Here is a 112,552-nt window from a genome sequence, read left to right as displayed (position 1 = left end):
TCACGGGAAGTGTCCCGTCGAGCGGGGTCACGGTGGCGTTGCCGGTGACGCCGACCCGGCGGCGTACCGCACCGGCGTACCGGGGCAGCGCGAGCCCGAGGACGGACACGCGCCCGGCGGTCGGGGTGAGCCGTCCGGCGACGGCGAGCGCCAGGGCGCTCTTGCCCGTGCCTGACGGACCGGTGAGGACGGCGAGGGACCCGGCCGGTACGTCGAAGGTGACGTCCTCGAAGATCGTGTGCTTCCCCGCCCGCAGGGCGAGTCCGTCGACCGAGATGGCGGGCACGCCGTCGGCGGGGCGCTCGGCGGGCGGAGCGGACTGGGAGGTGGTCATTGCGTCCTTCATTTCAATACCTTGGGTATTCAATACCGATGGTATCTTACTTCCAGGAGGACGGATGACGACCACGAACACCGATACCAGCAGTACGACGGCGGGCAGACCGCGACGGCGTCCCCGCCGCGAGGACGTCCGCGCCGGACTGCTCGCCGCGGCCCTCGAGGTCTTCGAGGAGATCGGGTACGTCGCCGCACGGCTCGATGCCATCGCCGAGCGGGCGGGCTACACGAAGGGCGCCGTCTACTCCAACTTCGGCTCGAAGCAGGAGCTCTTCGCCACCCTCCTGAGCGAACGGCTCGCCGACACCGCCGCCGACGTCCTCAGCCAGGTGGACAGGATCACCTCCCTCGACGAGACCGTCCTGCATACCGCGCGCTATCTGGCCCGCGGCGTCCTGCGGGAGCACCGCTGGCACGCCCTCGTGGTCGAGTTCGCCCTGCAGGCCGGCCGCGATCCCGAGGTGGGCGCGGTGTTCCGCGAGCATCGGCGCACGCGGCGCACCCTGCTCGCGACCACCCTGGCGGAACGGGCTGCGACGTTCGGCGCGCCGTCGGACCCGGAGCACTACACCGTCTTCGCGACCATCCTGCTGGCCACCGTCAACGGCATGGCCGTGGAGTGCGCGGCCGATCCCGAGGCGGTCACGGAGGAACAGGTCACCGAGAGCATCGCGGCGGTCCTCCGCGCGGCGCTCGCACCCTAGTAACGCGAGGCGCGGCGCTCACACCGTAGTAACGCGAAGTAAGGACAGGGAGGCACCGCATGGACCCAGGTCTCCTGCTGCGGTCGGCGCTCGCCCTCCTCGGGGCCTATGCGCTGTTCCTGCTGGCCCTGGCCGTCCATGCGCGGCGGCATCCGGAGGTCCTCTCGCTCACCGACGTGCTGCGCCTCGGACCCGATGTCCTGCGGCTTCTCCGCCGCCTCGCCGCCGACCGGGCCGTTCCATGGTGGGTGCGGTTGCTGCTCTGGGGGCTGGTGGTGTACCTCATCCTGCCCCTCGACCTCGTCCCGGACTTCCTGCCCGTCATCGGGTACACGGACGACGTCGTGCTGGTGGCCGCCGTCCTGCGCACCGTGGTCCGCAGCACGGGCGCCGGAGTCCTGGAGCGGCACTGGCCGGGGACCGACGGCGGGCTCCGCCTGCTGCGCAGACTGGCGGGCGTCGGGCATCCCGGTACGGGCGGGTCAAGCCGCAATACGGCGTAACGTAAAGGCGGGCAGGCCTTTTCAACGGGCGTAACGTCCTGCGCATGCAGCACTCTCCGGGATCGATCCCCACTCTTGACCTCAGCACCGCACGCTCCGCCGATGGATCCTTCAACCCCGCATTCATCGACGAACTGCGCGACGCCGCCCACACCGTCGGCTTCTTCCACATCATCAACTACGGGGCAGCGCCCACCCAGGTGGACAACATGTTCTCCATCACGCGCCGCTTCTTCGATCTCCCGCTCGAGGAGCGACTGAAGATCCACAACCGCACGAGCCCCCACTTCCGCGGGTACGCCGGCCTCGGCACCGAGATCACCCGCGGGCGCCCCGACGCCCGCGAGCAGATCGATTTCTCCCCCGAACGCGAGCCCCTCGCCGACTACCCGGCCGACGAACCGTACTGGCTGCTCCAGGGCCCCAATCTGTGGCCCCGCGAGGCCCTGCCCGCGCTCGAGGAGCAGGCCATGGCCTGGGCAGGCCTGATGTCCACGGTGGGCGCCGAACTGCTCTCCGCCATCGCCGTCGCCCTCCACCTGCCCGAGGACTACTTCGCCGAACCCTTCGAGGGGAGCCCGGCCTGGATGGCCAAGCTCGTCCACTACGTGGGCGGCGTCGTCCAGGGTGCCGGCTCCCAGGGCGTCGGCGCGCACGCCGACTACGGCTTCGTGACCCTCCTGCTGCAGGACGAGGTGGGAGGCCTCGAGGTACTCCCCCACAGCGCGACCGAGTGGGTGCCTGTCACGCCGATCCCCGGAGCGCTCGTGGTCAACCTGGGCGAGATGCTCGAGGTGGCCACCGAGGGCTACCTCGCCGCGACCATCCATCGGGTCACCGCGCCGGCACCCGGTGTGGACCGCTACGCCATCCCGTTCTTCTGGTCACCGCGCCTCGACGCCGTGATCGAGCCGGTGCCGCTCGCGGAGGACCTGAAGGCCGCGGCGCGCGGGCTCTCGGACGACCCCGAGAACCCCATGCTGTCCTCCTACGGTTCGAACATGCTCAAGGGACGCCTCCGCGCCCACCCGGACGTCACCGAGCTCCACTACCCGGAGCTCGCCCGGAAGTAGGCACGGCCCCGGGAGCAGTCCCCCGCCGGCGTGGTCCCGCTTCGCATCACGTCACGACCGGGGACATCCGCGACCCGCACTCCTCGATGGACGACGGCGCCTCCCTCGCGGGGCGCCGTCGGCTGCTTGGGGTCCATCGGCGCGATCGGTGGCCGCTCGGGCGGCACGACCCCTCCGCTGGGCGGCAGCCGTCACGCCGGCATCACACCCCCGGGTTCTCCCTGCGCGCGAGTTCCTCGCGAAGGAGCCGGAGCGCCGTCGGGCCGACGCCGTGCAGAGCGGCGAGGTCACCCTCCGGGACGCCCTCGAGATCCGCCATCGTCCGGTAGTCGGCCTGGTGCAGGGCACGCAGCGCCGGGGCGCCCACGGCCGGCAGCGCTGCGGCGTCCGTTGCGGACCCGGTCTCGTCCTCGGGCCGGCTGATCCAGCGGATCCGGATGGGTCCGCGGACGTCGGGATCCACGCGCTCGCCGTGCTGTGTCACGTCGACCAGACCCTCCCCCGCCAGCGCGAACGCGATGCGCCGTGCGGACGGCATGAGGTCCCGCCACGTGTCGCCGCCGATGCTGCGGGCGGCCTCCGACGGGCAGAGCGTCTTCACACTCCCGCGCTGCTCCGCGATCCGCAGGATCTCGGCCCGCAGCCCGTCCTCCGAGGACTGCTCAGGCATCGCCGGGGTTCTTCCTGGCGGCGTCGCCCGCCGGCGGGGCGGACCGCTTCGCGTGGAGCGTGTCGAGCTCCTCGAGCGCGGCCGTCCACCGAGCCTTCCGCTCGGCCGCCGATTGCTCCCACCAGGGCGTCCCGCGCTCCCCGAGGCCCTCCTTGGCCAGCTGCACCGTGCGCCGCGCCCGCGGCAGCGCCGTGCCGTCGTCGCCCTTGGCGCTGTTGCGCACGCCCGAGCGGCCGCGCCCGAGATGGGACATGAGGCGCGCCTTGACGTCCTCCGGTAACGACGGGTCGGTCTTCCGCCAGCGGCGCCCGCTGTGCAGGAAGAACCGCTCGTCGTCGGTGGTGTTCCCCAGGTCACTCATGCGGACCCGGGAGGGCCGACCAGCAGCAGCACCGTGAAGACCACGGAGATGCCGCTCACCGCGACGAGCAGGGCGGCGACCGGGCTGCGCAGCACCCACGCCTGCACCTGCTCGGCCCGGTTCCCGGGCACCTCCGCCCCGGGCGCGAGGCGCCATGCACCGGCCAGCTGCCCGCGGCGCTCGATCCACCGCTCGTACGGGACCGTGGCGAACGGGACGACGGCGGAGGCGAGCCCGAGCAGACCGGTCAGGAATGACCAGCGCTGGTTGATCCACACGAACACGACGGTGACCACGAAGCAGAGGAACACGAAGCCGTGCACGGCACCGGCCGGCGGCACGAGGGCTTCGGTGGAACGGGTCACGTACTTGTAGAACATCCCCAGCAGCAAGAAGGCCCAGGTCACCGCCTCCGCGACGGCGACGGTCCGGAACAGCGTGCGGGGGTTCATGGGTCCTCCTGGTCGATGGTCGATTGCGCCCATTCTCCCATCCCCACCGGAGGGTCCGAGCGCCGCTGCCCGGGCACGGGTGCGGGAGCAGGGCGGTCACCGGGCGGGGTGCCTCCGCCGGGCATCGGACGGACACGAAAAAAGGAAGCAGGCCGGACCGGGGTCCGACCTGCTTCCTTCGAAGATCTAGTAGAAGATCCGAGCCTTAGAGGGGCTGGATGTTCGACGCCTGGGGACCCTTGGGGCCCTGCTCGGTGTCGAAGCTCACCTTCTGGTTCTCATCGAGCGAGCGGTAGCCGCTTGCGTTGATGGCGGAGAAGTGTGCGAACACGTCTGCGCTTCCGTCGTCGGGAGCAATGAATCCAAAGCCCTTTTCAGCGTTGAACCACTTCACGGTACCTGTTGCCATTTTTATCTTCCTTCTGAAAATCAGACGCACTCCGACTTTCGGAATGCCCCAGTCGCGGCGTGCTTGTCCGCTCTTTCAGAGACGCGACCTACCCCGCAGGGGAAGACCGTGCGAAATACAAATGCGCAACACTACAACTGCGTCCCACTAAACCAAACCCGGGAGGGTAATGGCAAGCAGGAGTTCGAAGGTTCTTGTTTCGAGACCCTTCAGGCGGCCACCGGCAGCATCGCCCCGGCCAGCAGTTCGAAGGATCGCAGCCATGTCTCGGTGGTGCCGGCCTGGGTCGCGACGATGAGTTCGTCCGCCCCGACCTGCACCGCGAAGCGCTCCAGGTAGTCCCGGACGACGTCGGGCGTCCCTACGGCGCTGTAGCGCGCCATGTCCGCCATCTGCCGGCCGCCGGGAGACGCGAGGATCGCCTCGGACTCCTCCCGCGTGAAGGTCTGGCCGCGTCCGAGGAGCAGGGTGACGCGGCGCAGCATCGCCTCGTGGAACTCGTGGTGGGCGTCGTTCGCGGTGTCGGCCGCGATGACGTTCACGCCGGCGATGAAGTGCGGCGTCTGTGCCTGCGCGGAGGGCCTGAACTCCCGGCGGTAGATCGAGGCGGCGTCCTGCAGGGACTGCGGGGCGAAGTGGGAGGCGAAGGCGAAGGGCAGGCCGAGGGCGGCGGCCAACCGGGCGCCGAAAAGGGAGGACCCGAGGATGTACAGCGGCACGTTGGTGCCCCTGCCGGGCGTGGCCTGGACACCCGGGACGCGCGTCTCACCGGTGAGGTAGCCCTGCAGCTCCAGGACGTCCTCCGGGAAGCTGTCGGCGGCCATGGGGTCGCGGCGCAGGGCGCGGGCCGTGGTCTGGTCGCTGCCCGGGGCGCGCCCGAGACCGAGGTCGATCCGGCCGGGGTGGAGGCTCTCGAGGGTGCCGAACTGCTCGGCGATGGTCAGCGGCGAGTGGTTGGGCAGCATGACGCCGCCCGAGCCGAGCCGGATGGTCGAGGTCTGCGCGGCGACGTGAGCGACCAGCACGCTCGTGGCCGAGGAGGCGATGCTACCCATGTTGTGGTGCTCCGCGTACCAGATGCGGCGGTACCCCCACCGCTCCGCGTGCTGCGCCAGCTCTACGCTGGACGCGAACGTCTCGGCCGGCGTGGAGCCCTCGGCGACCTGCGCGAGATCCAGGATGGACAGGGGGACAGACATGGGTGCACCTTCCGGTTCTTGGGATCCGCGACGGGGGTGTTGCGCGGTCCTTCTCAGGGAACGGTTGCCCGGACGCATCTATTTCCGCACGTGCCGGGAGCACGGCGGTCGTGGCAGCGTCACCTCGCGGCGCCGCTCTGACAGACTGGGCCCATGCCGAACAGCGAACCCCCCACCGAAGCCGAGCTCCGCGAACACCAGGACGCCCTGGTGCGGCAACTCGCCGTCGAGCAGAACACGGCCCGGTTGCAGTCCCTCAGCGACGAGCTCGAGGCCGTGCAGCGACGACTCGAACAGGGCCGCGGCGCCTGAACCCCGGGACGTCGAGGGTGCGTACCCGCTCTGCCACACGAGCCGGCCTGCACGAGCCCGTCCTCGCGGGCGTCGTCACGGCGCTCGTCGGCTTCACGTCGTCGTTCGCCGTGGTGCTCGCGGGCCTGCGGGCCACCGGGGCGACACCCGAGCAGGCCGCCTCGGGGCTCCTGGCACTGACCCTGGTCGTGGGGCTGGGGATCGTGGTGCTGGCGCTGCGCTACCGCATCCCCGTCACCCTCTCCTGGTCCACGCCGGGCGCAGCCCTGCTCGCCGGTGCGGCCGTCCCGGCCGGCGGGTGGCCCGCCGCGGTGGGTGCATTCCTCGTGACGGGTGCCCTGATCGTGCTGACCGGCGCCGTGCCGTGGCTGGGCCGCCTCGTGGCGCGTATCCCGCAGCACCTCGCACAGGCCATGCTCGCCGGCGTGCTGCTGCCCCTGTGCCTGGCACCGTTCCGGTCGCTCGGGACCATCCCGCTCCTGGTCCTCCCGGTCATCCTCGTCTGGCTGGCCGCATCGGCGCTCGTGCCGAAGTGGGCCGTCCCGCTCGCCCTCGTCACGGCACTCGCCGTGATCGGGCTGCAGTTCGCCCTCGAGGGCACGGTGATCGAGCCCTCCACCCTGGCGCCGTCCCTCGCCGTCACGGTCCCCGTGATCGACCCGGCCGCCGTCGTCGGCATCGCCCTGCCGCTCTACGTGGTGACCATGGCGTCACAGAACCTCCCCGGCGTCGCGGTCCTGGCATCGTTCGGGTACCGGGCGCCCTGGCGTCCGGCGCTGGCCGTGACGGGGCTCGGCACGGCCGTGGTCGCACCGTTCGGCGGGCATGCCGTGAACCTCGCCGCCCTCTCGGCCGCCCTCTCGGCGGGCGAAGGCGCCGGCGAGGACAGGCAGCGCCGCTGGATCGCGGCCCTCTCGGCCGGGATCTCCTACGTGGTGCTGGCCGGGGCGTCGGGGGCGCTGGTCGTCGTCGTGGGCGCCGCGCCGGCCGGACTCGTGGAGGCGGTCGCGGGGCTCGCGCTGATCAGCACCATGGCGACGGCGGTCACGGCGTCGTTCGCCGACGCCACGGGCCGCATGAGCGGCGCGGTCACGTTCCTCCTGGCGGCGTCGGGCCTGTCCGTCCTGGGGATCGGCGGGGCGTTCTGGGCGCTCGTGGGCGGGCTCGTGGTCCGGGCCACCCTGGAGCGCACGCGCGTCACCACACGCCGCGATTAGACACACCGCGGTTAGACACACCACTGCTGGAGGGGTTCCCTGACCCGTCGGGCCCGGGCTAGACGGGGGTCGTGGGCGCCTGAGCCTCGTCACCCAGCGCACGTGCCCTCCGTTGGCGGGCGCGGTCCAGGGCGTTGATCACCGGGGCCGCCGTCACACCGTGGACCACGATCGACAGGACGATGACGAGGCCGCCGATGCGCCACAGCGTCGACTCGTCGGCGGAGAACTCGCCCTTGGACAGGGCGTAGCTGAGGTAGTAGATCGAGCCGATACCGCGGACACCGAAGAACGCGAGGACGCCGCGCTCCCTCGGACCGGTCTTGCCGCGGGCGAGGCTCACCCAGGCCGAGACCGGGCGGACCAGCAGGATGAACGCCACCGCGACCACCACCTCGAGCGGACGCAGGCCCTCGAAGAGGCCGCGGGCCACGGCGCCGCCCAGCAGGACGAGCACGACGACGGTCAGGAGCCGCTCGAGCTGCTCGATGTAGCTGTGGAGCACGCCGTGGTAGCCGTGCGTCTGCTCCCCGGCCCGGATGGTGACGGCGCACACGAACACGGCGATGAACCCGTAGCCCTCCACCGCCTCGGTCACGCCGTACGTCAGGAAGGTCGCAGCGAGTGCCACGAAGCCCTCGGAGTGGTTCGCGAGGCGCGCGCTCTTGATGGGGGACCTGAAGAAGACCCGGCCGAGCAGCAGTCCCATGCCGACACCGAACGCGCAGCCGATGATCATGCGCCACAGCACGTCGAGCAGGATCCACTCGGGGAACCACGCGGAAGGAGCCGTCCCTACGGTGCTGATGAGGATGGCGAGGTACACGAAGGGGAACGCCAGCCCGTCGTTCAGGCCCGCCTCGGAAGTGAGCCCGAAGCGCACCTCGTCCTCCGCCTCGAGGTCCTCCTCCGACTCGGACGGCTCGCCCACCTGCACCTCGGACGCAAGGACGGGGTCGGTCGGCGCGAGCGCGGCGGCGACCAGCAGGGCGGATGCCAGCCCGAGCCCGAGCATCCACATGCCCATCAGGGTCAGGATCAGGATGCACAGCGGCATCGCGATGCCGAGGAGCCGCCACGTGGTGGACCACCGGCGCCAGCCGATCCGGCGGTCCAGCGCGAGGCCTGCCCCCATGAGCGAGACGATGACGCAGACCTCGCTGAGGTGGATCGTGACGTCGCTGTACTTCACCGGGTCCGGGTCCGGCAGACCGGACGAGAAGCTGAAGACCAGGATGCCGGCGCCCAGGAACACCATGGGCATGGAGATTGGGGCGCGCATCAACAACCGGGGCAGGAGCGCCGCGGCGAACACGGCCAGTCCTGCCGCCGCATAGGTGATGCTTGCTGCTTCGAACACGCGCGCCCTCTTCTGTCTCCGTCGGCCCGTGCCGATCATCAGTGCCCTTTCCAACAGTAGGGCAGGCACCGGCGGTGCATCGTCCGCGGACGGGAGCGGTACCTGCCCAGCAGAAAGCGCCCGGCTGTGCAGGAGAGCGTCACCGTCGCGTGAGAGCATGGAATTATGCCCAATTCCACCCACCCCATGGTCGATGTCACCGACATCATCCGGATCGTGGGCGGGGCCGCGTTCCAACGCGGGCAGACCTACGCCAAGGACGGCGCCGTGAGTTCCCTCGCCTGGGACGCCGACGCGAAGCTCCTCACGGGCAAGGTCCGCGGCAGCGCCCCCACGGACTACAGGACGAAGCTGCGGCTCGGGATCAAGGGGGACGGCCGCTTCCGCCCGCTGGAGAACTTCTGCAGCTGCCCCATCGGCGCCGACTGCAAGCACGTGGCGGCGACGGCCCTGCAGAGCAACACCGAGAGCCTCCTGGCGCAGCACGAACGCGAGCTCGGCGCGCGCCCGGCACCGCGGCCCTCCGCGCCCGAGGGCTGGCAGGCGTCCCTCATGGATCTCCTCGAGGCCGAGGACGCCCCGCAGTCGGCCACCCTGACACCCCTCGGTCTGCAGTTCGAGCTGCGGACCCCCGAGGTCGCCGTCCAGCGGTGGGGGTCCGCGGCCCAGCGCCAGGGGCAGCGCACGCTCAACACGCGCCTCGGAGTGCGCCCGGTGAGCCAGAACGGCAAGGGCAAGTGGATCAAGAACAACCTGTCCTGGGGCAGCATCAGCTACCAGACGTACGGGCTGAAGCTCGACCCTGAGCAGCACCGCTGGTTCTCGCAGTTCCCCGCGCTGCACCGCGGCACCGGGGTCAACTACTTCGGCAACAACGACTCCTGGCTGTACCTCGACGACTTCAGCAACCCGCTCCTGTGGCAGCTGCTCGACGAGGCGCAGCGCCTCGGCATAGCGTTCGTCGGATCGAAGAAGTCCGTGACCATCGAGCTCGCCGACCGCGCCACCCTGAAGCTCGACGCGACGGTGACCGATGACGGCTCCGTGCAGCTGTGCCCGTCCCTCGACATCGACGGCCTGGCGCACCCGGCGGACACCGCCCACGTCATCAGCACCCACGGCCTGTACACCGTGGCACCCGATGACACGATCACGCTCGCCCCGACCTCCCGCCGGCTGACCGCCAAGGATGTCGAACTCCTGCAGCGCGGCCGCGCGGTCGTGGTCCCGGAGGACGAGACCGCCCTGTTCCTGCAGGAGTACTACCCGAAGCTGCGGCAGTCCATCGAGGTGCACAGCAGCGACGGCAGCGTGGCGCTGCCGGAGATCCAGCCGCCCGTCCTCGTCCTGACCACCGCCTACGGGACCGACGGCTCCGTGTCCCTCGACTGGCACTTCGACTATCCCCTCGGCGACGCCGTGCAGCGCCGGCCGTTCCGCAGGGGCGGGGCGGGCAGCGACGACGGCTACCGCGACGCCGACGCCGAGGACGCGCTGACGGCCGCCGCCCGCCGGGTCCTCGGAACCCTCCCCATCAAGGCCCTGAAGCTCGAGGACATGCAGGCGGTGGAGTTCGCGGAGGACGTCCTGCCGAAGCTCATGGAACTCGACGGCGTGAGCGTCGACATCGTGGGCGAGAAGCCCGACTACCGTGAGCTGACGGAGACCCCGACGCTGCGTATCAGCACCGTGGAGACGGACAACCGCGACTGGTTCGACCTCGGCGTGATGGTCACCGTGAGCGGCCGCACCATCCCCTTCGACTCGGTCTTCCGTGCCCTCGCCCAGGGCCGGAAGAAGCTCAAGCTCGTGGACAACAGCTACCTCTCGCTCGAGCAGCCGGTGTTCGACCAGCTGCGCGAGCTCATCGAGGAGGCACGTTCGCTCAGCGAGTGGGACCCTGAATCGAACCTGCAGATCAGCCGCTACCAGGCGGGTCTCTGGGCGGACTTCGAGGACCTCGCCGAGGAGACCGAGCAGGCGCAGTCCTGGCGCGACGCCGTGAGCGGGCTGCTCGAGCTCCAGGACGTCGAGGCGACCCCCGCCCCTGCCGGACTCGTCGCGGACATGCGCCCCTACCAGGCGGAGGGCTTCAGCTGGCTCGCGTTCCTGTGGCGGCACCAGCTCGGCGGCGTCCTCGCCGACGACATGGGCCTCGGCAAGACCCTGCAGGCCCTGGCCCTGATGACCTACGCGAAGGAGACCACGGGCCTGGCTGCCCCGTTCCTCGTCGTCGCCCCCACCTCCGTGGTGCCCAACTGGTCCAACGAGGCGCACCGCTTCGCCCCGGGCCTGAAGGTCGTGTCCGTCGCCGACACGCAGGGAGCCTCCGGTGTTCCCATCCGCGAGCAGGTGGGGGACGCCGACATCGTCATCACGTCCTACACGCTCTTCCGGCTCGATTTCTCCGCCTACCAGGAACTCCGATGGTCGGGGCTCGTGCTCGACGAGGCCCAGTTCGTGAAGAACCGCGCATCCAAGGTGCACCAGGCCGCCAAGGACTTCGAGGCGCCGTTCAAGCTCGCGATCACCGGCACGCCCATGGAGAACAACCTCATGGAGCTGTGGAGCATGTTCAACATCGTGGCTCCGGGGCTGTTCCCCTCGGCGCGGAAGTTCACGGAGGACTACCGGACGCCGATCGAGAAGATCGGCGACAACCGGCCGCTCGTGCGGCTGCGCAAGCGCATCCGGCCGCTGATGATGCGCCGCACCAAGGAGGCCGTGGCCTCGGACCTCCCGCCGAAGCAGGAGCAGGTCCTGGAGGTGGAACTGCACCCGGAGCACCGGCACATCTACGAGACGTACCTGCAGCGCGAGCGGCAGAAGCTCCTGGGCCTGATCGAGGACATGAACCGCAACCGGATGATCGTGTTCCGGTCCCTGACCCTGCTGCGCATGCTGAGCCTCGACGCCTCGCTCGTGGACCCGGAGCACGAGGGCGTTCCCTCCGCCAAGCTCGAGGTGCTCTTCGAGAACCTCGACGGCATCCTCGCCGAGGGCCACCGCGCGCTGGTCTTCAGCCAGTTCACGTCCTACCTGAAGAAGGCCGCCGATCAGCTGGACGCCCGCGGCATCGAGTACGCGTACCTCGACGGCTCCACGCGCAGCCGCGGCGACGTGATCGACTCGTTCAAGGACGGCAAGGCCCCGGTCTTCCTCATCAGCCTCAAGGCCGGCGGCTTCGGCCTGAACCTCACCGAGGCCGACTACTGCTTCCTCCTGGACCCGTGGTGGAACCCTGCCTCCGAGGCGCAGGCCGTGGACCGCACCCACCGCATCGGGCAGACGAAGAACGTCATGGTCTACCGCATGGTGTCCAAGGGCACCATCGAGGAGAAGGTCATGAAGCTCAAGGAGCAGAAGGCGAAGCTGTTCACCTCGGTCATGGACGACGACGCCGTCTTCAGTTCGGCACTCACGGCCGAGGACATCCGGGGGCTGCTCGAGGCGTAGCACCGGCACCGGCGGTACGCCTCCGCTCAGGCGTCGCCGGTCCGCAGCGCGGGATCGAGCAGTCCGGCGAACATCCGGGGCTCCCGGGCGATCCACCAGTGGCCGCCGGGCACGGTCGTCACCGTCAGGTCCTCCACCCAGTCCTCCAGTCCGTCCGTGAGGTGCGGCGAGAGGAACGGGTCCTTCAGCGGCACGATGACGTGCACGGGCACGGCGACCGGCCGGCGCCTGGGGGGCCGCACGTCGGAGAACATGTTGGCGCGGTAGAGGGCCAGGCCGCGGACCGGATCCGCGCCGACATTGCGCCGTGCAGTCAGCTCGTAGCGGCGTGCCAGCCCGTACCGCCAGGCCAGTTCGGGAAGGACCGGCAGCTGGAATGCTCCGACGTACGAGCTGCGCAGCACCTGTCCCACCCCCTGGAGGACGAGGCCCGGCTGCCGGAACCGGCTCCGCAGCCAGCGGGAGAAATGGCGCAGGTCCGGCCCCGAGATGCTGGTGTAGTCGGTGACCAGCCCGTCGGAGCGCTCGTCCTGGACCACGGCCCAGCCCTGGATCGATCCCCAGTCGTGGCCCACGAGCCGCACCCCACCGGGGGCATCGATGCCGGCGAGCACGGCGAGGACGTCGTCGACGAGTTCCGCCAGGGTGAACCCGGCGCCGTCGAGGGGACGCGAGCGGCCTGCGTTGCGGGTATCGAACGTCACGAGATGATGCGTCGGGGCGAGGACCCGGAGGACGGGGAGGAAGACCCGGTGGTCGTCGGGGTATCCGTGCACGAGGACCATGGTCGGCGTGTCGGGGCCGGGGTCCCGCCCGAATTCGAACACGGCGAGCTCGGCGCCCTCCGAGCGGATCATCCTGTACCTCTCCCGCAACACGTCCATGCGTTACACCCTAGGTGCTGGCGCGCATCGGCGGCAGGCCGGATCAGCCGCCCGTCGCGGCTCCGCGCGGGCTGATCCGGCCCGCCTCGAGCCAGACGGTCCGGTGTGCCAGCGCGTCGGCAAACGCGGCGTCGTGCGTCGCCAGGACCACGGCGCCCCCCTCCCGGGCATGCCGGGCCAGCAGACCGGCGAGCATCGAGCGGGTGGGCTCGTCCAGCCCGGCGGTGGGCTCGTCGAGCGCCCAGACGGCGGGGCCCGTGGCGATGATGGACGCCACGGCCACCAGCCGGCGCTGGACGAAACCGAGTTCGTACGGGTGCGCCTCCTGCAGCGCCCCGAGCCCCACGCGGTCGAGGGCGTCCGCGGCCCTCCTGACGGCGTCGTCCCGGCCCAGCCCGGCCGCGCGGGGACCGTAGGACACCTCCCGCAGCACCGTGCGTTCGAAGAGCTGCTGGTCCGTGTCCTGGAACAGGTAGCCCGCGGCCGTGGCCAGCATGCCCGTCGGCTGGCCGAGGACCGGGACGCCGTCCACGGTGACACGACCCGTGTCCGCCCGGTACAGCCCGTTCAGGTGCTGCAGCAGGGTGGACTTGCCGGACCCGTTGGCGCCCCGCACCGCGACGATCTCCCCCGCCCGGACGGACAGGTCGACGCCGGACAGCCCGGCGGCGTCCCCCGATGCGCCGGCGTCCTGCGTGTGGCGGAAGCCGAGCCCCTCCACCGCGACCAGTTCCGGAGCCGAGGGGTCCACCGGGGCAGGCCCCGCCCCGCGCCCCAGGCGGGGCGGATCACCCGCGATCCCGATGCCGTAGCGACCGAGACCTGCCCGGCGCGCCTCCGCGAGCGGCCCCTCGAAGACGGCGTACCCGTCCGCGAGCGCGAGGACGCGGGCGCCCGGCGGGTCCGTGGGCGGCAGCAGGGGTTCGCACACGACGACACCCGTACCGTGGGCGCGCAGTTCCTCCAGGGCCGCTACGACGTCGCGCGCCGCCTCCTCGTCCAGTCCCTGGAACGGCTCGTCGAGGATCAGCAGGCGCGGCCGCTGCACCACGGCGGCGGCGATGACGGTGCGCTGGAGCTGGCCCCCGGAGAGCCGCCGCGGATCGCGGTGCAGCAGGTCCTCCAGCCCCAGGGCGGTGGCCACGTCGTCGACCAGCCGGCGCAGTTCCGCAGCGGGGACGCCGCGGTTGGCGGGGCCGAAGGCGATCTCTTCCGCGACGGTCGCCGACATCATGGACAGCTGCCCCCAGGCACCCTGCGCCACGTAGGCCACCCGCTCGCTCCAGGCGGCGGGGTCGATCCGGGGATCGGAGGGCACGCCGTCGAACGTCACGGTGTCGCCGTCGAGCGTGATCGCGCCGCGGAAGACGGACCCGGCGTCCCCGCCGGTCTGGCCGGCGAGGAGGCGGGCGAGTGTCGTCTTCCCGGAGCCGGAGGCACCGGCAACGACCACGTACTCCCCCGGCCCCACGGCCAGGGAGACGCCCGTCAGAAACGGCTCGCCGTCGTCGTACGCGAAGTGCGCGCTCTCGAGCCGGATCATGCGGCCATCGCCGCCGCGAGCCGGATGACCGAGACCAGTCCCACCGCGGCGACCATGGCGCGGCGTGCCAGGCGCTGGCCGCGCGAATCGGTGTCCGGGAGGTAGCTCGTACGGGGCGCGGAGGACGAGAAGCCGCGTGCCTCGAGCATGCGAGTGCGTTCGGAGGCGTCCACGAGCAGCCCGATGACCAGCGGCGTGGTGACCGTCAGCAGGGCACGGAAGCGCGAGACCGGCCCGCGACCGACCACGAGGCCGCGGGCCTGCTGGGCGCGGCTGATCCGGCGTGCCCGCAGCGAGACGTGGGGGATGAGGCCGACGGCGGATCCCACGATGAAGACCAGCTTCCGGTTCCAGCCGCGGTGCGTCATGGTGGCCAGGAGGTCGGGGATGTCCAGCGTCATCGCGGTCGAGAGCAGCACGCCCGTGAAGACCCCCATGCGCAGGCCCATGCCGGCGGCGAAGGCGAGGCCCTCCGCCGTCACGCGGGCGACCCCGAGATCCAGCAGGACCTCACGGCCCTCGGGGTAGAACAGGCCGTGGAGCAGCAGCGACGAGACCAGCAGCGGACCCGCGACCAGCACGATGGCGAGGCCGATCTGCCGGGGCCTGCCGGAGAGGAGCACGGCGGGGACCACCACGAGCACGAGGACGGCGAGGGAGAACTCCCACCTGTTCACCACGAGCACGAGCACCACCAGCAGCGCTGCGGCGAGCAGCTCCGTCAGCGGGTTGTAGATCCTGCGGCGCGGCATGGCTCAGGCGCCGGTGCGGTTCCCGCGTGCGGCGCCTGCTGTGGTCGTGCCAGTGGTCGTGCCGCCCTTCGTCCCCGTGCCCGCCACGTCGGTCCGCTGCCCGAGCACGCGGTGCGTCCGCGCGAAGGGGAACTGGAGGACCGCGCGGCGCGGCAGGGCGTACACGATCAGCGCCACGAGGACGAAGACCACGATCTTGTCGAGCGAATCGGACAGCAGCCCCTGCTTCGTGGCGGCCACCAGGAGCTTGTCCCCCATCGACCGGAAGACGGCGATGATGGCATTCGTGCCGAACGTCCCGGCCGCACCGAACATGAACACGGCGACCGGCGCCGCGACGAGACCGCCGATCGCACCGACCACGAGCCCCGCCACGGGTGCGAGGTACACGTGGCGGAAGGCACCGTACTTCGCAGCGAGGCCTGCCAGCAGCCCGATCAGCGCGGCGCCGGCCGCGAAGGGCAGCGCGAACGGATTGAACAGACCCCAGATGGCGTTGCTGAGCGCGCCGGTCGCCGCTCCCGCGGCGGGACCGGCGAGGACGGCGACGAGGACGGTCCCGATGGCGTCGAGGTAGATCTGCATGCCCAGGGATCCGGCGACCTGGCCGATCGCGATGTTCAGGGCGATGCCGAGCGGCATCACCACCAGGGAGCTCGTGCTGAGCATCGGCAGGATCCCCGCCACCAGCAGGGCGCCTCCGCCGAGGAACCCGACGAGCGAGACGAGCGACGCGACGCTGCCCATGCCGCCGGCGATCTCCGCGGGCTGCACGACGACCAGGAACAGGTAGGTGGCGGCGATCAGCGCTCCGCCGAGGAGGATGAGCAGGCGGCGTGGCCGCTCCGGAGTCGCGGAGGGTCGGGTCAGGGGTGAACTCACGATAGTCCTAGGGCAGGATCGAGGAAGGAGGACGCACCTCATGTCACCTCGGCGCCGGCCACGCAGCAGTGCGGGCGATCCCAGTGTACCGGGGCGGCGCTCCCCTCAGCCGTGCATCCTCGCGAGGTCCGACAGGCGGCGGACCATCAGCTCGAACACCGCTGCGGGGTCGTTGCCCGTGACGATCCGGGCGTTCGGCGCCCGCTTCCACATCCCGGCGACGTCCGCGACGGTCTGCCCGAAGGTCAGTGGCGACGACGTCTCCACGTCGACCGTGGCGAGGCGCTCCCCGAAACCCGCCTCCCCGGTCGCGACCATCACCGCGAAGAGGTCGTGCAGGTGGGCGATGTAGCCCTGGTCGTACAGGCGGTGGAACTCCATGTAGAAGCGCAGGGCGTCCGACACGCAGGCGACGACGGCGTTGTCGCTCGTGCTGCGCGTCCCCGCCGGGTCGTGGGGCGAGAGCAGTTCGGGCCCGGAACCCGCGGCGCGCGCGACGGCGTCGACATGGGCGGGCGTGCACTCGATCCGCTCGGTGGTCTCCAGCGCGCACACCACGGGCAGCTTCTGGACCGGCAGCCCCTCGTAGGCGGCGAACACCTCCTTCGCGGCATGCGGGTCCACATGGATGTTCCACTCGGCCACCGGCGTCGTGTTGCCCGGGTGGTGGAACGCCCCGCCCATGATGACGAGCCCCTTCAGGAGCATCGGCAGCTCCGGTTCGGCGCGCAGGGCCAGGGCCAGGTTGGTGAGCGGACCGGTCACCACACCGGTGATCTGCCCCGGGTGGCAGCGGACGGCCTCGAGCCAGACGTCGACGGCGTGCCGCCCGGACACGCGCCCGCGCGGCGGCGGCAGGACGGCGTAGCCGATGCCCTGGTCGCCGTGCGTCTCCTCCGTGGTGACGAGGGGCACCTCCAGCGGCACCTCGCTGCCGATCGCGACCTCGACGCCGGCGTGCCCGCACAGCTCGAGCAGGGCCAGGTTGTTCGCGGCGACCTGCCGCGCGCCGACGTTGCCGGCCGTGCAGGTGATCCCCTCCAGCGCGACACCGGGTGTCGCGAGCAGGTACAGGAGGGCCACGGCGTCGTCGATCCCGGTGTCGACGTCGAGCAGGAGACGGTGCCGGCCGCCCTCGGGAGCCACGGTCAGTCCGCCGCGGTGGTGCGCAGCAGCTGCAGGCGGATGGTGCGCGCCGTCTCCATGTGCCGGCGGGCGATGGCGCGGGCGTCTTCGCTGCGCCGTTCGGTGATGGCGCTGATGAGCGCCTCGTGCTCGAGGAGCACCTCCTGCCACCGGTCCCCCACGGACAGCGTGGAGCGCGGCGTGTGGATGAGGTGCGTCGAGAGCCGCTGCAGGAGGTCCATGAGGATGGGGTTCCGCGCGGAGGCCCACAGTGAGGTGTGGAACTCGAGGTTGTTCGTGACCTTCGTGGTGTCGTCCGGGTCGACGACGGCGCGGTCGCGTTCCAGCAGCGCCTCGAGGCGCATGATGTCCGCGGTTCCGCGGTTCAGGGCCGCCTGGCCGGCTGCCTCCTCCTCGAGCATGACGCGCAGGTCGTAGATCTGGATGACCTCCTGCGGGTCGATCTGCGGGACCTGGAGCCCGCGCGCCGCCCGTTCGAGCAGGCGTTCGTGCTGCAGCCGGCTCAGGGCCTCCCGCACGGGAGTCCGGGAGACGCCGAATCGCTCGGAGATGACCACTTCCCGCAGGGCGGTGCCGGGCGGGTGGACACCGGCGAGGATCTCGCCGCGGAGGACGCGGAAGATGGCGTCCCCGTCGACGCGCGCCGACAGTTCTGCGGACTCGGTCATGGCGCCCCCTCGGTCGTGGTTCGGGTGGCAGGGCGGATGCCCTGCAGACGGCCCGGGCCGGGAGATGGGACTCCCGGCCCGGAACCTCGTACTGATCAGCTGGCGAGCTGGCGCAGCACGTACTGCAGGATGCCGCCGTTGCGGTAGTAATCCGCCTCGCCCGGTGTGTCGATACGCAGGACGGCGTCGAACTCGACCGGCGAGCCGCCGTCGGCCGGGGTGGCCGTGACCTTCACCGTGCGCGGCGTGCGGCCCTCGTTGAGCTCGGTGACACCGCTGACCGCGAACGTCTCCGTACCCGTGAGTCCGAGGGACTCCGCGTTCTGGCCCGCGGGGTACTGCAGCGGCAGGACGCCCATGCCGATGAGGTTCGAGCGGTGGATGCGCTCGTAGCTCTCGGCGATGACGGCCTTCACGCCCAGCAGCGCGGTGCCCTTGGCCGCCCAGTCACGCGACGAGCCGGAGCCGTACTCCTTGCCCGCGAGGACCACGAGCGGGGTGCCGGCCGCGCGGTAGTTCTCGGCGGCGTCGTACACGGCGGCCTGCGGTGCGTCGGGCTGCGAGAAGTCCTTCGTGAACCCGCCCTCGACGCCGTCGAGCAGCTGGTTCTTGATGCGGATGTTCGCGAAGGTGCCGCGGATCATGACCTCGTGGTTGCCACGGCGCGAGCCGTAGGAGTTGAAGTCCTTGCGCTGCACGCCCTTCTCGGTGAGGTAGCGCCCGGCCGGGGTGTCCGACTTGAACGATCCCGCGGGCGAGATGTGGTCGGTGGTGACGGAGTCGCCGAGCTTCAGCAGCACGCGTGCGCCGTCGATGTCCTGCACCGGGCTCGCCTCGCGCTGCATGCCCTCGAAGTACGGGGGCTTCCGCACGTACGTGGATTCCGGGTCCCAGGCGAACGTGTCGCCCGCGGGCGTCGGCAGGGACTGCCAGCGCTCGTCGCCCTCGAAGATCGTCGCGTAGCTCGAGGTGAACATGCCCTCGTCGATCGAGGAGTCGATGACCTTCTGGACCTCGACCGGGTTGGGCCAGATGTCCTTCAGGAAGACGTCCTCGCCCGCCTCGTCCTGGCCGAGGGGCTCGTTGTCGAAGTCGAAGTCCATCGTCCCGGCCAGGGCGTAGGCGACCACCAGCGGCGGCGAGGCCAGGTAGTTCATCTTCACGTCCGGGTTGATGCGGCCCTCGAAGTTGCGGTTGCCGGACAGGACGGCGGTGACCGCGAGGTCGTTGTCCTGGATGGCCTGGGAGATCTCGTCCTCCAGCGGGCCGGAGTTGCCGATGCACGTGGCGCAGCCGTAGCCGACGGTGAAGAAGCCGAGCTTCTCCAGGTACGGGATCAGGCCTGACTTCTCGTAGTAGTCGGTGACGACCTTGGAGCCCGGGGCCACGGAGGTCTTGACCCACGGCTTGGACACCAGGCCCTTCTCGACGGCGTTGCGCGCCAGCACGGCGGCGGCGAGCATCACGGACGGGTTGGACGTGTTGGTGCAGGACGTGATCGACGCGATGCTGACGGCGCCGTGGTCGAGCTCGAACTCGCGGCCGTCCTTCATGCTCACGCTGACCTTCTTCGACGGACGCGAGCCCGCAGCACCGGCGCCGACGGTCTCGCGCGGCTTCGTGTTCTCCTCGGTGACCGAGGCCGTCGTGCCGGGGGTGAAGCTCGGTGAGTCGGAGGCCGGGAAGCTCTCCTGCGACGACTCGTCGACGGTGCCGCCGGGTGCGAAGTCCAGGTCTGGGTCGTCCGAGTAGTTGCGCAGGTCCTCGCGGAACTGGCTCTTGGACTTGCTGAGCTCCACGCGGTCCTGCGGGCGCTTCGGTCCGGCGATCGAGGGGACCACGGTGGACAGGTCCAGCTCGAGGTACTCGGAGAAGCGGATCTCGCGGGAGGGGTCGTGCCAGAGGCCCTGCTCCTTGGCGTACGCCTCCACGAGCGCCACGTTCTCGGCCGGGCGGCCCGTGAGGCGCAGGTAGTCAAGTGTGACGTCGTCGATCGGGAACATGGCGGCGGTGGAGCCGAACTCGGGGCTCATGTTGCCGATGGTCGCGCGGTTGGCGAGCGGCACCGAGGCGACGCCCTCACCGTAGAACTCGACGAACTTGCCGACGACGCCGTGCTGGCGCAGCAGCTGCGTGATGGTCAGGACGACGTCGGTGGCGGTGGCCCCGGCGGGGATCTCGCCGGTCAGCTTGAAGCCCACGACGCGCGGGATGAGCATCGAGACGGGCTGGCCGAGCATGGCCGCCTCGGCCTCGATGCCGCCGACGCCCCAGCCCAGGACGCCGAGACCGTTGACCATGGTGGTGTGCGAGTCGGTGCCCACGCAGGTGTCGGGGTAGGCGCGGAGGACGCCGTCCACCTCGCGCGTCATGACGGTGCGCGCCAGGTATTCGAGGTTGACCTGGTGCACGATCCCCATGCCCGGCGGGACGACCTTGAAGTCGTCGAACGCGGTCTGGCCCCAGCGCAGGAACTGGTACCGCTCGCCGTTGCGCTGGTACTCGATCTCCATGTTGCGCTCGAGCGCTCCGGCGTTGCCGAAGGCGTCGATCTGCACGGAGTGGTCGATCACCATCTCGGCCGGTGCCAGCGGGTTCACACGCTTGGGATCACCACCGAGGTCCGCGACGGCCTCACGCATCGTTGCGAGGTCGACGACGCAGGGGACGCCGGTGAAGTCCTGCATGATGACGCGCGCAGGGGTGAACTGGATCTCGGTGTCGGGCTCCGCGGCCGCGTCCCACTGCGCGAGCGCGCGGACGTGGTCGGCCGTGATGTTCGCACCGTCTTCGGTGCGGAGAAGGTTCTCCAGGAGGACCTTGAGACTGAACGGAAGGTTCTCGGAGCCTTCGACCGCACTGAGCCTGAAAATTTCGTAGTCTGCGCCGGCGACATCGAGTACGCCCTTCGCGCCGAATGAGTCCGCGGTCGACATGACGTTGGCTCCCTTCAGAGAGGTTTGTGGAATAGCCCCATCCTATTCCACATCCAACGGCAATGTATACAGTGGTACACCGTGTCGCGGATTCCTCTCGTCCCGCGTCGCCGATCAGGCGTCGCGCCGCACCCGACCGTCCCGATCCGGGGCGCTCTGCAGCCCGAAGAGGAGCTCGTCCTGCTCGGAGGACTCGACCCGGCTGTGGTCCACCACGGGACCCGTCCCGGCGATCTCCCGGATCAGCTCGATGCCCGCGATCGCCTCCTCCTTCGTGGCGTAGAAGGTGGAGACCGCGACGAGCGTTCCGTCCGGAGCGGTCAGTTTCACCCGGAAACCATCGTCATGAGCGTCCACGAGTTTGAAGTAACCTGCCATCGTCCTACCTCCTTGTAAGGCGCATCTCCCACAACCCTGTGGCCTCCTATGATAAGCATACTTACTGACCGGTTTGACCCCTCCAGTCCTCCCATGCCGGTGCGCAGGGGACGATCAGGACGCAGTGGTGGAAGCGGGCGCAGTCGCAGGGTGCGCAGGGGCCCCGCTCGCACCTGACGGCACCACCAGCACCCAGTGGTAATCAGTAGTCGCAGATCAGAAGTCGTGAATCAGAAGGAGCATGATGACCGAGCCGAGCAGCGCAGGCAATCCCGGCAGCGCATCCCTCCCCGAGGACCACCCCCTCGGCCCGGCGGAGCCCGTCCCGCCCCTGGAGAAGGAGGCCACCCGCGCCGGCGGAGCGGCCCCGCACGACGGCGGCTCACCCGGGTCCACGGGCCGCGGGATGACGGCGGACAGGGACGGCAGCGAACGCGCGGGCGACGGGGTTCCGGACGGCAGCGCCACCGGACAGTCCGACGGCCACCCGGCGGCGGACCGGCGCGAGAACGTCCTCGACCCCTCGGCGGGATCGGCCGACCGCACCGCCGACGGCATCCGCCAGGAGCAGGGCATCCACAGCGCGGGCGCCGTGCCGGCCGCCTTCGACGGCGACAGCTCGTCGGAGGAGCCCGGGCATCGCCGCCCCGAGGACGCCGCAGCCGAACCCGATGCGTGGGACAGCGGGGGCAGCACCTCCTGACCGGCGTCCGTCGCCGGTCCGCTGCCGTCGAGCCCGCATCCGACGTGGAAGCGGGCAGCGGTCCGGTCGGCGTGCCGGTTCGGATGTGTCGCGTGCAGCGCTCCTCGCGTCAGCGACCCCGCGCCGCTCCTCGTATCAGCGGCCCCGCGCCGCGAAACCGGCCACCATCGACGACGGCGCCACCCGCGCCAGTGCCGTGAGGATCTTGTAGCGCAGGCTCGGGATGGAGACCGCCCTGCCCGCGGCGGTGTCCCTCAGCGCCTGGCGGACCACGAGCCCGGCGTCGAGCCACAGGACGGCGGGGACACCGCTCTTGTCCGCGCCCATCCGCTGATGGAAATCGGTGTGGACGAATCCGGGGCACACGGCGGTCACCCGTATCCCCTCCCGCCCGTAGGTGAGGTTCGCCCAGCGGCTGAAGCTGATCATCGCCGCCTTGCCCGCCCCGTAGGTCTCTCGCGGAGTGAAGCCGGCGACACTCGCCACGTTGATGATCGTGCCGGACCGTCGCGGCCGCATCGACTGGAGGGCCGCGTGCGCCAGGGACAGCGGCACCTCGACGTGGATGCGGAGGTGCCGAATCTCCTCGTCCAGTGCGTTGTCGGCGAAGGGCCGCACGAGCCCGTAGCCGGCATTGTTCACCAGCACGGTCACCGCGGCCGGTCCGCTCCGGCGTGGCTCCGGGCGGGACCCCGCGCCGGACACGGGCTCGGACACGGGATCGGGTGAGGCGTCGGAGCCGGCCTCGCCGCCCGCGACACGCAGGCGGGCGAGCACGCGGGCCAGTCCGTCGTCGTCGAGCAGGTCGGCGGCGAGGGTCTCGACGTCGACGCCCCACCGCGCACGGAGTGCGGCCGCCGTCTCCTCGAGCGGGGCCACAGCCCGCGCCACGAGCACGAGGCTGCAGCCACGGGCCGCGAACTGTCGGGCGAACTCCGCGCCGATGCCGGAGGTCGCGCCGGTGATGAGGACGGTTTCAGTCATGGGGCTACCCTCTCCCCGATCCGGGCCGCTCCACAAGACGGCCGGTGCACGATGCAACGTCCATGCGACCCCCTGGGCGGTAGGTTCGGCGCTATCAGCGGCCGGCGGAATTCCTTCGGGTCCCACAGCCGCTGGTTCGCGTGGCCGGGTGACCGGTCGCACCACGAACGGAATGAACGAAAGGGAAATTCCATGAGCGGTAACAGAGCTGTTGCTTACAAGGGACCGGGCAAGGTCGAGGTCATCGACATCGACTACCCCACCTTCGAGCTGAAGGACGGGCCGGGGGTGAACCCGGCCAACGTGGGCCGGGCGGTCCACCACGGCGTGATCCTGAAGACCGTCGCCACGAACATCTGCGGGTCGGACCAGCACATGGTCCGCGGCCGCACCACGGCGCCGTCGGACCTCGTGCTGGGCCACGAGATCACCGGCGAGGTGGTCGAGGTGGGACGGGACGTCGAATTCATCAAGGAGGGCGACATCTGTTCGGTGCCCTTCAACATCGCGTGCGGGCGGTGCCGCAACTGCAAGGAGCGCAAGACCGGCATCTGCCTCAATGTGAACCCGGATCGTCCGGGCAGCGCCTACGGCTACGTGGACATGGGCGGCTGGGTGGGCGGCCAGGCCGAGTACGTCCTCGTCCCGTACGCGGACTGGAACCTGCTGAAGTTCCCCGACCGGGACCAGGCCCTGGAGAAGATCCTCGACCTGACGATGCTGTCCGACATCTTCCCCACCGGCTATCACGGCGCGGTGACGGCCGGGGTCGGCGTGGGCTCCACCGTCTACATCGCGGGCGCCGGTCCCGTGGGCCTTGCCGCTGCGGCGTCGGCGCAGCTGCTGGGTGCGGCTGTCGTCGTCGTCGGGGACCTCAACGAGGACCGGCTGGCGCAGGCACGGAGCTTCGGCTGCGAGACCGTCGACGTGTCCAAGGGTGATCCGCGCGACCAGCTGGAGCAGCTGCTGGGCGTGCCGGAGGTCGACTGCGGCGTCGACGCCGTCGGGTTCGAGGCCCGCGGCCATGGGAGCGGCGCGGCGACGGAGGCACCGGCCACGGTGCTCAACTCGCTGATGCAGTTGACTGCCGCCGGCGGCGCCCTGGGCATCCCGGGCCTCTACGTCACGGGCGATCCGGGCGGCATCGACGAGGCCGCGAAGGTCGGCTCCCTGTCGCTCAGCCTCGGTACCGGCTGGGCGAAGTCACTGTCCTTCACCACCGGCCAGTGTCCGGTGATGAAATACAACCGGGGCCTCATGATGGCGATCCTGCACGACCGTGTGCACATCGCCAAGGCCGTCAACGCGAAGCCGATCGCGCTCGACGACGCGCCGCGCGGTTACGAGGAGTTCGACGCCGGGGCAGCGACGAAGTACGTGCTGGATCCCAACGGGTACCTCGCCAAGGCCGCCTGACCGATCGCGGGAATCCCGCCCGCAGAAGGGGCCCGGACGGCATCGTCCGGGCCCCTTCGCGTGCCCTCCACGGGGCCCGGGGCGCTAGTGTGGCAGAGGATCCTCAAATCAGCCACTTCCAATTCCCTGTTTTTACTCAATGTCAAGCATAGAGCCGTACCGGTTTGGCAACGAATGAAATATGCCCTACGGTGGAGGAAGTTCCCCGTCCGGGGAAGCGAAAAGCTGCCGTCAACCGAGCAGCGATGAATGCCCGGCGCCGCCCTCCACCGCTCGTTGCTCAACAGGCGGCTGCCGAACCATGACCTCTAAACCGTCAAGGTGAGCAGCGGCACGAAGAAGTCCGGGGACGGACCTAGTGCGGGTGGCCTCTCGGAGCATCGTAACCCCATGAATACACACTCCTTCAGCACCAGCGCCCGTCGTGGACTCGCCGCAGTAGCACTCACCGGCCTCGGCCTCGGCGCAGCGGCCGGTGCAGCCAACGCCGACACGTGGGATCAGCTCGCGCAGTGCGAGAGCGGCGGAAACTGGAGCATCAACACCGGCAACGGCTACCTCGGCGGCCTGCAGTTCACGCAGTCGAGCTGGAACGCTGCCGGCGGCACCGGATCGCCGAACACGGCAAGCGTCGACGAGCAGAAGCGCGTCGCGACGAACCTCCAGCAGATCCAGGGCTGGGGCGCATGGCCCGCCTGCTCCGCCAAGCTCGGTCTGAGTGGCGGCTCCTCCACGGCCTACTCCACCCAGCAGGCTCCGGCTCCGGTCCAGGCACCCGTGCAGTACGCCGCTCCGGTCCAGGCACCCGTGCAGTACGCGGCTCCGGTTCAGGCACCCGTGCAGTACGCGGCTCCGGTCCAGGCACCCGTGCAGTACGCCGCACCGGTCCAGGCACCCGTGCAGTACTCCGCACCGGTCCAGGCTCCCGCCGCCGTGGCTCCTGTCGCCCTGAGCGGCCAGACCTACACCATCCAGTCGGGTGACACCCTCAGCACCATCGCCGCCAAGCTCGGCGTCGCAGGTGGCTGGCAGGCCCTGTACGCGGCCAACACCGACACCGTGATCCACGCGGACCTGATCTTCACCGGTCACGTACTGCAGCTCCCGGCCTAGTCCGGCTCCGGTCGGCCTTCCGACCCGGATCACAGAGCCCCCGTCTCCTCGAGACGGGGGCTCTGTCGTCGGTACCGTTCAGCCGCAGGAGGTGGCGTCGACGTCGATCTTCAGGTCGTGCGCCACCGAGTAGTCGCGCTCCGGCGTCGAGAACGCCACGAGGATGTTCTCCGCGCTCCCGTGGGTCACACCCTGGGCGAGTTCGACGGTGACGATGATGTTGACGTGGGCGTCCGGCACGAACCGGTACCCGTCGGCAGGGACGGGCGGGCCGATCGGCTCCTGCGGTATGGTCGGCGCCGGCGTCGGCGTGTGCCCGCCGTGGGCGCCCGTCTCAGCGCCCGGGTGGTTGTGCCCCTCCCGGTTGGCCGTCTGCACCATCGCGGACAGGACGTTCAAGCCCTGCGGGTCCCCCAGCGTCATCTCGCCGAAGGTGAACGTCTCCAGCGTGGGATTGTGGAGCATGACCGTGTAGCGCAGGCGGCTGTCGTCCGGCTGCACGCCGCAGAGTTCCGCCCCGTCGATGCCGACGTTCAGCGGATCGTCGCCGAGGTCGTCGCCCGCGAGCAGGGCCTGACCGCCGGCGGAAGGAGCGGACTCGGCGGGCTGGGCCTGGCCCGCGGTGTTCACCCCGAGCGGGTTCTCCTCGACGGAGCCGCATCCCGAGAGCACCAGCGGGACCGCGAGCACGGCGGCGATCACGGCGTTGCGGCGCCTGGGTGGCAGTGCAGTCAGAAGTTTCACGATCAGCCCGTCCGTGTCAGCCGGCCGCCGGTCGGCGTGCCTCCGGCGCTGGTATCTGCACTTCGTCGCGCGGCGCCGTCCGGCTTGGTCCGGGCCGCTGCACGGGACGCCGGGTCAGGCCAGGTACTTGCCGCCGGTGACGCCCAGGACCTCCCCGGAGACATACCGGGCGTCGTTCGAGGCGAGGAAGACGTATGCCCCGGCCAGTTCGGCCGGCTGACCCATGCGGCCGAGGGGCGTGCCCTCGCCGAAGGACTCCAGCTTTTCGCTGGTGGTCGTGGCGGGCTGCAGGGGCGTCCACACGGGACCGGGAGCGACGGCGTTGACCCTGATCCCGCGCTCCCCCAGCAGCTCGGCGAGACTGAACGTCAGGTTGTTCAGGGCCGCTTTCGTGGCGGCGTAGTCCATGAGGCTGGTGGACGGATGGTAGCCCTGGATGGAGGTGGTGTTGATGATCGAGGACCCTGCCGCCAGGTGCGGCAGCGCCGCCTGCGTGAGCCAGACCGTGCCGTACACGTTCGTCTCGAACGTGCGCCGCAGCTGGTCGGCGTCGATGTCCGGCAGTCCTTCCGGCTGGGCGATGTGGAACCCCGCGTTGTTCACGAGGATGTCCAGCCCGCCGAGACCCTCCAGCACCGCTGCGATGGCAGCCGGCGCGTAGGACTCCTCCCTCAGGTCGCCGGGCACCGCGAGCGCGGTGCGCCCCTCGGCACGGATGAGCTCGAGGCAGCTGGCACCGTCCTCCTCCTCCTCCGGGAGGTATCCGATGGCGACGTCGGCCCCTTCCCGGGCGAAGGCGAGCGCCACGGCCCGGCCGATGCCGGAATCACCGCCCGTGATGAACGCGCGCAGCCCGGCCAGCCTGCCGTGGCCGGTGTAGCTGTCCTCGCCGTGGTCCGGGCGGGGATCCATGCGTTCAGTGAAGCCGGGGTACTCCTGCAATTCGGTGGATGCATCGACGGCGGGACCGCGCGGATCCTCCTGGTCGAGCGTGCCTGACGGATCGGTGCCCATGGTGTTCCTCACGGTGGTGGTCGGATGGCGAGGTGAACACTAAGCCTACTGTCATTGTGTTTGGCGCGTCAGTCCTCTAGTAATGGACCTATGACAGTGATCCTGAGATCCCTCGAAACGGCTGTGCCCCCCACCATCATGGTGCAGCCCCAGGTCCGCGACGTCTTCGCCGCGCAGCCGGGCCTCACGCGGCTCGGCCAGCGCCTGGTCGGCGCGGCCTTCGACTCCTCCGGGATCGATACCCGGCACACGGTCCTCGAGGAACTGACCCTCGACGGGCCCGTCGAGGACCCCCTCTTCTTCGACCAGAAGGAGCTGCGGATCCTCTCGCCGAGCACCAAGACCCGCAACGAGATCTACGCCGAACAGGGGACGACGCTCTTCGTCGAGGCGGCGCGGAAGGCCCTGGATGCGGCGTCCGGCATCGAGGCCGCGGACATCACGCACGTCGTCACGGTGTCCTGCACCGGGTTCTTCGCGCCGGGCCCCGACTACAAGGTGGTGCGGGCACTCGACCTCCCGCCGTCGGTGCAGCGTTACCACCTGGGGTTCATGGGCTGCTACGCCGCCTTCCCGGCGCTGCGCTCGGCGAAGGCGTTCTGCGATGCGGACCCCGACGCCGTCGTCCTGGTGATCTCCGCCGAACTGTGCTCGCTGCACGTCCGCACCTCGAACAACCCCGACACCATCGTGGGATCCTCGCTGTTCGCCGACGGCGCCGCGGCCGCGGTCATCTCCGCCCGGGACATCCCCCTGGACGGACCCGCGCTCAGCCTGGACCACTTCGAGACCGTGCTGACCCCGGTCGGCGAGGAGTCCATGGCGTGGAACATCGGTGACGAGGGCTTCGAGATGGTCCTCGGCACGTACGTCCCGCACATCATCGACAGCCACATCGTGGGTGCACTCGAGCCCCTGCTCGCCCGCGATCCCTCGCTCCAGGGGCTGGACTACTCGGACATCGAGCACTGGGCGATCCACCCGGGCGGACGGAGCATCCTCGACAAGGTCGAGGCCAAGCTCGGCCTCACGGAGCAGCAGCTCGTCCCCGCTCGCGAGATCCTGCGCAGGTACGGCAACATGAGCAGTGCCACGGTCATGTTCGTGCTCAAGCACATCCTCGACCAGCCGGCATCATCGGGCAACGACCGCATCTGCTCGATGGCCTTCGGTCCCGGGCTGACCGTCGAGACCGCCCTGCTCACCAGGATCGGCGCGATCCCGGCCGACGGCACAGCCGTTGCCGTGCCGGTCGCGGAGACAGCCACCGATACCGCCGCTGTCGACGCCGTACCGTCGGACCTCGAGCCCATCCTCAGCGAAGCGGGAGCATGAGCCGACGCGGGACCATGGACGGACGCGGAGCATGAGCCGGGAGAGGTTCCTCGCCACACGCGACCTCGACGCCGTCGAGGAGATGGACCGGCCCGACTGCGATCCCGTGGTACTGGAGCGCACCTACGCCCAGTTCGGCATCGTCAACGCCGTGGTGTCGGGCTGGCGCAGCACGTACACCTCGCTGCTGCGCCCCACGTTCTCACCGGACCGGACCAACACCCTCCTGGACATCGGGTCGGGTGGCGGCGACCTGCCCCGGGCCCTGGTCCGCTGGGCGCAGCTCGACGGGCTGCCGCTGGAGGTGACGGCGATCGACCCCGACGAGCGCGCGCACGCCTACGCGACGTCCCGCCCCGCCCTCCCGGGACTGTCCTTCCACCGCGCCCTGAGCTCGGAACTGGTGGCGCAGGGTGCGGTGTTCGACGCCGTCATCTCGAACCACGTGCTGCACCACCTCGACCCCACCGAGTTCACCGGCCTGCTGGACGACTCGGAACAGCTGACGCGACGCATGGCCGTGCACAGCGACATCGCCCGGCACCGCGTCGGCTACGCCCTGTTCTCGGCGGGAACGCTGCCGCTGCCCGGGTCCTACATCCGCAGGGACGGCCTGACGTCCATCCGCCGCAGCTACACGCCGGATGAACTGCGTGCGGCGGTCGCCGACCGACCGGACTGGCGGGTGCGGACGGCGGCACCGTTCATCGCCCAGCTGGTGCTCGACCGCCGGGACGCACACGGGGATGCCGGGCATGCATGACGTGATCGTCGTCGGCGGCGGACCCGTCGGGCTCTACACGGCGCTCCTGCTGCGCCAGGCGGGCCTCGACGCCGTCGTTCTCGAGCGCCGCACCGAACGCAGCACCCATTCGCGGGCCATCGGCATCCACCCCCCGGCGCTGCGTGCGCTCGAGACCGGCGGCATCGCGGACGAGCTGCGCACGCGCGGGGTCCTCATCCGGGACGGAGTGGCACGCAGCGCCGGCCGGTACGTGGGCTCCGTGTCCTTCTCCACCCTCCCCGGCCGCGAGAAGTACGTCCTCGCCGTCCCCCAGGCCGTCACCGAGGGGATCCTCGAGCGCCGCCTGGAGGAGGAGTTCCCGGGGACGGTGCGCCGCGGTGTCTCCGTCCTCACCACGCGCGACGACGGCGACCGTGCGCTGGTGGTCACGCGCACCCCGGACGGGGACGAGGTACTGGAGACGCGCCTGCTCGTCGCCGCGGACGGCGCGCGGAGCTCCATCCGGGACGTCGCCGGCATCCGCGCGCCGCTGCGCCGCTACCCGGACTGCTACGTCATGGGCGACTTCAAGGACACCACCGACGACGGCGACGACGCCGTGCTCTACCTCGAGACGGGGGGCATTGTGGAGTCGTTCCCCCTGCCCGGCGGTATCCGCCGGTGGGTGGTCCGGGTGGGCTGCCCGATGAACCGCCCGACGGCCGAGGACCTCACGCGGCTCATCAGGGACCGGACGGGCGTCGACGTCGACCCCGACACCAACTCCATGCTGAGTGCCTTCGAGGTGCAGTCGCGTCTCGCGGAGCGGTTCGTCGCGGGACGCACGGTGCTGGTGGGTGACGCGGCCCACGAGGTCTCCCCCATCGGCGGGCAGGGCATGAACCTCGGCTGGCTCGACGCCGTCCGGCTCGTGCCGATCATCGCCGCATCGCTGCGCGACGGGCACGACGTCGCCGCCCGGCTCGCCGTGTACGAGAAGGACCGCCGGGCGGAGGCGGCGCTGGCCCGGCGCAAGGCCCACCTCAACATGGCACTCGGACGCCCCTTGCCGGCGCCTCTCCTGCGCCCGCGCAACGCCGTCCTGGCCGCGATCATCAGGAACGACGCCCTGCACGGCCGGGTGGCGCGCGCCTTCACCATGCAGTGATCCCGGGTGGTTCCGGGACTTAACGGCGAAACCCCCGCGGCCCGCCGCCGTCGACACCTGCTGGTGTCGCTCGGCGCGGACGCTGCGGGGGAAGCCTGGAACAAGGCCTACTTCTTGAAGAGGCCCTTCTTGACGTTCTCGGGACGCTGCATCTCGCCCTGCTTCGATCCCATCACCACGACGATGCCGCTGATGAGGGGCAGGAGCCACTGGGTGGCCTTGAGCTGCGACTGGGCCTTGGCCAGCGCGTCGTCGGCACCGGGACGCGGTTCGGTCGCCCCTTCCGCACCCTGGTCGGCGAGTTCCCCGACCTTCTTGCCGAGGATGCCCGAGTACAGCGAGAGCGCCATGCCCACGACGGTGACGATGGTCTTCCAGACGGTGTTCGATCCGACGGAGTCCTGGGCCGCGACACGACCCTTGTTGCCGAGGATCAGGCCGATGCCGCCGATGCCGTGGATCGCGAAGGCCGCGATCTGGACAGGGGTCCACTTCGCCCAGCCGAGCGCGGAGAGGCGCGTGCGCTCCTTGGGGTCCTTCGCCTTGCCCGTTGCACCGTTGAGTCCGACAGCGCCCATCAAGGTGCCACCGAACCAGGCTGCAGCGCCGAGATCGTGGGCTGATCGTGCCAAAAGGTTTCCTGCCATGACGTAGAGCTCCTTAGACGTTGGTTCGACGTACCCTCTACATTTATCAGCCTGCTTAGGATTAAGCTATTGCCAGCTTCATGGACGGATCGGATGTGATCCTGCAGGCGGAACTGCTACGAAAGGCCGGGCGGCGCATGGCGAACGATACGAGCGATCTCGACGAGGTATGGCCCCAGTGGAAGGAAGCGGTCAACATGAGCGCGTCCCAGCTCGAGAAATGGCTTGACACCGAGGAGTCGCAGGCGGTGGGCCAGAAGGAGTCGGGCTCCGGCGAGTCCGTGGGTCACGAATCGGGGAGGCGTATCGTCGAGATCCTCGGTACCCGGCGCGACGACCTGAAGGACGACGACGTCGAGCACATGCACAAGGTGGTGGGCTATGTCCACCGCCATCTGGCACAGCGGCCCACCAAGGAGGACATCGAGTCCTCGAAGTGGCGCTACTCCCTCATGAACTGGGGACACGACCCGCTCAGGTAGCGGATCCTCCACGGAGCCGGCAAGGGCGCCCGCTGTCGCGGGCGCCCTCGCTGCGGGTACTACCTGTTCACCAGCGCTACTTCTTCGACAGCGCGCTCTCCTTGTGTGCCGCCTGCTTGCCGGACTTCGCGCTCTCCACCGTGTAGTACGGTTCGTCCTTCGAGGCCTTGAACTTCTGGTCGTCGAAGGTGAACTCCTTGTCGTGCTTCTCCACGACCTTGCCCTCGGTCTCACCCTGCGACGTGTTCCAGGTGACCTTGTCGCCCTTGCTGAATGACATTGCGTTCCCATCCTCGGTATACGTGGTCGAGCAGTTCCCTCGACACTCTCATCCGCCGGGCGGAAAGGGAACCCCGGGCATCGGCCGGTCCCCGTGGGGTTCGTCCGGCCCATCGGTACCCGGGGTAGGGAAGGGTCCCGAGGGTGCGTACGGAGGGTACGGCCGGATTCCGGCCCGGCCTCTGTGCGGAATGCGTCGCCCTGGAGCACGGGCCTCCCGTCAGAGGAGGCGCTTCTCGCCCGCCCGGACGATCCTGAGCCAGCGGTACCCGTAACCCGGCAGATCGATCTCGAGGGGGCCGTCAGTCCAGGTGACCGTCTCGTTGCCCAGAAGGTCGACCACGTGGGTGACGTCGGCGCCGCCCCGCACGTCGATGCTCACTCTGTGGGCGTCATCCGCGAAGTTGTGGAGGGCGACGAGCTGCCCGTTGGCGCTGGTGAGGCGGTGCGCGAGGACGCAGGAGTTCTCCTGCTCGAGGATGTCGAACGCTCCCCAGCCGATCTCGGGGGACTTCTTGTAGGCGGCGATGAGGTGGCGGACGAACTGCAGGAGGGAGTCCGGGTCGTGCTGCTGCGCCGAGACACTCACATGGGTCGGGGACCCGCCGCCCTCCACGACAGGCAACGGCAGCTTGTCCGCGTCCGCGTGGGAGAACCCGCCGTTGACCTCGCCCGACCATTGCATCGGGGTGCGGACAGCGGAACGTCCCGCCAGGGTCGGGTGTTCCGCCATCCCGATCTCCTCCCCGTAGTACAGCACCGGCGCGCCGGGCAGGGAGAACAGCAGGCTGTAGACCATCCTGATGCTCCGCGGGTCGTTGCCGAGCATCGGAGGAAGCCGGCGGATGATGCCTCGGCCGTGGATCCGCATCGACGACTCCGGCGCGAACGCGTCGAAGACCTCGCCGCGTTCGTCGTCCGTGAGCTGGTCGAGCGTGAGCTCGTCGTGGTTGCGCACGAAGTTCGCCCACTGGGTCACGTTCGCGAGGTCGGGCCGAGCCGCCAGCGCCCGGGCCAGCGGGGTCGCGTCCTGTCGTGCGAGGGCGAGGTAGAGCTGCTGGTTGGCGACGAAGTCGAACTGCATGGTCAGTTCGTTCCCGTGGTCTCCGAAGTACGCTTCCTGCTCGTCATAGGGCAGGTTCACCTCACCGAGCAGCATGCCCGTCCCGCTGCGCCGCCCGACGTAGCTCCTCAGGGCCCGCAGGTAGTCGTGCTCGTTGTGGCCGTCGGCCTGAATGAGGAACGGGACGGCGTCGACCCTGAACCCGTCGATGCCGAGCTGCAACCAGAAGCCGATGACTTTGGCGATCTCCTCGCGCACCTCGGGGTTGGTGGTGTCGAGGTCGGGCTGGTGGTGGTAGAAGGAGTGCTCGTAGTACTGGCCTGCCTCCTCGTCATAGGACCAGACGCCGTCCTCCCTGTCAGGGAACATGTTCGCCCGCCCGTCCTCGGGCTTGTCGTCGCGCCACGTGTAGTAGGCGCGGTAGCGGTTGTCGCGGCTCGAGCGGGCCTTCTGGAACCAGGGATGCTCGATCGATGTGTGATTCACGACGAGGTCGACGATGACACGCATCCCGCGGTCGTGGGCGGTGCGGACCATCTCCACGAGGTCACCGAGGTGACCGTTGCGTTCGTCGACCCCGAAGTAGTCGGAGATGTCGTAGCCGTTGTCCTGGCGGGGCGAGGGGTAGAACGGGGCCAGCCAGATGCAGGTCACCCCGAGTTCCTCGAGGTAGTCCAGCCGCTGGCCCAGCCCCTCGAGGTCACCCACCCCGTCGTCGTCCCAGTCCATGAACGTCTCGACGTTGAGGTTGTAGAAGACGGCGGTCTTCCACCACAGGTCACTGGTGTCGGTGATCCTCATCGGGTCGCAGTCAGTTGGGGGAGGACATGCTCGGCCATCACGGACAGGAAGTGGCGCTGGTCCTTCCCGACGTTGTGCAGGTAGATGCGGTCCGCACCCCGTTCGCCGATGTCGTGGAGCAGTCCGGTGAGTGCGGCGTGGTCGTCGGTGATGAACACGGACTCGGCGACGGCGTCCGGGGAGACGTGCTCGGCGGCCTGGTCGTAATGCTGCACCGTCGGGAGGTCCCAGGACAGTGGGGGCGGGAAGACGTTCGTCCGCCACTGATCGTGTGCCACCCGCAATGCCTCGTCGCGGGTGGGAGCGACGCTGACCTGCGCCTGGATGATGACATCACCGATACCGCCGGCATCCCGGTACGCGCCGATGACCGCGCTCACCTCGTCGAGGGGCTGCAGGATGGTGATGAGCCCGTCGGCCCAGGACGCCACCCATGCTGCGGTCTCCCGCGTGACCGCAGCCCCGATCAACGGCGGAGGGGTGTCCGGAACGGACCAGACCTTCGCCCGGTCCACTGTGATCAGACCCTGGTGGGTGACTTCCTCCCCCGCCAGCAGTGCCCGGATCACGCTGACGGATTCCCTGAGCCGTGCCTTCCGTTCGGGTTTCGCGGGCCATCGGTCTCCGGTGATGTGTTCGTTCATCGCCTGTCCGCTGCCGAGGGCGGCCCAGAACCTGCCCGGGTACAGGAGTTCGAGGGTCGCGATGGCCTGGGCCGTGATGACCGGGTGGTAGCGCTGCCCGGGGGCCGTCACCACGCCGAACGACAGGTCGGTCGCCTCGAGCGCCGAGCCCAGCCAGGACCACGCGAACCCGGATTCGCCCTGCCGTTCGCTCCACGGCGTGAGGTGGTCCGAACACATGGCAGCTCCGAATCCCGCCACCTCGGCCTCCTTCACCACATTCAAAAGGGCGCGGGGGCCGAGTTGTTCGTGCGAGCAATGGAAGCCGACTACCGTCACGGGGCATACCTCATCTGTGGGATCGGGGCTGTGCTGGTCGTGCCCCTCAAGCTTCGACCGGCAGGTTCGCCCGACGCAAGTCCGCGACAGGTGCTGCGACGGATCCTGGTCGACGAGTCCGACGCCGGCCGGGACCCGATGCGGTCCGTCGATGTGGCCGATCCGCTCCGGCGCTAGGCCTCGAGGTGCGTGGGCGCGAAGAGCCGGATGAGCGTCTCCACCACGACGACGTTCGGGCCCTCCGCCGCGAGGCTCTCCCGCAGGGCCTGGCCGACGTCCTCCGGGGCCACCCGGCGTGCCGGGACGCCGAAGGACTCGGCGAGCGCCACGAAGTCCGGCCGTGCCAGCTCGGTGGCCGTCGCCTTACCGAAGGCGCCCTCCATGTACTCGCGGAGAATGCCGTAGCCGCCGTCGTCGACGATCAGCCAGGTGACCGGGATGTCGTGCTGGCGCGCGGTGGCGAGTTCGGCGATCGAGTACATCGCGGACCCGTCCCCGGAGACCGCGAGCACCCGTGCGGGCAGGCCGCGCGACGCCAGGCCCACGGACCCGCCGATGGCGCCGGGGAAGCCGAAACCGAGGCCGCCGGCACCTTGGGCTGAGTGGAACTGGCCCTCGCGGGCGTCCCAGCAGCTCCACGCCCAGTAGGCGGAGATGGTCATGTCCCAGAACGTCTGCATCCCGGCCGGGACGGCCTCGCGGATGTCCTGCAGGAAGGCGCGCTCCTTGCCGAGGTCCTGCGCGTCGAGGCGCGCACCGACGCGTCGGAGGGTCTCGGCGACCAGGGCGGCGGCGTCGTACCCGGGCTGGCGGTCGCGGGGCAGCGGCTCGAGCGCCCCGTCGAGCGCCGCGAGGGCCTGGCCGGCGTCGGCGCGGATGCCGAGGGCGGGCCGGTTGGACTCCAGGACGCGCGGTTCGGCGTCGATCTGGATGATGCGGCCGCGGGGTTCCAGCGTGAAGTAGTTGGAGGTGACCTCGCCCAGCGACGACCCGACGACGAGGAGGACGTCCGCGTCCTCGAGGACCTCCGTCACGTGGCGGTCCTCGACCCACGACTGCAGGGACAGCTCGTGCGTCCAGGGGAAGGCCCCGTTGCCACCCGGCGAGCAGACCACCGGGGCGCCGAGCTTCTCGGCGAGCGAGAGCAGCCACTTCTCGGCCCTGCCGCGCCGCGTGCCGCCACCGGCGACGATCGCCGGCCGCTTCGAGTCCTTGAGCCAGGCCACGGCCTCGCGGACCAGTTCGATGCGCGGCGGGTTGTCGAACGGCTCGGCGAGCGCGTCCTCGACCTCCGGCACCATCACGGGATCCAGCAGGACGTTCTGCGGCACCTCGACCCAGACGGGGCCCTGCGGCGAGGACACCGCCTCGGTCCAGGCGTCCTGGATGGCCGACGGGATGCCGGAGGCGTGCTGGATCAGGCGCTGGCTCTTGGTGACGTTCGCCGCCGAGGCCTTCTGGTCGTCGAGCTGGTGCAGCATGCCCTTGCGCCGCGCGCCCAGGCCCTCGAGCGGGATCTGGCTCGCGACGACCACCATCGGGACACCCGTCGCGTACGCCTCCTGCAGGCCGGCGAGCGAGGTCAGCGCACCCGGACCGGTGGAGAGGAACAGCACGCCGACGTCGCCCGTGGCGCGGGAGAAGCCGTCAGCGGCGAAGGCCGAGTTGTTCTCCACGCGCGAGGAGACGAAGCGCAGCTCGGAGCGCGACAGCGCGTCGAAGAGCCCGAGCGCGTGCTGCCCGGGGATGCCGAAGACCGTCGTCGCACCCAGGGCGGACAGGGTCTCGACCACGAGGTCCCCGCCGTTGCGCTGGCCGGTGACGGGGGCGGGGGGCGCGGAGGCGGCGCCGTCGGTGATGTCCATTACCGGTCCTTCGTTGTCGGAGCCGCGGCGGGCGCTTCGGGGGTGAGCGTGTCGGCCATCAGCGTCACGAGGTCGTAGGCCACGTGGGAGGCGGCGACGCCGGTGAGTTCGGCGTGGTCGTAGGCGGGGGCCACCTCGACGACGTCGGCGCCGACGAGGTTCAGGCCGCGCAGTCCGCGCAGGATCTCGAGCAGTTCACGGCTCGTGATGCCACCTGCCTCGGGGGTGCCGGTGCCGGGGGCGTGCGCGGGATCGAGGACGTCGATGTCCACCGAGACGTAGAGCGGGCGGTTCCCGATGCGCGAGCGCAGCCTGTCGACCACCTCGTCCACGCCCTGGCGGTACACATCGGAGGAGGTCACGATGCCGAACCCGAAGCGGCGGTCGTCCTCGAGGTCACGCACGCCGTACAGCGGGCCGCGCGTGCCCACGTGGGAGATGGCCTCGGTATCGAGGATCCCCTCCTCCACGGCCCGTCGGAAGGGGGTGCCGTGCGTGTACTCAGCGCCGAAGTAGGTGTCCCAGGTGTCCAGGTGGGCGTCGAAGTGCAGCATGGCCACAGGCTGTCCCGCGCGCTCCGCCGCCGCACGCAGCAGCGGCAGGGCGATGGTGTGGTCACCGCCGAGCGTGACCAGGCGGGCGCCGTCGGCCGTGAGGTCCAGGGCGTCCTGCTGGATGGTCTCGATGGCCTCGTTGATGTTGAACGGGTTCACCGCCATGTCCCCGGCGTCGGCCACCTGCACGCGCTCGAACGGCGAGACGTCGAGGGCGGGGTTGTAGGGGCGCAGCAGGCGCGACGCCTCGCGGACGTGGTTGCCACCGAACCGCGCGCCGGGGCGGTAGGAGACGCCGGAGTCGAAGGGGATGCCGACGACAACGATGTCCGCGCGCTCCACCTGGTCGAGGCGGGGCAGGCGCGCGAAGGTGGCGGCCCCTGCGTAGCGGGGGATCCGGGAGGAATCGATGGGGCCGAGGTGCCCGCCTCCGGTGACGCGCAGTTCTTCCACAGCTTCCGTCCTGTCCGGGCTGTCCTCGCCCGTGCGAAGTTGCCCAATATGCATCAAAGGTTTTGCACAAGGCTATTCCGGGCCGCAGGTGCGGTCAAGGATCGGCGTCCTGCGGAACGGGTGGGCCGGGCGCGCGAAGCCATCCCGGCGGAACCACACACCTGTGTCGCGGTTCCTGGAGGGCGCGGAAGGAGCCCCATCAAGGAAGCGTTAAGACGCCCGGATGGCGGGCGGGGCGGTCCTACTGTGATCGGGTGAGTTCTTCCGTACGTACCCAGTCACCCGCGCACACGCGGGCCCAGGGCAGGAGGCGCCTCGGGCGCTGGCTGCTCAACGAGTCCAGCCAGCCCACCGCGCACCAGCCCGAGCCCGAGCGCACGCAGTCGTGGTGGAGGGTCATGTGCCTGACCGGCGTCGACTACTTCTCCACCCTCGGCTACCAGCCCGCCATCGCGGCTGCGGCAGCGGGCGTGCTCTCCCCGATCGCCACCCTCATCCTGGTGTCCGTCACCCTGTTCGGCGCACTGCCGGTGTACAAGCGCGTGGCGTCGGAGAGCCCGCGCGGCGAAGGCTCCATCGCCATGCTGGAGAAGCTCCTGCCCAAGTGGCGCGGCAAGATCTTCGTCCTCGTGCTCCTGGGCTTCGCGGCCACGAGCTTCCTCATCACGATGACGCTGTCCGCGGCCGACGCCAGCGCGCACCTCATCGAGAACCCCTTCGCCCCCACCTGGCTGCACGGCCAGGAGGTCCTCATCACGGTGCTGTTCATCGCGCTGCTGTCGGCCGTCTTCCTCCGCGGCTTCCGGGAGGCCATCGGCATCGCCGTGGCCATCGTCGCCGTGTTCCTGCTGCTCAACCTCGTGGTGGTCGTCGTCTCCGTGGCCCAGATCATCGCGCAGGACGGCGTCGTCTCCGACTGGTGGACGGCCCTGAACACCCAGCACGGCAATCCCCTGCTCATGGTCGGCCTCGCCGTCCTGATCTTCCCGCGGCTCGCGCTGGGGCTGTCCGGCTTCGAGACCGGCGTCGTCGTGATGCCGCAGATCGACGGCAAGCCCGGCGACACCGAGGAGGACCCGGCCGGCCGGATCGAGGGCGCCCACAAGCTGCTCACCTCGGCCGCGCTCATCATGAGCGGGCTCCTCATCGCCTCGAGCTTCGTCACCACGCTGCTCATCCCGGCCGAGGCCTTCGGGGAGGGCGGCCCGGCGAACGGCCGTGCCCTGGCCTATCTTGCGCACCTCTACCTCGGTGACGCGTTCGGCACCGTCTACGACATCTCGACCATCAGCATCCTCTGGTTCGCGGGCGCCTCGGCCATGACCGGACTCCTGAACCTCGTGCCGCGCTACCTCCCCCGCTACGGCATGGCCCCGGCCTGGGCCAAGGCCGTCCGCCCGCTCGTGCTCGTCATCACCCTCATCGCCGTCCTGGTCACGTTCCTCTTCAAGGCCGACGTCGAGGCCCAGGGCGGTGCGTACGCCACCGGCGTCCTCGCCCTCATCACCTCCGCGTCGGTCGCGGTCACGCTGTCGGCGCGCCGCAAGCACCAGCGGGGACTGACCATCGGCTTCGGCATCGCGACGGTCGTCTTCGTCCTGACGACGGCGGTCAACATGATCGAGCGCCCCGACGGGCTGAGGATCGCTGCCTTCTTCATCCTCGGCATCATCGTCATCTCGATCATCTCCCGCTCGCGCCGCGCCTTCGAGCTGAGGGCCACGAGCATCAGGATGGACGAGACGGCCCTGTCCTTCGTCAGCTCCCAGGACGACGGCGACATCCTGCTGATCGCGCACGAACCCAAGCGCCTGAGCAGCTCGGCCTACCGCCACAAGCACCAGCACGCCTGCGCCGTGTCGCACATCCCGAACACGGCCAGGCCGCTGTTCATCGAGGTGACCGTGGACGATTCGTCCGAGTTCGAGACGGAACTGCGCGTCCGTGGCGTCGTGCGGCACGGTTACCGCATCCTCGAGGTCCACAGCTCCAATGTCCCGAACACCATCGCCGCCGTCATGCTGCACATCCGCGACACCACCGGCCTCATGCCGCACGTCTACTTCCGCTGGACGGAGGGCGACCCGGTGGCGAACCTCTTCAAGTTCCTCTTCACCGGCGAGGGCGAGATCGCACCGGTGACGCGCGAGGTGCTGCGGGCCGCGGAGCCGGACGTCACCAAGCGCCCCTGGGTGCATGTGGGCTGAGCCCCCGGGTCTATCCCGACGCCGCCGGCACGAGCGTCCACAGCACCACGGCCTCGCGGTCGTCGGGGTTGAGCCAGGTATGGGGTTCCCGGCCCGGGAAGGTCACGGTGTCCCCCGCGTCGAGCTCGTACCTGCTGTTCGGGAAGATCAGCACGAACCGACCCTCGACGACGTGCAGGGTCTCCACCTCGCAGTCCACCGAGTAGAGCTCGTCCTCGCCCCGGCCGTAGGGCTCCACGACGGCGCGGATCATCTGGAGCCGCCGCTCGGAGCGGGCCGTCATGAGGCGCTCGTTGATGCCCTGGCCGCCCAGGCTGATGCGCGGGGCTTCCGCCGCACGCGTCAGGTGCGTCTCGGGCACCTGGAAGAGGTCGCCGATCGAGATGGACAGCACCTGGCACAGCGTCACGAGCGAGGCGACGGACGGCGATGTGAGGTCGCGCTCCACCCTGCTGAGGAAGCCCTTCGTCAGGCCGGTCGACTCGGCGACCTGCTCGATCGTCATGCGCTGGGCCTGCCGCGCGGCGCGGATCCGCGACCCGATGGCAACAGGAGCATTGGTGGGTTCGACGGGCAGGGCCTTCATGCGTGTCCTCTCCTTCGACGCTCCGGGAAGCCTACAGCGCTCCCGCTGTAACAGGGGCCGACCCGGTTGACGCGTGAGCCGCGTCACGAGTAGCTTACGGGGCAACAATAGTTGCCCCTAGGGCATCCCAAGGACACCGACTGAAGGACTCGTCCATGCAGGCACTCAATATCGCCATCGTGGTGGCCTACCTCGTCGCCATGCTGGGCTTCGGCTGGTGGGGCAAGTCGCGCACCCGCAACGCCAGCGACTACCTCGTGGCGGGGCGGCGCCTCGGGCCCCTGCTCTACACGGGCACCATGGCCGCCGTCGTCCTCGGCGGAGCCTCCACGGTGGGCGGGGTGGGCCTCGGCTACCAGTACGGCATCTCCGGCATGTGGCTCGTGGTGGCCATCGGGACCGGCGTCCTGCTGCTCAGCCTGCTGTTCGCCCCCACCATCCAGAGGCTGAAGATCTACACCGTCTCGCAGATGCTCACCCTGCGCTACGGGCACCGCGCCACGCGCGTCTCGGGCATCGTCATGCTCGCCTACACCCTCATGCTCTGCGCCACGTCCACGGGCGCCTACGCCACGATCTTCGTGGTCCTCTTCGGTTGGGACCGCGCACTGTCCATTTTCGTCGGCGGGGCGATCGTCCTGGTCTACTCGACGATCGGCGGGATGTGGTCGATCACCCTGGCGGACATGGCCCAGTTCATCATCAAGACCATCGGCGTCTTCGCCCTCATGCTGCCCTTCTCCCTGGCGGCGGCGGGCGGATTCGCCGGTATCGCCGAGCGCGCGGGGGACGAGTTCTTCAGCATCACCGGCATCGGCGCGCAGAGCATCATCACCTACTTCGTGGTCTACACGCTCGGGCTGCTCATCGGCCAGGACATCTGGCAGCGCGTCTTCACCTCGCGCACGCCGGAGATCGCGCGCTGGGGCGGTTCGGCGGCCGGGATCTACTGCATCCTCTACGGGGTGGCCGGCGCCATCATCGGCATGAGCGCCAGCGTGATCCTGCCCGCCATCGAGTCCAGGGACGACGTCTACGCCGACGTGGCCCTCAACGTGCTGCCGGTCGGCATCGGCGGGCTCGTCCTCGCCGCGGCCGTCGCGGCCATGATGTCCACGGCGTCGGGTGCCCTGATCGCCGCCGCCACGGTGGCACGGACCGACGTGGTGCCCTTCGTGGCCGGCTGGTTCGGCGGGCGTGGCACGGGCGGCAAGGGAGGCACGGAGCGTGCCACGTCCGAGCACGACGTCTCCTCGAGCCGCTGGTGGGTCCTCGGCCTCGGAGTCGTCACGATCGCGCTCGCCGTGATCGTGCAGGACGTCGTGGCGGCCCTGACCATCGCCTACGACATCCTGGTGGGCGGCCTCCTCGTGGCGATCCTCGGCGGCCTCGTCTGGCGCCGGGGCAACGGCATTGGGGCCGGGGCGTCCATGGCGGCCGGCACCCTCGTGACCCTCGGCGTCATGACCTACCTCGAGGTCACGGCGGAGGCCCGGTACGACGGCATCTACGCCAATGAGCCGATCTACTACGGTCTCGCGGTGTCCGCGTTCGTCTACGTCGTGGTCTCGCTCGCCACCCGGCCCACGGACTCCCGGGTGATGGCGGCCTGGGACCGGCGGGTGGCAGGGGAGGTCCCCGACGACGTCCCCGTCGACGCCGCACGCTGAGCGCGGACTCACGGACTCACGGACTCACGGACTCACGGACTCACGGAGCCATGAACCCTTGAACGCAGGAATGCAGGAGGGCTCCCGGCAAGTGCCGGGAGCCCTCCTGCATTCCTGGGCCGACCACAGCCGGCGGCGCAGGTCCGCCGACCACTGCACGGACCGCAATGCGGCTTCCGTCAGGCGGGTGACGATCCTCCGGAACGGCCCGTGGTGCCGCGCGTGCGGGAATCGTCGAGGGTACGGGCACCGTCGAAGGTATCGGCGGCGCGGTCGTCGTCGTCGTGCCCGTCGATCCTGCGGTTCTGTGTGCCGGGGCGGTCCTCCGCCTCGTCCGATGCCGAGAGAGCCTGCTCGACCTTGGCGGCCTGCTCCTCCTTGGGGGTGGAGCTCAGGCCGTGCCCGGTCTCGTCGAGTGCCGTCAGCACCTCGGCCTTGTCGATCTCGGCCTCGGTGATCTCTTCGTCCTTCTCCTGGTTCCAGGCCTTGATGGCGGCCCACCCGACGGCCGCCACGGGGACGGAGAGGATGGCGCCGATGATGCCGGCGAGGATGGTGCCGGCGGTCAGGGCGAGCAGGATGACGAGCGCGTGCACCTGCAGGGTACGGCCCATGACCACGGGCTGCAGGAAGTTGCCCTCGAGCTGGTTCACCACGATCACCACGATGATGACCATCAGCGCCACGAACGGGCCGTTGGCCACGAGCGCGATCAGGGCCGCGAGAACACCGGCCAGCGTCGCACCGACCAGCGGGATGAAGGCGCCGACGAACACGATCGCGGCCAGGGGCAACGCGAGCGGCACTCCGAGGACCACGAGCGCGATGCCGATGAACACGGAGTCGACGAGGGCCACGATGGCCGTACCGCGCACGTAACCACCGAGGACGGCCATGCTGCTGTAGCCGACCCGGCGGGCCTTCACGAGGCGCTTGCCCTTGAACGCGCGGAGCATGAACGCCCAGATCTTCTCGCCGTCCTTCAGGAAGAAGAAGAGGATGACCACCATGAGCAGGGCCCCGGCGATGAAGTTGCCGGCCGCGCTGAGCCCGGAGATGGCACCTGCGCCGGCGGTACTGCTGGTCGCGAAGTCGACCGCCGCGTCCCGGGCCTGCTGGATCTGCGCGTCGTCGATGGGGATGGGACCGTTCTGGGCGAACGCGTACAGCTGGTCGAAGCCCTCGGTCGCACTGGCTGCCAGCTCATCCGCCTGTCCGATGACTGCGAACACGATGCCCGTGATGAGCCCGCCGAAGAGGACCAGGAGCAGCAGGAAGGACACGCCCGTGGCGAGCGAGGGACTCCAGCCCTTCCGCCGCAGCCAGAGCACGAACGGTCCGATCGCGGCCGCCAGGATGAGCGCCAGGAGCATCGGGATCACCACGAGCCGCACCTGGATCAGCGCGTAGACGGCCACCACCGCCAGCACCAGGACGATGAGGACCTGCGCCGAGCGGATGCTGGCATTACCGAGGCTGTCGCGCCACGGCCCCTTCGGGGCCGGCGCTCCCGCCCGCACTGCTGGGGAGTGGGTCATCGACTGTCACCTGTTCCTTCGGCCCGAGAGCCCTCGTTGAGTAGTTGCGTGCGTACCTCGCGCCGGAGGATTTTGCCGATCAGGGATCGGGGCAGATCCTCCGCCTGCACGATGGTGCGTGGGACCTTGTAGGCCGCGAGCGCGTCGCGGCAGTGGGAGCGCAGGGAGTCGACGTCGAGCGTCGCGCCGTCGGCCAGCACGACGACGGCGGCGACGTCCTCGCCACCTGCTGCCCGCGGGAGTCCGACCACGGCCGCGTCGACGACGCCGGGATGCGCCGTCAGGGCGTCCTCCACCTCGGAGGGCGCCACGTTGAAGCCACCGGTGATGATGAGCTCCTTGATGCGGTCGACGATCGTCAGGAAGCCCTGGGTGTCCATGCTGACGATGTCCCCGGTGCGGAACCAGCCGCCGTCGAGCAGCGCGGCGCGCGTCTCGTCGGGGCGGCGCCAGTAGCCCTGGAACACCTGGGGCCCGCGGATGAGCAACTCCCCCGCCTCGCCCGGTGGGCGATCCCGGGTGGGGTCCTCCGGGTCGACGATCCGGACGTCCGTGCCGGGGAACGGCACCCCGACCGTCCCGGGGCGCCGCGTGGGGCCGATCGGGTTGCCCGCCGCGACCGGGGAGGTCTCCGTCAGCCCGTAGCCCTCGATGAGGTAGCCGCCCGTGGCCGCCTCCCAGGTCTCGACCGTCGACGGAGGAAGGTTCATCGCGCCCGAGATCGCGAACCGGATGCTGCGCAGGTCCGCGCCGCGCTCGGCCGCTCCGGCCGCGAGCCGCTCGTAGATGGGCGGGACCGCGGGCAGGAAGGTGGGCGGGCTCTTGACCGCCGCGTCGAGCACGAGCCCGACGTCGAAGCGGGGGAAGAGGACGAGCTTCGCGCCGATGCTCATCGCGAAGGTCAGGCACAGCGTCAGGCCGTAGGCGTGGAACATGGGCAGGACGGCGTAGACCGTCTCACGCCCGGCTTCGAGGCCCGGCACCCACGCGCGTCCCTGGGCCGCGTTCGCGAGCAGGTTCCGGTGCGTGAGGATGGCCCCCTTCGGGGTGCCGGTGGTCCCGCTGGTGTACTGCAGGACGGCAGTGTCCCCGGCGGTCGGGCGGGGGTGCCCGGAGGGCAGCGGCCGGTGGCGGAGCAGGTCGCGCCACGCCACGAGCCTGCGGGGGCCGGTGAGCTTCTCCGTCGTCGTGAGTGCTTCCCGTGCCTCGCGCGCCCGGCGGACCGGGAGCTTCAGGGCGAGCCGGCGCGACGCCGGCATCGCGGCGACCAGGTCAACCGCCACCACCGCGGTGACCGGGATGTCGGCCGGCAGGCTCTGCACGCGCGGGGCCACGCGGTCCCAGACGATCGCGACCGTGGCCCCGTGGTCCTCGAACTGGTGGCGCAGCTCGCGGTCGGTGTAGAGCGGGTTGTGCTCGACGACGATCGCCCCGAGCCGCAGGACGGCGTAGAAGGCGATGATGTGCTGCGGGCAGTTCGGCAGGACCAGGGCCACGCGGCTGCCGGCGGTCACCCCGAGCGACCGGAGGCCGGCAGCGGCGCGGTCGACGGCGTCGCCCAGGTCCCCGTACGTCGTCGGGGCCCCGAAGAACTCGAGGGCCGTCGCCCTGCGGTAGGTGCGGACCGATGCGTCGAGGAGGTCCGACAGGGTGCCCTCGGGCACGTCGAACGATCGGGGCACGCCGGGGGCGTAACTCTCCACCCAGGGTCGGGCTGCCAGATCCATAAGCCTGCTTTCTGTTATCCGTCCGACTGTATCGCGCGTTGTCCGGTGACCGGTACCCGGACGCCTTCATCCTGTCCCCGCCCGGCCCGGCGGGGTGTTCCGGTAGACTGGTGGGTCGAAGGGGAGTAGCTCCGCGTCCGCTGGATGCGCGGCCTGTCGACATACTGGCGCTGACGGCGCCCGGCAGTCCACCGGTGGAACCGGCGAGCGAGACCTTCGGCCGATCCCTGCACCCGTGCACCCGGCCGGAGCCCCCCCGCTTCGGACGGGGTGCACGCACCCGAGCCACCGGAGCATCCCGTGACATCCCCCGAGCAGTCCCCCTCCCGCGACGACGTCCGGCGCTGGCGCCAGTACCTCGCCGACGAACGCGCGGAAGCCGCCACCTACCGTGACCTCGCGCGCCGCAGGAGCGGCGAGGAGCGGGAGATCCTCCTCGGCCTCGCCGAGGCCGAGGGGCGCCACGAGGCACACTGGCTCGCGCTCCTCGGTGACGACGTCGGGCGCCCCCTGCAGCCCTCCGTCCGCAACCGGATCCTCGGCCTGCTCGCACGGCGCTTCGGATCGGTCTTCGTCCTGGCCCTCGCCCAGCGCGCCGAGGGCCGCTCCCCCTACGGATCGGACCCGTCCGCCACGAGCGCGATGGTGGCCGACGAGCAGATCCACGAGGAAGTGGTGCGCGGACTCGCCACCCGCGGCCGCAACCGGCTCTCCGGCAACTTCAGGGCGGCCGTGTTCGGCGCGAACGACGGCCTGGTCAGCAACCTGGCCCTGGTCATGGGCATCGGTGCCACGGGCGTACCGACCGCGTTCATCCTCTTCAGCGGTCTGGCCGGGCTGCTCGCGGGAGCCCTCTCCATGGGTGCCGGCGAGTACGTCTCGGTCCGGTCCCAGCGCGAACTCCTCTCGGCCACGCGCCCCACGCAGATCACCCTCGAAGCGGCGAAGGAACTCGACATCGACGCCAACGAGCTCGTGCTCGTCTACCGGGCGCGCGGCATGACGCCCGCTGCCGCCGAGCACCGGGCGGCGGAACGGTTGGGCCTCTACGGCTGCGACTGCGACCCGAGCTTCTCCCTCCAGCCCGAGAAGGACGACGACGTCGACGAGCACGAGGCCGTCGGCACCGGGCTGGGGGCCGCAGCCTCGAGCTTCTGCTTCTTCGCCTCCGGCGCCATCGTGCCCGTGCTGCCGTACCTGGCGGGACTCAGCGGGATCACTGCCGTCGTCGTCGCCTGCGTGCTCGTGGGACTGGCCCTGCTCGCCACCGGCGCCGTGGTGGCGCTGCTCTCCGGTGCGTCACCGTTGCGCCTCGCGCTGCGCCAGCTCGGCATCGGGCTCGGCGCCGCGGCGGCCACCTACCTGCTCGGCCTGCTCTTCGGCACCTCGCTGGGCTGACCGGGCCTCGCCTCCGCCTACAGCGATGTGGCCATGTGCGTCCTGCGCGAACGGTCCCCACGGGAACCGAAGCGGTGTGCGTCCCGTGACGGTCGCCTCGTCCCGCTCCGAGGTCGAGCGCGCGGACGCCTAGGCGGCGTCGCGGTGCTGCAGCACGTAGTCCTCGAGCTTGCCGAGCGTCGCCTCGATGCTCGCCGGGTGGCGGCGCGTGAAGCCCGTGAGCCGGAACACGATCCGCCACGGCACGGCCCGGCCGTCCCACTCCTCGCGCACCAGGGTGGATTCGCCGCGGGGTTCGAGCGTGTAGCGCCAGACGTGCGCCGAGAAGTGGCGCCAGGCGATGCGGCGGCCCTCCTCGAACTCCACCACGCGGTTGAGGATCTTGTAGGGTGCGCCGATCCTCATGTCCATGCCGAACCTCGCGCCCTGCGACAGGCGTGCCGGGCCGTTGGGCTGCTCGCCGCGCACCGTCCCGGAGCCGTCAATCACACTGTGGAGGGCGGGGGTCGCGAGGACCTCGAAGATGTGCTCGGCGGGGGCGTGGATGAGCCGCTCGCGCGAGATGAGGTAGGAGTCGTCAGCAGGTGGTGTCATGCCCTCATTGTGCCCGGTCGCGTCGGTCCGGTCCGACGACGAGGGGCCCCTCCGTGCGGAAGGGCCCCTCGGCCGTGCTGCATCGATCAGGGCTTGAGCAGCACCTTGATGGCACGTCGCTCGTCCATCGCCCTGTAGGCCTCGGCGGCGTCCTCGAGGGGCATCTCCACGTCGAACACCCGGCCCGGGTTGATGGTCCCGTCGAGCACGTCCCTGAGCAGCTCCGGGATGTAGGTGTGCGCCGGGGCCATGCCCCCGCCCACCGTGATGTTCTTGGCGAACAGGACGCCGATCGGCAGCTCCGGACCGCCCGCGGGCACGCCGACGAAGCCGAGGTGGCCGCCGGGGCGCGTGCTGCGGAGGGCCTGGTCCATGGACTCCTTGGTACCCACGCACTCCAGGACGGAGTCGGCGAGGACGCCGCCGAGCAGCTCGCGGACCTTCGCCACGCCCTCGTCGCCGCGCTCGGCCACGATGTCGGTGGCCCCGAACTCCCGGGCGAGCGCCTGGCGGTCCTCGTGGCGGGACATCGCGATGATGCGTGTCGCGCCGAGGCGCTTGGCGGCGAGGACGCCGCACAGGCCCACGGCGCCGTCGCCCACGACGACCACGGTGCTGCCCGGGCCGACGTTCGCGGACACGGCGGCGTGGTGGCCGGTGGACATGACGTCGGAGAGTGTGAGCAGACTCGCGGTCAGTGCTGCGTCGGGCTCCGAGACACCCTCGACCTTGCGCAGCGTGCCGTCGGCCTGCGGGACGCGAACCGCTTCGCCCTGCCCGCCCTGGAGGAAGTCGCCGTGTTCGTCGGTGCTGCCCCAGCCCGCGAGGTGGTCGCACGCGACCGTGACGCCGTTGAGGCACTGCGGGCACTTCCCGCAGCTGTCCACGAAGGGCGCGATGACGAAGTCGCCCACCACCAGGCCGGTGACGTCGTCGCCGACGGACTCCACGACGCCCACGAACTCGTGTCCGATGGCCTTGGGCTCCTTGGTGGGGCGGACCCCGCGGTAGGGCCAGAGGTCCGAACCGCAGACGCACGAGGCCGTGACGCGGACGACGGCGTCGGTAGGGCGGATGATGCTGGGGTAGTCACGGTCCTCGACGCGGATGTCGCCGGGCCCGTGGATGATGGTGGCGCGCATGTGATCTCCTAGAAGGTTGCCTGACGCAAGTGGTTGTTCCCCTGTGGTCACCTTACAAGCAGCGCGGCGCCCGGCCCTACCGCCGGGGCGTTCCCGTCACGGACTTGAACTCGCGCTCGAGTTCCTCGAGCGTCCTGTCGCGGGTCTCCGGGATGTAGCGGCGCGCGAACACGATCGCCGCGACGCCCAGGACCACGAAGACGAAGAACGTGTTGGAGATGGTGATCGCGGCCATGAGGATCGGGAAGCCGAGGCTCACGGCGAAGTTGACCATCCACAGCACGAAGACCGCCGCGCCCATCCCGAGTCCGCGCAGGCGCATCGGGAAGATCTCGGAGAGCATCAGCCACGTCACGGGCGAGATGGCGCCCTGCTGGAAGGCCAGGAATGTCACCGTCAGCGCCAGGACGAGGAACCCGCGGGTCGTTCCCTCCGGGACCACCAGGGAGACCAGACCGATCGCGAACAGGGCCGACGTCGTCCCGATCTGGCCCACCAGCAGCATGGGACGCCGCCCCACCCTGCCCAGCAGCCAGATCCCGACGAACGTGGCCGCCACCGAGATGACGCCGTTGGCGATGTTCGCGGTCAGGGCGGCCTGCGTCCCGAATCCGGCGACCACGAGGATCTGCGTCCCGTAGTACATGATCGAGTTCACGCCGGTGATCTGCTGGATCACGGCCAGGCCGAGGCCCACCACGAGGATGCGGCGGAGCCAGGGCTCGCGCAGGTCGCGGAAGCCCACCTTCTCGCGTCCACGGTCCTCGGCGGCCATCGCCCTGATCTCCTCGTACTCCTGCCGGGCGACCGTCGCCGGGCGCAGCCGCTGCAGCACGCGCAGCGCGACCCCGAAGGCGCCCTGGCCCGCGAGCCAGCGGGGACTCTCCGGCACGAAGTACATGCCGATCCACAGGCCGATGGCCGGCAGCGTCGCCAGCACGAGCATCCAGCGCCACACACCCTGGCTGTCACCGAACACGTTCCCGAGGAAGGCGCTGGTGCTGAAGGCGAGCAGCTGTCCCGTCACGATCATCAGCTCGTTGCGTGTGACCATCTGGCCGCGCCGTGCAGCCGGGGACAGTTCCGCGAGGAGGATCGGCACCATCACGGAGGCACCGCCGACCGCCAGCCCGAGGACGAGCCGCGAGGTCACCATGACGGGAACGTCGGGAGCCAGGGCGGTGCCGAGCGTCCCAACGAGGAACACGACGGCGAGCACGATGATCATCCTCCGGCGCCCGTAGGCGTCGGCCAGCCTGCCTCCTGCGAGCGCACCGAAGGCCGCACCGAACACGAGTGAGCTCGCCACGAGTCCTTCCGTGACGGCCGTGAGCCCCAGGTCGTCCACCATGAACGGCAGGGCGCCGTTGATCACCCCGGTGTCGAAGCCGAACAGCAGACCGCCGAGGGTAGCCACCCAGGTGACTCGCCGCAGGAACCGGCGCTGCCGGGAACCATCGGCATCCGCCTCCGCCGCCCCATGGCTCGTCGCGCTGCTCATCGTCGTCTCATTCCTACCGCCCCGTTAGTCCGCAGAGCCGGTCCGCTTCATCCATCCGCAAAGCCGGTCCGCAAAGTCGGTCCACATCGCCGTTCCGCATCGCCGGCCCGCAGAGGCCCGGTGCACTCTCCTCACGCTACGTCCCACCACGGGGACTCTCGCCGGACGGCGACGGCACTGCACGGGTTGACACGTCCCGATCGTCCGGGCCTGCAGGGTTCCGGGAAACGGAACAGCCTCCCCCGCGGAGGCGGAGGAGGCTGTTCACGGGAGTGCGGATCAGAGCGTGGCGTAGACCTCGCGGAGCAGCGTGGCGGTCTCGGACGGCGTCTTGCCGACCTTGACGCCCGCGGCCTCGAGGGCCTCCTTCTTGGCCTGCGCGGTGCCCGCGGAGCCGGAGACGATGGCGCCTGCGTGGCCCATGGTCTTGCCCTCGGGAGCCGTGAAGCCCGCCACGTAGCCGACGACGGGCTTGGTGACGTTCGCCTTGATGAAGTCGGCGGCGCGCTCCTCGGCGTCTCCGCCGATCTCACCGATCATCACGATGGCCTTGGTCTCCGGGTCCGCCTCGAACGCCGCGAGGGCGTCGATGTGCGTGGTGCCGATGACCGGGTCCCCGCCGATGCCGATGGCGGTGGAGAAGCCGAGGTCGCGCAGCTCGTACATCATCTGGTAGGTCAGGGTGCCCGACTTCGAGACGAGGCCCACGCCGCCCTTGCCCGTGATGTTGGCCGGGGTGATGCCCACGAGCGCCTCGCCCGGCGTGATGATGCCCGGGCAGTTCGGCCCGATGATGCGGGTGATCTGCTTGCCTTCGGCGTCGACCTTCGACTGGGCGAGGGCCCAGAACGCGGCCGAGTCCTGCACGGGTACGCCTTCGGTGATGACCACCACGAGACCGATACCGGCCTCGATGGCCTCGACGACGGCGTCCTTGGTGAAGGCCGGCGGGACGAAGACGATCGACACGTCGGCGCCGGTCTCCTTGATGGCTTCCTCGACGGTGCCGTAGACGGGGAGTGTGACGTCTCCGTGGGTGACGGTCGTGCCGGCCTTGCGGGCGTTGACTCCGCCGACCACCTGGGTGCCGGCCTTGAGCATGAGGGCGGTGTGCTTGGTGCCCTCACCGCCCGTGATGCCCTGGACGATGACCTTGGAGTCCTTGGTGAGGTAGATAGACATGCGGGAGATCCCTTACTTTCCGTAGGCCAGCGCGGCGGCCTTGTCGGCGCCTTCGTCCATGGTGTCGGCGATGGTGACCAGCGGGTGGTTCGCCTCGGCGAGGATGCGGCGGCCCTCTTCGACGTTGTTGCCGTCCAGGCGCACCACGAGGGGCTTGTTGGCCTCGTCACCGAGGATCTCGAGGGCCTTGACGATGCCGTTGGCGACGGCGTCGCACGCGGTGATGCCGCCGAAGACGTTCACGAACACGCTCTTCACCTGGCTGTCGCCGAGGATGACGTCGAGGCCGGCGGCCATGACCTCCGCGGAGGCCCCACCGCCGATGTCGAGGAAGTTGGCGGGCTTCACGTTGCCGTGCGCCTCACCCGCGTACGCGACGACGTCGAGGGTGGACATGACCAGTCCGGCACCGTTGCCGATGATGCCGACCTCGCCGTCGAGCTTGACGTAGTTGAGGTCGTGCTCCTTGGCCTTGGCCTCGAGCGGATCGGCTGCGTCCTTGTCCTCGAGTGCGGCGTGGTCCGCGTGGCGGAACTCGGCGTTCTCGTCGATGGTGACCTTGCCGTCCAGGGCGAGGATGTCGCCACTGCCGGTCTTCACGAGCGGGTTGACCTCCACGAGCGTGGCGTCCTCCTTCACGAAGACGTCCCACAGCTTGAGGATGGTGTTCACGACGCCGGTCCGGAGTTCGGGGGCGAAGCCTGCCGCGTCGACGATCTCCTCGGCCTTGGCCTGGTCGATCCCGGTGCCCGGGTCCACGGCGATGCGCGCCAGGGCCTCGGGGCGTTCGACGGCGAGCTGCTCGATCTCCATGCCGCCCTCCACCGAGCACATGGCCAGGTAGTTGCGGTTGGACCGGTCGAGCAGGACGGAGAAGTAGTACTCCTCCGCGATGTCGGCGCCCTGCGCGATCATCACCTGGTGGACCGTGTGGCCCTTGATGTCCATCCCGAGGATGTCCGAGGCGTAGGAGAAGGCCTCGTCGGGGGTCTTGGCGACCTTGACGCCGCCGGCCTTGCCGCGACCGCCTACCTTGACCTGGGCCTTGACGACGACGACGCCGCCGATCTTCTCGGCCGCTGCTCTGGCTTCTTCCGGGGTGTGCGCCACGATGCCGGCGAGCACGGGAACCCCGTGTGCCTCGAACAGATCGCGCGCCTGATATTCGAACAGGTCCACTGAGTTGAAGTCCTTCTGCGTCGAAGTAGGTTTACAAGAGGGAACTGTAGACCCTCGGGCCCGAGGCCCTCCCCAGAGTACCGGTTTAGTGAGTAAGGCCACAGTTCTATCGTCAGTAGAAAAGAGGCTGCCGTTCGTTGGGGCTTTTCACCCGGATCCGGTCACGGCATCGCGGTTGGCGACGAGGCCCTGCCATCCCCGGTGGTGCCGCAGACCACGCCGTCGCGGCCGGAACCGCACCGGCATCCGCGGCTCGACGGCTGCCCCCGCTCGAGCAGCGGCAGGCGCGCAATGGGACCGTCCCGTACCCCTGCGTTTCCCCCGCTTGCGGTCCGAGTGCGGTCAGGCCACCTTGGTGAGCGGTGCGTAGCGCAGCAGCAGCCGCTTCTCGCCGACGTCGAACCGGACCTTGGCGACGGTCTTGTCGCCGGCGCCCTCGACGGACAGTACGGTGCCGTTGCCGAAACTCGCATGGTTGACGCGGTCTCCGACGGCCACCGAGACCACTTCCTTCTGGGGCTGCACGCGGCCCACGGCCTTCGACGATGCCGGGGCGCCGTTGAAGCCGCCGCCGCTCGCACCCCAGTAGGAACCGCTGAACTTCGGCCCGCTGATGCTGCCGCCCGTGGTCCAGGCGGGTTTCGCGGCCCCCTCGCGCTTCCAGAGGATGAGGTCCTCGGGGATCTCGCTGACGAACTGGCTCGCCGGGTTGTACTGGCTCTGGCCCCACATGCTGCGCACCTCGGAGCGCGTGACGTAGAGCCGCTGCCGCGCGCGCGTCAGGCCCACGTAGGCCAGGCGCCGCTCCTCGGCGAGTTCCTTGGGGTCGGTCGCGGAACGCTGATGCGGGAAGATGCCCTGCTCCATGCCGGTGAGGAACACCACGGGGAACTCGAGGCCCTTGGCGGTGTGCAGCGTCATGAGCGTGACCACGCCCTGCCGGCGGGCCTCCTCGACGGCGCGCTGGACGTCCGCGGCGGAGCCGTCGGGGGCGTCGGGGATCTGGTCGGCGTCCGCGACGAGGGACACCTGCTCCAGAAAGTCGCCCAGTGTGCCCTCGGGGTTGTCCCGCTCGAACTCGCGGACGACGGCCACGAGTTCGGCCAGGTTCTCGACGCGGGACTCGTCCTGCGGATCGTTGCTCGTCCGAAGCTGCTCGAGGTAGCCGGTCTGCTCGAGCACCGCCTCGAGGGCGGCCGACGCACCGGAGCCGCTCGCCACCTCGGCGAGGTCGTCGATCAGCTTGACGAAGCCCGTCACTGCGTTGACCGAGCGCGTGGCCATGCCGGGCGCCTGGTCGGCGCGCCGCAGCGCCTCCATGAAGCTGACCCGCTCGCGCTCGCTCAGGGCGGCGATGGCGTACTCGGCGCGGTCACCGATGCCGCGCTTGGGCTCGTTGAGGACACGGCGCAGGTTGACGACGTCGTCCTGGTTCACCAGGACGCGCAGGTAGGCCAGCGCGTCCTTGATCTCCTTGCGCTCGTAGAAGCGCGTACCTCCCACCACCTTGTACGGCAGTCCCACGCGCAGCAGGATCTCCTCGATGGACCGCGACTGCGCGTTGGTGCGGTAGAAGATGGCGACGTCGCCGGGACGGATGTCCTCCTCGTCCTGGAGGCGGTCGATCTCCTCCGCGATGAAGCGGGCCTCCTCGTGCTCGTTCTCGCCCACGTAGCCGACGATCTTCTCGCCGCTGCCCTCGGCGGTCCACAGCCGCTTCTCGGGTCGGTCGGGGTTGCGGGAGATCACGGCGTTGGCCGCGCTGAGGATGTTCTGGGTGGAGCGGTAGTTCTGCTCGAGCAGGATGGTGCGGGCGCTCGGGTAGTCGTTCTCGAACTCGACGATGTTGCGCACATCCGCGCCTCGGAAGGCGTAGATGGACTGGTCCGAATCGCCCACCACGGTCAGCTCCGCAGGGTCCTCGGAGGACTCCCCCGGCACGCCCACGATCTCCCGCACCAGCGCGTACTGCGCGTGGTTGGTGTCCTGGTACTCGTCCACGAGGACGTGGCGGAAGCGCCGCCGGTAGTAGTCCGCCACGCCGGGGAAGGCCCGGAACATGAAGACCGTCTGCGCGATCAGGTCGTCGAAGTCCATGGCGTTGGCCTGGCGCATGCGCTGGGCGTAGCCCGAGTAGACCTCGGCGACGGCCTGCTCGAAGGGATCGGAGGGGTCGATGTCGGAGGCGAACGCCTCCTCGTCGATCAGTTCGTTCTTGAGCGCGGAGATCTTGTGCTGGATGGCCTTCGGGGCGAACTTCTTCGGGTCGAGGTCCAGGCCCTTGGCCACGAGCGTGATCAGGCGAAGGGTGTCCGCCGAGTCGTAGATGGAGAAATTCGAGTTCAGCCCTACCGACGCCGCCTCGCGGCGGAGGATCCTCACACAGGAGGAGTGGAACGTGGAGATCCACATGCGCTTCGCGACGTCGCCGATCAGGCCCTCGATGCGCTCTCGCATCTCGGCTGCGGCCTTGTTGGTGAACGTGATGGCCAGGATCTGCCCGGGGTGCGAGCGTCCTGTGGCCAGCAGGTACGCGATGCGGTGGCTCAGGACGCGGGTCTTGCCGGATCCGGCTCCCGCGACGATCAGCAGGGGCGTCCCGCCGTGCTTCACCGCCTCCTCCTGCTGGGGGTTCAGGCCCGCCAGCAGCTCCTGCGCGCGGTGCTCGTCGACGCCGACCCGTAACGGCACGTGCTCCGTCGCGGGATCACCCGTCGTCGCCATCGCCGCCTCGCGCGCACGCTTCTTCTCGGCGGTCGTGGGCGGGGAGACGTAGGGATCGAAGAGCATGTCCATGGTCCTCCAAGTCTAGGCCGTGCCCCCGACAGTCACCCGGTCGCGCGGAGGAGGGGCTGCCTCGCCCATACTGGAGGAGTGGCAAGGACCCGCGCACAGATCGCACGCAAGCACAGCATGTCCGCGCCGCCGTCGGCGGTACCGCCCACGACGGTCGTGCCGGGCGTACCGGGCAGGAAGAGCAACGGGTCGCTCATCCTCATCGCCGCCGCCGTCGCATCCCTGTTCCTCTTCTGGTACTTCCACCTGCTCACGCTGGGGCAGATGACGCAGCTCTCGGGCGGCCTCACGATGCCGGACATGATGATCGGCGGGTACGACGCCGGCTACATCCACCGCCTCGGGGAGGAGATGGACGACGACGCCCGCGGGCAGCTGAGCTACCTGCACCGTACGGCGGGCACGCTCTTCCCCCTGATCTTCGCGTTCGCCTGGCTCCTGCTGGTCCAGCTCACCGCAGGACGGCGCTGGCTGCGCTGGGTCCTGTGGTCCCCCGTGATCCTGTTCGTCGTCGTCGACCTGTGGGAGAACGTGGCGATCGACACCGTGATGGCCTCCGCGACCGCCGATCCTGCCGCTGTGTCGCTCGCATCGACGCTGACGGTGCTGCGCTGGGTGCTGCTCGCCCTGAGCCTGGTGGCCGGTGCGGTGTCGGTCTTCCTGCCGGCGCACCCGCGGGGGTCGGCGGGGCACGGAACCGGCACGGGAACCGGGTAAGCTGGGACCGCCGGATCGGTGAACCCGCCATCCAGGCCTCTGTAGCTCAGTAGGATAGAGCGTCCCTCTCCTAAAGGGAAGGTCGTCGGTTCGATTCCGGCCAGGGGCACACGGCATACGACGAGGGCGATGACGGGCGGTTCCGCCCGTCATCGCCCTCGTCATGTGCGGGGTAGGTTGGACGGCATGTGGGAGGCATCAGGGGCGCCGGTCATCACCGTCACCGCCCTGTGCCTCCTGGACGCCCGCGGGCACCTGCTGCTCGTACGCAAACGCGGCACGAGCATGTTCATGCAGCCCGGAGGCAAGCCGGAGCCCGGCGAGACGCCGGCGGAGACCGGAGCACGGGAGCTGTCCGAGGAACTGGGCCTCGCCGTCGCGCCGGAGGACCTCACGCTGCTGGGCACCTGGCGGGGACCGGCGGCCAACGAGGCGGACACGCTCCTCGTCGCCACCGTCTTCCGGTGTCCCCTGACGGCAGAGCCGCTCCCGGCCGCGGAGATCGAGGAGCTCGCATGGCTCGACCTCGGGGCGGCCGGTGATCGGGAGGACCTCGCTCCCCTGCTGACCGACTTCGTGATCCCCCACCTGGTCGCGGTCGGGGACAGCATTCCCTAGACGCCGCTGAGCGCCTCGGGCTCCTCGTCCACGGCCACGTTCTTCTGCACCGCGAACTGCGTGCGGTGCAGCTCCTCGTACCGGCCGCCGAGGGCCAGCAGCTCCTCGTGCGAGCCGCGTTCGACGATCCGGCCGTCCTCGACCACGAGGATCATGTCCGCGCTGCGGATGGTGGAGAGCCGGTGCGCGATCACCATGGCGGTCCGGCCCTCGAGCGCCTCGCTCAGTGCCGCCTGCACGGCCGCTTCCGAGGTCGAGTCCAGCGCCGCTGTCGCCTCGTCGAGGATGACCACGCGCGGATGGGCCAGCAGGAGCCGCGCGATGGTCATGCGCTGGCGTTCACCGCCGGAGAGCCGGTAGCCGCGTTCGCCCACCATGGTGTCGAGCTGGTCCGGGAGGGACCGGACGAGCGGTTCCAGCCGGGCACGCCGGACGGCGTCCCACACCTCGTCCTCGGTGGCGTCCGGCCGGGCGAGCCGGAGGTTGGAGAGGATCGTCTCGTGGAACAGGTGGCCGTCCTGCGTCACCATCCCCAGGGTCTGCCGCATCGAGGCGAACGTCACGTCCCGTACATCGGCACCGGACAGGCGCACAGCACCGCTGTCGACGTCATACAGGCGCGCCAGAAGCTGGGCGATGGTGGACTTCCCGGCACCCGAGGTACCCACGAGGGCCACCGTCTGCCCGGGCTCGATCCGGAAGGACACCCCGTGCAGCACCTCCTCGCCGCCCCGCGTGTCCAGCGTCGAGACCTCCTCCAGGGAGGCGAGGGAGACCTTGTCCGCCGACGGGTAGGCGAAGCGGACGTCGTCGAACTCCACCGCGACAGGGCCGGCAGGCACGCTTCCGGCGTCGGGCTTCTCCTGGATGAGCGGCTGGAGGTCGAGCACCTCGAAGACGCGTTCGAAGCTGACGATGGCGCTCATGATCTCCACGCGGGCGTTCGCCAGGCTCGTCAGCGGCGCATAGAGCCGCGTCAGCAGGAGGGCGAGGGTGACCACCTCGCCGGTGTCGAGCTGGCCTGCGAGCGCCAGGAAGCCTCCGAGCCCGTAGACGAGGGCCAGCGCGAGCGCGGAGACGAGCATCAGGGCCGTGAAGAACACGAACTGCAGCATCGCGGTGCGTACCCCGATGTCCCGCACGCGCGCGGCGCGGACGCGGAACTCCTCGGACTCCTCGTCGGGCCGGCCGAAGAGCTTCACGAGCGTGGCACCGGGGGCCGAGAAACGCTCGGTCATCTGCGTACTCATGGCCGAGTTGTGGTCGGCCGCCTCACGGCGCAGGGCAGCGAGGCGGCTGCCCATGCGGCGCGCGGGCACGAGGAAGACGGGCAGCATGACCACGGCGAGCACCGTGACGAGCCAGGACGTGCTCAGCATGACCGCGAGCGTGAGGACCAGCGCCACGGAGTTCGTGACGACCCCCGAGAGGGTGCCGCTGAACGCCTGCTGGGCGCCGATGACGTCGTTGTTGAGCCGGCTCACCAGCGCACCCGTGCGGGTGCGGGTGAAGAAGGCGATCGGCATCTTCTGGACGTGGTCGAACACCGCGGTGCGCAGGTCCAGGATCACGCCCTCGCCGATGCGCGCCGAGTACCAGCGCGTCACGAGGGACACCGCGGCGTCGGCGACCGCCACGAGCGCGATCACGACGGCGAGCCGGATGACCGTGCCCACCTCGCCGCGGGCGACGATCACGTCCACCACCTGGCCGGCCAGGACCGGCGTCGCGACGGCGAGGAAGGCCCCGGCCACGGACAGGAGGATGAACAGCACCAGCTTCGAGCGGTACGGCACGGCGAAGGTCAGGATGCGGCGTACCGACTCCCGGGAGAATCCGTGTTTCGCGTCCTTCGCCGTCGAAATCCTGTACAGCGAGCTCCAGGCCGCGCCTTCCATGCTCATAACGGTCCCTCCCGGGGATGCCAGTTCCGGCTGCGATCCCCGGTGTCTGGACCGTCGCCGCAATACTTCGGAACAATAAGTGGATGTTCCGGTGTTCACCTCAGTAGTGTTCGACTCCGGCCGCGGCCGGGTGCAACTGAGGTACGTAGGGTTCAAGCCGTTCCCGGCCCCTTCTATTTCCCCACCCGCCGTATCCGCCCCACGCAACCGAAGGAAGCCCCCATGAAGCACCGCCTGTCCATCCTCGGCACCGCCGCAGCCCTCACCCTCGCGCTCGCGGGCTGCTCCTCGTCGACCCCGGCCGGCGGGAGCGGGGGATCCGGGGAGTCCGCGGCGGCGTCGTCGCTGCAGGAGATCCAGGACGCGGGCGTCCTGACGGTGGGCACCGAGGGCACCTACCAGCCCTTCAGCTTCCACGAGGGCGGCAGTGGCGAACTCACCGGGTACGACGTCGAGGTCATCACCGCCGTCGCGGAGAAGATGGGCGTCGAGGCGGAGTTCGAGGAGACGCAGTGGGACGCGATCTTCGCGGGCCTCGAGGCCGGCCGGTTCGACGTGATCGCCAACCAGGTCTCCATCACGGACGAGCGCAAGGCCACCTACGACTTCTCCGAGCCGTACACCGTCAGCTCGGGCGTGATCGTCACGACGGCGGACAACACCGACATCACCTCCTTCGAGGACCTCTCCGGCAAGACGACGGCGCAGTCCCTGACCAGCAACTGGAACGAGCTCGCGAAGGCGAGCGGCGCGAACGTCGAGGCGGTCGAAGGCTGGGCGCAGTCGATCACGCTCCTCGAGCAGGGTCGCGTGGACGCCACCATCAACGACGAGCTGACCTACCTCGACTACCAGAAGACCAACGACAACGAGGGCATCAAGATCGCGGCGACCACGGAGGAGTCCTCCCGGAGCGCCGTCGCGGTCCGTAAGGGCAGCACCGAACTCGTGGACGCCATCAACACGGCCCTCGACGAGCTCCGCGCGGAGGGCACGCTCGCCGAGATCTCCGAAAAGTACTTCGGCACTGACGTCAGCGAGTGATACCGGCGAGAAGGGCCGGAAGGCCTGACTGATGGACTGGGAACTGCTGCGCGCCTCCTTCTGGCCCATGGTCTCCGGCGCTGTGACGGGCACCATCCCGCTCTCCATCGTCTCCTTCCTGTTCGGCCTGGCTCTGGCGCTCGTCGTCGCGCTCATGCGCATCAGCGGGCAGCCCGTCCTCTCGGGCATCGCGAGGTTCTACGTCTCGGTGATCCGCGGCACGCCCCTGCTGGTGCAGCTGTTCGTCATCTTCTACGGGCTCCCCTCGATCGGGTTGACCATCGACCCGTGGCCCAGTGCCATCATCGCGTTCTCGCTCAACGTCGCGGGGTACGCGGCGGAGATCCTCCGCTCGGCCATCCTCTCCGTGCCGAAGGGACAGTGGGAGGCGGGTCACACCATCGGCATGTCCCGCACCGTCACCCTGCGTCGCGTCATCCTCCCGCAGGCGGCGCGCGTCTCGGTCCCGCCGCTGTCCAACACCTTCATCAGCCTCGTGAAAGACACCTCGCTGGCGTCGGTGATCCTGGTGACGGAGCTGTTCCGCGAGGCCCAGCAGATCGCCGCCTTCTCGCAGCAGTTCATGCTGGTCTACCTCGAGGCCGCCGCCATCTACTGGGTGATCTGCCTCGTCCTGTCCAGCGGCCAGTCCGCCCTCGAGAAGAGATTGGACCGCTATGTCGCCCACTGATCCCCTCCTGACCGCCACCTCGTTGCGGAAGTCCTTCGGCGACAACGAGGTGTTGAAGTCCATCGACCTGCGCATCGACGCCGGGCAGGTGGTCGCGCTCGTCGGCCCGTCCGGTTCAGGGAAGACCACGGTGCTGCGCTGCCTCAACGGCCTCGAGACGCCCGACGGCGGCACCGTGGCCTTCCGCGGCGGACCGAGCGTGGAGTTCGGCGGCAAGGTGGGCAAGAAGGAGGCGTTGTCCCTGCGGGACCGCAGCGCCATGGTCTTCCAGAACTACAACCTCTTCCCCCATATGACGGTGCTCGAGAACATCATCGAGGGCCCCGTCCGGGTGCAGAGGAAGTCCCGGAAGGACGCCGTCGAGAACGCCGAACGGCTCCTCGCGCGCGTGGGGCTCGCCGCGAAGCGGGACGACCACCCGTTCAACCTCTCCGGCGGGCAGCAGCAGCGCGTCGGGATCGTCCGCGCGCTGGCACTGCAGCCGGACCTGCTGCTGTTCGACGAGCCGACGTCGGCCCTGGACCCCGAGCTCGTCGGCGAGGTGCTCACCGTCATCAAGGAGCTCGCCGAGGAGAAGTGGACCATGGCGATCGTGACCCACGAGCTGGCCTTCGCCCGCGAGGTCGCCGACGAGGTGGTCTTCATGGACGGGGGCGTGGTCGTGGAGCACGGCCACCCCGACCAGGTGCTGCGCGATCCGCGCGAGGAGCGGACGCGCCGGTTCGTCCAGCGCCTGCTCAATCCCTTCTGACGCCGGGCACGGCGTGCGCGGCGGGGTCCGGTCCCCGCCGCGCGTCCCGAGGCCCGCGGAGTGTCGCGGGTCCCTGCTGCGTATCGCGGGCCGACGCGCTCCTGCCAGGGGAGGGCGTGTACGACGATGGGGCACCCGCCCGCGCGACGGATCAGGCCGCGATCCGGTCCGGGTGCGAGTAGCAGTTCAGGGACGTCCCGCGGCTGAAACCCACGAGCGTGAGGCCGGCGTCATCGGCGAGGTCCGCTGCCAGGGACGACGGCGCACTCACGGCGGCGAGGACGGGGATGCCCGCGAGCTGCGCCTTCTGCACGAGCTCGAAGGATGCCCGGCCCGACACCTGGAGGATAGTCCCGCGCAGGGGCAGCATGCCCTCCCGGAGCGCCCAGCCCACCACCTTGTCCACTGCGTTGTGGCGCCCCACGTCCTCCCGGAGGCACAGGAGCTCCCCCTCCGCGGTGAACAGGCCGGCGGCGTGGACGCCACCGGTGCGGTCGAAGAGCTTCTGGCTCTCGCGCAGGCGGTCGGGCAGCGACGCCAGGACGCCGAGGTCCACCGGGGCGGTGTCGTCATGCAGGTCGAACCGCGAGGACTTCCGTACCGCGTCGATCGACGCCGTGCCGCAGATGCCGCACGAGCTCGAGGTGTACACATGGCGTTCCATCGCGGTGTCAGGGAGCTCCACGCCCGGCCGGAGCTGGGCCTCCACCACGTTGAACGTCTGCTGGCCGTTCTCGTCCACGCCGGCGCAGTACCGCAGGCTCGGCAGCTGGCCCGGCTCCCAGACCACGCCCTCCGAGACGAGGAACCCGGCCACGAGGTCGAAGTCGTCCCCCGGTGTACGCATGGTGACCGTGAAGGCGCTGCCGCCGAGGCGGATCTCGAGCGGTTCCTCCCCCGCCAGCACGTCCTCGCGGCGCCCGGTCTGCGCCCCGATACGGAACTTGGTGATACGACGTCGCTGGGTGACCCGGTTCATGCTGTGCTCCTTGCCTCGGTCCTGTCTCGAGGTTAGTTGACCCAGGTCGGCGTCCGGACCGTCGGGGCCGCCGTCCGGGGGTGTGGACAGCGTCCCCGGCGTCGGCGTCGCGTCAGCCGACCACCCACGGCAGCGACAGGGCCGGCACGGGGTCGCCCGCAGCACAGCCCTCGGACGGGATCACCAGGACGCCCTCGGCGGAGGCGAGACCGCGCAGCATCCCGGAGCGCTGGTGGGTGCTGGGGACGGCCCGCCCGGCCTCGGCGCGGTACGGGACGAGGCGGCTCCTGCCGGGCAGCGGCTCGAAGGCGTCGGCGCTCGTCACCGTCCGCGGCTCCTCCAGTACGGCCCCGCGCAGTCCCGCCAGTAGCGGACCGGCCACCGTGAGCATGGCCATCATCGCGGCGAGGGGGTTGCCCGGGAGCCCCACGAGGAAGCGTCCGTCCGGCAGGCGCGCCAGCAGCGTCGGGTGGCCCGGCCGCATGGCGATGCCGTCGATGATCAGCTCGGCCCCGAGTTCGGTGAGTGCCCGGCGGATGTGGTCCGCGGAGGAACTGCCCGTGCCGCCGGTCGTGATGAGGACGTCACCGGATGCCCTGGCCAGGGAGAACTCGTCGGTCGGTTCCGCACTGATGGCGGCCACGACGTCGTCGAGGTCGTCCTTCGCACGCCCGGCGACGTCGACGTGGCCTCCGAGCATCGCCACGAAGGCGGGCAGCTGGGGGCCGAAGGTGTCGCGGACCTGGCCGGGGTGCGGGAGTCCGTGGTCGATCACCTCGTCACCGGTCATCAGGAGGGACACCCGAGGAGCCCGCAGGACGGCGAGGGTGTCGTGTCCGCACACCGCTGCCAGGGCGATCTGTGCGGGATTCAGGACGACGCCGGCGGGGATGGCCTCGGAGCCCTCCTCGGCCTCCTCCCCCGCGGGCCGCACGTGTTCGTGGGGCGACGGCTCGTCGGGCCGGGCCGACTCGTTGCGGTCCAGCACGTCCCCGCGGACCGCGCCGTGCTCGGTCCGCAGGATGCCGACGGCGTTCTGGGGAACCACTCCCCCGGTCAGGATGAACGTCGCCTCACCGGGCGCGAGCGATACCTCGCCGGAGTCGGCGTGCGGCGCAGGCCTGCCGCGGGGGTGCTCGTCCGGCTGCGCGTGGCTCACGAGCGTCCAGGGTGGCTCACCGTTCACCGCCCACCCGTCCATCGCCGAGGACGCGTAGTGCGGGATGGCCTGCAGCGCGTGGACGGGTTCGGCGAGCGTCTGCCCGAGGGCGTCCGCGAGGGTGACGGTCTGGAAGGGCAGCGGCCGCCCCGCGCCGTGCGCGAGGGTGCGGGCCATCGCCCAGTCGACGTTGCGGGCGGGTACCGACTCGCTCATGCGGGACCTCCACCCGCCGCGGCCTCAGCGCAGAGCGCGTCGGCCACCGCCATCGCGGATTCCATGGCCACCTGCTCGTCCGCCTGTCCGCTGCCCACCGCGAGGCCTGCCGCATACCCGACCACGAACGTCGTCAGGGGCGCCGCGGGCCTCACCACACCGTGGGCTGCGCGACCGGCCAGCCCGAGGACGGCGTCGATGTCCACGTCCGTCCCGTCGATCTCGAAGGCGGCGAGCAGTTTCTCGGTCCAGTCGTGCAGCAGTTTCTGGCGGTCGTCCATGGGCCCTCCGGGTGGTGCTAGGGGACGTCGACTCCCAGCATTCGCGCATCGTTCCAGGTGTCGACGTCGTGTGTGGTGCCCGGCGGAACCGGGACGGGTCTGGTGCTCACACTAGCAAGGAGGCTTCGCATCGAGAGGTTGTCCGCCGGACCGCGGGCCAGGACGGCGTCGATGGCGGCTGCGAGGTCCTCGCTCCGGTACAGCGCTGCCAGCAGCTGGTCACGCCCGCCGTCGACCGCGATCAGGGAGGTGGCGTCCCCTGCCGCGGCCTCGGCCAGCAGGGCTTCGAGGAGTTCACCGACACGCGGCATGTCACACGCCACCACGGCGCACCAGGGCGCCCTCGGTCCCGGTGACGCCCGGAACCCGGCGACCACGGCCGCTGCCGGCCCGGCGAAGGCGGGTTCCTCCCGGACGAACGACGGCGCGACAGCCTCGGCGCGCCACGCGCCGTCGGGCCGGGGACCGACGACGGTGAGGCGCCCCGCGTCGGAGAGGGCGGCGCAGGTGCGCTCGAGCAGGGTCTGCCCGTCGAGGACCAGACCGGCCTTGGACACGCCGCCGAGCCGCGAGGACCGGCCGCCGGCCAGGACGATGGCGTCGAACCGCGGGGTGCCGGTCACGCGGCGTTCTCGGCGAGGAACTCGCTCCACTGCGGTGCCGGCTTCTCGAGTTCGCGGATCTGCCACTGCGGGCCGCGCGGTGGAAGCGGGACGATCCGCAGTTTCCAACCGAGGCTGCTGAGCGTCTTGTCCCCCTTGGCGTTGTTGCACTTCAGGCAGCACGCCACCAGGTTCTCCCAGGTGTCACCGCCACCCCTGGACCGGGGCATCACGTGGTCGATGGTCGAGGCGGTCTTCCCGCAGTAGGCGCACAGGTGGTTGTCGCGGCGCAGGACCCCGCGCCGGGTCGCGGTGACGTCGTGCCGGTACGGGATCTTCACGTACCGGTGGAGGAGGATCACCGACGGCCGGCCGAGCACTTCCGTGGGACCCACCACCGGGTCGTCGTCCTCCGCGACCACGCTCGCCTTCCCCGTGAGCACAAGGACCAGCGCCCGGCGGAAGGTCACGACCGCCAGTGGTTCATACCCTGCATTCAGAACGAGAGTGCGCATGAACAAAGCCTCGATACCGACGTGTTCCCGCAACCGGGTGCCATCCCGGGGATCGGGAGAGGTGCTTCTGATTGACACTGCAAGGGTAAGCACAACACATGAAGGTCACTAATGGGCAGCATTCCTCAGCGGAATTGTGGTGCGAGGCCGGATTCGTCATCTATACACGAACGGAAGGACCAGCACATGGTGCCGGTCCTTCCGTTTGGTCGTTCGTCCGTCGGTCAGCCGCCGACGCGGATGTACACGCCGCCGGAGCCGAGCTCGGCGGGTGCGATCACGGTCGTGTTGCCGTTGAACCCGCCGTGCACGGCCTGGCCACCGCCGATGTAGACGGCGATGTGAGCCATGCCCATGCCGCCGTTGGCGTAGTAGATGAGGTCGCCCGGGATGGCCTCGCCGGCACTGACGGTCCGACCCAGCGAGAGGTAGCCTGCCGGCCAGCCGTGGAAGTTGATGCCCGCTGCGGCGAGGGAGTTGCTGGCCAGGCGTGTGCAGTCCTGCATGACACCGAGCTGGCCCTTGGCTGCTGCGGCGATGGTCGCGGCAACGCCCGACGACGCCCGAGGGGCGGGCGCGGGAGCGGGGGCCGGCGCGGGAGCGGGTGCCGGGGCAGGAGCCGGCGCCACTGCGGCAGGCGCAGCGACGGGTGCCTTGACTGCCGCAACGGGAGCCGGCGCCTGCGCCACGGGGGCCTGGACGACCGGCGCCTGGACTGCTGCGACCGGAGCGGGAGCGGCCGGCGCCTGGACTGCTGCCACCGGAGCGGGAGCGGGCGGCGCCTCGACGACAGGGGCCTCGACGACAGGGGCCTCGGCGACAGGGGCCTCGGCGACAGGGGCCTCGACGACAGGAGCCGCGGGTGCGACGACCGGCTTGGCGTTGACCTTGACCGGCGTCCGGTTGAAGGACACGACGGTCTCGGTGGACGCCACGACGGCGGCGCGGACCGACGACAGGGAGATGCTGGAGGCAGCGACGTCGCGCTGCGGCTGCAGGTCGGCGGCGTTGGCCGCGACACCGCTGGTCAGGACGAGGCCGGACGCCGCCGCGATGACGGCGGCCTGACGGCCCATCCCGCTCGCGTTGGACGTGACGGCGCTGGCGAGGGCGGAGAAGCTTGCGGTGTTCCGCGCTTCTCCCCGGTGGCGTGCGATTGTGGCGCGTGAAGACATGGGGTTTCTCCGAAAAGTGGGGGGTTAGCGAACGCGGACGAAGCTGGCGCCGGGGAGGTCCGACAGGCCGTGGAGGCCGGTGTTCATGCCGTTGAGGCCACCGCTGATGACCTGGCCGTTGCCGACGTAGATGGCGACGTGGCCACCGGTGATCACGAGGTCGCCCGGTGCGGGGCTCCCCACCACGTCACCGAACTGGAAGAACTGGCCCGGGGCGAGGTCTCCCACGGACTTGCCGACCGAGCGCAGCGCCTTCTCGACCATGGCGGTGCAGTCCTGCGGGGTGCCGATCTGGGCGTAGGCCGAACCGACCAGGCCTGCAGCGACGCCGGAGGACTGGGCAGGAGCGGCGGGGGCAGGTGCGGCCGGGGCAGGTGCGGGTGCGGGCTGCGCGGCTACAGGGGCCGGGGCAGCGGGGACAACCACTGTGGCCGGTGCGGGGGCAGGTGCGGCGACGACCGTCACCGGGGCGGCAGGTGCAGCCGCGGCAGGGGCAGCCGTGACAGGAGCCGGTGCGACAGGAGCCGGCATGGCGATGGCGGGCGCGGCCTCGACGACGGGCGCCTCGACGACGGGCTCGGGAGCAGGTGATTCGACGACGGGCTCGGGAGCGGCGGTGACCTCGACGGCCACGCGGTCGAAGGAGACCGTTGCGGTGGCCGGGACTGTGACCTCGGCCGGGACGACCCGGTTCACGGTCAACGCTGCGGAGGACTGCACCTCACGCTCGGCGGTGGCTGCACCGTGGGCCGGCAGCCCGGCGGTCAGCACCAGGCCTGACGCGGCGACGATGACGGCTGCCTGGCGGCCGACGGATCCGGCGTTGGAGGTGACTGCTGTGGACAGGTTCGTCAGCGCACTGACGTTCCGGGCCGCACGATGGCGGCCCGGCGAAGAGCTTTTGGACACGTTGGATTGCCTCTCCCAACGCCTGCGAGGTGAGCTGTCGGATTCGGATGGGAGTCACCCGGCCGCTGCATGAAACAGCGACTTAACCCCAAGGATTTCTGTGAAGAAACCCGGAAATTGGTTCCCCCGCCTCTGCCATGCGATGGTGCGGACGGACCTCGAGCAATGGCAGAGCTAGGCGATTTGCAGGAGGGTGCCGGATCTAGAGCGAATTTGGCACGAGATGAAAGCTACATCAGAAACACCGATATGTCACATTACGGTCACGGACCGGTGTGTTCTTGATATCGGCGGCGATGAGGCGCACCCTGCCCCGCGGGTCGGGGATCAGGGTGCGACGGCGACGAACACGTGGGAGGCGACCACGGGCGGCAGCTCCAGGGCGCCCTCGACACCGGGCACGCGGACGGAGACATATCCGCCCACGGATTCCAGGTTCAGCTGCGCTCCGGGACGCAGGCCGCCCTCGTCGAGCTGCGTGAGAAGCTCCGGATCCACCTGGATCGGTTCCGCCAGTCGCACGAGCGTGACCTGCTTGTCAGGAGAGTAGGTGCCCATGGCGGACAGCAGGGTCACCACGCCGTCGGTGAACAGCTCGGACTCCACTCCCCCGATCGCCTCGAGTCCCGGGATGGGATTCCCGTACGGCGACTCCGAGGGCTTGCCGAGGAGTTCGTAGAGCCTGCGCTCCACACGCTCGCTCATCACGTGCTCCCAGCGGCAGGCCTCCTCGTGCACATAGGCCCAGTCGAGCCCGATGACGTCGCTCAGCAGGCGCTCCGCGAGGCGGTGCTTCCTCATGACCTCGGTGGCCCGACGCCGTCCCAGCCCGGTGAGCTCCAGGTGCCGGTCGCCGGAGACCACAACGAGGCCGTCGCGTTCCATGCGTCCGATGGTCTGGGAGACGGTCGGCCCCGAGTGGCGGAGTCGCTCGGCGATGCGCGCACGGAGGGCGACGATGTTCTCTTCCTCGAGCTCAAGGATGGTCCGCAGGTACATCTCGGTGGTGTCGATGAGGTCCGTCATGCGGTTCAGCTCCTTGGTGCGGTGCGGGTGCGCGGCTGGTGTGCCTCACGCCGGTGAGGCAAGGCGCCGCCGCCGCGGCCTGATCCGCCCCACGCTCCCCAAGGTTAACCCATGCCGCAACGCGCCCGGCAATCGACCCCCTCCGCCCGCCGGAAGACGCCGACGGCGCCGTTGGCCCCTTCCCGCAGGCAGGAGTTCACAAATGGAGGGGCCCGTGACAGCTGGGGCAGAATGAGGGCCGTACCCGCCGCCCAACAGCTGGAGCACCCATGAATGACCTGCCCCGCCTCCCCGGACACCTGCTGCCCTCGGACGGCCGCTTCGGCGCCGGCCCCTCCAAGGTGCGGAGGGGGCAGATCGACGCACTCGTGGCCGCCGGACCCTCACTGCTCGGGACGTCCCACCGCCAGGCGCCGGTCCGCGATCTCGTCGGACGCGTGCGCACCGGCCTCAGCACCTTCTTCGGCGCCCCCGAAGGGTACGAGGTGGTGTTGGGCGTCGGCGGATCCACGGCGTTCTGGGACGTCGCAACCTTCGGTCTGGTGGAGCGGAAGGCGCAGCACCTCTCCTTCGGCGAGTTCGGGTCCAAGTTCGCCGCCGCGACCGACAAGGCGCCGTTCCTGGAGGGGTCGAGCATCATCACCTCCGAGCCGGGTACGCGTCCGGACCCCGCGGCGGAGACCGGGGTGGACACGTATGCCTGGCCGCAGAACGAGACCTCCACCGGCGTCGCCGCTCCCGTCCGGCGGGTCGCGGGCGCCGATGACGGAGCGCTCGTCGTCGTCGATGCGACGTCCGCAGCCGGAGGCCTGGACGTGGACGTGTCACAGGCCGACGTCTACTACTTCGCCCCGCAGAAGAACTTCGCGTCCGACGGCGGACTGTGGCTCGGGCTCTTCTCCCCCGCCGCGCTCGAGCGCGCGGCGCGCATCGCCGCCGGAGACCGGTGGATCCCCGATTTCCTCGACCTGCAGACGGCCATCGACAACTCGCGCCTGAACCAGACCTACAACACGCCCTCGCTGTCCACGCTCGTCACACTCGAAGCGCAGGTGCAGTGGCTCAACGAGCAGGGCGGGCTGCCCTTCGCCGCCGGCCGCACCGCCGATTCCGCCGGGAAGCTCTACCGCTGGGCCGAGGCATCCGCCGTCGCGAACCCGTACGTCGCCCGCGCCGAGGACCGCTCCAACGTGATCGTGACCGTGGACTTCGACGACGCCGTGGACGCTGCACGCATCGCCGCCATCCTGCGGGCCAACGGGATCGTCGACGTCGAGCCCTATCGCAAGCTGGGCCGCAACCAGCTCCGCATCGCCACCTTCGTGTCGATCGAGCCCGACGACGTCTCGGCCCTGATCGCCTGCATCGACTTCGTGGTCGAGAACCTCCTCTAGGTCTCCGGGGCCGCTCGCCCACACCGGACTCCGCACGGGCGAGCGGCACCCGCTGGTCTCAGGCCCCGGGTCCCGGGCCTTTGGTCAGGGTCGCTGGTCAGGGTCCCTGGTCCCTGGTCCCTGGTCCCTGGTCCCTGGACAGGGCCCCGCGTTCTTATCCACATAGGCACCCTTGATCTCGGAGTAGAACGTGTGTTCTATAAAATCGAGGCATGGCTACAGCACCGATCGAGAGTGTCACCCGAGCAGGGAGCCCGCTCGAATCGGCGCGCGCCACCCTGGCCGATTGCGCCCGCGACCTGACGCGGCAGCACAGCGTTCTCTCCAGAGCAGACGCCCTCCGCCTCGTCGTCGACGTCGAGCAGGTGTCGAGGGTCGTCGACCATTTGCAGATCCTCGTCGCCCGTCTGGCCGATGAACACGATCTCGCTGATCACCAACTGCGCGGTCCCACTCTCGTCCCGGCATCCGTGCAGGCACAGCCAGGAGCAGCATCCCCGCCGGACCGGCCGGACAGGCCCGCTGCCAGGCTGCGGGACTGCGCGGAGTTCCTGCGGACCACGCTGGGAATCGGCGAGGCGGAAGCGAGGCGGCGGCTGAACCTGGCCGAGGTCGTCCTGCCTGGGCTGTCACCCACGGGCGCGCCGACCCCTGCCCCGCTGGAGGCGCTCGGCGACGCCGTGGGTTCCTGCGTGATCAGTAGCCGCGCCGCGACCATTATCGTCCGGGCACTCAAGCGGGTACACGCCGTCGCGGCGCCGGAACAGCTCATGTCCATGGAGCACCACCTCACCCTGCAGGCAGCCCAGTCCGACGAGGACCTCCTGCGGGTCCTGGCTCGCCGCTGGGAATCGGTGCTCGACCAGGACGGGCAGGAACCCACCGAGAAGATCCTGCGCGCCCGGCAGGGCGTCTTCCTCAAGGGCCGCCGCCACGGGCTGCATCTTCTGGAGATCGGCGCAACGGACGAACAGTTCGAGCACCTCGTCACCGTGATGAACTCGGCCACCAACCCGCGCAGGGCCGTGAAGGATCCCGCCTCTCCGGCCGGTCCGGCCGACGATGGCGGCGGTCCGGTGGCCACGGCCGTGGATGCCGCTCCTACCACGAGAGCCCAGGACATGCTCGAAGGCCTTGTCGCCGCCTGCAGGATCGCCCTGTCCGGCGATGGGCTCCCCGCAACGGGTGGGCACCGTCCGCAGGTCATGGTGACCATCGACTACCGGGACCTGCTGGAGCAGATGCAACGGGCTGGTTCAGCGGTGTTCTCGCAACAGATCAGTGCCAGGACCATCAGGAAGCTCGCGTGTGAGGCCGAGATCATCCCGGTTGTCCTGGGCAGCAGAGGGCAGGTACTGGACGTCGGACGGGCTCAACGGCTCTTCCCTCCACACCTCCGCCGTGCTTTGGTGGCTCGGGACAGAGGGTGCGCCTTCCCCGACTGTTCCATCCCCGCCAGCTGGTGCGAGGCCCACCACCTTCGGCCTTGGTCGTCCGGCGGCCGGACCAGCATCGACAACGGGGTCCTGCTGTGTTCGCGCCACCACCACGCCATCCATCAGGGCACGTGGAGCATCGAATCGCGCAGCGGCGTGCCCTGGTTCCTCCCACCCGTCCACCGACGAGGCACGGCCGGCCCGCGCAGGAACCTGAACTGGCAGGCGGGGCAGGCTGTCGATATCGAGCTCGCGCGGCAGACGGTTCCGCCGACATGACGTGGCTAGGGAGCGCCGTCCGCCGCACCGGCCTCGTGGTCGAGACGCAGGCGACGAGGCGCCGACCGGTCGTAGCGCAACCGCACGTCGTGGTAGCGCCATGCCCAGAAGATCCCGACAGCAGCCGCGAGAAGACCCGACGCCGCTGCGACCCCGAGACTCCATCGCGGGCCGAAGGCGTCGGACACCCATCCCACCACCGGCGCTCCCAGCGGCGTCCCACCGAGGAAGATGGCGAAGTACAGCGCCATGACACGACCTCGCATCACAGGGTCGGTCGTGGTCTGGACATAGGCGTTGGCGCTCGTCATCAGCGTCAGCGCGAACAGGCCCACCGGCACGAGGCTGAGTCCGAAGAGCCAGAGGTTCGGCGCGAGGGCGGCGAGGATGCACGCGAATCCGAAGGCCGCCGATGCACCGAACACGAAGCGCAGGCGCGGGCGGTCCCGCCGTGCCGAGAGCAGTGCCCCTGCCACGGACCCGATGGCCATGACCGAGGACAGGACACCGAACACCCCGGCATCCTGCCCGAACTCCGTGCGTGCCATCGACGCGATGAAGACGGCGAAGTTGAGCCCGAAGGTGCCGACGATGAAGATCGCCAGCAGTACCACCATGAGGTCCGGCCTGTGGCGTACATAGCGGAACCCTGCGCGGATCCGGCCCTTGCCCGGGGTCTGGCGGGGCTGCTGGTTCAGCTCGGACGTGCGCATGGCGAGCAGCACGTAGACCATGGCGCCGAACGTCAGGGCGTTGATCATGAACACCCAGCCCGGGCCCACACCGGCCGTCAGCAGCCCTGCGATCGCGGGGCCGATGAGGCGGGCACCGTTGAAGGACGCGCTGTTCAGAGCCACGGCGTTGGGCAGGTAGTCGTCGCGCACGAGCTCGGACACGAAGGCCTGCCGCGCGGGGGCGTCGAAGGCCGAGACGATGCCGAGTGCCAGGGCGAACGCATAGACGTGCCAGAGGACAGCGACATCGAGGAGGACCATCAGGCCGAGGCCCACGCCCAGGAGCGCCATCGCCACCTGCGTGACGGCGAGCAGCCGGCGGCGATCCACGGTGTCCGCGATCAGGCCTGCCCACGGCGCGATGACGAGCTGCGGCCCCAGCTGCAGCGCCATCACGATACCGAGGGCCGATGCGTTCTGAGGCGTGAGGATGTCGTAGACCAGCCAGTCCTGGGCGGTGCGCTGCATCCAGGTACCGATGTTGGAGATCAGGGCCCCGATGAACCAGAGCCTGTAGTTGTGGATACCGAGGGATCGGAAGGTGCTCAAGACATCCCTTCCCCGCTCCGGTGCCACACGCCCATCACCCGGCGTCGGGCCGTTCCGCATCGTCGGTCGAGAGGCTGTCGGTCGAGAGGCTGTCGGCCGAACGGCTGCTGGTTGGCTCCTCATCGACTGGCTCGTCGGTCGGCTCCTCCTTGGCCAAGCTGTCGGCCACGCCGTCGTCAGTCGGCTCGTCGTCGCTCAGCTCGTCGCCGGCTGGCTCGTCCTCCGTCAAATCGCCCTCAACCAACTCGCCGTCGGCCAGCTCGTCCTCGGCTGGCTCGTCCCCAGCCAACTCGTCATAGGCCATCTTGCCGTCGGTTACTTCTTCATCAGCTGGCTCGTCATCAGCCGACTCGTCATCGCTCGGTTCATCGCCGGCCGAGGCGTCGGCGGTATCAGCGGATACCGCGACCTCGTCTCCGCGATCTGAGACCTCGGTCGCACTCTCCACGACGGCCCCACCCTCTTGCTCGTCAATCACCACTGATGCGTCGGTACCGGACCCGGCTGCATCATCGGCCAGGGACGTGGCGGCCGGGGACGTGTCGTCACCTAGGGACGCATCGGCAACGGGACCATCCGGCTCGGAATCCTCCGGGCGTACCCGCTCGGACCAGGGCAGCCACTCGGGCGCGATGAGTGATGCCGCCGAGGGCAGCAGACCGACCTCACACACCGTCACTTCCTTGCTGCGCGACACGCGAGCCACGCTGGCGTACCACTGCCACCCTCCGTAGCCGGGCAGGAAAGCCTCAAAACGGTGGGTGACGAGGCGCTCGCCCTCCACGACGGCGGACACGTGGCGACCGACCTGCGCCTCGGGGGCGACCTCGAGCACACCCTGGCGGGCACGCTCCACGGCGGCTTCGAGAACGACGTCGGACTTGGGGATACGGCGTGATGCCCGGGGCTTCCGCACCGTCACCGCGGGTGCGGTCTCGGCATCACCGGGCACCGCATCGGCCCCGGCGGGCTTCGTCGAGGCATCGATCGGAGCGGTGCCGTCGGTGGTCTCCAGGTTGCTCGAGGTCATGAGGGAAGCCTACGCGTCGAGGTCGTCGGCAACCGCTCGGAGGACCGCTGCGACCTTCGAAGCGTGCGCCTTCTCCGGGTAGCGGCCCTTGCGGAGGCCGTTGGACACCGCATCGAGGAGCTTGATGAGGTCCTCGGTGATGACGGCCATGTCGTCCGCACTCTTGCGGGTAGCTTTGACCACGGAGGGCGCCTGTTCGAGGATGCGCGCCGACAGCGCCTGCGGCCCGCGCCGACCATCAGCGACACCGAATTCCAGCTTCGTGCCGACCTTCACCTCGCTGACGCCGGCGGGGAGCGCCGAGGCGTGCAGGAACACTTCCTTGCCGTCGTCCGTGGACAGGAACCCGAAGCCCTTGTCCGCGTCGAACCACTTCACTTTGCCGATGGGCACGTCGTCTACCTCTTCTTAGCTGTACCGGATGGCATGCGCCTGCGGTCCGGGCCCCGATTCCTGAGCGCCTGGCGCCCGGGCGCACTGCCGCATGGAACGGTCGGGGAAGTCTGTATCTCCTAGGATATAGGTTCTCCCACGACCACCGGCGCGGGAGTTCTTGTAGTCTGGAACGGCTATGATCCCCGATGAGCCGGCTCCGGCGCCCATGCCCCACAAGCCCCCGCAGCACCCCGACGACGGCGGCACGGAGCGCTCGTCCGGAGTCCGACGAGTCATTCTGGGCCTCGCTGTAGCCCTCGCAGCCATCGGCCTGCTCTCACTGGCTGCGATCCTGGCCACAGCCTTCGTCCAGGGCACCGTATGGCCCGGCTTCGTCCTCGCCACCTACTTCTGCCTGCCGATCGCCTTCCTGCTCATGGTCTCCCTGGTCGTCTGGTCGGCCATCTCGCGTCGGGACTCCTGACCAGCCCCTGGGCCATTTGTCAGGCCGGACCCTGCACACGCACGACCCGCGCCGTGTCAGAGGCGGCAGGTAACCTTGAAGGAATGTCTGCCATCCGAGCACTGGCCGAACGCCTTGCACTCAGGAGCGACGACGACCTGCGCAGCCTCCTCGCCGTCCGGCCCGATCTCATCCTTCCCCCGGTGCCCGATTTCGCCGCGCTCGCAGCCCGCGCCTCCACGCGCGCGAGTCTGCAGCGCGCCCTCGACAACATCTCACGCCCCCACCAGCAGGTCCTCGAGGCGATCGTCGTCCTGAGCGACGACGACGGCGGCGGCCCCGTCACGTTCGTGCAACTCACGGCAGGCTTCCTCGATGTCGACGGCGAGGCGCTCGAAGAGATCGTGGCTGAACTGCTGCAACGGGCACTGGTGGCCGGCTCCACCTCCGAGGGCCTGCTGCCCGTCGGAGCCCTGGCCGACGCACTGGGACCCTACCCGGCAGGTCTGGGCCGCCCCTTCCGCACGCTCGCCCGGTCCATCCCACGCTATGGGCCCGCCCTGATCCGGGCGGTCCCGCTGGTAGATCCCGAGGCCCGCGACGACGACGCCATGACCTCCGCGTCCGCCGCGCTGGCCCTCACCTCCCTCACCTCCGATCCGTCCGCATGGGATCGCGTCCTGGCCGATGCGCCGGCAGCCGCCGTGACACTGCTCTCCCGACTGCGTGATGCCCCGGTCGGCTCGACAGCCACGGGAGGCGAGGGTGCCACGCCTGCCGTCCGCTGGCTGCAGGACAGGTGCCTGCTCGCGCCCCTGGACGCCCTGCACGTCGAACTGCCGCGCAGTGTCGGGGTGGCGCTTCGCGGTCATGCCGTCTTTCCGTCTCTCGAGGTGGCACCACCCGCGACCACGGACCGGACCACCCGCGCCGGCCTGCGGGACAACGCGGCCTTCGGCGCCATCGCCGAGACCCTCCGGCTGATGACCGCCCTCCTCAATTCCGTCTCCTCCACGCCCGTAGTGACCCTGCGATCCGGCGGTGTCGGCGTGCGGGAGCTGCGGCGCGTTCGCGAGGCCTTGCGGAGCGACGACGGCGGGACGGCCTGGCTGCTGGAGCTAGCAGCCGCCGTGGGGCTCCTGACCCTCGACCCCGACGACTCGCGGTGGAAGACGTCACGACTGGACTCCTGGGAGGCCCTGGATCGTGATGAGCAGTGGCTCCTTCTCGTGGAGGGCTGGCTGGCCGTCGACCGGGCACCCGCACTCGTCGGCTCCCGGCTGCCGGACGGAACAGCGATCAATGCTCTCGCCGCGGAGGCCTCCCGCCCCGATGCTCCGATGGTGCGCCAGAGACTCCTCGCTGTCGCTGTGGAGCTCTCCAGCGGCACGGACCACGGTGCCGCGAACGCCGATCGAGCCGCCGGCAGCGTCGAGGCGGTAAAGCTTCCCGGAAGCCCGGACCGCCCCGGAGCGCACGCTGATCGAGTCGATGCCAAAGCGGCCGACAGCGCCGTCGTCGGCAACTCTTCCAGCGCCGCTGGAAGCGCCACCAGCCGCGCCGCCGGAAGCCCGACGACGCTGCCCGTCCTCACCGAACAGTCCGTCGTCGACCTCGCCACCTGGCATCAGCCACGCCTGCACCGACGGTTCGCCCGCCTCCTTCCCGGCATGCTGACCGAAGCGGCCTCGCTCGGGCTGACCGGCGGCGGAGCTCTCACCGACGCCGGGCGGCTGGTCGCCGAAGGTCGCTTCGAGGACGCCGCACTCGCCGTCCGCGAGGCCCTGCCGGAGGCGGTCTCGCACGTCGTGCTGCAGGCCGACCTCACCGCCGTCGCCCCCGGATACCTCCAGCCGGAGGTGGCGCGCGGACTCCTGCGCCTGGCCACGCCGGAGGGGCAGGGCCCTGCTACCACCTACCGCTTCTCGGCCGACTCCATCCGTTCGGCGCTCGACGCCGGCGAGGACGCGCCGTCGATCCTCTCCTTTCTGCGCACCCACTCGGCCACCGAAGTTCCCCAGGCCCTGGCCTACCTCGTCGAGGACACGGCCTCCCGGTACGGCAGCCTGCGCATCGGCCGGGCCGGGAGCTACCTGCGCACGAAGGACGACGCCGTGACCGCGGCGGTGATGGCCGATCCGCGGGCAGCCGTGCTCAGCGTCGTACAGATCGCACCGACCGTCCTCGTCTCGCCGGCATCGGCACCGGAGCTGACCGCACTGCTGCGGGACCTCGGGTTCTCGCCGGCCTCGGACGCCGTCGCCACCGTCGGCTTCTCCCCTCTGCAGGTCGAGCCTTCAGCGCCGACCCGTGTGCCGCCGGACCAGCTGAGGTCACGCCTCAACCCCTGGTCGGTGGCTGAGGAGGAGATCTCCGCACAGCTCGCCGCCCTCCGCTCGGCGACACCGCGGCCGGCGGATCCCGCAGTCGGATCGGACAGCGAGACACTCCTCGGCCTCGAGACGCTGCGGGCCGCGATCCGGTCACGCAGCCGTATCCGCCTCGGCACCGCCGACAGCGAGGGGAATCACGTGCGCCAGGTCCTTGTTCCACTCTCGGTGTCGGGAGGTCGCCTGCGCGTGGTCGATCCCGAGACGCAGGTGGAGAAAGTCGTGTCCGTGCACCGCGTCATGGACGTGGAGATCCTCGAAGGGAGCCCAGCAGATGGCTGACGGGCCGCTGATCGTCCAGAGTGACAAGACTATCCTGCTCGAGGTGGACCACGAGCAGGCCACCGAGGCGCGCCACGCGATCGCAGCCTTCGCCGAGCTCGAACGCGCACCGGAGCACGTGCACAGCTACCGCCTCACCCCGCTGGGCCTGTGGAACGCGCGTGCGGCCGGGCTCGACGCCGAGCGCGTCCTCGACACCCTCCTGAAGTACTCACGCTTCCCGGTGCCGCACGCCCTGCTGATCGACATCGAGGACACCATGTCGCGGTACGGCCGCCTCCGTCTCGAGAAGGACCCGCAGCACGGTCTCGTGCTGCGGACCAGCGACTACCCCGTCCTCGAGGAGGTCCTGCACGCCAAGAAGATCCAGCCGCTGCTGGGGCCAAGGATCGACGGCGAGACCGTCGTCGTGCACTCCTCCCAGCGCGGCCAGCTCAAGCAGCTGCTGCTCAAGCTCGGCTGGCCGGCCGAGGACCTCGCGGGCTATGTGGACGGGACACCACACCCCATCCTGCTCGACGAGGACGGCTGGGAGCTCCGGCCCTACCAGCAGCTCGCCGTGGAGAACTTCTGGGCAGGCGGCTCGGGCGTCGTCGTCCTGCCCTGTGGGGCGGGGAAGACGCTCGTTGGGGCCGCGGCGATGGCCACGAGCCAGACCACCACGCTGATCCTCGTCACCAACACGGTGTCGGCCCGCCAGTGGAAGGACGAGCTGCTGAAGCGCACCTCGCTCACGGAGGACGAGATCGGTGAATACTCCGGCGCGGTGAAGCAGGTACGCCCCGTGACGATCGCGACGTACCAGGTGCTCACGACCAAGCGCGGTGGCCTGTACCCGCACCTGGAACTGCTCGACGCCAACGACTGGGGCCTGATCGTGTACGACGAGGTCCACCTGCTGCCGGCTCCCATCTTCAAGATGACCGCCGACCTCCAGGCACGGCGCAGGCTCGGCCTCACGGCGACCCTCGTGCGCGAGGACGGCCGCGAGGGCGAGGTGTTCTCGCTGATCGGCCCCAAGCGGTACGACGCCCCGTGGAAGGACATCGAGGCGCAGGGGTACATCGCACCCGCCGACTGCGTCGAGGTCCGGGTGGACCTGCCACGGGACGAGCGCGTCGCCTACGCCATGGCCGAGGACGCCGATAAGTACCGCCTGTGCTCGACGTCGGACACGAAGTCGGACGTGGTGGAGAAGCTCGTCGAGGCCCACAGGGGCGAGCAGCTGCTCGTCATCGGCCAGTACATCGACCAGCTCGACGACCTCGCGGCGCGGCTCGACGCACCGGTGATCAAGGGCGAGACGACGGTGAAGGAGCGGCAGCGGCTCTTCGACGCCTTCCGTGCGGGCGAGGTCGATGTGCTCGTGGTGTCGAAGGTCGCGAACTTCTCCATCGACCTGCCCGAGGCGTCGGTGGCGATCCAGGTGTCCGGCTCCTTCGGGTCCCGGCAGGAGGAGGCCCAGCGCCTGGGCCGCCTGCTCCGCCCTAAGGCCGACGGCCGTGCCGCCCGGTTCTACACCGTCGTCGCGCGGGACACGCTGGACCAGGATTTCGCGGCGAAACGCCAGCGCTTCCTGGCCGAGCAGGGCTACGCCTACCGGATCCTCGACGCTTCATCGATCGGCGACAAGGAACCCAGAGACTGACAAGGAAGCGCACAGCAACGCTCCAGCCAGTTCACAGGCAAAACGCGGATACTGATGGGGTGAAGAAAACAGCCCCCGAAGCGAAACTGCTGGTCGTCGATGACGAACCGAACATCCGCGAACTCCTCTCGACCTCCCTGAGGTTCGCCGGCTTCGACGTGGTCGCTGCTGCCAACGGGCGCGACGCCCTCGCTGCGGCCGAGACCCACAATCCGGACCTCGCGGTGCTCGACGTCATGCTGCCGGACATGGACGGCTTCACCGTCACGCGTCGGCTACGGGCGGCCGGCCGCCACTTCCCGGTCGTGTTCCTCACCGCCCGGGACGACACCGATGACAAGGTCACCGGACTGACGGTCGGCGGCGACGACTACGTCACCAAGCCGTTCAGCCTCGACGAGGTGGTGGCCCGCATCCGGGCCGTGCTGCGACGCACTCATCCCCTCGAGGACGACGACGCCGTAATCCGCGTCGACGATCTCGAGCTCGACGACGACGCCCACGAGGTGCGGCGCGGCGGCGAGACGATCGATCTCTCTCCCACCGAGTTCAAGCTCCTGCGATACCTCATGATGAACCCGAACCGGGTGCTGTCGAAGGCCCAGATCCTGGACCACGTCTGGGAGTACGACTTCAACGGCGATGCCTCGATCGTGGAGTCCTACATCTCCTACCTGCGCCGGAAGATCGACAGGAATCCCGACGCCGTCGCCCTCATCCAGACCAAGCGCGGCGTGGGATACCTGCTCCGCACCGCCGACAAGCGGTAGCGCGACCCCTTGATCAAGCGCTGGAACGCGGCGTCGCTCCGCTCGCAGCTCGTCGCGATCATCATGCTCCTCATGATCGTCACGGTGGGCATCACGGGGCTCGCCACCGTCTCGCTCCTGCGTGACGGGCTGATCGACCGGGTGGACGCCGATCTCCAGAGCAACGCACGGGCCGTGGCGGCCGAGATCTACTCTGCCGAGCCGCAGGCCGACGGCGCCGTCCTGCGGTACTACGCAGCCGTGCTGGACCGGAACGGCACCAAGCTCGTGGCCAACCAGTCCGACGACGCCGAGGACATCCCCGACCTCGCGGGCATCACCGCGGAACGAATCATCGAGCTGAACAGCGACGGCTTCGACGTGGCCAGCACGGACGCCGGCAGCGAGGGCTGGCGCGTGCGGATCTTCCGGTTCGCCAACACCGAGGGCTACCTCGCGATCGCCTCCCGGCTGAACACGGTCAACGAGTCGCTGCAGGAGGCCGGTGAGATCATCTTCACGTCGGGTCTTGTCACCACGGCGCTGGCCTCGCTCATCGCGTTCGTGACCGTGACGCGGCAGTTCGCCCCCCTCGCCCGCGTGGAGCGTACGGCCGCCGCCATCGCCGCCGGTGACCTGTCACGCCGCGTCGCCGTCGAACGTCCCTCCACCGAGATCGGCCGGCTGTCGAGGTCCCTCAACGCGATGCTCGCGCACATCGAACGTGCATTCGCCGCCCGGACCACATCGGAGACGAAGATGCGGCGTTTCGTCGCGGACGCCTCGCACGAGCTGAGGACGCCGCTCGTCACCATCCGCGGCTACTCCGAGCTCTACCGCCACGGCGCCCTGCAGAAGGAGGAGGACGTCGCCGCCGCCATGGGCAGGATCGAGAGCGAGGCCATCCGGATGGGGCAGCTGGTCGAGGACCTCCTGACGCTCGCGAGGATCGACGAACAGCGCCCCCTCGAAGTGAAGCCCGTGGATCTCATGGTGCTCGGTCACGATGCGGCCTTCGACGCCCGGGCCACCGCACCCGGCCGGCAGATCACCGTCATCGGGCTCGACGGCGGCAACCCGCGCTCCGCGCCCACACGGGGTGATGAGGCCCGCCTGCGCCAGGTGGTGGCCAACCTGCTGACCAATGCCCTGCGCTACACGCCCGAGGGCTCCCCCATCGAGATCGCCGTCGGCACCGCGCCCGTCCTGCACGGTCACAGTGACGCCGTCCTGGAGGTTCGGGATCACGGCCCCGGCATCTCCGAGGACGACGCCGCCAAGGTCTTCGAGCGGTTCTACCGCGCCGACAGCTCCCGGCACCGGGAGACGGGCGGCACCGGGCTCGGCCTGGCGATCGTGGCCGCGCTCGTGGCCCAACACGACGGCTCGGTCCGGCTGGAGGAGACACCGGGCGGGGGCGCCACCCTGTCGATCCGGTTGCCGCACATGCCCACCGAGGATCAGGCCGACGACGCCGACGATCAGGACCATGATCAGTCCGACGGCGGCGATCAGGCACACGACGACGACGACGGCGGCAGCGCCGAGCCGGCCGGCGGCGCTCGGACGCATGCCTACTCGGACGGCATCACTCCCCCGCGCGCCCCCACGACGTCGCCGGTTGTCCACAAACAGCACGACGAGCGCTGACCGGCCTCCGCTCTGCCCTAGCGTCGCTCTCGTCAGAGGAAGCGCGAGGACACGGGAGCAACGCAATGGCATTCTTCAACGTAGACACCGACAGCCTGGCCGCTAGGAGCAGCCAGGTGCAGGGGACCATCGTGAGGCTGCAGGCGGAGGTCGACTCCATGCAGGCCGGGCTCCGTGAACTCGAGGGCCTCTGGACCGGCCAGGCCGCCACCAATTTCCAGAACCTGATCCTGCAGTGGCGGGCCACCCAGCAGCAGGTCGAGGAGTCCCTCGTCGGCATCAACGAGGCGCTCACCATCGCCACGCAGCAGTACGCCGACGCTGAGCAGAGCAATGCCCGCATGTTCATGGGCTGACCCGGCTGGTGCGAGGACGGAGGACAGCAGCCGGACCAACGTCGGCCGCCGTCCTCCGCGGACCGCGGCGCCCAGGGACTCCCGCACACTTGCGGGTCGTCTCCCGCCACGCCGGGCACGACCCGGACAGGATGTCGGGGGCTCGGCCCCACGCGGTCGCCCTCGCGGTCACGGACGCTTCCACGGACCCGGGCGCGATCCCCGGAGGGGTTGCGGTCGCGGTCGCTGTCACGGCCGCGGAAGCAGTCACTGTCCCGGGAGCCGTCCGGCCATGGGAGCCGTCGCGGTCGTTGTCACCGTCGCGGTCGCGGTTACGGACGTGCCTGACGGGACACTGACCGCTCCCGTCCGTGCCGTAGATGCCGAAAGGGCGGCACCCCCGTGGGAGTGCCGCCCTTCTCGAGCTGCGTCGGCGGGTAGCGCCGTACGGGCTAGAAGCCGCCCATACCGCCCATGCCACCCATGTCGTCGCCACCGCCGGCAGGGGCTGCCTTCTCCGGCTTGTCGGCCACGACGGCCTCGGTGGTGAGGAACAGGCCCGCGATCGACGCTGCGTTCTGCAGGGCCGAACGAGTGACCTTCACGGGGTCGTTGACGCCGGCGGCGAGGAGGTCCTCGTACTCACCGGTGGCCGCGTTGAGGCCGTGGCCTGCGGGCAGGCCGCGGACCTTGTCGACGACGACGCCGGGCTCGAGGCCCGCGTTGAACGCGATCTGCTTCAGCGGGGCGTCGATGGCGACGCGGACGATGTTCGCACCCGTCGCTTCGTCGCCCGAGAGCTCCAGGTTGGCGAACGCCTTGGCGCCGGCCTGGATGAGGGCTACGCCACCACCGGCGACGATGCCTTCCTCGACGGCGGCCTTCGCGTTGCGGACGGCGTCCTCGATGCGGTGCTTGCGCTCCTTGAGTTCGACCTCCGTCGCTGCGCCGGCCTTGATGACTGCAACGCCACCGGCCAGCTTGGCCAGGCGCTCCTGCAGCTTCTCGCGGTCGTAGTCGGAGTCGGAGTTCTCGATCTCGGCGCGGATCTGGGCCACACGACCGGCGATGGCGTCGGCGTCGCCGGCTCCTTCGACGATGGTGGTCTCGTCCTTGGTCACGACGACCTTGCGCGCGGTACCGAGCAGGTCGATGGTGGCGGTCTCGAGCTTGAGGCCCACCTCCTCGGCGATGACCTGGCCACCCGTCAGGATGGCGATGTCGGCGAGCTGCGCCTTACGACGGTCACCGAAGCCCGGAGCCTTCACGGCGACGGACTTGAAGGTACCGCGGATCTTGTTGACCACGAGGGTCGCCAGTGCTTCACCTTCGATGTCCTCGGCGATGATCAGCAGCGGCTTGCCGGACTGCATGACCTTCTCGAGGACGGCGACGAGATCCTTCACGTTGCTGATCTTCGAGTTGACGATCAGGATGTAGGGATCCTCGAGCACCGTCTCCTGGCGCTCGGCGTCGGTGACGAAGTAGCCCGAGATGTAGCCCTTGTCGAAGCGCATGCCCTCGGTGAGTTCGAGCTCGAGGCCGAAGGTGTTCGACTCCTCGACGGTGATGACGCCTTCCTTGCCCACCTTGTCGAGGGCTTCGGCGATCAGATCACCGATCTGCGTGTCGCCGGCGGAGATGGAGGCCGTGGCAGCGATCTGCTCCTTGGTCTCGATCTCCTTGGCCGACGCGAGCAGCTCGTCGGTCACGGCCTTGACGGCCTTCTCGATGCCGCGCTTCAGGCTCAGGGGGTCGGCTCCGGCCGCGACGTTGCGCAGGCCTTCCTTGACGAGCGCCTGGGCGAGCACGGTGGCGGTGGTGGTTCCGTCGCCTGCGACGTCGTCGGTCTTCTTGGCGACCTCCTTGACGAGTTCGGCGCCGATCTTCTCGAACGGATCGTCGAGCTCGATCTCCTTGGCGATGGACACACCGTCGTTCGTGATGGTGGGGGCACCCCACTTCTTCTCGAGCACGACGTTGCGGCCACGGGGGCCGAGCGTTACCTTGACGGCATCGGCGAGGATGTTGAGGCCTCGCTCGAGGCCGCGGCGGGCTTCTTCATCAAAAGAAATGATCTTGGCCATAGCGGCTTAGGTCCTTTCGGGGACGGTTACATCTGAAGCACGTGAATGCTCTGCCTGTGTGCGGTGCCCGCGACGGCCGGGCGCTGCCCGGACGATCTCTTTCACGCCCGGTGCATCGCCCCCACCACAGAGGTTTGTCTGCTTCACTCGCCGCGCCCAGATTTAGCAGTCTGTGCGCGCGAGTGCCAACTCAATAATTAGCACTCCCACCCCGCGAGTGCAACCTGTACGGGAGCCTCAGACGCCATTGCCAGGGTGGACAGCGAGGGGCGCACGGTGTGGGGATCTCGCCGGTCCAGGTTGCGGCCACGGCCGGTCACGATGGACAGGTAGGCCCTCCAGCACCGGTTCCTCGCGTCGAGGAGCCATCCCTCGGACGGCGTCGTGACGGTCACCGGAATTCCGGCCCGAGCACCACCGAGATGTCCGGGGAGATCTCGGGACTGTCCACGAGGTCCGTGATGCCGAGGTCTGCCGCCACGGCCTCCGCTGCGGCCCGCTGCGCCTCCCCGTTGTAGAAGATCACGGACACCCCCTGAGGTGCGCCGGTCCAGTTGCCGGGCAGGGCCGATGTCCAGCCTTCGGCGGCCAGACGTGCGGCCGCAACGGAGGCCTGACCGGGAGCGCCGGTGGCGTTGAGGACATTGACCGTTTGCGCACGGTCCGTCTCGTCGTCGGCGTCGCGCGTGGACGTGGCTTCCGCGCCCGCTTCGTCCTCGGCGTCCGAGGTCGACCCAGCCGAGGTGGACGGCTCGGCCGACGCGTCCTGGGCCTCGGCCGTGCTGGAGGCCGTACCGGACAACGCGGCAGCGGAGCCGTCACCGCCGACGACGAAGCCCAGCCGGGGAAGGATGAAGTAGGCACCCACCCCGATCAGGAGCGCGAGCACTCCCACCGTGATCTTGAGCGCCAGTCCGTTCGACCCTGCCGGGATGAGCCGCTGCCGATGGACGCCCTGCCGCGCGGAAGACTCCGGGACCTTGTCGAACTCGTCCCGTGGGTGATCAGTCATGGGTCAGGGTGGTCCTTCGTTCGTGAAGAGGGCTGGACTAGATGTCCGCACCGAGTCGGCGGGCGGATCGGGCCCTCTGACGGGTTGATCGCAGGCGCCTCAGTCGCTTCACGAGCATGGGGTCGTGCGCGAGGGCTGCCTCGGTGTCGATCAATGCGTTGAGCACCTGGTAGTAGTGCGTGGCTGACATGTTGAACAGGTCCCGGATCGCCTGCTCCTTGGCGCCGGAATACTTCCACCACTCGCGTTCGAGAGCGAGCATGCGCTGTTCACGGTCACCCACGGCCAGTTTCGCGTCCTGTGCGGAAGCAGTAGTGTCCGAGTGCCCCTGTGGCTCGGCCATCGCGCTACCGCCTTCCCTCCGACTGGCACATCTGTCATCCAATCGTAGAGGGGAATTACAGGCATGTCATTCCGGCGGTGCCCACAGGAGTCGCGCGCAAGAATGGGCTCATGACCTCCGACGACGGCACCCTCTTCGATCTTCCCGAGACCCCTCCCGCGAGCAGTGCAGCAGGCGATCCACGCGTCCGCGCAGCCCGTAAGGCGGCAGGTACAACGATCCCGTCACCCAACGAATCGGTGTTCCCGTTCGCGGCACCGGCTTCCATCGGCGATCTGGTCCCCGCCGACTGGGCGGCAGCGCTGGAACCTGTGGAGCCCGTCCTCCACCAGCTCGCCACGTCCCTCGCGGCCGATCTCGACGACGGACGGCGGGTACTGCCCGACGCGCGCCACATCCTGAGGGCCTTCACCACACCGCTGGACCGCGTCCGGGTGGTCATCGTGGGACAGGATCCCTACCCGACCGTCGGTCATGCAGTCGGTCTGAGCTTCGCCGTCGATCCGGCGACACGACCGATACCCCGCAGCCTGGCGAACATCTACCGGGAGTTGGCCTCGGACACGGGGACAGCCCCGCCCGCGACCGGAGACCTGTCGGGCTGGGCCGAGCAGGGAGTGCTCCTGCTCAACCGGGTACTGACGGTCCGCGCCGGAGAGACGGCGTCCCATCGGGGGCTCGGCTGGGAGCTCGTGACCGATGCCGCGATCCGGGCGCTCGTGGCGCGGGGCGGGCCACTCGTGGCCATTCTCTGGGGCAAGGACGCCCTGCGCCTGAAGCCCCTGCTCGGCTCCACGCCCACCGTCGAATCCGTCCACCCGAGTCCGCTCTCCGCCTCGCGGGGGTTCTTCGGCTCGCGGCCCTTCACGCGGGTGAACGACCTCCTGATGCAGCAGGGCGCCGACCCCATCGACTGGTCGCGCACCTCGACGAACCGCACGGGGTCCTAGGCGGCGACGTCAGCAGACAGTCGGGACCCGGATGACGACAGGTAGCAACGTCGGTGCCGGCAAGCGGGGACCCGACGCGATCGACGCCGGCGGCCTCACCGGCGGCGAAGGGGCCTACCGCCGTCGGTTCCGCTGCCGCTCGTTCGAGCTCAGCTTCCGGGTGAAGGGCCGCGCCAGGTTGTCTCCGAGGACCACCCCCGCGGCGATCGCCAGCACGATCGTGAGCGCGTTGAAGAGGCCGAACGCGCCGTCGCTCGCCACCCCCGAGTCGATGGTGAGCATGTACATGGACCGGAAGACGGTCAGTCCCGGGTAGAGGAACAGGACCGCAGGGACGGCGACGACCAGCTGCGGAGCGCCGAAACGGAGCGCGACGACGCGCGAGAGGGCACCGATCAGGATGGCCGCGAGCGCCGGCGCGAGCCGGTAGCCCACGCCCGCCGCCGTGGCGCTGATCAGCAGGAGGTATCCGGCGACCGCCACGAGCGACGTCGGGATCACGAGCTTCACGTCCGTCTGCTCCGCGATGCAGATCATCGCCACTGCGACGAAGGTGAGCACGGCGACCACGGGCCAGGGATACTGGCTGCCGGAGGACTCCAGCACCTCCAGTTCGGGGATCCCGAGGGCCGTACCGGCCACCAGCGCGACGGCGATCCCGGCCACCAGCGCCGCGAAGACGAGGATCGCCGAGAGGAACCTCCCCGCGGCGGTGACCGGGAAGCCGTTGATGGCATCCTGGGTCGCCGAGACGAGTCGACCTGTGGGCAGGAGCAGGAGGATGCCTCCCACCACCACGAGGGCCGGGGCGATCGGGACCTGCAGCCACCAGAACAGCAGCGCGATCAGGGTGACGAGCGCTGACGACGTCGCGACGGAGAAGAACTCGGGGACACGCCATTCTCCGAGCTTGCGGCTGACGAGGTCCACGAGGATGCAGCTGACGAACCCGACGAGTGAGCCCAGCGGTGTCCCGCCGACGAACGCGACGATCGCCGCCGCGAAGATCCCGAAGGCCGCCGTCACCATCCAGCGTGGGAACGGCTTGGGCCGGTGGATGATCTCGTCCAGCCGCTGGGTCGCCTCCGTACGGGAGACGCCGCCGTCGGCGATGTCGGACACCAGCCGGTGGATGGCGGTGAGACCGGCATAGTTGTTCGTCCAGGAGCGCACCACCCGCAGGACGGTCGTCGGCGTCTGGTCCCTGGCCGAGTAGTTGATCACCACCGACTGGTTGGTGATGTCCACCTCGATGTGCTCGAGCCCGAAGGCCGCCGTGACCGCGATGATGCTCGTCTCGACCTCGAGGGCCCCGGCGCCGTAGCGGAACATCGTCTCGGCGAGGTTGAGGGCGAAGTCCAGGGCCTTGCGGGCGCTGGCGTCGGGGCCCCCGACGTGGATCGTGGGATTCGCGTACGGGCTGCCGGCAAGCCGCTCCACGATGCTCATGGCCTGGGTGGGCGGGGCCTCTCCCTGCACCAGGCGGCGGAGCACGCTGCGTGCCGCCGCGTTGGGACGGCTCGACGACGGCACGCTCTGCGGTGTGGTGGGCAGCGCATCGGCCGGCTTCGTGACGGCCTGCCGCTGCCGGCTCTGCCGTTGCGGCTTCGGCGCGGCTGCAGGACGCCGGGACGGCGCGCCGGTCTTCGGCGGCTTCCGGCCACCGCTCCCCCTGCCCGCGGCGAGCCGGTTCTTCTCGTCGTCGCTCGGGTCGAAGGGACGCTGGATCACCGGGAGCGCCTGGGCGACGGGTGACGGGTTGGTGGTCGGCGAGCGGCCATCCACCGGTTCGTCATGCTGACCCTCGGTCATGGGAGCACCTCTTGATCGTCCCTCTGGGTGGTTCGGGGGGTCTGGGAAGGCCTAGTAGAAAGGCTGCCGGTGACGACGCCAGTGGATCTGGCGTGCGACGCGCTCACCCATCGCCTGCCAGACACGGTAGGTGCGCGGCCGCACCACGGCGTCGTAGCATCCTGCGAAGTCGGTCACCGTCTTGGTGAAGCTCGTCTTGAACATGCCCAGGCCGTACTGCGGGTGGTCCTTGTCCTTGAGCCGGTCAGCCGGAGGGGTGCCGCAGAAGTCGTATTCGCGGGCCCCGAGGCGCTTCATGTCGAGGATCGCCTCCCACTGGACGAGATGGGAGTCCCCGTACTGGCTGCGCTTGGGCAGGGAGCCGCCGTCCTTGTAGGTGGCCTTCTCCCCGTACAGGATGACGAACGCACCGACCGAGGGCCTCCCGTCCTCGAAGACGAAGTAGAAGCGGCCCATGCCTGCGTCGACGAACTCCTGCCAGAAGCCCCGGTAGTACTCGTACGGCCTCGGCACGGCGGACAGGCGGCCCTGCTGGGCCTGGCCGATCAGCGCATACATGGTCCGGTACGTCTCCTCGGAGGGCTCCACGCGCTGCGCCTGGACGCCGTCCCGGAGGGCGCGACGCACGGCGTTGCGTCCGCGGGACGAGAGGTTCCGCAGGAGCTGGTTCTCGTCGGGGGTGAGGTCCAGGAGGGCGGTGCTGTCATTGGCCTGGATGTTGAACGACTTCACCAGCCCCGCCCCGGTGAACAGTGCCCTCACCTCGTCGGAATCGGGGACGTCGGGCTCGATCTTCACCGCGAAGACCCGCCCCGGCTGACGCCGGGCGTAGGCGACGACCGCGTCGGTGAAAGGCGGGACGTCCTCCGGCACGGCGGTGTCGGGGCCCTTGATGAGGTACCACAGGGCGCCGAGCGCGGGGATGCTGCGCTGGTAGGCGATGACATAGCTCGTGTAGGCGTCGGACTCGACGGCGAGATGGATCGGCGTCCAGCCCTGGCGCTGCTTGACGCGGCTGAACGGCCCCGACTGGAGGACGTTGCCGCCCAGCGGGTTGGCCGGCACGAGCTCGTCCCAGCGCTCCACCTCGGCCGCCGTGGCGGCGCGTGCGGTGAACTTCGTCATGCTCAGTACCAGCTCTCGTGGTGGCGCATGCGATGCAGCTTCAAGGTCGCGCGCTCGCCGATCCGTGTCCAGGCCCGGTGCCGCAGTGCTTTGACGGGGAGGTCGAAGGTCCCCACGAAATCGGTGATGGTGGAGTTGAACCCGGTCTTGAACATCCCGATCCCGTAGTGCTCGTGGTCCTTGTTCTTCGCCTCGCTCGACGGCGGTGCACCGCAGAGGTCGTACTGCGTGACGCCCCGGATCTTCAGCCATTCGATCGCCGCCACCTCGAGCAGGGCACTGGCTCCGCGGACGGTGCGCTTGCGCGTGCTCGCGGCGTCCTTGCGGCTCGCCTTCGCCCCCAGGACCATGATGAAGTCGGCGGACACCACCTCACCCTCGACGTAGGCGAACAGGAACGCTCCCGCCTGCGCTCGGGCGTGCCGCTGCCAGAAGGAGGTGTAGTACTCCTCGCTGCGGATGGAGAAGCTGCCCTCGGCCGTCTCGTCCAGCAGGCGGTAGAAGATCCTACAGTTCTCGTCGTCGACCTCGACCACGCGGGTCTCGACACCGGCCTTGCGGGCCGCGCGGATGTTGTACCTGGTCTTCGATCCGAACGAGGCCTCGATGCTCTCGAGGTCACCCGAGATGTCGAGGACCACCGTGGACACGTTCGGCTGCACGTTGGTGGTGCGCACCAGCCCTGCCGCCTCCAGCGCTTCCGCCACCTCGGGGTCGGAGGGGAGCTCGGGGTCGATCTTGATGCCGAACACCCCACGGCCGGCCGCGAAGGCCTTCAGTTCGGGCAGCAGTGCGGCGAGGGACGCCGCGTCCTCCACGCCCGGCCCCTTCGGGACGTACCAGTAGCGCCCCAGCGGAAGGACGGTTTTCTGCAGCACCGTGAGGGCCACGCCGTCCAGGCGCAGATACACCGGCGTCCAGCCCGTGGCGCGCTTCTGCTCGGCGAATTCCCGCCCCTGCATCACGTTCCCGCCGTCCGGATTCTCGCTGATGATGCTGTTCCAACGGGCAACCTCGTCGGGCGTTGCAAAGCGGGTAGTCATGATGATCGAGTCTACGGCAGGGCCCGAATCCCCTCCAAAGCACCACTCCGTAGCATCACTCCCCCGCACGGTGGTTGCCTGCGGAACCTATCGCTCGGCGAGCCGACGCGGCTAGCATCGCCCTATGGACTTCAGACACCTCGGCAACAGCGGATTCAAGATCTCGGAGATCACCTACGGCAACTGGCTCACCCACGGATCGCAGGTGGAGAACGACGTCGCGACCCGTTGCGTGCGCGCAGCACTCGACGTCGGCATCACCACGTTCGACACCGCGGACGTGTACGCGAACACGGCGGCGGAGACCGTCCTCGGCGAGGCGCTGAAGGGTGAGCGCCGGCAGTCGCTCGAGATCTTCACGAAGGTCTGGGGGCCCACGGGGCCGAAGGGCCACAACGACGTCGGGCTGTCCCGCAAGCACATCATGGAGTCGATCGACGGCTCCCTGCAGCGCCTGCAGACGGACTACGTGGACCTGTACCAGGCCCACCGCTACGACTACGCGACCCCGCTCGAGGAGACGATGCAGGCGTTCGCCGACATCGTGCGCCAGGGCAAGGCGCTCTACATCGGTGTCAGCGAGTGGACAGCGCAGCAGATCCGCGACGGGCACGCCCTGTCCAAGGAGCTCGGCTTCCAGCTGATCTCCAACCAGCCGCAGTACTCGATGCTGTGGCGGGTCATCGAGGGCGAGGTCGTCCCGACGTCGGAGGAGCTCGGCCTGTCCCAGATCGTCTGGTCGCCCGTCGCGCAGGGCGTGCTGACCGGCAAGTACAAGCCGGGGCAGCAGCCCGAGCAGGGGACGCGGGCCTCGGACGAGAAGGGCGGCGCCGACATGATCAAGCGCTGGATGGGCGACGAGGTCCTCACCGGCGTCCAGAAGCTCGCGCCCATCGCCGACGGCGTGGGCCTCACCATGGCGCAGCTCGCGATCGCGTGGGTGCTGCAGAACAGCAACGTCGCCTCGGCGATCATCGGCGCCTCGCGCCCCGAGCAGGTGGAGTCGAACGCGGCCGCCGCGGGCGTGAAGCTGGACGACGACGTCATGAAGGCGATCGACGACGCCATCGGCGGCCTCGCCGAGACCGACGTCGAGAAGACCGTCTCCCCCGCGGACCGGCCGGCCTGATGGGGGACCCCACCCCCCTGAACGTCGCGGTCACGGGATCGAACGGCAAGCTCGGCCGCAGCGTGGTGCGCGGCCTGCGCGAGGCCGGGCACACCGTGCTCGAGCTCGACCAGCACGGCGAGCGCAGCCCGGAGTTCCTGCGCATCGATCTGCGGGACTACGGACAGGTGGTCGATGCGCTCCTCGGCGTGGACGACCGGCACAGCGGCTTCGACGCCGTCGTGCACCTCGGGGCCATCCCTGCCCCGGGGCTGCAGGCGGACGTGGCGACGTTCCACAACAACATGGCGGCCACCTACAACGTCTTCCAGGCGTGCCGTCGGGCCGGCATCAGGCGGATCGTCTACGCGTCCAGCGAGACGGTCCTCGGGCTGCCCTTCGACACGCCTCCCCCGTACATCCCCGTCGACGAGGACTACCCGGCCCGGCCCGAGAGCACCTACTCGCTGGTGAAGCACCTGGAGGAGCAGCTGGCCATCGAGTTGACGCGCTGGGATCCGCAGCTGAGCATCACGGCGCTGCGGTTCTCGAACGTCATGGACCCCGAGGACTATGCGGAGTTCCCGTCCTTCGACGCCGATGCCACGGCCCGCAAGTGGAACCTGTGGGGCTACATCGACGGGCGCGACGGCGCCCAGGCCGTGGCGAAGGCCTTGGAGAACGCCGCACCGGGCTTCGACCGCTTCATCATCGCCGCGGCGGACACCGTCATGACGCGCGCGAGCGCGGAGCTCGCGGCGGAGGTGTTCTCCGGCGTCGCCCTGACGCGGGCCGTGGAGGGCACCGAGACGCTCCTCTCGATCACCAGGGCACGCACCGTGCTGGGGTACGAGCCCCGGCACAGCTGGCGCGACCACGTCTAGCTCCTGCGCCCGGGCGGCAATGCGAACTGTCGTCCGGGCAGGAAGATCAGTAGGCTGATGATCGAAGGATGCGCAGCACCGATGAAAGGCAGAGAAGATGACCGAGAACCTTCCCGATGAGGAACTGACCATCGTGGGCGAGGAGCCCGAGACGCCGAACGATGCGCTCGCACCCGAAGCCTTCGACCCCGTGCTCGAGGGTCGGCCCGACGATTACGAGGGTGCGGCGGAGATCAACCCCGACCGATGGCAGGAGGACCCACTCCTGCAGGACGAGCCCGGCGCTGCCGTGACCGGCGACGACGAGAACGACTTCGACGAGAACGGTGTCTCCGCGATCGGCGAGGAGGGGTACCTCAGCGACCAGACCCTCCGCGACGAGACGGCCGAGGTGCGCTTCGCTCACGGTGATGAGCAGGTCCCGCCGGGCGAGCCCATGATGGGCGAGGCCGCCGCGGACGTGGACTTCGGCATGATGGAGGACGACGAGGTGGACGCGAGCGACGATCCCGCCAACCGCGGCGGCTCTCCGCTCAGCGCCATGGACGAGCAGGACGTCACGTAGCGGACGGCTCCTGAAGGACGAGGCCCCGGGCACGCGCCCGGGGCTTCGTCATGTGCCCGACCGTCCGGTATCGTCCCGGTGTCGCCTCCCCGACCCGGGACACCGAGGCCGTGGACCAGGACCACCGACGACGACGGCGTGACCCGTCCCACATCCGGAATAGCCCCCGGTCGAGGCCGGTTACCGCCCGGTAGGAAACCTACCGGAAAGCAGGCCTCGTGAAGCTCTTCTCCCCCCTGACCCTCGGCACCCTCGAGCTCCCCAACCGCGTCGTCATGGCGCCCCTCACCCGGGTGCGCTCGGGCGAGGCCGGCATCCCCGGCGACATGGTCGTGGAGCACTACCGCCAGCGCGCCTCCCTCGGTCTGATCGTCAGCGAGGGGACCTACCCCAGCCACGCCGGGCAGGGCTTCCCGGGCCAGCCGGGCCTGGTCGAGGACGAGCAGCTGGCCGGCTGGAAGCGGGTAACGGACGCGGTGCACGCCGACGGCGGACGCATCGTGGCCCAGGTCATGCACGCCGGACGCGTGACCCACCCGGACACCAACGGCGGGTACGAGGTGGTGGCCCCGAGCGCGATCGCGATCGACGGCACCACGCGCACCAGCACCGGGAAGCAGCCCTATCCGGTACCGCACGCCCTCACCACGGACGAACTCCCCGGCATCATCGAGGAGTTCGTCACTGCCTCGCGCCGCGCGATCGACCACGCCGGATTCGACGGCGTCGAACTCCACGGTGCCAACGGCTACCTGCTGCACGAGTTCCTCTCGCCGGAATCGAACCAGCGGACCGATGCGTACGGCGGAACCCCCGAGAAGCGTGCGCGGTTCGTCATCGAGCTCGTCACCGCCGTCGTCGCGGAGGTGGGCGCCGAGAAGGTGGGACTGCGCATCTCACCCGCCCACAACATCCAGGACGCCCTCGAGACCGAGGCCTCCGAGGTCCATGCCACCTACGGCACGCTCGTGGACGCCCTCGCGCCGCTGGGGCTCGCCTACCTCAGCGTGCTGCACGCCGAGCCCACCGGGAACCTGATCCAGGACCTGCGGACGCGCTTCGGCGGGCCCGTCCTGATCAACAGCGGCTTCGGCGTGATCACCAACCGCGAGGAGGCCATCGCGATCCTCGAGGACGGCGTGGGAGACGCCGTCGTCGTCGGCCGTCCCGCCATCGCCAACCCCGACCTCGCGCGCCGCTGGCGGGAGAACCTGCCGGAGAACGAGCCGAACTCCGCGACGTTCTACTCGACCGGCCCGGAAGGGTACACGGACTACCCGTTCTACGACGGTTCGGCCAACGCCAACTGATCGCCTGAACCGATCCGCGCGGAAGGCGCTCCCGTCATGTGACGGGGGCGCCTTCTTCAGTGGGCAGGGTGCCCCGGCTCACGGTCGTACGCCCGCCCGCTCCTCCGCTCGCACTCCGGCGGAGCACCCCGTTCCTCAGCCGGGGGTACTGCGCCACCGCCCAGGCGATCACGAGCGCGGCTGCCAGGTGGGTGTGGAGCATGAGCATGATCTCCGGCGAGTGCCCCTGGCCTGCCCCTGAGACCACGGGCACCCCATCGTGGTGCACGCCGGTCGGGGCGACAGTCGATGACGCCCCCGCCCCCAACCCGCCGAGCAGCCAGTGGAGCATCTGCTGCGCCACCCCGAGCAGCAGCAGGACCACCCATCCGGGCGGGCGGGCCTGTGCCACGAGCGTCGCCGCGAGAACGGCGAGTGCCGCCAGTCCGCCGAGGATCGGCAGGCTCGGCAGCACACCTCCCGAGAGGGCATGGGCCGCCAGACCGAATCCGAGCGACAGCAACCCCACACCGGCGGACCGCGAGATCATCCGTGCGCGGTCGACGGGCTGGGACACGGCGTCCCCGGGAGCTTCCATGTCCTGATCGTAAGCATGCTGACGACTCCCCGTCACGCGCAACGTGCGGGTTATGCTCGCGGCGCCCTGTCCGTAGACTCACCATAAGGGGGCTTACCTTCCCCGCAACCGAAAGGATGAGCGCATGTCAGAGAACCCAGGCGGCCAGGACGGCACCCGCGACCCGGCGTCAGCAGATAGCGACTCGGACGCGTACCCGGAAACGGTCCGCGCGCGCCCCGACGAGCCCGCAGAGGGCGCGGATTCCGACGACAAGGACGGCGGCTCGTAGCAGCCCCGCACCGCAGCATGACAGCCATGAGCGCCGGCCCCAGGGCCGGCGCTCATGCGTTCAGGCACTGGGTGGTGCCCTCCAGCGGGCTGGAGCCCCTCGGGAACGAAGAGCATGCCCGGCGGCGGGCCTTCGCAGCCGGTCGAGCGGGAACCGGCGATCCGGCGTCACACCACCGCGGCTGTCGCTGACGGGAGGTTAACGTCGGCGTCGCTGAACGGCTTGCCGGCCGAGCTCTGCCACGGCTGCCGCCGCGACGACGAACGAGAGCGCGATGACGGCCAGCATCACGTACAGGAACACCAGGGTGGTCATGGGTGACGAGGCCGAATGCAGGATGCGCAGCCCGCCCAGCAGCCCGACGGCCCAGAAGACTCCCACGCCCAGGAGCGCGTAGGCCGCGCGACGGTGCCCGCGGTCGAAGCCCATGCTCCGGGCGCATTGTGCGAGCAGACCCTGCCATTGATTCATGCCTCAACTATCGCTGGGCCATCGGGAAGCTCTGCCCGTCCCCGGTATCGTGTCCGTCACATTGACAGCGGCCCCCAAGTGGTGCAGGAGGGGCCATAGGGGCTCATGGTGCAGGAGGGGTGCTGTCTCCTCGGCGCCGCGGGACGTGCCGCAACCCGGGCAGGATCCGCCATCCTCCCGTGACGCCCGTGGCGTCCCGCTCGGGCTGGAACACGTTGCCCGGACTGTCCTGCACCGACCCGCGCTTCAGAGCGATGATCGGGTACACGCGCGCGACGACAGACTCGTAGACGGCGGGGGCGAGCGCCCGCGCGTGGACGAACAGCGACTGGATGCGACCGACCTGCGTCAGCCTGCGGGGACGGCGGGAGACGCGGACGATGGCGCGGGCCACCCGGACGGGATCCGTGACCGGGGGCGGCGGACGCACGGGCCTGCCCGTGTAGTTCGCGGCGTGCTGGTGGATCGGGGTGTCGATGGTCGCCGGGAGGACCGCGCAGACGTGAATTCCCGGCGCCCCGCGCAACTCCATGCGCAGCACCTCGAGGAAGCCGAGGAGCCCGAACTTGCTCGTGATGTAAGGGCTCACCAGGGGCGAGGTGATCCGTGAGTAGACGGACGCCACGGACACCAGGACACCCCTGTCCTGGCGCCGGAAGACCCGCAGCGCAGCACGTGCACCGTAGACCTGACCGAGCAGGTTCACCTCGACGAGCCGGTCGAAGACCTCCGACGGCGTCTGCTCGAAGGTTCCGAAGCTGTAGAGCGAGGCGTTGCCGACCCACACGTCGATGCCGCCGAAGCGCTGCACCGCGGCATCGGCCAGACCCTCGACGTCGGCTTCCGAGGAGACATCCGTGGGCACGGTGATGACCTGCGCTCCCCGGTCCCGGCACTCCGCCGCGACGACCTCGAGCGTGTCCGCGTCCCGCCCGGCGAGGACGAGCCGGGCGCCGTCGTCGGCGAACAGGCGAGCCGTCGCCCGTCCGATGCCGCTCGACGCTCCCGTGATCACCACGATCACCGCTTCGTCCATCCGCCTACCTCCCGCTCTGCCGGACCGTGTACTCCTCCGCGTCACCTTTCGAGTCTTCGGGGCCGACCGCGAATTGTCACGCACTTCCGCATGCGCGATGCGCCCTGCGAACGTGTGAAGGGAGCCCTCACGGAGGACCCCCTTCACGGGTGCCAGTACCTGTCAGCGGCGCCGATCCTGATCGTTGGTGACGTCCGGGTCCAGCGAATCGGCCTCCTGATGGTGGTGCATCACCTTCTCGCGCAGTCCCTGGGCGTCGGCCTGCCGCTGCTCGGCCTGCTGCCGCAGCCGCTCGGCCTCTACCTCGGCCCTCTGCGCCTCGGCCTCCGCCATGGAGGCCTTGGCTTCGCGTTCCCGCGCCTCGAGCTCCGTGGCTCTCGCCTGCTCACGCATCTCCGCGGCCCGCTGCCGGTCCTTCTCCTCCTGGTGCTTGCGCTGCGCCGCCCCCCGCTTGCGCGCCAGGACCGCGATCACGGCGACGATGGCGAGCAGGACCACGATCCCGACGATGATCCATACCACTTGGCCTGTATCCACTGCTTGCTCCCTCACTCGTCGACAGCGGCGGGGCGCCGCCGGAACCCGCTAGCCTCCGAAGCCACCCAGTCCGGGGATCTTGCCCAGCAGGTCCTTGGGGTTGATGCCGAACTTGGCGAGGAGGTCCGAGTGCTGCTCCGGGTCCACCTGGTCCGGGAGCTCGGACTGTGCCTGATCCGCGTGATCCTGCTTGCCCTGGCTCTTCAGCAGCTCGATGATCTGCGACTTGTCAATCTGCATTTCCTGCTCCTCGTCGTACCGGTTCCCATTAGTAAGCGTGCTGAGGAAGAGCATGGCACAGGCCCTTCCACTTGTCACGGGCACCCGGACACGCCCGACGCGCCGGAGAATGGACGGCATGGCCCTCACCCTGACGCTCCTCGCCGACACCCATCTGCCCCGGCGTGCGAAGGAGCTGCCCGGCGAGGTGTGGGCCGCGGTGGAGTCCTCGGACGTCGTCGTACACGCCGGCGACTGGACGGAGCTGCCATTGTTGGAGGACCTGGAGTCCCGCGCGAACCGCCTGATCGCCTGCTACGGCAACAATGACGGCGCCGGGCTCAGGGCCCGCCTGCCGCTGATCGCTCGGGCGGAGCTCGAGGGCGTGCGGCTCGCCGTCGTGCACGAGACCGGGCAGAAGCAGGGCCGTGAGGCGCGCATGGCCGCGCTGTACCCCGACACCGACGTCCTGGTCTTCGGGCACAGCCACATCCCGTGGGACACCCGCGCGGACACCGGGCTGCGGCTCCTGAATCCAGGCTCCCCCACCGACCGCCGTCGCCAGCCCTACTGCACCTACATGACCGCGGTGGTCACGGCGGGCCGGCTCGACGTCGTCACGCACCGGCTTCCCCCGCGGTAGCCCGCACCGCGCCGCGCGTCCAGTGCCTGCGCACGACGACGGAACATGCCATGCATCTGTTCGCCCGGTCAACGATATGGCTAGGCTTTCCAGGGTGAACACCGCGACGACCGCCACGGCCGCATCCGGCAGACGCTCCAGCATCAAGTGGATCCTGATGCTCGGCGCCCTCGCCGCCCTGCCCGCCATCACCACCGACATGTACCTGCCCTCCCTCCCGGCGGTCGCGCAGGACCTCGAGGCGACGCAGGCGGCGGCGCAGTTCACGATGTCCGGCATGCTCATCGGAGCCGGGGTCGGCCAGCTCGTCATCGGGCCCTTCTCGGACCGGTTCGGGCGGCGCCTGCCGCTCCTCATCGGCATCTCCCTGCACGTGGTGACCTCGATCCTCTGCTCGGTCACACCGGACATCGCGTCGCTGATCGGGCTGCGGGTCTGCCAGGGCTTCTTCAATGCTGCCGCGTCGGTGGTGGCCATCGCCGTCATCCGCGACCGCTTCGTCGGTTCGGACGCCGCCCGGCTGCTGTCGCGCCTGATGCTCGTGATCGGCGTGGCGCCGCTGTTCGCGCCCACCATCGGACAGGCCATCGCCGGCGCATGGCAGTGGCGTGCGGTGTTCTACGCGCTCGCGCTCATCGGGCTGGCCCTCGTCCTCATCGTGTGGCGCTTCATGCCGGAGTCGCTCCCCCGTGAGCAGCGGCGCTCGGGCGCCCCGCGGCAGGTCGCCGGAGGCTACCTCGCACTGCTGCGCGACAGGCACTTCATGGCACTGGCGGTGATACCGGGCCTCGGCCTCGCCGTGATCATGAGCTACGTCGTGGGCTCGCCCTTCGTGTTCCAGGACGAGTACGGCCTCAGCCAGGGCCAGTTCGCCGCCGTCTTCGCGGTCAACGGCGCCGCGATCGTCGGGTCCGCACAGCTCAACGCCGCCCTGGTACGCCGTGCGGCGCCCATCCGGGTGCTCCGGGTCGCGGTGATCGTGCAGCTCCTGTGCGCACTCGTGCTCCTCGGAATCGTGCTCACCGGTTTCGGGGGCATCGTGGGACTCGTCGCGGGCCTGTGGCTCGTCCTCGGGACGCAGGGGATGATCCCTGCCAACGCCTCCGTGCTCGCCCTGCACAACTACGGACACATGGCAGGTACGGCCGCGGCCGTCATCGGCGCCCTGCAGTCGGGCGTGGCGGGGGTGGTGAGTCCGTTCGTGGGCCTCCTCGGTGGGGACTCGCTGGCGATGGTGTGCGTGATGCTCACCGTCGTCGTCCTCACGCTCGTGGTCCTGGCAGCGGGCACGCCCGCCTACCGGAAGGGCGGGTGGCGCGAACGGGACGGCATGGATCCGGGGCCGACGGCGACGGCGTCGGAGACCGAGGAACGCGAGGCGGAGCAGGTGGAGGTTCAGGGGCCCGACCAGCGGAGTTGAGACCGCCGGTGTGCTGACAGGGACCTCACGGGACGATTCCGATGTTCCCCCTGGCATGGTGGAGGACCGCGTGGACGGTGGAGCCGAGGCGGGCCCCCGCGGCGTCGGCCCCCCGGGCTCCGAGGATGACGCTGCATGCGGTCGCGGTCCGCTGCACGATCTCCCCGGCAGCCGAGTGTCCTGCGGCTGAATCCTCCGTCACGGACAGCTCTCCGGTCCCGGCCAGCAGGGCGGCAGCCCGTTCCAGGACAGGATCCCGGCCCTCCAACGGCGCATCGGCCGCCTTGCGCCGGCGCTGGACGCGTACATGGAGCAACTCCAGGCGCTTGTGCAGTGTCCGTGCGAGATCGGCGGCCGTCGCCGTGGCCCTGTCGCTCGCGGGGGACCCGTCGACGGCGGCGATGACGGTGTCGCAGATCGGTCGTGCTTCCCGGACCACCATGACGGGGCACGATGCGCTCGAGGCGAGTCGGAGGCTGACCGATCCGATCAGGAGTTCGCCGAAGCCGCCCAGCCCCCTGGTGCCGGTCACCAGGAGCGAGGCTTCCGCGGAGAGTCGGGTCAGGGCCTCGGAGGGGAACCCGACGACCAGGCGTGAGCTGACGAGCAGATCCGGTTCGGCCCGGCCGGCGAGGTCCTGCCCCTCGGCGAGGAGCTTCTCTGCTTCCCTCCGCAGACCGCTGTCCTGGACGCCCGCCGCAGGTCCCAGATCATGGGTGAAGAACGGCCACGGCCAGCAGTGGACGACGACGAGGGGAAGCTGCGCGGCGCACGCGTATCGGGAGGCCCAGAGGACGGCGCGCTTCGCGCCGTCGGACCCGTCGTAGCCGACGAGGACGGGCCTGCGCGGAGCGGTCCCTGCGATGCCGTCGGTCATCGCGCTGCTCCGCCCGGCCGGACGGTCGGGGGTTCCAGGGGTCGGAGTGCTGACGTTCATGACAGTTGCTCCCGGGTCTCGGATGGCGTCCTCCCTCCATGGTGGCCGGTCCGCTCGTCCGGCGATAGGGCCGAACGGCCCGTAGGGCAGCAGCACCGCGTACCACCCGGACGGGGATGGGCTCCCTGACGCTCATCCGCCCGTCGCGCGCCGTCCGTGCGGTTCCGCGGACGCAGCCCGCCGTAGTCCGGCGATGGCCCGGTCCGCGCTTTCGCGCCGCCGTCGGCTGCTGTAGTACAGCGCCGTCAGCACCACCCCGAGCAGGAGTGCGCCCACCCCCACCACGAACGTGCCGCCGATTCCTGCGACCACCGTCGCCCCGTATGCGGGATCGAACATCGAGGCCGCGGACACGACGAACGCCGCGGTCATCAGGAGCGCCCCGATCAGTGGCAGGACACCCCGGAGGACGAGGTGGCGGGCACTCGAGCGCAGCGTGTGCCGGAAGTACCAGGCGCATGCGAAGCCCGTGAGCCCGTAGTAGAACGCGATGAACAGGCCGAGCGAGGCGATCGAATCGGCCAGGACGTCGTCACTGACGAGCGTCAGGACCACGTAGTAGGTCGCCGCCGTCGCGCCCAGCAGGACCGTCGAGAAGGTCGGTGTCATGTAGGTCGCATGCACGGTCGCGAAGCGGCGCGGGAGCGCGCCGTGGACGGCCATGGCGAGCGTCCCGCGGGCTGTGGGCAGGATCGTCGTCTGCGTCGCGGCGATGGCGGAGACCAGCACGGCCAGCACGGCCACCCACGCCCACGGCCCGAGAGCGGCGTCGCTGATGGCGTAGAAGACGTCGCCGGCGTTGGCCTGGTTGCCGAGGCCGATCCCCTCGCTGCCGACACCCGCGAAGAGGATCGCCAGGGTGCTCACCCCGGTGTAGGTGATGACGAGGATCACCGACGAGATGATGGCCGCCCTGCCCGGCGTGGTCCGGGGACGGCGTGTCTCCTCGTTCAGTGCCAGGCACGTGTCCCAGCCCCAGTAGGCGAACAGGGCGATCAGGGCTCCCTGGACGGCGGCCTCGGGGCCGCCCAGCGCGAGCGGGTTGAACCAGTCCGCGCTGAAGGAAGCGGCGCCGACGGCGTCGCCGGTTCCCAGGCGCCAGACCAGGAAGGCCACCACCACGGCGAGTGCCGCGTACTGGACGATGATGGTGACCCGCTGCATCTTCTCGCCGAGGTCGATGCCGCGATAGTTGGTCCAGGTCATGGCGGCGATGAAGGCCACCCCGGTCGCCGTCACCAGGAGGGTGTTCGAGGCGAGATCCTCGGCCACCAGCAGCCACAGGTAGGTCCCGGCGACCTGGGCGAGGTTCGCGAGGACCACGACCCCCGAGAGTGCCAGGCCCCATCCGCCCAGCCAGCCGGTGAAGCGGCCGAAGGCCGCGGACGCCCAGGTGAAGGTGGTCCCGCAGTCGGGCAGCGCGCTGTTCAGTTCGCGGTAGGCGACGGCGATGAACAGCATCGGGACGAACGCGAGCAGGAAGGCCGCCGGCGCGTGCACGCCCACCGCGAGGACCACGAAGCCGAGCGCCGCAGCCAGGGAGTAGACAGGCGCCGTGGAGGACAAGCCGATCGAGACGCTGCCGGCGAGGCCCATGTCGTCGCGGGAGAGACCCTTGTCCCGGACGAGCGGTGAGGGCTGCGCGTCCGCGGTCACGGTGCCGCCTCGACGGGGGCCGGGGCGTTGATGACGTTGGGGACGAACCGGCAGAAGTAGTCGGTGATGTAGCCGTCCGACTCGCGGATACCCACGCCCACGCTCTCGCCGTCGACCACCCAGGCTCCGACGACGGGGTGGTTGCCGTCCATGGACGGCAACGGATGCCACGCCTGGTAGCACCAGCCTTCCGCTCCGTAGTCACCCGGCTGTTCGATCTCGACGCCGTGGGCGTGGACGCGGATGTTGTCGCCCTCGCGCCCGTGCAGCGGCTTCGCGACCCACTCGGACAGTTCCCGCGGTGAATCGAGGTAGGCGGGCAGCAGGTTCGGGTGGTTCGGGTACAGGTGCCAGAGGGCGGCCAGGAGCGCCTTGTTCGACAGGAACATCTTCCAGGCGGGCTCGATCCACCGGGTCATCACGGGCCAGTCGAGGATCTTCTGCCCGAACTCCTCCTTCATCATCAGCTCCCACGGGTAGAGCTTGAAGATGGTGCTGATGGCCTTGTTGTCGAGGTCCACGAAGCGGTGCTGACGGGCGTCCCAGCCGATGTCGCCCATGTTGATGCCGACGGTCTCCCAGCCGGCCTGCGAGGCGACGTCGCGCATGTAGGCGGCCGTCATCCAGTCCTCGCCGGATGATTCGGCCTCGGTGTGGGCGACATGCAGCCGGGGACCTTCGAGACCGCCTCGCTGCTTGTCCCATGCCGCGACGAGGGCCTCGTGGATGCCGTTCCACTGGTCGTTCTCGGGCTTGACGTCCTGCAGCCAGTACCACTGGGCGATGGACGCCTCGATGAGGCCCGTCGGGGTGTCCGCGTTGTACTCGAGCATCTTCGGCGGGTTCACGCCGTCGTAGGCGAAGTCGAAGCGGCCGTAGACGGCGGGCTCGCTGCGGGCCAGGGACCCGGCGGCGAGCTTCATGGCCGCGGCGCTGATGCCGATGGTGCCCATGGCGCCCGTGGCGAGGTAGCGGGCCGCCTCGATCGACATGCGGTGCAGCTCCTCGGTGACCGCCTCGAGCGTCTCGACCTCGCTCATCTCGAACTCGTAGTAGGCGTCCTCGTGCCAGTACTCGATGGCCCCGCCGTCGGGCTTGATGGTCGTGGAGTAGATCAGGCCCACGCTCTCGATCTTCTCCCGCCAGTCGGGCCGGCGGGTCGATGTCCGTCGCCTCATGTCAGCCGCCCGTCCCGCTGTTGCTGCCGCCGAAGCCGCCCCGCGACACCGACGACGCCCCGTCCGGTGCGACTCCCGACCTGGAGGTGGCACCGGACGGGACGGACGTCGTGCCGCCGGAGAGCCCGGACCCGACGGCGGGGATGCTGCGCCTGCCCGATCCCATCGCCAGGAAGTACCAGCCGTACAGCCCCGAGGACACGCCCTGGTCGCTGCAGCGGTCATCCTCGGCCCGCTCCTGCGTGGTCCGGTCCTGGCACACCTTGGCGTAGTCGGCGTCGATCACCTCCCCGTCGGGTGAGCACCCGGTCAGCAGCGCACTCGCGAGGAGGGCCGTCACGCCGATGGCCACTCCGGAACTGCGGCGCAGGTGGGCGGTCCGGTCCCGTGCAGGGACGGGCCCATCGGGTGCTGCGGCGCGAAACTGGGGATCCATGTCTACCTTTCTGGCCGAACCGGTGCCCCGGCCGGCGCGGAGCGGTCCGGGGAGGACGTCGTGGAGCCAGTTTCCCATGCAGCCGACGAACTGCGCCGCGGACTGCGCGAGGTGAAGGATCAGCTGAGGACACCGATAGAGGGATCTGCTTCCCGACCCTCCTGGCAGGAGCAATGACGGGGATCCGGGTCTGGTCACGCCGACACGGCACGCATAGGATGTGGATCCCGGCTGTCGAAGCCCTGAGGGAGTCCTGCGAGGAGGTGGAGTCATGACGAAGGTCCTTGTCGTTGCGCTGTGCGCCGCCATCCCCATGAACCCCGCCTCCCCTGCATCCGCGCACTAGCCGCGCCCTGCGGGGAGGCCTCCCCGCAGAGGAACAGCGTTGGACACTCTTGTGCAGTACGGCTTCACCGACCGCATCGGCGGTCTTTTCTCCTTCCACTTCCCCGACCCGGGAACTGCCCAACCGGCGCGCGTCATCCGTGCGGACCGCGGCCGGGTGCTCGTCGCCGCGCGGCACGGCATCGTGCACCTCGACGGCGGGACGTCCCTCGTCACCGGCGACTGGGCCGCGATCGGGCCCGACGGCGGCACCGTGATCGGCCACCTGCCGCGCTTCTCCCTGCTGCAGCGGAAACGGGCCTACGATCCGCTGTCCGAGGCACAGATCCTCGGCGCGAACATCGATGTGCTGGGCGTGGTCATCCCGCTCGACCGGCCGCTGTCGACCAACCGGCTCGAACGGACCCTCGTCGCGGCCTGGGACTCGGGCGCGGTGCCCGTCATCATCCTGACGAAGGCCGACCTCAGCACCCGGTTCGACGACGTCGTCGCCGAGACCATCCAGCGGGCGCGCGGTGTGGAGGTGTTCACGACGTCCGCCGAGCAGCGTGACGGCCTCGAGGATCTCCGGTGGAGGATCGGGGCCGGGCAGACCCTGGCCCTGCTCGGTCCCTCGGGTGCGGGGAAGTCGAGCCTCATCAATGCCCTCGTGGGCGATCCCCGACAGGACACCGGCGAGGTCCGGGCCGGGGACGGCAGGGGCAGGCACACCACGACGGCGCGTGAGCTCGTGCCGCTCGGCGACGGCGCCGTCGTGATGGATACCCCCGGGTTGCGCGGCTTCGCCCTCTGGGACGCCGAGAACGGTCTGTCCGAGGTGTTCGGTGACGTCGAGGAGCTGTTCGGGAACTGCCGTTTCCGCGACTGCGTGCATGACCGCGAGCCCGGATGCGCCGTGCAGGCAGCCATCACGTCGGGGGATCTGGAGGAACGGCGCTGGCTGAGCTACCGGAAGATGGAGCGCGAACTCGCGAGCTTGCGCCGCAGACAGGACGTCGCGGAGCAGCGGCGCCTCGGGAAGGAGTCGCATCGGACGGTGAAGGATGCCGCGCTGGCGAAGGACTACAGGAACCGCTTCAGGGAGGGCCTGTAGGTCGGACGCTGGATCCGGGGACACGGTCCGGACCGGATGGGGCGCACGAGGAGGCATGGAGCCCCCTGTCGGATTCGAACCGACGACCCCCGCTTTACAAGAGCGGTGCTCTGGCCAACTGAGCTAAGGAGGCGTGCCGGCCGGAGCCGGCGAGCGCGGTGGTCCCTTCGACCTACGGGAGGAGGGGACGCCGAGCGCTCGTTAAGGGTAGCCCAGCACCCGCACCGCGGGAAATCAGGCCATGGGAAGCCGAGGCGACGGCCTCCGGCACGGTGGAACCTCTTCCCGGGGCAGCGGCACCGGACCCCGGACGGCGTGAACCGATAGAGTCGACGACGAGACCGAACTACTGCGATGGAGCCCGTTTTGAGTGCACAGCCTTCGACCACCCCGGGCATCACGCCGCCCTCCGCGACCGAGGGGGAGTTCGGTGATTTCGACTTCATCGTCGTCTCGAACCGGCTCGCTGTGGACCGCGTCGTCGACGAGCACGGCGAGAGCTCATGGCGACGCTCCCCCGGCGGCCTCGTGACGGCCCTCGCCCCCGTGATGGCGAAGGCCGACGGCGCCTGGGTCGGCTGGCACGGAGCGCCCGACGAGACGCTCGAGCCCTTCGACGAGGACACCATGCACCTGGTCCCCGTGCCGCTCAGCGCCGAGGAGGTGGAGCTCTATTACGAGGGCTTCTCCAACGCCACCCTGTGGCCCCTGTACCACGACGTCATCGCGTCCCCCGAGTTCCACAGGACCTGGTGGGACTCCTACCGGAAGGTGAACGAGCGGTTCGCGGAGGCGACGGCGTCCGTCGCCGCCGAGGGCGCCACGGTGTGGGTGCAGGACTACCAGCTGCAGCTCGTGCCGAAGATGCTGCGGCAGGCGCGCCCCGACCTGAAGATCGGCTTCTTCAACCACATCCCCTTCCCGCCCCTGGAGATCTACGCGCAACTGCCCTGGCGGCGCCAGGTGATCGAGGGGCTGCTGGGCGCCGACCTCATCGGCTTCCAGCGGCCGAGCGACGCGAGCAACTTCCTGCGCTGCGTGCGCCGCTTCAAGGGCTACACCATCAAGGCGCAGCAGGTGCACGTGCCCGCGGACGACGGCACGCCGGCCTACGTCTCCCGCGCCGAGGCGTTCCCCATCTCCATCGACACGGCGTCGATCACGGAACTGGCGCACCGCCCCGACGTGATCGAGCGGTCCAGGGAGATCCGGCGCGAGCTGGGCGATCCGCAGCACATCCTGCTCGGCGTCGACCGCCTCGACTACACGAAGGGCATCGGCCATCGCCTGAAGGCCTACGGCGAGCTGCTCGAGGACGGCGCCATCACGGTCGAGGACGCCGCCCTCATCCAGGTGGCCAGCCCGAGCCGCGAGCGCGTGGAGCAGTACCGCATCCTGCGCGAGGACATCGAGGGCGCGGTCGGCCGGATCAACGGCACCCACGACACCATGAAGAACACGGCCATCCGGTACCTCCACCACAGCTACCCGGTGGAGGAGATGGTGGCGCTGTACCTCGCCGCGGACGTCATGCTCGTGACGGCGCTGCGTGACGGCATGAACCTCGTGGCCAAGGAGTACGTCGCGGCCCGCACCGCGAACACGGGCATGCTCGTGCTCAGCGAGTTCGCGGGCGCGGCGGACACCCTCCGGCAGGCGATCCTGGTGAACCCGCACGACATCGACGGACTGAAGAGTGCCATCGTCTCGGCCATCACCATGCCGAAGGCGGAGGCCATGCGGCGCATGCGGCTCATGCGCCGGCAGGTGGTCCAGAACGACGTCGAGCGGTGGTCCCGGGCCTTCCTCAACGCCCTCCAGTCCGAGGGTCCCGATCATGACGCTTGAACCGGCCCTGCACGCCGCCCTGGGGCGCCTTGCCTCCACCCCGCGACTGCTCGTGGCACTGGATTTCGACGGCACGCTCGCCCCGCTCGTCGAGCGGGCCGAGGACGCCCGGGCGTTGCCCGCGTCGGCTTCGGCGGTCCGCGCGCTGGCCGACCTCCCCCACACGACCACAGCCCTGATCTCGGGGCGCGCCCTCGCGAGCCTCCGCGCCGCTGCCGATCCTCCCGGGGACACCCTGCTGATCGGCAGCCATGGCGCCGAGACCTGGACCGGCCCCGACGCCGCACCGCTCGCGCTGACGCCCGAGCAGGAGGACCTGCGCACCCGCGCCGTCGACGTCGTCGAACGCACGGTCTCCGCACACGAGGGGACGCGCATCGAGCTGAAGCCGGCCGGTGTCGTCCTTCACACGAGGACCGCGGCCGACGACGTCGCCGATGCCGCGGTCGAGGCAGCCAGGGCCGGCCTGGCCCAGCTCGAGGGGGTCCGCGTCACGGACGGGAAGCGTGTCCTCGAGATCTCGGTGGTGGCCGCGGACAAGGGGCAGGGGCTGGCACTGCTCCGGGAGACCACCGGCGCCACCGCGGTCCTCTTCGCGGGCGACGACGTGACTGACGAGCACGCGCAGCGCACCCTCGGCCCCGACGACGTCGGAATACGGATCGGCCCCGGAACGACGGCGGCCGCCTTCACCGTGCCCACGCCCGAGGATTTCTCGGAGGTGCTGCAGGAACTCGTGTCCCTGCGGGCCCCTGGTGCGCGCCGCTAGAGGAACGTGTCATACTACGGGGACGCGGCTCCTGTCACCGGTACTGGTGGCCGGCCGCGCACCCCAACTGAATATCTTCCATTCACTACGGATCGTCGGGCACGTACCTGCCCGTGAAAAGGAACCAACACCATGGCAACGGTAACGTTTGACCAGGCCACGCGCCTGTACCCGGGCACCGAGAAGCCCGCCGTCGACAAGCTCGACATCGACATCGCCGACGGCGAATTCCTCGTCCTCGTGGGACCCTCCGGTTGCGGAAAGTCCACCTCCCTGCGCATGCTCGCCGGCCTCGAGGACGTCAACTCCGGACGCATCCTCATCGGCGACCGCGACGTCACGGACGTCCCCCCGAAGGACCGCGACATCGCGATGGTCTTCCAGAACTACGCGCTCTACCCGCACATGTCGGTCGCCGACAACATGGGCTTCGCCCTCAAGATCGCGGGTGTCTCCAAGGAGGAGCGCGCCGAGCGCGTCCGCGAGGCCGCGAAGCTCCTCGACCTCGAGGACTACCTGGACCGCAAGCCGAAGGCACTCTCCGGAGGCCAGCGCCAGCGTGTCGCCATGGGCCGCGCGATCGTGCGCAACCCGCAGGTCTTCCTCATGGACGAGCCCCTCTCCAACCTGGATGCGAAGCTGCGCGTGCAGACCCGCACCCAGATCGCCTCGCTGACCCGGCGTCTCGGTGTCACCACCGTCTACGTCACGCACGACCAGGTCGAGGCCATGACCATGGGTGACCGTGTCGCCGTGCTCAAGGACGGTCTCCTCCAGCAGGTCGACACCCCCCGCAACCTGTACGAGCGTCCGAAGAACGTCTTCGTCGCCGGGTTCATCGGCTCCCCCGCCATGAACCTGCTCGAACTGCCCGTCACCGACGGGGGCGTCCTCTTCGGCGGCATCGTCTACCCCGTGCCGGGTAATGTTCTGGACGCTGCAGCCGGCAACACCGTCACGCTCGGTGTCCGCCCCGAGGACCTCGTCCTCAGCAGCGTCGGCGAGGGCCTGCAGGTCGAGGTCGACGTCGTCGAGGAACTCGGCGCCGACGCCTACATCTACGGCCACACCACGCTGGACGGCAAGGACCACGACATGGTGGCCCGCGTCGACGGCCGCCGCCCGCCGATGAAGGGCGACACGGTCTACGTCCGCCCCGAGCAGGGTCACGTGCACCTGTTCGACACCAGCAGCGGTCTCCGCCTGGCAGAGACGGTCTAAGTCCCTCCGCGGACACAGCACCACGAACGACGACGGCGGTGGCTCCGCCGGGTATCCCTCGGGAGGCCCGGTGGACGCCACCGCTTCGTTTAACGGCAACTACGCTTGGACCAGGACCACCCCCGCCCTATCGCGAAAGCAAGATCATGACCGAGACTTCCAACGCCCAGTGGCATGACGAGCCGACCGACTACGACCAGACCGGTAAACTGCCGCGACTACGGCCGGCGTCCGCCGAGGGCCCGAGCTCGCTGGGATCCCTGAACATCACCGCCGCCGCCACCGACCCGGAGCTGCTCGACCTCCCCTGGCACGTGGCCCTCGAGGAATGGCCGGCCAGTGCACTCGCGGCGCTCCCCCGCGGTATCTCCCGGCATATCGTGCGGTTCGCCCACCTCGGCGGTTCCGTGATCGCCGTGAAGGAGACCAGCGAGCACATCGCCCGTCACGAGTACCACATGCTGCGCAAGCTGCAGCGACTGGACGTGCCGTGCGTCGAGCCCGTGGCCGTGATCTCCGGACGGACCAGCCCCACGGGCGAGGAGCTCGATCCCGTGCTCGTCACACGGCATCTCAAGTTCTCGCTGCCCTACCGTGCGTTGTTCTCGCAGACGCTCCGCCGGGACACCCTGACGCGGCTCATCGACGCCCAGGCGCTGCTCCTGGTCCGCCTGCACCTCATCGGGTTCTACTGGGGCGACGTCTCCCTCTCCAACACCCTCTTCCGCAGGGATGCGGGAGCGTTCGCCGCCTACCTCGTCGACGCCGAGACCGGCGAGCTGTACCCGGAGCTCTCGACCGGCCAGCGGGAGTACGACCTCGAGATCGCCCGGGTGAACATCGCAGGGGAGCTGATGGACCTCGCCGAGGGCGGGCTCATCGAGGAGAAGGTGGACCCGCTCGCGACGAGTGAACTCATCATGGACAGCTACCGCCGCCTCTGGACGGAACTGACGGAGAAGGAATCCTTCGAGCTGGGCGAGCGCTGGCGGGTGGGGGCCCGCATCCGCCGACTCAACGAACTCGGCTTCGACGTCGAGGAGTACGCCATCAGGTCCGCCGCCAACGGCACCCAGATCCAGCTGCAACCCAAGGTGGTCGACGCCGGACACCACAGCCGCCGCCTCCTGCGGCTCACGGGCCTCGACGCCCAGGAGAACCAGGCCCGCCGGCTCCTGAACGACCTCGATGCCTACCGTGCCGACAGCGACCCGGCACTCGACGAGGAATTCAGCGCACACCTCTGGGTGAACGAGGTGTTCGAGCCGATCGTCCGGGCCGTGCCCCGGGAACTCGGCGGCAAGCTCGAACCCGCGCAGGTGGTCCACGAAGTACTCGAACACCGGTGGTACATGTCCGAGCGTGAGGACCGGAACGTCCCGCTGGCGGAGGCCGTGCAGTCCTACCTGGACGACGAACTGCGCCACCGACGCGACGAGGCGGCGATCATGCTGACAGCCGATGCCGGGACGATCGGCATCGACGAGGACTCGGAGTACGGCGACAACTAGGTGTCAAAGGAAAGGACCGGCAGCCGATGGCTGCCGGTCCTTCCTGCTCAGGAGCCTACGGGCACTGTGTGGGCTGGCCCTGAACGGTGACGGGCGTGCCGGTGGGCAAGCCTTCGCACGCTTCCAGGATCTGCCCTGCCAGCTCTGCAGCGAAGCTGGCGATGACGGCGATGAGGATCGCGCCGAGGATCGTGAACACGACGCCGATGATGATGCCGGCGAGGGCGAAGCCGTTGCCCATCCTCGCTTTCCGGGACTTCACGAAGGCGATGATGCTGATCACCAGTCCCACGGGGGCGATCAGGATGGCGAGGATGAATCCGACGATCCCGAGCGTCCTGCCCGGGTTCTCCGCCGGCTGGCCCTGATAGCCCTGCTGTCCCGGGTAGTTGCCCATCGCGGAGCCGTACTGTCCCTGCTGACCGTACGGTGACTGCCCCTGCTGACCGTACGGCGACGTGCTCTGCTCGCCGTACTGCGGCCGGTTCTGACCGTACTGCGGCTGGTTCTGGCCGTACTGCGGCTGGTTCTGCTGACCGTAGGGCGAGTTGCCCTGCTGATCCGGATTGTTGTCAGACATGCTGCCCCCAGGGGAAAAATGGTAAGTGACGGGAACTCCCGGCAGTTTCCTAAACGGTATCATCGGGCGCCTGCCCGCAGCAGGAGCAGCGACGCAACCATCAGGAGATGATCGCCTTCCCCGGATTGAGGATGTTCAGCGGGTCGAATACCTGCTTGATGCGGCTCTGCAGCTCGAGGACCGCGGGCGACTGCTCCCAGGCGAGCCAGCGACGCTTGTACTGACCCACGCCGTGCTCACCCGTGATGGTGCCGCCGAGGTCCAGCGCACACCGGACCGATTCGTCGAGCGCCTCTTCCAGTCGCTCCTGCGCCCGCTCCCCCTCACTCCGTTCCACCCAGAAAGTGGGGTGGAGATTGCCGTCCCCAGCATGCGCCACGACCTTCAGCCGGACCTCATGACGGAGGGCCATGGCCTCGAGAGCGGCGACATACCGCACGAGCTGGGACTTCGGGACGGCGACGTCCTCCCCCACCCGATACAGGTCGTCCACCTCGTCGCCGCGGCTGTGGCGTCTGAGGTCTATGAGCCGGTCGGCCTCCCCCGATCCTTCCTCGCTCACGCCGGCACCCAGGTCGAGGAGAACGCGCCGGATGACCTCGGCTTCCACGGCAGCACCGTACCCGTCGGTCTGCACCAGGAGGAGTGAACCCCCGCGGTTACGGAGGTCCGAGCCGTGGGCGCCGTCGAGCGCCTCGAGCGTCCGTCCGTCGAGGAGCTCGAGGATGGCCGGTTGCACCCGGGCCCGGCCGATGGCGAGAACGCCCGCCGCCGCCTGGGTGAAGTCGTCGAAGAAGGCGGCAAGCGTATGCACTGCCTGAGGCAGGTAGCGAAGACGCACGGTGATGCCGACGATGACGCCGAGAGTACCTTCCGACCCGGTCATGAGGGCCGTCAGGTCGTAGCCGGCCACCCCCTTGAAGGTCCGGTGACCGGTCGAGACGAGCGACCCGTCCGCCAGTACTACCTCGAGTGCCAGCACGGAATCCCGGGTGACACCGTACTTGGCGCATCGGAGTCCACCCGCGTTCGTGGCCACATTGCCGCCGATGGTGGACCATCGATAGCTGGCCGGATCGGGTGCGTACATCAGCCCGTACGGAGCCGCAGCAGCATTCAGGTCTGCGTTGATCACGCCGGGCTCGACGACGGCCGTTTCGTCGTCGGGATTGATCTCGACGATCCGGGTCATGAGTTCGAGGGACAGGACCACGCTGCCGGTCGTGGCGTGGGCACCGCCGGAAACGCCGGACCCTGCGCCCCGGCACACGATCGGAACCGAGTGGCGGGTCGCCCATCTCAGGAGCGTCCGGACATCGTCGACCGAACGTGTCAGCACGACTGCCAGCGGAAGGATCACCTGCTCGATGGGGCCCTGGTCCCGGGAGTACCGCGCGAGATCCTCGTCCGACGTCGATACCCGTCCGGGCAGCGAGGCCTCCAGCTCTGCGATGGTGGTTGCGTCTGTCATGATCCCCCCATGAATCGCCGGTAGCGCGCCAGGGCTCCGGGCCAGAACAAGCGGTAGAAGTCGTAGGTGTCCTGCGGATCGGCAGTCGTCCACCCGTCATGACCGAGAGTGAGCACGGTAGAGGTGCTCTCACCTGGCCGGTTCACCAGCGTCGGCTCCGCCGTATCCGCCGCGCCACCGTCTCCCAGAACCAGTTCGAGACGGACCTGGGTGGTCGAGGCAGAGCCGGGATGCTTCCATCTCAACTCGAGCCACTGCCCGGGCCGACCCTCGATCACCTCCCCCCACACGTTCTCCTCGTCCTCCGCCGAGGTCTCCACGAGGGCGTTGTCCTCCAGGTCGAAGAAACTGTCGTCCCCCCAGCGGCTCAGCTCATCCGCAGGCCACCAGAGATGCAGATGCTCCGTGAGCCCCGCCCAGGCGTGATCCGCAGGCGCGGGTACCGTCACGACAGCCTGTAGAGGCGGTCGAGGAGCCGGGAGGTCGCCGGCGGCGGAAGAATGCGAGAACAGACCACTCATGTACCGACCCTACCGTCGGGTGTGCAGTGCTTTGCGCGGGCTGGTCGGTTCTGGCGGGTTCGGTGGGGGGTGCTGTGGCTGCCGACCGGTGCTTGATGGGTGTCGGCTCCGTCGGTGGTGGTGGTGTGGTCGGTTGCCGGGAGTACGGTTCCGGGTGGTGTCGGCCCTCTTGGGGATGGTGCCGGCGGGTCGGCGGCCGACGGTGCTGTGTGCCTGTGCCTGTGCCTGTGGGGGTGGGTTTGGTGGTTAACGGGGAAGAGGCCCCACCGTGGTGGGGCCTCTTGCCTGTAATGGTTGTCCGGCGGTGTCCTACTCTCCCACACTCTCTCGGGTGCAGTACCATCGGCGCTGTGGGTCTTAGCTTCCGGGTTCGGAATGGGACCGGGCGTTTCCCCCACGCTATGACCGCCGTAACCCTTGCTACCGTTCCTCGACCCCCTGGGTGTTCCCGGGTGTACCGGGTTCTCCTGTGGGTGTGCCGGGGTGCTCGTGTGGAGTGTCCCTGGTGTCCCTGGTGGGGGTGGGTGGTAAGTCTGGTGGGTTACATCAATCGTGCTGGATGTAACAGTATTCAGTTGTGGTTCTGTGGTGTTTCTTGTGG

105 protein-coding genes, 2 tRNA genes, 1 rRNA gene and 1 riboswitch (1 of these 109 cut by a window edge) are annotated in these 112,552 nt (G+C 69.7%); of the genes, 43 read left to right on the top strand and 65 right to left on the bottom strand.

Features of this window, described 5'->3' with window-relative positions; all coding sequences use genetic code 11:
- Positions 1-334, bottom strand: the 5' portion of a protein-coding gene (locus ACX80N_RS09180) for an ATP-binding cassette domain-containing protein (RefSeq protein WP_459339124.1). The gene continues 506 nt to the left of window position 1, outside the view; the window shows 334 of its 840 coding nt (coding positions 1-334); its start codon is at positions 332-334; its stop codon lies beyond the left edge, outside the window.
- 64 nt (positions 335-398) lie between these two features.
- Here ACX80N_RS09180 and ACX80N_RS09175 point away from each other — a divergent pair, with 64 nt between their 5' ends.
- From ACX80N_RS09175 to ACX80N_RS09165, 3 genes are read left to right on the top strand one after another with little or no spacing between them, the layout of a single operon-like run.
- Positions 399-1,043 (top strand): TetR/AcrR family transcriptional regulator, encoded by a 645-nt coding sequence (locus ACX80N_RS09175; protein ID WP_459339123.1) that lies wholly within the window; start codon positions 399-401, stop codon positions 1,041-1,043.
- A 59-nt stretch (positions 1,044-1,102) separates the two neighbouring features.
- Entirely contained in the window at positions 1,103-1,546 is a 444-nt protein-coding gene (locus tag ACX80N_RS09170; protein ID WP_459339122.1) for a YkvA family protein, read from the top strand.
- A gap of 44 nt (positions 1,547-1,590) precedes the next feature.
- Entirely contained in the window at positions 1,591-2,619 is a 1,029-nt protein-coding gene (locus tag ACX80N_RS09165; protein WP_459339121.1) for an isopenicillin N synthase family dioxygenase, read from the top strand.
- Positions 2,620-2,821: 202 nt separating this feature from the next.
- Here the strand turns inward: ACX80N_RS09165 and ACX80N_RS09160 are convergent, their stop codons facing one another.
- The 5 genes from ACX80N_RS09160 to ACX80N_RS09140 all read right to left on the bottom strand — a co-directional run bounded on the left by ACX80N_RS09160 (position 2,822) and on the right by ACX80N_RS09140 (position 5,710).
- Entirely contained in the window at positions 2,822-3,289 is a 468-nt protein-coding gene (locus tag ACX80N_RS09160) for a DUF3253 domain-containing protein (RefSeq protein WP_459339120.1), read from the bottom strand.
- Positions 3,282-3,650 carry a 2-polyprenylphenol hydroxylase gene (locus ACX80N_RS09155; RefSeq protein ID WP_459339119.1) on the bottom strand — a complete coding sequence of 123 codons (369 nt, stop codon included), beginning with the start codon at positions 3,648-3,650 and terminating at the stop codon, positions 3,282-3,284. Before ACX80N_RS09155 ends, ACX80N_RS09160 begins: the two co-directional genes overlap by 8 nt.
- Positions 3,647-4,102: a DUF3817 domain-containing protein gene (locus ACX80N_RS09150; RefSeq protein WP_459339118.1), complete on the bottom strand. Its 456-nt coding sequence runs from the start codon at positions 4,100-4,102 to the stop codon at positions 3,647-3,649. The genes ACX80N_RS09155 and ACX80N_RS09150 overlap by 4 nt, the downstream gene beginning before the upstream one ends.
- Positions 4,103-4,307: 205 nt before the next feature.
- The gene (locus ACX80N_RS09145) at positions 4,308-4,511 is read right to left on the bottom strand and encodes a cold-shock protein (protein ID WP_026533290.1); all 204 of its coding nucleotides are present in this window, start codon (positions 4,509-4,511) and stop codon (positions 4,308-4,310) included.
- 209 nt (positions 4,512-4,720) lie between these two features.
- Positions 4,721-5,710 carry an LLM class flavin-dependent oxidoreductase gene (locus tag ACX80N_RS09140; protein WP_459339117.1) on the bottom strand — a complete coding sequence of 330 codons (990 nt, stop codon included), beginning with the start codon at positions 5,708-5,710 and terminating at the stop codon, positions 4,721-4,723.
- Positions 5,711-5,863: 153 nt separating this feature from the next.
- On the opposite strand from ACX80N_RS09140, the gene ACX80N_RS09135 reads away from it, so the two are divergent.
- Complete coding sequence (locus tag ACX80N_RS09135; RefSeq protein WP_157940186.1) at positions 5,864-6,022, top strand: hypothetical protein; 159 nt, start codon at positions 5,864-5,866, stop codon at positions 6,020-6,022.
- A 17-nt stretch (positions 6,023-6,039) separates the two neighbouring features.
- Positions 6,040-7,239 (top strand): benzoate/H(+) symporter BenE family transporter, encoded by a 1,200-nt coding sequence (locus tag ACX80N_RS09130; RefSeq protein WP_459339116.1) that lies wholly within the window; start codon positions 6,040-6,042, stop codon positions 7,237-7,239.
- Between the two features lie 58 nt (positions 7,240-7,297).
- On the opposite strand, the gene ACX80N_RS09125 is transcribed toward ACX80N_RS09130, so the two are convergent.
- Entirely contained in the window at positions 7,298-8,599 is a 1,302-nt protein-coding gene (locus tag ACX80N_RS09125; protein ID WP_459339115.1) for a cation:proton antiporter, read from the bottom strand.
- A 165-nt stretch (positions 8,600-8,764) separates the two neighbouring features.
- On the opposite strand from ACX80N_RS09125, the gene ACX80N_RS09120 reads away from it, so the two are divergent.
- Positions 8,765-12,055, top strand: a complete 3,291-nt coding sequence (locus ACX80N_RS09120; protein WP_459339114.1) for a DEAD/DEAH box helicase — start codon at positions 8,765-8,767, stop codon at positions 12,053-12,055.
- Positions 12,056-12,081: 26 nt separating this feature from the next.
- Here the strand turns inward: ACX80N_RS09120 and ACX80N_RS09115 are convergent, their stop codons facing one another.
- The 8 genes from ACX80N_RS09115 to ACX80N_RS09080 form a co-directional block, all read right to left on the bottom strand.
- Positions 12,082-12,912 (bottom strand): alpha/beta fold hydrolase, encoded by an 831-nt coding sequence (locus ACX80N_RS09115; RefSeq protein ID WP_240615034.1) that lies wholly within the window; start codon positions 12,910-12,912, stop codon positions 12,082-12,084.
- Between the two features lie 70 nt (positions 12,913-12,982).
- Positions 12,983-14,482: an ABC transporter ATP-binding protein gene (locus tag ACX80N_RS09110; protein ID WP_459339113.1), complete on the bottom strand. Its 1,500-nt coding sequence runs from the start codon at positions 14,480-14,482 to the stop codon at positions 12,983-12,985.
- Complete coding sequence (locus ACX80N_RS09105) at positions 14,479-15,234, bottom strand: energy-coupling factor transporter transmembrane component T (protein WP_105031198.1); 756 nt, start codon at positions 15,232-15,234, stop codon at positions 14,479-14,481. Before ACX80N_RS09105 ends, ACX80N_RS09110 begins: the two co-directional genes overlap by 4 nt.
- A gap of 3 nt (positions 15,235-15,237) precedes the next feature.
- Complete coding sequence (locus ACX80N_RS09100; RefSeq protein ID WP_459339112.1) at positions 15,238-16,116, bottom strand: ECF transporter S component; 879 nt, start codon at positions 16,114-16,116, stop codon at positions 15,238-15,240.
- A gap of 105 nt (positions 16,117-16,221) precedes the next feature.
- Positions 16,222-17,262, bottom strand: coding sequence for a nucleoside hydrolase (locus ACX80N_RS09095; protein WP_459339111.1), 1,041 nt, complete (start codon positions 17,260-17,262; stop codon positions 16,222-16,224).
- Positions 17,263-17,264: 2 nt separating this feature from the next.
- Positions 17,265-17,930 carry a GntR family transcriptional regulator gene (locus tag ACX80N_RS09090; protein ID WP_459339110.1) on the bottom strand — a complete coding sequence of 222 codons (666 nt, stop codon included), beginning with the start codon at positions 17,928-17,930 and terminating at the stop codon, positions 17,265-17,267.
- Positions 17,931-18,025: 95 nt separating this feature from the next.
- Positions 18,026-20,866, bottom strand: a complete 2,841-nt coding sequence (acnA, locus tag ACX80N_RS09085; protein ID WP_459339109.1) for an aconitate hydratase AcnA — start codon at positions 20,864-20,866, stop codon at positions 18,026-18,028.
- Between the two features lie 114 nt (positions 20,867-20,980).
- The gene (locus ACX80N_RS09080) at positions 20,981-21,244 is read right to left on the bottom strand and encodes a YegP family protein (RefSeq protein WP_459339108.1); all 264 of its coding nucleotides are present in this window, start codon (positions 21,242-21,244) and stop codon (positions 20,981-20,983) included.
- Between the two features lie 244 nt (positions 21,245-21,488).
- Between ACX80N_RS09080 and ACX80N_RS09075 the strand changes: the two genes are divergently transcribed.
- The gene (locus ACX80N_RS09075) at positions 21,489-21,947 is read left to right on the top strand and encodes a hypothetical protein (protein WP_459339107.1); all 459 of its coding nucleotides are present in this window, start codon (positions 21,489-21,491) and stop codon (positions 21,945-21,947) included.
- Positions 21,948-22,082: 135 nt separating this feature from the next.
- Here the strand turns inward: ACX80N_RS09075 and ACX80N_RS09070 are convergent, their stop codons facing one another.
- Positions 22,083-22,931, bottom strand: coding sequence for an SDR family NAD(P)-dependent oxidoreductase (locus ACX80N_RS09070; protein ID WP_459339106.1), 849 nt, complete (start codon positions 22,929-22,931; stop codon positions 22,083-22,085).
- A gap of 192 nt (positions 22,932-23,123) precedes the next feature.
- On the opposite strand from ACX80N_RS09070, the gene fdhA reads away from it, so the two are divergent.
- Both fdhA and ACX80N_RS09060 read left to right on the top strand, forming a co-directional pair.
- A complete protein-coding gene (gene fdhA, locus ACX80N_RS09065; protein ID WP_105031205.1) occupies positions 23,124-24,347 on the top strand; it encodes a formaldehyde dehydrogenase, glutathione-independent in 1,224 nt (407 codons plus the stop codon).
- A gap of 390 nt (positions 24,348-24,737) precedes the next feature.
- The gene (locus ACX80N_RS09060; RefSeq protein ID WP_105031206.1) at positions 24,738-25,460 is read left to right on the top strand and encodes a LysM peptidoglycan-binding domain-containing protein; all 723 of its coding nucleotides are present in this window, start codon (positions 24,738-24,740) and stop codon (positions 25,458-25,460) included.
- A 78-nt stretch (positions 25,461-25,538) separates the two neighbouring features.
- Here the strand turns inward: ACX80N_RS09060 and ACX80N_RS09055 are convergent, their stop codons facing one another.
- Positions 25,539-26,204: a hypothetical protein gene (locus tag ACX80N_RS09055; protein WP_459339105.1), complete on the bottom strand. Its 666-nt coding sequence runs from the start codon at positions 26,202-26,204 to the stop codon at positions 25,539-25,541.
- A gap of 114 nt (positions 26,205-26,318) precedes the next feature.
- A complete protein-coding gene (locus ACX80N_RS09050) occupies positions 26,319-27,218 on the bottom strand; it encodes an SDR family oxidoreductase (protein ID WP_459339104.1) in 900 nt (299 codons plus the stop codon).
- Between the two features lie 60 nt (positions 27,219-27,278).
- On the opposite strand from ACX80N_RS09050, the gene ACX80N_RS09045 reads away from it, so the two are divergent.
- The 3 genes from ACX80N_RS09045 to ACX80N_RS09035 are packed head-to-tail and all read left to right on the top strand — an operon-like array spanning position 27,279 to position 30,445.
- The gene (locus tag ACX80N_RS09045) at positions 27,279-28,553 is read left to right on the top strand and encodes a type III polyketide synthase (RefSeq protein WP_459339274.1); all 1,275 of its coding nucleotides are present in this window, start codon (positions 27,279-27,281) and stop codon (positions 28,551-28,553) included.
- 31 nt (positions 28,554-28,584) lie between these two features.
- Positions 28,585-29,316: a class I SAM-dependent methyltransferase gene (locus ACX80N_RS09040; RefSeq protein WP_459339103.1), complete on the top strand. Its 732-nt coding sequence runs from the start codon at positions 28,585-28,587 to the stop codon at positions 29,314-29,316.
- Complete coding sequence (locus ACX80N_RS09035) at positions 29,309-30,445, top strand: FAD-dependent oxidoreductase (RefSeq protein ID WP_459339102.1); 1,137 nt, start codon at positions 29,309-29,311, stop codon at positions 30,443-30,445. Before ACX80N_RS09040 ends, ACX80N_RS09035 begins: the two co-directional genes overlap by 8 nt.
- Before the next feature lie 107 nt (positions 30,446-30,552).
- On the opposite strand, the gene ACX80N_RS09030 is transcribed toward ACX80N_RS09035, so the two are convergent.
- Positions 30,553-31,092: a hypothetical protein gene (locus tag ACX80N_RS09030; protein ID WP_459339101.1), complete on the bottom strand. Its 540-nt coding sequence runs from the start codon at positions 31,090-31,092 to the stop codon at positions 30,553-30,555.
- A gap of 80 nt (positions 31,093-31,172) precedes the next feature.
- Here ACX80N_RS09030 and ACX80N_RS09025 point away from each other — a divergent pair, with 80 nt between their 5' ends.
- A complete protein-coding gene (locus ACX80N_RS09025; protein ID WP_459339100.1) occupies positions 31,173-31,574 on the top strand; it encodes a DUF3140 domain-containing protein in 402 nt (133 codons plus the stop codon).
- A gap of 76 nt (positions 31,575-31,650) precedes the next feature.
- On the opposite strand, the gene ACX80N_RS09020 is transcribed toward ACX80N_RS09025, so the two are convergent.
- From ACX80N_RS09020 to speB, 5 genes are all read right to left on the bottom strand, one after another.
- A complete protein-coding gene (locus tag ACX80N_RS09020) occupies positions 31,651-31,854 on the bottom strand; it encodes a hypervirulence associated TUDOR domain-containing protein (RefSeq protein ID WP_459339099.1) in 204 nt (67 codons plus the stop codon).
- Between the two features lie 219 nt (positions 31,855-32,073).
- A complete protein-coding gene (locus ACX80N_RS09015; RefSeq protein ID WP_459339098.1) occupies positions 32,074-33,717 on the bottom strand; it encodes an alpha-amylase family protein in 1,644 nt (547 codons plus the stop codon).
- Entirely contained in the window at positions 33,714-34,679 is a 966-nt protein-coding gene (locus ACX80N_RS09010; protein ID WP_459339097.1) for a TIGR03885 family FMN-dependent LLM class oxidoreductase, read from the bottom strand. The genes ACX80N_RS09015 and ACX80N_RS09010 overlap by 4 nt, the downstream gene beginning before the upstream one ends.
- A gap of 173 nt (positions 34,680-34,852) precedes the next feature.
- Entirely contained in the window at positions 34,853-36,544 is a 1,692-nt protein-coding gene (locus tag ACX80N_RS09005; RefSeq protein WP_459339096.1) for a thiamine pyrophosphate-binding protein, read from the bottom strand.
- On the bottom strand, positions 36,544-37,551 hold the full coding sequence (gene speB / locus ACX80N_RS09000; protein WP_459339095.1) for an agmatinase: 1,008 nt from the start codon (positions 37,549-37,551) through the stop codon (positions 36,544-36,546). The genes ACX80N_RS09005 and speB overlap by 1 nt, the downstream gene beginning before the upstream one ends.
- 398 nt (positions 37,552-37,949) lie before the next feature.
- Here speB and ACX80N_RS08995 point away from each other — a divergent pair, with 398 nt between their 5' ends.
- Positions 37,950-39,758 carry an APC family permease gene (locus ACX80N_RS08995; RefSeq protein WP_459339273.1) on the top strand — a complete coding sequence of 603 codons (1,809 nt, stop codon included), beginning with the start codon at positions 37,950-37,952 and terminating at the stop codon, positions 39,756-39,758.
- A gap of 10 nt (positions 39,759-39,768) precedes the next feature.
- On the opposite strand, the gene ACX80N_RS08990 is transcribed toward ACX80N_RS08995, so the two are convergent.
- Positions 39,769-40,344, bottom strand: a complete 576-nt coding sequence (locus ACX80N_RS08990) for a helix-turn-helix domain-containing protein (protein ID WP_459339094.1) — start codon at positions 40,342-40,344, stop codon at positions 39,769-39,771.
- A 155-nt stretch (positions 40,345-40,499) separates the two neighbouring features.
- On the opposite strand from ACX80N_RS08990, the gene ACX80N_RS08985 reads away from it, so the two are divergent.
- Positions 40,500-42,014 (top strand): sodium:solute symporter family protein, encoded by a 1,515-nt coding sequence (locus ACX80N_RS08985; RefSeq protein WP_459339093.1) that lies wholly within the window; start codon positions 40,500-40,502, stop codon positions 42,012-42,014.
- A gap of 179 nt (positions 42,015-42,193) precedes the next feature.
- On the opposite strand, the gene ACX80N_RS08980 is transcribed toward ACX80N_RS08985, so the two are convergent.
- A complete protein-coding gene (locus tag ACX80N_RS08980) occupies positions 42,194-43,552 on the bottom strand; it encodes an AI-2E family transporter (RefSeq protein WP_105031219.1) in 1,359 nt (452 codons plus the stop codon).
- Positions 43,549-45,279, bottom strand: coding sequence for a long-chain-fatty-acid--CoA ligase (locus ACX80N_RS08975; RefSeq protein ID WP_459339092.1), 1,731 nt, complete (start codon positions 45,277-45,279; stop codon positions 43,549-43,551). The genes ACX80N_RS08980 and ACX80N_RS08975 overlap by 4 nt, the downstream gene beginning before the upstream one ends.
- A gap of 270 nt (positions 45,280-45,549) precedes the next feature.
- On the opposite strand from ACX80N_RS08975, the gene ACX80N_RS08970 reads away from it, so the two are divergent.
- Entirely contained in the window at positions 45,550-46,677 is a 1,128-nt protein-coding gene (locus ACX80N_RS08970) for a VIT1/CCC1 transporter family protein (protein WP_459339091.1), read from the top strand.
- Between the two features lie 129 nt (positions 46,678-46,806).
- Here ACX80N_RS08970 and ACX80N_RS08965 read toward each other — a convergent pair whose 3' ends face one another.
- The 6 genes from ACX80N_RS08965 to pcrA all read right to left on the bottom strand — a co-directional run bounded on the left by ACX80N_RS08965 (position 46,807) and on the right by pcrA (position 55,071).
- Complete coding sequence (locus ACX80N_RS08965; protein ID WP_459339090.1) at positions 46,807-47,271, bottom strand: SRPBCC family protein; 465 nt, start codon at positions 47,269-47,271, stop codon at positions 46,807-46,809.
- A gap of 86 nt (positions 47,272-47,357) precedes the next feature.
- On the bottom strand, positions 47,358-48,413 hold the full coding sequence (locus ACX80N_RS08960) for a zinc-dependent alcohol dehydrogenase family protein (RefSeq protein WP_459339089.1): 1,056 nt from the start codon (positions 48,411-48,413) through the stop codon (positions 47,358-47,360).
- A gap of 76 nt (positions 48,414-48,489) precedes the next feature.
- Positions 48,490-49,914, bottom strand: coding sequence for a sugar porter family MFS transporter (locus tag ACX80N_RS08955; protein ID WP_459339088.1), 1,425 nt, complete (start codon positions 49,912-49,914; stop codon positions 48,490-48,492).
- Between the two features lie 279 nt (positions 49,915-50,193).
- Complete coding sequence (gene sucD / locus ACX80N_RS08950) at positions 50,194-51,096, bottom strand: succinate--CoA ligase subunit alpha (protein WP_459339087.1); 903 nt, start codon at positions 51,094-51,096, stop codon at positions 50,194-50,196.
- A 12-nt stretch (positions 51,097-51,108) separates the two neighbouring features.
- Complete coding sequence (sucC, locus tag ACX80N_RS08945) at positions 51,109-52,275, bottom strand: ADP-forming succinate--CoA ligase subunit beta (protein ID WP_105031225.1); 1,167 nt, start codon at positions 52,273-52,275, stop codon at positions 51,109-51,111.
- Between the two features lie 342 nt (positions 52,276-52,617).
- Positions 52,618-55,071 (bottom strand): DNA helicase PcrA, encoded by a 2,454-nt coding sequence (gene pcrA / locus ACX80N_RS08940; RefSeq protein ID WP_459339086.1) that lies wholly within the window; start codon positions 55,069-55,071, stop codon positions 52,618-52,620.
- A gap of 78 nt (positions 55,072-55,149) precedes the next feature.
- Here pcrA and ACX80N_RS08935 point away from each other — a divergent pair, with 78 nt between their 5' ends.
- The 3 genes from ACX80N_RS08935 (at position 55,150) to ACX80N_RS08925 (ending at position 56,406) form a co-directional block, all read left to right on the top strand.
- A complete protein-coding gene (locus ACX80N_RS08935) occupies positions 55,150-55,788 on the top strand; it encodes a hypothetical protein (RefSeq protein WP_459339085.1) in 639 nt (212 codons plus the stop codon).
- Positions 55,789-55,823: 35 nt separating this feature from the next.
- Positions 55,824-55,897, top strand: a tRNA-Arg gene (locus tag ACX80N_RS08930).
- 77 nt (positions 55,898-55,974) lie between these two features.
- Positions 55,975-56,406, top strand: coding sequence for an NUDIX hydrolase (locus ACX80N_RS08925; RefSeq protein WP_459339084.1), 432 nt, complete (start codon positions 55,975-55,977; stop codon positions 56,404-56,406).
- Here ACX80N_RS08925 and ACX80N_RS08920 read toward each other — a convergent pair.
- Positions 56,403-58,310, bottom strand: a complete 1,908-nt coding sequence (locus ACX80N_RS08920; protein WP_459339083.1) for an ABC transporter ATP-binding protein — start codon at positions 58,308-58,310, stop codon at positions 56,403-56,405. The two genes, ACX80N_RS08925 and ACX80N_RS08920, sit on opposite strands and share 4 nt — an antisense overlap.
- Positions 58,311-58,532: 222 nt before the next feature.
- Here ACX80N_RS08920 and ACX80N_RS08915 point away from each other — a divergent pair, with 222 nt between their 5' ends.
- Genes ACX80N_RS08915 through ACX80N_RS08905 form a run of 3 tightly spaced genes read left to right on the top strand, consistent with a single transcriptional unit; the run spans position 58,533 to position 60,796 of the window.
- Positions 58,533-59,354: an amino acid ABC transporter substrate-binding protein gene (locus tag ACX80N_RS08915; protein WP_459339082.1), complete on the top strand. Its 822-nt coding sequence runs from the start codon at positions 58,533-58,535 to the stop codon at positions 59,352-59,354.
- A 31-nt stretch (positions 59,355-59,385) separates the two neighbouring features.
- Positions 59,386-60,045 carry an amino acid ABC transporter permease gene (locus ACX80N_RS08910; protein ID WP_459339081.1) on the top strand — a complete coding sequence of 220 codons (660 nt, stop codon included), beginning with the start codon at positions 59,386-59,388 and terminating at the stop codon, positions 60,043-60,045.
- A complete protein-coding gene (locus ACX80N_RS08905) occupies positions 60,032-60,796 on the top strand; it encodes an amino acid ABC transporter ATP-binding protein (protein WP_105031232.1) in 765 nt (254 codons plus the stop codon). Before ACX80N_RS08910 ends, ACX80N_RS08905 begins: the two co-directional genes overlap by 14 nt.
- A gap of 151 nt (positions 60,797-60,947) precedes the next feature.
- Here the strand turns inward: ACX80N_RS08905 and fdhD are convergent, their stop codons facing one another.
- The 8 genes from fdhD to ACX80N_RS08865 form a co-directional block, all read right to left on the bottom strand.
- Positions 60,948-61,775, bottom strand: coding sequence for a formate dehydrogenase accessory sulfurtransferase FdhD (gene fdhD / locus ACX80N_RS08900; protein ID WP_459339080.1), 828 nt, complete (start codon positions 61,773-61,775; stop codon positions 60,948-60,950).
- 112 nt (positions 61,776-61,887) lie between these two features.
- On the bottom strand, positions 61,888-63,150 hold the full coding sequence (locus ACX80N_RS08895) for a molybdopterin molybdotransferase MoeA (RefSeq protein ID WP_459339079.1): 1,263 nt from the start codon (positions 63,148-63,150) through the stop codon (positions 61,888-61,890).
- Positions 63,147-63,431, bottom strand: a complete 285-nt coding sequence (locus ACX80N_RS08890; RefSeq protein ID WP_105031235.1) for a DUF6457 domain-containing protein — start codon at positions 63,429-63,431, stop codon at positions 63,147-63,149. The genes ACX80N_RS08895 and ACX80N_RS08890 overlap by 4 nt, the downstream gene beginning before the upstream one ends.
- A gap of 17 nt (positions 63,432-63,448) precedes the next feature.
- Entirely contained in the window at positions 63,449-64,054 is a 606-nt protein-coding gene (gene mobA, locus ACX80N_RS08885; RefSeq protein ID WP_459339078.1) for a molybdenum cofactor guanylyltransferase, read from the bottom strand.
- The gene (locus ACX80N_RS08880; RefSeq protein ID WP_105031237.1) at positions 64,051-64,548 is read right to left on the bottom strand and encodes an HNH endonuclease; all 498 of its coding nucleotides are present in this window, start codon (positions 64,546-64,548) and stop codon (positions 64,051-64,053) included. The genes mobA and ACX80N_RS08880 overlap by 4 nt, the downstream gene beginning before the upstream one ends.
- A 224-nt stretch (positions 64,549-64,772) precedes the next feature.
- Positions 64,773-65,723 (bottom strand): NlpC/P60 family protein, encoded by a 951-nt coding sequence (locus ACX80N_RS08875; protein ID WP_459339077.1) that lies wholly within the window; start codon positions 65,721-65,723, stop codon positions 64,773-64,775.
- A 24-nt stretch (positions 65,724-65,747) separates the two neighbouring features.
- Positions 65,748-66,632, bottom strand: coding sequence for an NlpC/P60 family protein (locus ACX80N_RS08870; RefSeq protein WP_459339076.1), 885 nt, complete (start codon positions 66,630-66,632; stop codon positions 65,748-65,750).
- A 5-nt stretch (positions 66,633-66,637) separates the two neighbouring features.
- A riboswitch (cyclic di-AMP (ydaO/yuaA leader) is annotated at positions 66,638-66,790 on the bottom strand.
- 169 nt (positions 66,791-66,959) lie between these two features.
- The gene (locus ACX80N_RS08865) at positions 66,960-67,658 is read right to left on the bottom strand and encodes a metal-dependent transcriptional regulator (protein WP_105031240.1); all 699 of its coding nucleotides are present in this window, start codon (positions 67,656-67,658) and stop codon (positions 66,960-66,962) included.
- A 269-nt stretch (positions 67,659-67,927) separates the two neighbouring features.
- On the opposite strand from ACX80N_RS08865, the gene serC reads away from it, so the two are divergent.
- Positions 67,928-69,052 (top strand): phosphoserine transaminase, encoded by a 1,125-nt coding sequence (gene serC / locus ACX80N_RS08860; RefSeq protein ID WP_459339075.1) that lies wholly within the window; start codon positions 67,928-67,930, stop codon positions 69,050-69,052.
- Positions 69,053-69,264: 212 nt separating this feature from the next.
- Positions 69,265-70,767 carry an HNH endonuclease signature motif containing protein gene (locus ACX80N_RS08855; protein WP_459339074.1) on the top strand — a complete coding sequence of 501 codons (1,503 nt, stop codon included), beginning with the start codon at positions 69,265-69,267 and terminating at the stop codon, positions 70,765-70,767.
- 5 nt (positions 70,768-70,772) lie between these two features.
- Here the strand turns inward: ACX80N_RS08855 and ACX80N_RS08850 are convergent, their stop codons facing one another.
- Genes ACX80N_RS08850 through ACX80N_RS08840 form a run of 3 tightly spaced genes read right to left on the bottom strand, consistent with a single transcriptional unit; the run spans position 70,773 to position 73,473 of the window.
- Positions 70,773-72,050, bottom strand: coding sequence for an MFS transporter (locus ACX80N_RS08850; RefSeq protein ID WP_459339073.1), 1,278 nt, complete (start codon positions 72,048-72,050; stop codon positions 70,773-70,775).
- Positions 72,051-72,084: 34 nt separating this feature from the next.
- Positions 72,085-73,080, bottom strand: a complete 996-nt coding sequence (locus tag ACX80N_RS08845; protein ID WP_459339072.1) for a DUF3027 domain-containing protein — start codon at positions 73,078-73,080, stop codon at positions 72,085-72,087.
- A 9-nt stretch (positions 73,081-73,089) separates the two neighbouring features.
- A complete protein-coding gene (locus tag ACX80N_RS08840; protein WP_105031244.1) occupies positions 73,090-73,473 on the bottom strand; it encodes a cold-shock protein in 384 nt (127 codons plus the stop codon).
- Positions 73,474-73,651: 178 nt separating this feature from the next.
- On the opposite strand from ACX80N_RS08840, the gene ACX80N_RS08835 reads away from it, so the two are divergent.
- The 6 genes from ACX80N_RS08835 (at position 73,652) to ACX80N_RS08810 (ending at position 80,993) form a co-directional block, all read left to right on the top strand.
- The gene (locus ACX80N_RS08835; RefSeq protein WP_459339071.1) at positions 73,652-73,939 is read left to right on the top strand and encodes a hypothetical protein; all 288 of its coding nucleotides are present in this window, start codon (positions 73,652-73,654) and stop codon (positions 73,937-73,939) included.
- Positions 73,940-74,022: 83 nt separating this feature from the next.
- Entirely contained in the window at positions 74,023-76,590 is a 2,568-nt protein-coding gene (locus ACX80N_RS08830; protein ID WP_459339070.1) for a helicase-associated domain-containing protein, read from the top strand.
- Positions 76,583-78,238: a DNA repair helicase XPB gene (locus tag ACX80N_RS08825; protein WP_459339069.1), complete on the top strand. Its 1,656-nt coding sequence runs from the start codon at positions 76,583-76,585 to the stop codon at positions 78,236-78,238. Before ACX80N_RS08830 ends, ACX80N_RS08825 begins: the two co-directional genes overlap by 8 nt.
- Positions 78,239-78,297: 59 nt before the next feature.
- The gene (locus ACX80N_RS08820; RefSeq protein WP_105031248.1) at positions 78,298-79,008 is read left to right on the top strand and encodes a response regulator transcription factor; all 711 of its coding nucleotides are present in this window, start codon (positions 78,298-78,300) and stop codon (positions 79,006-79,008) included.
- Between the two features lie 9 nt (positions 79,009-79,017).
- Complete coding sequence (locus ACX80N_RS08815; RefSeq protein ID WP_459339068.1) at positions 79,018-80,637, top strand: sensor histidine kinase; 1,620 nt, start codon at positions 79,018-79,020, stop codon at positions 80,635-80,637.
- A 65-nt stretch (positions 80,638-80,702) separates the two neighbouring features.
- On the top strand, positions 80,703-80,993 hold the full coding sequence (locus ACX80N_RS08810) for a WXG100 family type VII secretion target (RefSeq protein WP_105031249.1): 291 nt from the start codon (positions 80,703-80,705) through the stop codon (positions 80,991-80,993).
- Positions 80,994-81,424: 431 nt separating this feature from the next.
- On the opposite strand, the gene groL is transcribed toward ACX80N_RS08810, so the two are convergent.
- From groL to ACX80N_RS08795, 3 genes are all read right to left on the bottom strand, one after another.
- A complete protein-coding gene (gene groL, locus ACX80N_RS08805; RefSeq protein ID WP_105031250.1) occupies positions 81,425-83,059 on the bottom strand; it encodes a chaperonin GroEL in 1,635 nt (544 codons plus the stop codon).
- Positions 83,060-83,450: 391 nt separating this feature from the next.
- Positions 83,451-84,071, bottom strand: a complete 621-nt coding sequence (locus ACX80N_RS08800; protein ID WP_459339067.1) for a LytR C-terminal domain-containing protein — start codon at positions 84,069-84,071, stop codon at positions 83,451-83,453.
- 37 nt (positions 84,072-84,108) lie between these two features.
- Positions 84,109-84,414, bottom strand: a complete 306-nt coding sequence (locus ACX80N_RS08795) for a DUF3263 domain-containing protein (RefSeq protein ID WP_459339066.1) — start codon at positions 84,412-84,414, stop codon at positions 84,109-84,111.
- A gap of 110 nt (positions 84,415-84,524) precedes the next feature.
- On the opposite strand from ACX80N_RS08795, the gene ACX80N_RS08790 reads away from it, so the two are divergent.
- Positions 84,525-85,364 (top strand): uracil-DNA glycosylase, encoded by an 840-nt coding sequence (locus tag ACX80N_RS08790; RefSeq protein WP_105031253.1) that lies wholly within the window; start codon positions 84,525-84,527, stop codon positions 85,362-85,364.
- Positions 85,365-85,478: 114 nt separating this feature from the next.
- Here ACX80N_RS08790 and ACX80N_RS08785 read toward each other — a convergent pair whose 3' ends face one another.
- Genes ACX80N_RS08785 through ACX80N_RS08775 form a run of 3 tightly spaced genes read right to left on the bottom strand, consistent with a single transcriptional unit; the run spans position 85,479 to position 89,344 of the window.
- Positions 85,479-87,176, bottom strand: coding sequence for a threonine/serine exporter family protein (locus ACX80N_RS08785; protein WP_459339065.1), 1,698 nt, complete (start codon positions 87,174-87,176; stop codon positions 85,479-85,481).
- A 51-nt stretch (positions 87,177-87,227) separates the two neighbouring features.
- Positions 87,228-88,301: a lipid II:glycine glycyltransferase FemX gene (locus ACX80N_RS08780; RefSeq protein ID WP_459339064.1), complete on the bottom strand. Its 1,074-nt coding sequence runs from the start codon at positions 88,299-88,301 to the stop codon at positions 87,228-87,230.
- 2 nt (positions 88,302-88,303) lie between these two features.
- A complete protein-coding gene (locus tag ACX80N_RS08775; RefSeq protein WP_459339063.1) occupies positions 88,304-89,344 on the bottom strand; it encodes a lipid II:glycine glycyltransferase FemX in 1,041 nt (346 codons plus the stop codon).
- A 124-nt stretch (positions 89,345-89,468) separates the two neighbouring features.
- Here ACX80N_RS08775 and ACX80N_RS08770 point away from each other — a divergent pair, with 124 nt between their 5' ends.
- The 4 genes from ACX80N_RS08770 to ACX80N_RS08755 all read left to right on the top strand — a co-directional run bounded on the left by ACX80N_RS08770 (position 89,469) and on the right by ACX80N_RS08755 (position 93,211).
- The gene (locus ACX80N_RS08770; RefSeq protein WP_459339062.1) at positions 89,469-90,473 is read left to right on the top strand and encodes an aldo/keto reductase family protein; all 1,005 of its coding nucleotides are present in this window, start codon (positions 89,469-89,471) and stop codon (positions 90,471-90,473) included.
- Between the two features lie 17 nt (positions 90,474-90,490).
- Positions 90,491-91,336, top strand: coding sequence for an NAD-dependent epimerase/dehydratase family protein (locus ACX80N_RS08765; RefSeq protein WP_459339272.1), 846 nt, complete (start codon positions 90,491-90,493; stop codon positions 91,334-91,336).
- Between the two features lie 97 nt (positions 91,337-91,433).
- Positions 91,434-91,901 (top strand): hypothetical protein, encoded by a 468-nt coding sequence (locus tag ACX80N_RS08760; RefSeq protein ID WP_459339061.1) that lies wholly within the window; start codon positions 91,434-91,436, stop codon positions 91,899-91,901.
- 218 nt (positions 91,902-92,119) lie between these two features.
- Positions 92,120-93,211: an alkene reductase gene (locus ACX80N_RS08755; protein WP_459339060.1), complete on the top strand. Its 1,092-nt coding sequence runs from the start codon at positions 92,120-92,122 to the stop codon at positions 93,209-93,211.
- A 34-nt stretch (positions 93,212-93,245) separates the two neighbouring features.
- On the opposite strand, the gene ACX80N_RS08750 is transcribed toward ACX80N_RS08755, so the two are convergent.
- On the bottom strand, positions 93,246-93,788 hold the full coding sequence (locus ACX80N_RS08750; RefSeq protein WP_459339059.1) for a hypothetical protein: 543 nt from the start codon (positions 93,786-93,788) through the stop codon (positions 93,246-93,248).
- A 124-nt stretch (positions 93,789-93,912) separates the two neighbouring features.
- Here ACX80N_RS08750 and ACX80N_RS08745 point away from each other — a divergent pair, with 124 nt between their 5' ends.
- Positions 93,913-94,059 carry a hypothetical protein gene (locus ACX80N_RS08745; protein ID WP_157940189.1) on the top strand — a complete coding sequence of 49 codons (147 nt, stop codon included), beginning with the start codon at positions 93,913-93,915 and terminating at the stop codon, positions 94,057-94,059.
- A gap of 198 nt (positions 94,060-94,257) precedes the next feature.
- Here ACX80N_RS08745 and ACX80N_RS08740 read toward each other — a convergent pair whose 3' ends face one another.
- From ACX80N_RS08740 to ACX80N_RS08725, 4 genes are all read right to left on the bottom strand, one after another.
- The gene (locus ACX80N_RS08740) at positions 94,258-94,530 is read right to left on the bottom strand and encodes a hypothetical protein (protein ID WP_157940190.1); all 273 of its coding nucleotides are present in this window, start codon (positions 94,528-94,530) and stop codon (positions 94,258-94,260) included.
- A 103-nt stretch (positions 94,531-94,633) separates the two neighbouring features.
- Complete coding sequence (locus tag ACX80N_RS08735; RefSeq protein WP_459339058.1) at positions 94,634-95,566, bottom strand: SDR family NAD(P)-dependent oxidoreductase; 933 nt, start codon at positions 95,564-95,566, stop codon at positions 94,634-94,636.
- Between the two features lie 162 nt (positions 95,567-95,728).
- On the bottom strand, positions 95,729-96,103 hold the full coding sequence (locus ACX80N_RS08730) for a hypothetical protein (RefSeq protein ID WP_459339057.1): 375 nt from the start codon (positions 96,101-96,103) through the stop codon (positions 95,729-95,731).
- 48 nt (positions 96,104-96,151) lie between these two features.
- A complete protein-coding gene (locus ACX80N_RS08725; RefSeq protein WP_240615039.1) occupies positions 96,152-96,397 on the bottom strand; it encodes a hypothetical protein in 246 nt (81 codons plus the stop codon).
- Between the two features lie 64 nt (positions 96,398-96,461).
- On the opposite strand from ACX80N_RS08725, the gene ACX80N_RS08720 reads away from it, so the two are divergent.
- Together ACX80N_RS08720 and ACX80N_RS08715 are read left to right on the top strand one after the other, a co-directional pair.
- Positions 96,462-96,965: a metallophosphoesterase family protein gene (locus ACX80N_RS08720; RefSeq protein ID WP_459339056.1), complete on the top strand. Its 504-nt coding sequence runs from the start codon at positions 96,462-96,464 to the stop codon at positions 96,963-96,965.
- Positions 96,966-97,059: 94 nt separating this feature from the next.
- On the top strand, positions 97,060-98,385 hold the full coding sequence (locus tag ACX80N_RS08715; protein WP_459339055.1) for a multidrug effflux MFS transporter: 1,326 nt from the start codon (positions 97,060-97,062) through the stop codon (positions 98,383-98,385).
- A 25-nt stretch (positions 98,386-98,410) separates the two neighbouring features.
- On the opposite strand, the gene ACX80N_RS08710 is transcribed toward ACX80N_RS08715, so the two are convergent.
- The 4 genes from ACX80N_RS08710 to ACX80N_RS08695 all read right to left on the bottom strand — a co-directional run bounded on the left by ACX80N_RS08710 (position 98,411) and on the right by ACX80N_RS08695 (position 102,592).
- A complete protein-coding gene (locus ACX80N_RS08710; RefSeq protein ID WP_459339054.1) occupies positions 98,411-99,262 on the bottom strand; it encodes a universal stress protein in 852 nt (283 codons plus the stop codon).
- Between the two features lie 192 nt (positions 99,263-99,454).
- Positions 99,455-100,918: an APC family permease gene (locus ACX80N_RS08705; RefSeq protein ID WP_459339271.1), complete on the bottom strand. Its 1,464-nt coding sequence runs from the start codon at positions 100,916-100,918 to the stop codon at positions 99,455-99,457.
- A gap of 56 nt (positions 100,919-100,974) precedes the next feature.
- Positions 100,975-102,156: a glutathionylspermidine synthase family protein gene (locus ACX80N_RS08700; RefSeq protein ID WP_105031266.1), complete on the bottom strand. Its 1,182-nt coding sequence runs from the start codon at positions 102,154-102,156 to the stop codon at positions 100,975-100,977.
- A gap of 1 nt (position 102,157) precedes the next feature.
- A complete protein-coding gene (locus tag ACX80N_RS08695) occupies positions 102,158-102,592 on the bottom strand; it encodes a tRNA-dihydrouridine synthase (protein WP_459339053.1) in 435 nt (144 codons plus the stop codon).
- Positions 102,593-102,977: 385 nt separating this feature from the next.
- Here ACX80N_RS08695 and rsgA point away from each other — a divergent pair, with 385 nt between their 5' ends.
- Entirely contained in the window at positions 102,978-104,030 is a 1,053-nt protein-coding gene (gene rsgA / locus ACX80N_RS08690) for a ribosome small subunit-dependent GTPase A (protein ID WP_459339052.1), read from the top strand.
- A 56-nt stretch (positions 104,031-104,086) separates the two neighbouring features.
- Here rsgA and ACX80N_RS08685 read toward each other — a convergent pair.
- Positions 104,087-104,163: transfer RNA gene (locus ACX80N_RS08685), tRNA-Thr, on the bottom strand.
- A 221-nt stretch (positions 104,164-104,384) separates the two neighbouring features.
- Between ACX80N_RS08685 and ACX80N_RS08680 the strand changes: the two genes are divergently transcribed.
- From ACX80N_RS08680 to ACX80N_RS08665, 4 genes are all read left to right on the top strand, one after another.
- A complete protein-coding gene (locus ACX80N_RS08680; protein WP_105031280.1) occupies positions 104,385-105,878 on the top strand; it encodes an alpha,alpha-trehalose-phosphate synthase (UDP-forming) in 1,494 nt (497 codons plus the stop codon).
- Positions 105,868-106,647 (top strand): trehalose-phosphatase, encoded by a 780-nt coding sequence (gene otsB, locus ACX80N_RS08675; RefSeq protein WP_105031281.1) that lies wholly within the window; start codon positions 105,868-105,870, stop codon positions 106,645-106,647. The genes ACX80N_RS08680 and otsB overlap by 11 nt, the downstream gene beginning before the upstream one ends.
- A gap of 132 nt (positions 106,648-106,779) precedes the next feature.
- Positions 106,780-107,868, top strand: coding sequence for an ABC transporter ATP-binding protein (locus tag ACX80N_RS08670; RefSeq protein WP_105031282.1), 1,089 nt, complete (start codon positions 106,780-106,782; stop codon positions 107,866-107,868).
- A 146-nt stretch (positions 107,869-108,014) separates the two neighbouring features.
- A complete protein-coding gene (locus tag ACX80N_RS08665; protein WP_459339051.1) occupies positions 108,015-109,379 on the top strand; it encodes a DUF4032 domain-containing protein in 1,365 nt (454 codons plus the stop codon).
- 55 nt (positions 109,380-109,434) lie between these two features.
- Here ACX80N_RS08665 and ACX80N_RS08660 read toward each other — a convergent pair whose 3' ends face one another.
- The 4 genes from ACX80N_RS08660 to rrf form a co-directional block, all read right to left on the bottom strand.
- The gene (locus ACX80N_RS08660) at positions 109,435-109,959 is read right to left on the bottom strand and encodes a DUF4190 domain-containing protein (protein ID WP_105031284.1); all 525 of its coding nucleotides are present in this window, start codon (positions 109,957-109,959) and stop codon (positions 109,435-109,437) included.
- A 100-nt stretch (positions 109,960-110,059) separates the two neighbouring features.
- On the bottom strand, positions 110,060-111,430 hold the full coding sequence (locus ACX80N_RS08655; RefSeq protein WP_459339050.1) for an FAD-binding oxidoreductase: 1,371 nt from the start codon (positions 111,428-111,430) through the stop codon (positions 110,060-110,062).
- Positions 111,427-111,879: an SRPBCC family protein gene (locus tag ACX80N_RS08650; RefSeq protein ID WP_459339049.1), complete on the bottom strand. Its 453-nt coding sequence runs from the start codon at positions 111,877-111,879 to the stop codon at positions 111,427-111,429. The genes ACX80N_RS08655 and ACX80N_RS08650 overlap by 4 nt, the downstream gene beginning before the upstream one ends.
- A gap of 368 nt (positions 111,880-112,247) precedes the next feature.
- Positions 112,248-112,364: ribosomal RNA gene (rrf, locus tag ACX80N_RS08645) — 5S ribosomal RNA — on the bottom strand.
- Positions 112,365-112,552 lie beyond the last annotated feature (188 nt).

Source organism: Arthrobacter sp. MDT2-16 (genome assembly GCF_054510925.1).
The sequence above is the reverse complement of the archived record's forward strand: the minus strand, read 5'-3'. Positions and strand labels throughout refer to the sequence as shown.

What these genes read in the sequence shown, in the direction of transcription:
- ACX80N_RS08745 (WP_157940189.1), top strand. Translation starts at nt 93,913, where the DNA reads ATGTCAGAGAACCCAGGCGGCCAGGACGGCACCCGCGACCCGGCGTCA.
- ACX80N_RS08915 (WP_459339082.1), top strand. Translation starts at nt 58,533, where the DNA reads ATGAAGCACCGCCTGTCCATCCTCGGCACCGCCGCAGCCCTCACCCTC.
- ACX80N_RS08920 (WP_459339083.1), bottom strand. Translation starts at nt 58,310, where the DNA reads ATGAGCATGGAAGGCGCGGCCTGGAGCTCGCTGTACAGGATTTCGACG.
- ACX80N_RS08770 (WP_459339062.1), top strand. Translation starts at nt 89,469, where the DNA reads ATGGACTTCAGACACCTCGGCAACAGCGGATTCAAGATCTCGGAGATC.
- ACX80N_RS08760 (WP_459339061.1), top strand. Translation starts at nt 91,434, where the DNA reads ATGACCGAGAACCTTCCCGATGAGGAACTGACCATCGTGGGCGAGGAG.
- ACX80N_RS08830 (WP_459339070.1), top strand. Translation starts at nt 74,023, where the DNA reads ATGTCTGCCATCCGAGCACTGGCCGAACGCCTTGCACTCAGGAGCGAC.
- ACX80N_RS09165 (WP_459339121.1), top strand. Translation starts at nt 1,591, where the DNA reads ATGCAGCACTCTCCGGGATCGATCCCCACTCTTGACCTCAGCACCGCA.
- acnA (WP_459339109.1), bottom strand. Translation starts at nt 20,866, where the DNA reads ATGTCGACCGCGGACTCATTCGGCGCGAAGGGCGTACTCGATGTCGCC.
- ACX80N_RS08800 (WP_459339067.1), bottom strand. Translation starts at nt 84,071, where the DNA reads ATGACTGATCACCCACGGGACGAGTTCGACAAGGTCCCGGAGTCTTCC.
- ACX80N_RS08845 (WP_459339072.1), bottom strand. Translation starts at nt 73,080, where the DNA reads ATGACCTCGAGCAACCTGGAGACCACCGACGGCACCGCTCCGATCGAT.
- ACX80N_RS09170 (WP_459339122.1), top strand. Translation starts at nt 1,103, where the DNA reads ATGGACCCAGGTCTCCTGCTGCGGTCGGCGCTCGCCCTCCTCGGGGCC.
- ACX80N_RS09030 (WP_459339101.1), bottom strand. Translation starts at nt 31,092, where the DNA reads ATGGCAGGAAACCTTTTGGCACGATCAGCCCACGATCTCGGCGCTGCA.
- ACX80N_RS09135 (WP_157940186.1), top strand. Translation starts at nt 5,864, where the DNA reads ATGCCGAACAGCGAACCCCCCACCGAAGCCGAGCTCCGCGAACACCAG.
- ACX80N_RS08705 (WP_459339271.1), bottom strand. Translation starts at nt 100,918, where the DNA reads ATGGGCCTCGCCGGCAGCGTCTCGATCGGCTTGTCCTCCACGGCGCCT.
- ACX80N_RS09005 (WP_459339096.1), bottom strand. Translation starts at nt 36,544, where the DNA reads ATGGACATCACCGACGGCGCCGCCTCCGCGCCCCCCGCCCCCGTCACC.
- ACX80N_RS08795 (WP_459339066.1), bottom strand. Translation starts at nt 84,414, where the DNA reads ATGGCCGAGCCACAGGGGCACTCGGACACTACTGCTTCCGCACAGGAC.
- ACX80N_RS09050 (WP_459339104.1), bottom strand. Translation starts at nt 27,218, where the DNA reads ATGGGCACCGATCCGTCAGGCACGCTCGACCAGGAGGATCCGCGCGGT.
- ACX80N_RS08810 (WP_105031249.1), top strand. Translation starts at nt 80,703, where the DNA reads ATGGCATTCTTCAACGTAGACACCGACAGCCTGGCCGCTAGGAGCAGC.
- ACX80N_RS09015 (WP_459339098.1), bottom strand. Translation starts at nt 33,717, where the DNA reads ATGAGGATCACCGACACCAGTGACCTGTGGTGGAAGACCGCCGTCTTC.
- ACX80N_RS09105 (WP_105031198.1), bottom strand. Translation starts at nt 15,234, where the DNA reads ATGCCGCGCCGCAGGATCTACAACCCGCTGACGGAGCTGCTCGCCGCA.
- ACX80N_RS09160 (WP_459339120.1), bottom strand. Translation starts at nt 3,289, where the DNA reads ATGCCTGAGCAGTCCTCGGAGGACGGGCTGCGGGCCGAGATCCTGCGG.
- ACX80N_RS08780 (WP_459339064.1), bottom strand. Translation starts at nt 88,301, where the DNA reads ATGACGAAGTTCACCGCACGCGCCGCCACGGCGGCCGAGGTGGAGCGC.
- otsB (WP_105031281.1), top strand. Translation starts at nt 105,868, where the DNA reads ATGACGCTTGAACCGGCCCTGCACGCCGCCCTGGGGCGCCTTGCCTCC.
- ACX80N_RS09145 (WP_026533290.1), bottom strand. Translation starts at nt 4,511, where the DNA reads ATGGCAACAGGTACCGTGAAGTGGTTCAACGCTGAAAAGGGCTTTGGA.
- ACX80N_RS09025 (WP_459339100.1), top strand. Translation starts at nt 31,173, where the DNA reads ATGGACGGATCGGATGTGATCCTGCAGGCGGAACTGCTACGAAAGGCC.
- ACX80N_RS08995 (WP_459339273.1), top strand. Translation starts at nt 37,950, where the DNA reads ATGTGCCTGACCGGCGTCGACTACTTCTCCACCCTCGGCTACCAGCCC.
- fdhD (WP_459339080.1), bottom strand. Translation starts at nt 61,775, where the DNA reads ATGAACCGGGTCACCCAGCGACGTCGTATCACCAAGTTCCGTATCGGG.
- ACX80N_RS08655 (WP_459339050.1), bottom strand. Translation starts at nt 111,430, where the DNA reads ATGACAGACGCAACCACCATCGCAGAGCTGGAGGCCTCGCTGCCCGGA.
- ACX80N_RS09110 (WP_459339113.1), bottom strand. Translation starts at nt 14,482, where the DNA reads ATGATCCGGCTCGAGAGCGCGCACTTCGCGTACGACGACGGCGAGCCG.
- ACX80N_RS08925 (WP_459339084.1), top strand. Translation starts at nt 55,975, where the DNA reads ATGTGGGAGGCATCAGGGGCGCCGGTCATCACCGTCACCGCCCTGTGC.
- pcrA (WP_459339086.1), bottom strand. Translation starts at nt 55,071, where the DNA reads ATGGACATGCTCTTCGATCCCTACGTCTCCCCGCCCACGACCGCCGAG.
- ACX80N_RS08955 (WP_459339088.1), bottom strand. Translation starts at nt 49,914, where the DNA reads ATGAGCAGCGCGACGAGCCATGGGGCGGCGGAGGCGGATGCCGATGGT.
- ACX80N_RS08660 (WP_105031284.1), bottom strand. Translation starts at nt 109,959, where the DNA reads ATGTCTGACAACAATCCGGATCAGCAGGGCAACTCGCCCTACGGTCAG.
- ACX80N_RS08835 (WP_459339071.1), top strand. Translation starts at nt 73,652, where the DNA reads ATGATCCCCGATGAGCCGGCTCCGGCGCCCATGCCCCACAAGCCCCCG.
- ACX80N_RS08725 (WP_240615039.1), bottom strand. Translation starts at nt 96,397, where the DNA reads ATGCTCTTCCTCAGCACGCTTACTAATGGGAACCGGTACGACGAGGAG.
- ACX80N_RS08735 (WP_459339058.1), bottom strand. Translation starts at nt 95,566, where the DNA reads ATGGACGAAGCGGTGATCGTGGTGATCACGGGAGCGTCGAGCGGCATC.
- ACX80N_RS08825 (WP_459339069.1), top strand. Translation starts at nt 76,583, where the DNA reads ATGGCTGACGGGCCGCTGATCGTCCAGAGTGACAAGACTATCCTGCTC.
- ACX80N_RS09075 (WP_459339107.1), top strand. Translation starts at nt 21,489, where the DNA reads ATGACCGAGCCGAGCAGCGCAGGCAATCCCGGCAGCGCATCCCTCCCC.
- ACX80N_RS09080 (WP_459339108.1), bottom strand. Translation starts at nt 21,244, where the DNA reads ATGGCAGGTTACTTCAAACTCGTGGACGCTCATGACGATGGTTTCCGG.
- ACX80N_RS08960 (WP_459339089.1), bottom strand. Translation starts at nt 48,413, where the DNA reads ATGCGCGCCACCATCATCCACGGGCCCGGCGACATCCGCGTCGAGGAC.
- ACX80N_RS08890 (WP_105031235.1), bottom strand. Translation starts at nt 63,431, where the DNA reads ATGGACGACCGCCAGAAACTGCTGCACGACTGGACCGAGAAACTGCTC.
- ACX80N_RS09040 (WP_459339103.1), top strand. Translation starts at nt 28,585, where the DNA reads ATGAGCCGGGAGAGGTTCCTCGCCACACGCGACCTCGACGCCGTCGAG.
- ACX80N_RS09060 (WP_105031206.1), top strand. Translation starts at nt 24,738, where the DNA reads ATGAATACACACTCCTTCAGCACCAGCGCCCGTCGTGGACTCGCCGCA.
- ACX80N_RS09035 (WP_459339102.1), top strand. Translation starts at nt 29,309, where the DNA reads ATGCATGACGTGATCGTCGTCGGCGGCGGACCCGTCGGGCTCTACACG.
- ACX80N_RS09140 (WP_459339117.1), bottom strand. Translation starts at nt 5,710, where the DNA reads ATGTCTGTCCCCCTGTCCATCCTGGATCTCGCGCAGGTCGCCGAGGGC.
- ACX80N_RS08965 (WP_459339090.1), bottom strand. Translation starts at nt 47,271, where the DNA reads ATGACACCACCTGCTGACGACTCCTACCTCATCTCGCGCGAGCGGCTC.
- fdhA (WP_105031205.1), top strand. Translation starts at nt 23,124, where the DNA reads ATGAGCGGTAACAGAGCTGTTGCTTACAAGGGACCGGGCAAGGTCGAG.
- ACX80N_RS08740 (WP_157940190.1), bottom strand. Translation starts at nt 94,530, where the DNA reads ATGAATCAATGGCAGGGTCTGCTCGCACAATGCGCCCGGAGCATGGGC.
- ACX80N_RS09120 (WP_459339114.1), top strand. Translation starts at nt 8,765, where the DNA reads ATGCCCAATTCCACCCACCCCATGGTCGATGTCACCGACATCATCCGG.
- ACX80N_RS08720 (WP_459339056.1), top strand. Translation starts at nt 96,462, where the DNA reads ATGGCCCTCACCCTGACGCTCCTCGCCGACACCCATCTGCCCCGGCGT.
- ACX80N_RS09020 (WP_459339099.1), bottom strand. Translation starts at nt 31,854, where the DNA reads ATGTCATTCAGCAAGGGCGACAAGGTCACCTGGAACACGTCGCAGGGT.
- ACX80N_RS08785 (WP_459339065.1), bottom strand. Translation starts at nt 87,176, where the DNA reads ATGACCGAGGGTCAGCATGACGAACCGGTGGATGGCCGCTCGCCGACC.
- ACX80N_RS08880 (WP_105031237.1), bottom strand. Translation starts at nt 64,548, where the DNA reads ATGCGCACTCTCGTTCTGAATGCAGGGTATGAACCACTGGCGGTCGTG.
- ACX80N_RS08865 (WP_105031240.1), bottom strand. Translation starts at nt 67,658, where the DNA reads ATGACGGACCTCATCGACACCACCGAGATGTACCTGCGGACCATCCTT.
- ACX80N_RS08710 (WP_459339054.1), bottom strand. Translation starts at nt 99,262, where the DNA reads ATGACCGACGGCATCGCAGGGACCGCTCCGCGCAGGCCCGTCCTCGTC.
- ACX80N_RS09090 (WP_459339110.1), bottom strand. Translation starts at nt 17,930, where the DNA reads ATGACCGAGTCCGCAGAACTGTCGGCGCGCGTCGACGGGGACGCCATC.
- ACX80N_RS08875 (WP_459339077.1), bottom strand. Translation starts at nt 65,723, where the DNA reads ATGTCTTCACGCGCCACAATCGCACGCCACCGGGGAGAAGCGCGGAAC.
- ACX80N_RS09175 (WP_459339123.1), top strand. Translation starts at nt 399, where the DNA reads ATGACGACCACGAACACCGATACCAGCAGTACGACGGCGGGCAGACCG.
- ACX80N_RS08975 (WP_459339092.1), bottom strand. Translation starts at nt 45,279, where the DNA reads ATGGATCTGGCAGCCCGACCCTGGGTGGAGAGTTACGCCCCCGGCGTG.
- ACX80N_RS09155 (WP_459339119.1), bottom strand. Translation starts at nt 3,650, where the DNA reads ATGAGTGACCTGGGGAACACCACCGACGACGAGCGGTTCTTCCTGCAC.
- ACX80N_RS08980 (WP_105031219.1), bottom strand. Translation starts at nt 43,552, where the DNA reads ATGACCCACTCCCCAGCAGTGCGGGCGGGAGCGCCGGCCCCGAAGGGG.
- ACX80N_RS08700 (WP_105031266.1), bottom strand. Translation starts at nt 102,156, where the DNA reads ATGAGGCGACGGACATCGACCCGCCGGCCCGACTGGCGGGAGAAGATC.
- ACX80N_RS08895 (WP_459339079.1), bottom strand. Translation starts at nt 63,150, where the DNA reads ATGAGCGAGTCGGTACCCGCCCGCAACGTCGACTGGGCGATGGCCCGC.
- groL (WP_105031250.1), bottom strand. Translation starts at nt 83,059, where the DNA reads ATGGCCAAGATCATTTCTTTTGATGAAGAAGCCCGCCGCGGCCTCGAG.
- ACX80N_RS08670 (WP_105031282.1), top strand. Translation starts at nt 106,780, where the DNA reads ATGGCAACGGTAACGTTTGACCAGGCCACGCGCCTGTACCCGGGCACC.
- ACX80N_RS08680 (WP_105031280.1), top strand. Translation starts at nt 104,385, where the DNA reads ATGGAGCCCGTTTTGAGTGCACAGCCTTCGACCACCCCGGGCATCACG.
- ACX80N_RS08910 (WP_459339081.1), top strand. Translation starts at nt 59,386, where the DNA reads ATGGACTGGGAACTGCTGCGCGCCTCCTTCTGGCCCATGGTCTCCGGC.
- ACX80N_RS08750 (WP_459339059.1), bottom strand. Translation starts at nt 93,788, where the DNA reads ATGGAAGCTCCCGGGGACGCCGTGTCCCAGCCCGTCGACCGCGCACGG.
- ACX80N_RS08695 (WP_459339053.1), bottom strand. Translation starts at nt 102,592, where the DNA reads ATGGATCCCCAGTTTCGCGCCGCAGCACCCGATGGGCCCGTCCCTGCA.
- ACX80N_RS09150 (WP_459339118.1), bottom strand. Translation starts at nt 4,102, where the DNA reads ATGAACCCCCGCACGCTGTTCCGGACCGTCGCCGTCGCGGAGGCGGTG.
- ACX80N_RS08790 (WP_105031253.1), top strand. Translation starts at nt 84,525, where the DNA reads ATGACCTCCGACGACGGCACCCTCTTCGATCTTCCCGAGACCCCTCCC.
- ACX80N_RS08905 (WP_105031232.1), top strand. Translation starts at nt 60,032, where the DNA reads ATGTCGCCCACTGATCCCCTCCTGACCGCCACCTCGTTGCGGAAGTCC.
- serC (WP_459339075.1), top strand. Translation starts at nt 67,928, where the DNA reads ATGAATGACCTGCCCCGCCTCCCCGGACACCTGCTGCCCTCGGACGGC.
- sucD (WP_459339087.1), bottom strand. Translation starts at nt 51,096, where the DNA reads ATGTCTATCTACCTCACCAAGGACTCCAAGGTCATCGTCCAGGGCATC.
- ACX80N_RS08985 (WP_459339093.1), top strand. Translation starts at nt 40,500, where the DNA reads ATGCAGGCACTCAATATCGCCATCGTGGTGGCCTACCTCGTCGCCATG.
- ACX80N_RS08990 (WP_459339094.1), bottom strand. Translation starts at nt 40,344, where the DNA reads ATGAAGGCCCTGCCCGTCGAACCCACCAATGCTCCTGTTGCCATCGGG.
- ACX80N_RS09070 (WP_459339106.1), bottom strand. Translation starts at nt 22,931, where the DNA reads ATGACTGAAACCGTCCTCATCACCGGCGCGACCTCCGGCATCGGCGCG.
- ACX80N_RS09115 (WP_240615034.1), bottom strand. Translation starts at nt 12,912, where the DNA reads ATGATCCGCTCGGAGGGCGCCGAGCTCGCCGTGTTCGAATTCGGGCGG.
- ACX80N_RS08775 (WP_459339063.1), bottom strand. Translation starts at nt 89,344, where the DNA reads ATGACTACCCGCTTTGCAACGCCCGACGAGGTTGCCCGTTGGAACAGC.
- ACX80N_RS08855 (WP_459339074.1), top strand. Translation starts at nt 69,265, where the DNA reads ATGGCTACAGCACCGATCGAGAGTGTCACCCGAGCAGGGAGCCCGCTC.
- ACX80N_RS08665 (WP_459339051.1), top strand. Translation starts at nt 108,015, where the DNA reads ATGACCGAGACTTCCAACGCCCAGTGGCATGACGAGCCGACCGACTAC.